This is a genomic window from Streptomyces sp. NBC_00984, assembly GCF_045162475.1.
GTDB lineage: Bacteria > Actinomycetota > Actinomycetes > Streptomycetales > Streptomycetaceae > Streptomyces.
Window position 1 is genome coordinate 5,029,733 of record NZ_CP108734.1, and the last position, 115,343, is coordinate 5,145,075.

93 protein-coding genes, 1 tRNA gene and 1 pseudogene (2 of these 95 running past the window's edge) are annotated in these 115,343 nt (G+C 71.8%); 53 read left to right on the plus strand and 42 right to left on the minus strand.

Going from position 1 to position 115,343, the window contains the following annotated elements; translation table 11 throughout:
- Positions 1-802, minus strand: partial view of a DEAD/DEAH box helicase gene (locus tag OG520_RS22475; protein WP_406014373.1) — the 5' end (the start) only. 1,814 nt of this gene lie to the left of the window's left edge; 802 of the gene's 2,616 nt are visible here — the first part of the coding sequence; it begins with the start codon at positions 800-802; the stop codon falls past the left edge of the window.
- Positions 803-880: 78 nt separating this feature from the next.
- Here OG520_RS22475 and OG520_RS22480 point away from each other — a divergent pair, with 78 nt between their 5' ends.
- The 15 genes from OG520_RS22480 to OG520_RS22550 all read left to right on the plus strand — a co-directional run bounded on the left by OG520_RS22480 (position 881) and on the right by OG520_RS22550 (position 25,849).
- The gene (locus tag OG520_RS22480) at positions 881-1,234 is read left to right on the plus strand and encodes an STAS domain-containing protein (RefSeq protein ID WP_003967428.1); all 354 of its coding nucleotides are present in this window, start codon (positions 881-883) and stop codon (positions 1,232-1,234) included.
- Between the two features lie 637 nt (positions 1,235-1,871).
- Complete coding sequence (locus OG520_RS22485) at positions 1,872-2,354, plus strand: ATP-binding protein (protein WP_399329380.1); 483 nt, start codon at positions 1,872-1,874, stop codon at positions 2,352-2,354.
- A 332-nt stretch (positions 2,355-2,686) separates the two neighbouring features.
- A complete protein-coding gene (locus OG520_RS22490) occupies positions 2,687-5,137 on the plus strand; it encodes a sodium-translocating pyrophosphatase (RefSeq protein WP_406014374.1) in 2,451 nt (816 codons plus the stop codon).
- Between the two features lie 364 nt (positions 5,138-5,501).
- Positions 5,502-6,125, plus strand: coding sequence for a small secreted protein (locus OG520_RS22495; protein WP_406014375.1), 624 nt, complete (start codon positions 5,502-5,504; stop codon positions 6,123-6,125).
- A gap of 191 nt (positions 6,126-6,316) precedes the next feature.
- A complete protein-coding gene (locus tag OG520_RS22500) occupies positions 6,317-7,831 on the plus strand; it encodes a methyltransferase (RefSeq protein WP_406014376.1) in 1,515 nt (504 codons plus the stop codon).
- A 398-nt stretch (positions 7,832-8,229) separates the two neighbouring features.
- Positions 8,230-8,427: a hypothetical protein gene (locus OG520_RS22505; RefSeq protein ID WP_385326062.1), complete on the plus strand. Its 198-nt coding sequence runs from the start codon at positions 8,230-8,232 to the stop codon at positions 8,425-8,427.
- A 357-nt stretch (positions 8,428-8,784) separates the two neighbouring features.
- On the plus strand, positions 8,785-11,667 hold the full coding sequence (gene topA / locus OG520_RS22510) for a type I DNA topoisomerase (protein ID WP_406014377.1): 2,883 nt from the start codon (positions 8,785-8,787) through the stop codon (positions 11,665-11,667).
- A gap of 345 nt (positions 11,668-12,012) precedes the next feature.
- Positions 12,013-15,168, plus strand: coding sequence for a dTMP kinase (tmk, locus tag OG520_RS22515; protein ID WP_406014378.1), 3,156 nt, complete (start codon positions 12,013-12,015; stop codon positions 15,166-15,168).
- A gap of 194 nt (positions 15,169-15,362) precedes the next feature.
- The gene (locus tag OG520_RS22520) at positions 15,363-16,568 is read left to right on the plus strand and encodes a DNA polymerase III subunit delta' (RefSeq protein WP_399329387.1); all 1,206 of its coding nucleotides are present in this window, start codon (positions 15,363-15,365) and stop codon (positions 16,566-16,568) included.
- A gap of 137 nt (positions 16,569-16,705) precedes the next feature.
- A complete protein-coding gene (locus OG520_RS22525; protein WP_406014379.1) occupies positions 16,706-18,250 on the plus strand; it encodes an alpha/beta hydrolase in 1,545 nt (514 codons plus the stop codon).
- 118 nt (positions 18,251-18,368) lie between these two features.
- Positions 18,369-18,445: transfer RNA gene (locus tag OG520_RS22530), tRNA-Thr, on the plus strand.
- 366 nt (positions 18,446-18,811) lie between these two features.
- Positions 18,812-19,798 (plus strand): hypothetical protein, encoded by a 987-nt coding sequence (locus OG520_RS22535; protein ID WP_406014380.1) that lies wholly within the window; start codon positions 18,812-18,814, stop codon positions 19,796-19,798.
- Between the two features lie 57 nt (positions 19,799-19,855).
- Positions 19,856-21,703: an HSP90 family protein gene (locus tag OG520_RS22540; RefSeq protein ID WP_406014381.1), complete on the plus strand. Its 1,848-nt coding sequence runs from the start codon at positions 19,856-19,858 to the stop codon at positions 21,701-21,703.
- Positions 21,704-21,705: 2 nt separating this feature from the next.
- Positions 21,706-24,630, plus strand: a complete 2,925-nt coding sequence (locus tag OG520_RS22545; protein ID WP_406014382.1) for a hypothetical protein — start codon at positions 21,706-21,708, stop codon at positions 24,628-24,630.
- A 280-nt stretch (positions 24,631-24,910) separates the two neighbouring features.
- Complete coding sequence (locus tag OG520_RS22550) at positions 24,911-25,849, plus strand: hypothetical protein (protein WP_406014383.1); 939 nt, start codon at positions 24,911-24,913, stop codon at positions 25,847-25,849.
- Between the two features lie 8 nt (positions 25,850-25,857).
- Here the strand turns inward: OG520_RS22550 and OG520_RS22555 are convergent, their stop codons facing one another.
- The 13 genes from OG520_RS22555 to OG520_RS22615 form a co-directional block, all read right to left on the minus strand.
- Complete coding sequence (locus OG520_RS22555; protein ID WP_406014384.1) at positions 25,858-28,428, minus strand: AAA family ATPase; 2,571 nt, start codon at positions 28,426-28,428, stop codon at positions 25,858-25,860.
- Positions 28,425-29,801, minus strand: coding sequence for a hypothetical protein (locus OG520_RS22560; protein ID WP_406014385.1), 1,377 nt, complete (start codon positions 29,799-29,801; stop codon positions 28,425-28,427). The genes OG520_RS22555 and OG520_RS22560 overlap by 4 nt, the downstream gene beginning before the upstream one ends.
- Entirely contained in the window at positions 29,791-30,483 is a 693-nt protein-coding gene (locus OG520_RS22565) for a 4Fe-4S single cluster domain-containing protein (protein WP_406014386.1), read from the minus strand. The genes OG520_RS22560 and OG520_RS22565 overlap by 11 nt, the downstream gene beginning before the upstream one ends.
- The gene (locus tag OG520_RS22570) at positions 30,480-32,048 is read right to left on the minus strand and encodes a vWA domain-containing protein (RefSeq protein ID WP_406014387.1); all 1,569 of its coding nucleotides are present in this window, start codon (positions 32,046-32,048) and stop codon (positions 30,480-30,482) included. Before OG520_RS22570 ends, OG520_RS22565 begins: the two co-directional genes overlap by 4 nt.
- Positions 32,045-33,478, minus strand: a complete 1,434-nt coding sequence (locus tag OG520_RS22575) for a hypothetical protein (protein ID WP_406014388.1) — start codon at positions 33,476-33,478, stop codon at positions 32,045-32,047. Before OG520_RS22575 ends, OG520_RS22570 begins: the two co-directional genes overlap by 4 nt.
- Positions 33,475-36,132 carry a hypothetical protein gene (locus OG520_RS22580; protein ID WP_406014389.1) on the minus strand — a complete coding sequence of 886 codons (2,658 nt, stop codon included), beginning with the start codon at positions 36,130-36,132 and terminating at the stop codon, positions 33,475-33,477. Before OG520_RS22580 ends, OG520_RS22575 begins: the two co-directional genes overlap by 4 nt.
- The gene (locus OG520_RS22585; RefSeq protein ID WP_406014390.1) at positions 36,126-37,301 is read right to left on the minus strand and encodes a hypothetical protein; all 1,176 of its coding nucleotides are present in this window, start codon (positions 37,299-37,301) and stop codon (positions 36,126-36,128) included. Before OG520_RS22585 ends, OG520_RS22580 begins: the two co-directional genes overlap by 7 nt.
- Positions 37,302-37,328: 27 nt before the next feature.
- The gene (locus OG520_RS22590) at positions 37,329-39,185 is read right to left on the minus strand and encodes a hypothetical protein (protein ID WP_406014391.1); all 1,857 of its coding nucleotides are present in this window, start codon (positions 39,183-39,185) and stop codon (positions 37,329-37,331) included.
- A gap of 264 nt (positions 39,186-39,449) precedes the next feature.
- A complete protein-coding gene (locus tag OG520_RS22595) occupies positions 39,450-40,523 on the minus strand; it encodes a macro domain-containing protein (protein ID WP_406014392.1) in 1,074 nt (357 codons plus the stop codon).
- A gap of 56 nt (positions 40,524-40,579) precedes the next feature.
- The gene (locus OG520_RS22600; RefSeq protein ID WP_266417549.1) at positions 40,580-41,245 is read right to left on the minus strand and encodes an RES family NAD+ phosphorylase; all 666 of its coding nucleotides are present in this window, start codon (positions 41,243-41,245) and stop codon (positions 40,580-40,582) included.
- Positions 41,242-41,925, minus strand: coding sequence for a hypothetical protein (locus OG520_RS22605; protein WP_406014393.1), 684 nt, complete (start codon positions 41,923-41,925; stop codon positions 41,242-41,244). The genes OG520_RS22600 and OG520_RS22605 overlap by 4 nt, the downstream gene beginning before the upstream one ends.
- Positions 41,922-45,323 carry a CHAT domain-containing protein gene (locus OG520_RS22610; RefSeq protein WP_406014394.1) on the minus strand — a complete coding sequence of 1,134 codons (3,402 nt, stop codon included), beginning with the start codon at positions 45,321-45,323 and terminating at the stop codon, positions 41,922-41,924. The genes OG520_RS22605 and OG520_RS22610 overlap by 4 nt, the downstream gene beginning before the upstream one ends.
- Positions 45,320-45,877: a hypothetical protein gene (locus tag OG520_RS22615; RefSeq protein WP_406014395.1), complete on the minus strand. Its 558-nt coding sequence runs from the start codon at positions 45,875-45,877 to the stop codon at positions 45,320-45,322. Before OG520_RS22615 ends, OG520_RS22610 begins: the two co-directional genes overlap by 4 nt.
- Before the next feature lie 314 nt (positions 45,878-46,191).
- On the opposite strand from OG520_RS22615, the gene OG520_RS22620 reads away from it, so the two are divergent.
- Positions 46,192-47,418, plus strand: coding sequence for a serine hydrolase domain-containing protein (locus tag OG520_RS22620; protein ID WP_406014396.1), 1,227 nt, complete (start codon positions 46,192-46,194; stop codon positions 47,416-47,418).
- Positions 47,419-47,445: 27 nt separating this feature from the next.
- Here the strand turns inward: OG520_RS22620 and OG520_RS22625 are convergent, their stop codons facing one another.
- Entirely contained in the window at positions 47,446-48,126 is a 681-nt protein-coding gene (locus tag OG520_RS22625) for a phosphotransferase (RefSeq protein ID WP_399329406.1), read from the minus strand.
- 194 nt (positions 48,127-48,320) lie between these two features.
- Between OG520_RS22625 and OG520_RS22630 the strand changes: the two genes are divergently transcribed.
- The 3 genes and pseudogenes from OG520_RS22630 to OG520_RS22640 all read left to right on the plus strand — a co-directional run bounded on the left by OG520_RS22630 (position 48,321) and on the right by OG520_RS22640 (position 50,058).
- Positions 48,321-48,560, plus strand: a complete 240-nt coding sequence (locus tag OG520_RS22630) for a hypothetical protein (protein WP_406014397.1) — start codon at positions 48,321-48,323, stop codon at positions 48,558-48,560.
- 178 nt (positions 48,561-48,738) lie between these two features.
- Positions 48,739-49,604, plus strand: a pseudogene (locus tag OG520_RS22635) (carbohydrate-binding protein).
- A 205-nt stretch (positions 49,605-49,809) separates the two neighbouring features.
- A complete protein-coding gene (locus OG520_RS22640) occupies positions 49,810-50,058 on the plus strand; it encodes a hypothetical protein (protein WP_399329409.1) in 249 nt (82 codons plus the stop codon).
- Here the strand turns inward: OG520_RS22640 and OG520_RS22645 are convergent.
- The 6 genes from OG520_RS22645 to OG520_RS22670 all read right to left on the minus strand — a co-directional run bounded on the left by OG520_RS22645 (position 50,021) and on the right by OG520_RS22670 (position 58,997).
- The gene (locus OG520_RS22645; protein ID WP_406014398.1) at positions 50,021-51,715 is read right to left on the minus strand and encodes a bifunctional 3'-5' exonuclease/DNA polymerase; all 1,695 of its coding nucleotides are present in this window, start codon (positions 51,713-51,715) and stop codon (positions 50,021-50,023) included. The genes OG520_RS22640 and OG520_RS22645 overlap by 38 nt on opposite strands.
- A gap of 135 nt (positions 51,716-51,850) precedes the next feature.
- Positions 51,851-52,909 carry a type III polyketide synthase gene (locus OG520_RS22650; RefSeq protein WP_399329411.1) on the minus strand — a complete coding sequence of 353 codons (1,059 nt, stop codon included), beginning with the start codon at positions 52,907-52,909 and terminating at the stop codon, positions 51,851-51,853.
- A 447-nt stretch (positions 52,910-53,356) separates the two neighbouring features.
- Positions 53,357-54,562: a cytochrome P450 gene (locus OG520_RS22655; RefSeq protein WP_385326108.1), complete on the minus strand. Its 1,206-nt coding sequence runs from the start codon at positions 54,560-54,562 to the stop codon at positions 53,357-53,359.
- 202 nt (positions 54,563-54,764) lie between these two features.
- The gene (locus tag OG520_RS22660; RefSeq protein WP_399329413.1) at positions 54,765-55,769 is read right to left on the minus strand and encodes a DUF1259 domain-containing protein; all 1,005 of its coding nucleotides are present in this window, start codon (positions 55,767-55,769) and stop codon (positions 54,765-54,767) included.
- A 199-nt stretch (positions 55,770-55,968) separates the two neighbouring features.
- The gene (locus OG520_RS22665) at positions 55,969-58,128 is read right to left on the minus strand and encodes an ABC transporter permease (protein WP_406014399.1); all 2,160 of its coding nucleotides are present in this window, start codon (positions 58,126-58,128) and stop codon (positions 55,969-55,971) included.
- Positions 58,122-58,997, minus strand: a complete 876-nt coding sequence (locus OG520_RS22670) for an ABC transporter ATP-binding protein (RefSeq protein ID WP_406014400.1) — start codon at positions 58,995-58,997, stop codon at positions 58,122-58,124. Before OG520_RS22670 ends, OG520_RS22665 begins: the two co-directional genes overlap by 7 nt.
- Positions 58,998-59,102: 105 nt before the next feature.
- On the opposite strand from OG520_RS22670, the gene OG520_RS22675 reads away from it, so the two are divergent.
- Positions 59,103-60,305 carry a DUF2786 domain-containing protein gene (locus OG520_RS22675; protein ID WP_406014401.1) on the plus strand — a complete coding sequence of 401 codons (1,203 nt, stop codon included), beginning with the start codon at positions 59,103-59,105 and terminating at the stop codon, positions 60,303-60,305.
- Positions 60,306-60,407: 102 nt separating this feature from the next.
- Positions 60,408-62,705: an FUSC family protein gene (locus OG520_RS22680; RefSeq protein WP_406014402.1), complete on the plus strand. Its 2,298-nt coding sequence runs from the start codon at positions 60,408-60,410 to the stop codon at positions 62,703-62,705.
- 18 nt (positions 62,706-62,723) lie between these two features.
- Here the strand turns inward: OG520_RS22680 and OG520_RS22685 are convergent, their stop codons facing one another.
- On the minus strand, positions 62,724-63,209 hold the full coding sequence (locus tag OG520_RS22685; RefSeq protein WP_406014403.1) for a hypothetical protein: 486 nt from the start codon (positions 63,207-63,209) through the stop codon (positions 62,724-62,726).
- Positions 63,210-63,462: 253 nt separating this feature from the next.
- Here OG520_RS22685 and OG520_RS22690 point away from each other — a divergent pair, with 253 nt between their 5' ends.
- Complete coding sequence (locus OG520_RS22690) at positions 63,463-63,705, plus strand: DUF397 domain-containing protein (RefSeq protein ID WP_037690973.1); 243 nt, start codon at positions 63,463-63,465, stop codon at positions 63,703-63,705.
- A 129-nt stretch (positions 63,706-63,834) separates the two neighbouring features.
- Here the strand turns inward: OG520_RS22690 and OG520_RS22695 are convergent, their stop codons facing one another.
- The gene (locus OG520_RS22695; protein ID WP_399329419.1) at positions 63,835-64,332 is read right to left on the minus strand and encodes an ATP-binding protein; all 498 of its coding nucleotides are present in this window, start codon (positions 64,330-64,332) and stop codon (positions 63,835-63,837) included.
- A 329-nt stretch (positions 64,333-64,661) separates the two neighbouring features.
- Between OG520_RS22695 and OG520_RS22700 the strand changes: the two genes are divergently transcribed.
- From OG520_RS22700 to OG520_RS22715, 4 genes are all read left to right on the plus strand, one after another.
- Complete coding sequence (locus OG520_RS22700) at positions 64,662-65,543, plus strand: helix-turn-helix domain-containing protein (protein ID WP_406014404.1); 882 nt, start codon at positions 64,662-64,664, stop codon at positions 65,541-65,543.
- A gap of 53 nt (positions 65,544-65,596) precedes the next feature.
- Positions 65,597-67,054 carry an aldehyde dehydrogenase family protein gene (locus tag OG520_RS22705; protein WP_406014405.1) on the plus strand — a complete coding sequence of 486 codons (1,458 nt, stop codon included), beginning with the start codon at positions 65,597-65,599 and terminating at the stop codon, positions 67,052-67,054.
- 116 nt (positions 67,055-67,170) lie between these two features.
- Positions 67,171-67,722 carry a DinB family protein gene (locus OG520_RS22710; RefSeq protein ID WP_399329422.1) on the plus strand — a complete coding sequence of 184 codons (552 nt, stop codon included), beginning with the start codon at positions 67,171-67,173 and terminating at the stop codon, positions 67,720-67,722.
- A gap of 16 nt (positions 67,723-67,738) precedes the next feature.
- Entirely contained in the window at positions 67,739-68,380 is a 642-nt protein-coding gene (locus tag OG520_RS22715) for a PadR family transcriptional regulator (RefSeq protein WP_399329423.1), read from the plus strand.
- A gap of 17 nt (positions 68,381-68,397) precedes the next feature.
- On the opposite strand, the gene OG520_RS22720 is transcribed toward OG520_RS22715, so the two are convergent.
- From OG520_RS22720 to OG520_RS22730, 3 genes are all read right to left on the minus strand, one after another.
- Positions 68,398-69,822 carry a glutamate decarboxylase gene (locus OG520_RS22720; protein WP_399329424.1) on the minus strand — a complete coding sequence of 475 codons (1,425 nt, stop codon included), beginning with the start codon at positions 69,820-69,822 and terminating at the stop codon, positions 68,398-68,400.
- A gap of 80 nt (positions 69,823-69,902) precedes the next feature.
- Positions 69,903-70,526: an NAD(P)H:quinone oxidoreductase gene (gene wrbA / locus OG520_RS22725; RefSeq protein ID WP_406014406.1), complete on the minus strand. Its 624-nt coding sequence runs from the start codon at positions 70,524-70,526 to the stop codon at positions 69,903-69,905.
- 95 nt (positions 70,527-70,621) lie between these two features.
- Positions 70,622-71,914 (minus strand): ion channel protein, encoded by a 1,293-nt coding sequence (locus tag OG520_RS22730; RefSeq protein ID WP_406014407.1) that lies wholly within the window; start codon positions 71,912-71,914, stop codon positions 70,622-70,624.
- 137 nt (positions 71,915-72,051) lie between these two features.
- Here OG520_RS22730 and OG520_RS22735 point away from each other — a divergent pair, with 137 nt between their 5' ends.
- A complete protein-coding gene (locus tag OG520_RS22735) occupies positions 72,052-72,810 on the plus strand; it encodes a MerR family transcriptional regulator (RefSeq protein ID WP_406014408.1) in 759 nt (252 codons plus the stop codon).
- Between the two features lie 44 nt (positions 72,811-72,854).
- Here the strand turns inward: OG520_RS22735 and OG520_RS22740 are convergent, their stop codons facing one another.
- Entirely contained in the window at positions 72,855-73,220 is a 366-nt protein-coding gene (locus OG520_RS22740; protein WP_266417616.1) for a YbjQ family protein, read from the minus strand.
- Between the two features lie 170 nt (positions 73,221-73,390).
- Here OG520_RS22740 and OG520_RS22745 point away from each other — a divergent pair, with 170 nt between their 5' ends.
- Positions 73,391-74,101, plus strand: coding sequence for a DedA family protein (locus OG520_RS22745; RefSeq protein WP_266417619.1), 711 nt, complete (start codon positions 73,391-73,393; stop codon positions 74,099-74,101).
- 189 nt (positions 74,102-74,290) lie between these two features.
- On the opposite strand, the gene OG520_RS22750 is transcribed toward OG520_RS22745, so the two are convergent.
- Together OG520_RS22750 and OG520_RS22755 are read right to left on the minus strand one after the other, a co-directional pair.
- The gene (locus OG520_RS22750) at positions 74,291-76,000 is read right to left on the minus strand and encodes a threonine/serine exporter ThrE family protein (RefSeq protein WP_399329429.1); all 1,710 of its coding nucleotides are present in this window, start codon (positions 75,998-76,000) and stop codon (positions 74,291-74,293) included.
- 180 nt (positions 76,001-76,180) lie between these two features.
- On the minus strand, positions 76,181-76,675 hold the full coding sequence (locus OG520_RS22755) for an inorganic diphosphatase (RefSeq protein WP_031090989.1): 495 nt from the start codon (positions 76,673-76,675) through the stop codon (positions 76,181-76,183).
- Between the two features lie 86 nt (positions 76,676-76,761).
- Here OG520_RS22755 and dacB point away from each other — a divergent pair, with 86 nt between their 5' ends.
- The 6 genes from dacB (at position 76,762) to folE (ending at position 84,432) form a co-directional block, all read left to right on the plus strand.
- Positions 76,762-78,264 carry a D-alanyl-D-alanine carboxypeptidase/D-alanyl-D-alanine-endopeptidase gene (dacB, locus tag OG520_RS22760; protein WP_406014409.1) on the plus strand — a complete coding sequence of 501 codons (1,503 nt, stop codon included), beginning with the start codon at positions 76,762-76,764 and terminating at the stop codon, positions 78,262-78,264.
- Positions 78,265-78,360: 96 nt separating this feature from the next.
- Entirely contained in the window at positions 78,361-79,494 is a 1,134-nt protein-coding gene (locus OG520_RS22765) for a zinc-dependent metalloprotease (RefSeq protein ID WP_406014410.1), read from the plus strand.
- Positions 79,495-79,692: 198 nt separating this feature from the next.
- The gene (gene tilS, locus OG520_RS22770; protein ID WP_399329432.1) at positions 79,693-80,775 is read left to right on the plus strand and encodes a tRNA lysidine(34) synthetase TilS; all 1,083 of its coding nucleotides are present in this window, start codon (positions 79,693-79,695) and stop codon (positions 80,773-80,775) included.
- 98 nt (positions 80,776-80,873) lie between these two features.
- Complete coding sequence (hpt, locus tag OG520_RS22775; protein WP_072487175.1) at positions 80,874-81,413, plus strand: hypoxanthine phosphoribosyltransferase; 540 nt, start codon at positions 80,874-80,876, stop codon at positions 81,411-81,413.
- Positions 81,414-81,642: 229 nt separating this feature from the next.
- The gene (gene ftsH / locus OG520_RS22780) at positions 81,643-83,673 is read left to right on the plus strand and encodes an ATP-dependent zinc metalloprotease FtsH (protein WP_399329433.1); all 2,031 of its coding nucleotides are present in this window, start codon (positions 81,643-81,645) and stop codon (positions 83,671-83,673) included.
- Positions 83,674-83,826: 153 nt separating this feature from the next.
- Entirely contained in the window at positions 83,827-84,432 is a 606-nt protein-coding gene (folE, locus tag OG520_RS22785; protein WP_093547466.1) for a GTP cyclohydrolase I FolE, read from the plus strand.
- A gap of 78 nt (positions 84,433-84,510) precedes the next feature.
- Here the strand turns inward: folE and OG520_RS22790 are convergent, their stop codons facing one another.
- From OG520_RS22790 to OG520_RS22815, 6 genes are all read right to left on the minus strand, one after another.
- Positions 84,511-84,993 carry a DUF3180 domain-containing protein gene (locus OG520_RS22790; protein WP_406014411.1) on the minus strand — a complete coding sequence of 161 codons (483 nt, stop codon included), beginning with the start codon at positions 84,991-84,993 and terminating at the stop codon, positions 84,511-84,513.
- A 99-nt stretch (positions 84,994-85,092) separates the two neighbouring features.
- The gene (folK, locus tag OG520_RS22795; RefSeq protein ID WP_266417638.1) at positions 85,093-85,704 is read right to left on the minus strand and encodes a 2-amino-4-hydroxy-6-hydroxymethyldihydropteridine diphosphokinase; all 612 of its coding nucleotides are present in this window, start codon (positions 85,702-85,704) and stop codon (positions 85,093-85,095) included.
- The gene (gene folB / locus OG520_RS22800; protein ID WP_072487082.1) at positions 85,701-86,060 is read right to left on the minus strand and encodes a dihydroneopterin aldolase; all 360 of its coding nucleotides are present in this window, start codon (positions 86,058-86,060) and stop codon (positions 85,701-85,703) included. Before folB ends, folK begins: the two co-directional genes overlap by 4 nt.
- A gap of 201 nt (positions 86,061-86,261) precedes the next feature.
- A complete protein-coding gene (locus tag OG520_RS22805) occupies positions 86,262-86,744 on the minus strand; it encodes a nuclear transport factor 2 family protein (RefSeq protein WP_406014412.1) in 483 nt (160 codons plus the stop codon).
- Positions 86,741-87,538, minus strand: coding sequence for a dihydropteroate synthase (gene folP / locus OG520_RS22810; RefSeq protein ID WP_399329463.1), 798 nt, complete (start codon positions 87,536-87,538; stop codon positions 86,741-86,743). Before folP ends, OG520_RS22805 begins: the two co-directional genes overlap by 4 nt.
- 94 nt (positions 87,539-87,632) lie before the next feature.
- On the minus strand, positions 87,633-89,462 hold the full coding sequence (locus tag OG520_RS22815; RefSeq protein WP_399329435.1) for a phosphatidylglycerol lysyltransferase domain-containing protein: 1,830 nt from the start codon (positions 89,460-89,462) through the stop codon (positions 87,633-87,635).
- A gap of 139 nt (positions 89,463-89,601) precedes the next feature.
- Between OG520_RS22815 and OG520_RS22820 the strand changes: the two genes are divergently transcribed.
- The gene (locus OG520_RS22820) at positions 89,602-90,726 is read left to right on the plus strand and encodes an alpha/beta hydrolase (RefSeq protein WP_399329436.1); all 1,125 of its coding nucleotides are present in this window, start codon (positions 89,602-89,604) and stop codon (positions 90,724-90,726) included.
- A 36-nt stretch (positions 90,727-90,762) separates the two neighbouring features.
- Here the strand turns inward: OG520_RS22820 and OG520_RS22825 are convergent, their stop codons facing one another.
- On the minus strand, positions 90,763-91,950 hold the full coding sequence (locus tag OG520_RS22825; RefSeq protein WP_399329437.1) for a betaine/proline/choline family ABC transporter ATP-binding protein: 1,188 nt from the start codon (positions 91,948-91,950) through the stop codon (positions 90,763-90,765).
- A gap of 130 nt (positions 91,951-92,080) precedes the next feature.
- Between OG520_RS22825 and OG520_RS22830 the strand changes: the two genes are divergently transcribed.
- The 4 genes from OG520_RS22830 (at position 92,081) to OG520_RS22845 (ending at position 95,673) form a co-directional block, all read left to right on the plus strand.
- Positions 92,081-92,791 carry an ABC transporter permease gene (locus OG520_RS22830; RefSeq protein WP_399329438.1) on the plus strand — a complete coding sequence of 237 codons (711 nt, stop codon included), beginning with the start codon at positions 92,081-92,083 and terminating at the stop codon, positions 92,789-92,791.
- Positions 92,792-92,794: 3 nt separating this feature from the next.
- The gene (locus tag OG520_RS22835; RefSeq protein ID WP_399329439.1) at positions 92,795-93,469 is read left to right on the plus strand and encodes an ABC transporter permease; all 675 of its coding nucleotides are present in this window, start codon (positions 92,795-92,797) and stop codon (positions 93,467-93,469) included.
- A 112-nt stretch (positions 93,470-93,581) separates the two neighbouring features.
- Positions 93,582-94,568, plus strand: coding sequence for an ABC transporter substrate-binding protein (locus tag OG520_RS22840; RefSeq protein ID WP_406014413.1), 987 nt, complete (start codon positions 93,582-93,584; stop codon positions 94,566-94,568).
- A 94-nt stretch (positions 94,569-94,662) separates the two neighbouring features.
- Complete coding sequence (locus tag OG520_RS22845) at positions 94,663-95,673, plus strand: hypothetical protein (protein ID WP_406014414.1); 1,011 nt, start codon at positions 94,663-94,665, stop codon at positions 95,671-95,673.
- Between the two features lie 98 nt (positions 95,674-95,771).
- Here the strand turns inward: OG520_RS22845 and OG520_RS22850 are convergent, their stop codons facing one another.
- Both OG520_RS22850 and OG520_RS22855 read right to left on the minus strand, forming a co-directional pair.
- On the minus strand, positions 95,772-96,914 hold the full coding sequence (locus OG520_RS22850; protein WP_266417666.1) for an NADH-quinone oxidoreductase subunit D: 1,143 nt from the start codon (positions 96,912-96,914) through the stop codon (positions 95,772-95,774).
- Between the two features lie 10 nt (positions 96,915-96,924).
- Positions 96,925-97,968: an SAM-dependent methyltransferase gene (locus OG520_RS22855; protein ID WP_406014415.1), complete on the minus strand. Its 1,044-nt coding sequence runs from the start codon at positions 97,966-97,968 to the stop codon at positions 96,925-96,927.
- Between the two features lie 96 nt (positions 97,969-98,064).
- Between OG520_RS22855 and OG520_RS22860 the strand changes: the two genes are divergently transcribed.
- Positions 98,065-99,267, plus strand: a complete 1,203-nt coding sequence (locus tag OG520_RS22860; protein ID WP_406014416.1) for a sensor histidine kinase — start codon at positions 98,065-98,067, stop codon at positions 99,265-99,267.
- Positions 99,268-99,335: 68 nt separating this feature from the next.
- Positions 99,336-100,010: a response regulator gene (locus OG520_RS22865; RefSeq protein ID WP_399329445.1), complete on the plus strand. Its 675-nt coding sequence runs from the start codon at positions 99,336-99,338 to the stop codon at positions 100,008-100,010.
- Between the two features lie 107 nt (positions 100,011-100,117).
- On the opposite strand, the gene OG520_RS22870 is transcribed toward OG520_RS22865, so the two are convergent.
- The gene (locus OG520_RS22870; RefSeq protein WP_399329464.1) at positions 100,118-101,218 is read right to left on the minus strand and encodes a DUF5937 family protein; all 1,101 of its coding nucleotides are present in this window, start codon (positions 101,216-101,218) and stop codon (positions 100,118-100,120) included.
- 106 nt (positions 101,219-101,324) lie between these two features.
- Here OG520_RS22870 and OG520_RS22875 point away from each other — a divergent pair, with 106 nt between their 5' ends.
- Entirely contained in the window at positions 101,325-101,657 is a 333-nt protein-coding gene (locus tag OG520_RS22875; protein WP_406014417.1) for a hypothetical protein, read from the plus strand.
- On the opposite strand, the gene OG520_RS22880 is transcribed toward OG520_RS22875, so the two are convergent.
- Complete coding sequence (locus OG520_RS22880; protein ID WP_406014418.1) at positions 101,654-102,844, minus strand: threonine aldolase family protein; 1,191 nt, start codon at positions 102,842-102,844, stop codon at positions 101,654-101,656. The two genes, OG520_RS22875 and OG520_RS22880, sit on opposite strands and share 4 nt — an antisense overlap.
- 190 nt (positions 102,845-103,034) lie before the next feature.
- Between OG520_RS22880 and OG520_RS22885 the strand changes: the two genes are divergently transcribed.
- The 10 genes from OG520_RS22885 to OG520_RS22930 all read left to right on the plus strand — a co-directional run bounded on the left by OG520_RS22885 (position 103,035) and on the right by OG520_RS22930 (position 111,255).
- Positions 103,035-103,991, plus strand: a complete 957-nt coding sequence (locus tag OG520_RS22885) for a Rossmann-like and DUF2520 domain-containing protein (RefSeq protein ID WP_385326170.1) — start codon at positions 103,035-103,037, stop codon at positions 103,989-103,991.
- Positions 103,988-105,052 carry a pantoate--beta-alanine ligase gene (gene panC, locus OG520_RS22890; protein WP_399329448.1) on the plus strand — a complete coding sequence of 355 codons (1,065 nt, stop codon included), beginning with the start codon at positions 103,988-103,990 and terminating at the stop codon, positions 105,050-105,052. Before OG520_RS22885 ends, panC begins: the two co-directional genes overlap by 4 nt.
- Positions 105,049-106,791: an L-aspartate oxidase gene (locus tag OG520_RS22895; protein ID WP_399329449.1), complete on the plus strand. Its 1,743-nt coding sequence runs from the start codon at positions 105,049-105,051 to the stop codon at positions 106,789-106,791. Before panC ends, OG520_RS22895 begins: the two co-directional genes overlap by 4 nt.
- Before the next feature lie 2 nt (positions 106,792-106,793).
- Positions 106,794-107,837 (plus strand): carboxylating nicotinate-nucleotide diphosphorylase, encoded by a 1,044-nt coding sequence (gene nadC / locus OG520_RS22900; protein WP_399329450.1) that lies wholly within the window; start codon positions 106,794-106,796, stop codon positions 107,835-107,837.
- A complete protein-coding gene (locus OG520_RS22905; RefSeq protein ID WP_266417696.1) occupies positions 107,837-108,634 on the plus strand; it encodes a type III pantothenate kinase in 798 nt (265 codons plus the stop codon). Before nadC ends, OG520_RS22905 begins: the two co-directional genes overlap by 1 nt.
- A 138-nt stretch (positions 108,635-108,772) precedes the next feature.
- Positions 108,773-109,357, plus strand: a complete 585-nt coding sequence (locus tag OG520_RS22910; RefSeq protein WP_406016541.1) for a hypothetical protein — start codon at positions 108,773-108,775, stop codon at positions 109,355-109,357.
- 48 nt (positions 109,358-109,405) lie between these two features.
- The gene (locus OG520_RS22915) at positions 109,406-109,585 is read left to right on the plus strand and encodes a hypothetical protein (protein ID WP_376211181.1); all 180 of its coding nucleotides are present in this window, start codon (positions 109,406-109,408) and stop codon (positions 109,583-109,585) included.
- A 109-nt stretch (positions 109,586-109,694) separates the two neighbouring features.
- The gene (locus OG520_RS22920; protein ID WP_406014419.1) at positions 109,695-110,195 is read left to right on the plus strand and encodes a BlaI/MecI/CopY family transcriptional regulator; all 501 of its coding nucleotides are present in this window, start codon (positions 109,695-109,697) and stop codon (positions 110,193-110,195) included.
- A gap of 9 nt (positions 110,196-110,204) precedes the next feature.
- On the plus strand, positions 110,205-110,762 hold the full coding sequence (locus OG520_RS22925) for an amino-acid N-acetyltransferase (RefSeq protein WP_406014420.1): 558 nt from the start codon (positions 110,205-110,207) through the stop codon (positions 110,760-110,762).
- Between the two features lie 157 nt (positions 110,763-110,919).
- The gene (locus OG520_RS22930; protein WP_266417706.1) at positions 110,920-111,255 is read left to right on the plus strand and encodes an Lsr2 family protein; all 336 of its coding nucleotides are present in this window, start codon (positions 110,920-110,922) and stop codon (positions 111,253-111,255) included.
- Here the strand turns inward: OG520_RS22930 and OG520_RS22935 are convergent.
- On the minus strand, positions 111,234-111,839 hold the full coding sequence (locus OG520_RS22935) for an SCO3374 family protein (protein ID WP_266417708.1): 606 nt from the start codon (positions 111,837-111,839) through the stop codon (positions 111,234-111,236). The two genes, OG520_RS22930 and OG520_RS22935, sit on opposite strands and share 22 nt — an antisense overlap.
- Positions 111,840-112,267: 428 nt before the next feature.
- Between OG520_RS22935 and OG520_RS22940 the strand changes: the two genes are divergently transcribed.
- Positions 112,268-114,796, plus strand: a complete 2,529-nt coding sequence (locus OG520_RS22940; RefSeq protein ID WP_329820414.1) for an ATP-dependent Clp protease ATP-binding subunit — start codon at positions 112,268-112,270, stop codon at positions 114,794-114,796.
- Positions 114,797-114,886: 90 nt separating this feature from the next.
- Here the strand turns inward: OG520_RS22940 and OG520_RS22945 are convergent, their stop codons facing one another.
- Positions 114,887-115,343: the 3' portion of an NACHT domain-containing protein gene (locus tag OG520_RS22945; protein ID WP_406014421.1), read on the minus strand. The gene runs 2,753 nt beyond the window's last position; only the last 457 of its 3,210 coding nucleotides appear in the window; the start codon falls outside the window, past its right edge — the gene reads right to left on this strand; it ends in the stop codon at positions 114,887-114,889.

A 115,343-nucleotide genomic window follows, 5' to 3' on the forward strand; every position in this document is an offset into this window, starting at 1 on the left:
CCGGATCGGCGCCGTAACGGGCGCACAGGCGCCGTAGACGGCGTATCACCTGGGCGACGTGGGAGCCGAAGACACCGCGGTAGGTGTGGCACTCGTCGATGACGACGAAGCGCAGGGCGCGCAGGAAGGAGGACCAGCGGGGGTGGGACGGGAGTATCCCGCGGTGCAGCATGTCGGGGTTGGTCAGGACGTAGTTGGCGTACTGACGCACCCATTCGCGTTCCTCGACCGGGGTGTCGCCGTCGTAGACCGCGGGCCTGATGGCGTTGCCGAGCGGTGCCGCGAGCTGCTTCACGGCACGCCTCTGATCGGCGGCCAGGGCCTTGGTGGGGGCCAGGTACAGGGCGGTGGCGCCCCGGCCGTTCGGGGCCTCGGAGCCGTCGAGCAGGGCGCTGAGGACCGGGGCGAGGTAGGCGAGCGACTTTCCGGACGCCGTGCCGGTGGCGATGACCACGGATTCGCCGTCCAGGGCGTGCTCGGCGGCGGCCGCCTGGTGCGCCCACGGGTGATCGATTCCGGCCTTGTGGATCGCAGCGACGACTTCCGGCCGGATGCGATCGGGCCAGATGGCATGGGTTCCCGCACGCGGGGGCAAGTGCTCCGTATGAGTGATGCGCGCGGACCGGCCCGCCACTGCGGCGAGCCGGTCGAGGACCATGGCGGGAGAGGGTCTGGGGTCGCTGTTCCCGGGTGGTCGACTGGGGCGGTGATTCTTGGCCATCGGGACCGAGTGTGTCACTGGCGTGACGGACAATGGTCCCAAGGCGTCGTGCATGGCTGCTGGTAAGTGATTGAATGCCATCGCGGCTGGCGATCCGTTCCCTGGCTCCGCCGGGGAGACCGAGGGGCGACCGCTCGATAGCAAGGTGCTGGAGGATCCGTGGACCTGTCCTTGTCGACTCGCAATGTGTCCGGCCCTGGTGGCGACCGTACGGTCGTCGAGGTCGGTGGCGAGATTGATGTGTATACCGCGCCCAAGCTGCGCGAGCAGTTGGTCGAGTTGGTGAATGACGGCAGCTACCACCTGGTTGTCGACATGGAAGGCGTCGACTTCCTCGACTCCACCGGCCTCGGCGTGCTCGTGGGCGGCCTGAAGCGTGTCCGGGCCCATGAGGGCTCGCTGCGCCTGGTCTGCAACCAGGAGCGCATTCTCAAGATCTTCCGGATCACTGGTCTGACCAAGGTGTTCCCGATTCACACCACGGTCGACGAGGCCGTTGCGGCCACCGACTGACAGTCGGCCCGGGTCGGTCCGCCAGGCGGATCGGCCGAAGGCCGGTTCGGTACCCAGTCGGCGCACCAGCTGCCCGCCAGGCGGCCGGTGCGGCGTGGGCGTGCCTGATGGCGGATTGCCATGAGGCGGACCGATCGGCCGGTCGGACAGTCGACCGGCCGGGTGGCCGGAGGATCGGGTAGCCGGGTGACCGGCGCCCCGAACGGCCGGACAACCGGACCGGACGGTGTTCGACGGGACGTGGGCCAGTCGGTCGGCGAGCCGTCGGCAGTCGGCCGGTGATCCGTCGTTCGGCCGTCCGTCGGCCGGGCGTCCGGTGATCGGCTGCTCGCGAGTGGCCCGGTCTGCCGGACGGAGGCCTGCCGGCAGGTCGGCGGCTCTGTTTCGGCCTGCTGTGCGTCGGTCGGCTGTACGTCGGCTCCGGTCGGATGTCCGGTGGCCGACGACACGACCGGCGAACCGTCGGGGCCGACGGAGTCATCGGTTCGGGCAGAAAAGCCGTCGGTTCCGGAAGAAGACCGGAAGAAGACCGGAAGAAGACCGGAAGAAGACCGGAAGAGACCAGAAGAAGAGCAGGGACAGCGGGCAGCGTGCCCGGGTCCCTGGGATGCACGCCCGTACGTCTGAGGGGGATCGCATGACCACAGTTGAACTCCGCTTCAGCGCCCAGCCCGAACACGTCAGGACGGCCCGCCTCGTGGCAGCCGCCGTGGCGCGCCGGGCAGGGGTCGACGAAGCCGTGCTCGACGAGGTCAGACTCGCTGTCGGTGAGGCCTGCAGTCGCGCAGTCGGGCTGCACCGCAGTCATGGCATCACCGCCCCCGTCTCCGTCGTCCTGAACGAGGAGGAGAAGTCCTTCTCCGTCGAGGTCGGCGACGAGGTGCCCGGACCGGGGGACGATCCCGCTCTCGGCGGACCCGTCGGAGGCTCCGCGACACGCGGCGCCACGCCCGGCGCGGGGCTCGATGAGCCGGATCACGAGAGTGACGCCGGTGGCGAGGACGAGATGGGTCTCGCGGTCATCAGCGGCCTTGTCGATGATGTGGAAGTCAGATCGGGAGCCAACGGCGGAGTGATCCGCATGAGCTGGCCGAAGACGCCCGTGACAGTGCAGCCATGACGATGCCGCCCCTGCTCCCCTGAGGCGCCACAGGCGCCATGGGCGGTCGACCTGCCCCGGTCCGGCCGAATCCCTTCCCCGATCCATTTCTTGATCTGTCTTATGAGGCCCTGCTCAGCGGGGCCTTTTTCATTTGTGCGTGATCATTTATGCGTGATCAATGATCTACGGAAAATGTGCCTGCCCCATTACTGCATTCAGGTCTGTCCGGGGGTGCGATCATTTACCGATCGGCCGGTTAAGGTCAATTACATTTACCGCGCACTGTTTTGATCAGCTCCCGCTCCCTACAATCCGTCCACGTCTTGAGCGCTGAGCGTCAAGGAGGACGTATGGCGGAGTTCTTCAACACCCCACTGGCAGGACCGGCGCAAGATTCCGCATTTTCCGCACCTTCCGGCCGATCCACTTCTCTGGCGGCCGCGGTTCTCACCGATGACAATCGCGTCATCGTGATCGTCGTCGCGGTCGTCGCAGTCGCCGCCCTGGTCGTCGCCAGACTGCTGGTGCGCCAGGTGCTGGCGGCCGGCGAGGGCACCGACCGCATGAAGGAGATCGCGGCCGCCGTCCAGGAAGGCGCGAATGCCTATCTGGCCCGGCAGTTGCGCACCGTCGGCATCTTCGCCGTCGTGGTCTTCTTCCTGCTTCTGCTGCTACCGGCCGACAACTGGTCGCAGCGCGCGGGCCGTTCGTTGTTCTTCCTGGTGGGTGCGCTTTTCTCGGCGGCCACCGGATACATCGGGATGCGGCTTGCGGTACGCAGTAATGTCCGTGTGGCCGCTGCTGCGCGTGAGGCGACTCCCGCGGAAGGCGAGCCGGAAAAGGATCTCACCGCCGTTTCGCACAAGGCGATGAAGATCGCATTTCGTACCGGCGGCGTGGTCGGCATGATCACCGTGGGCCTCGGCCTGCTCGGCGCGTCCTGTGTCGTGCTCGTCTATGCCGCCGATGCCCCGAAGGTGCTGGAGGGCTTTGGCCTCGGTGCCGCACTGATCGCCATGTTCATGAGGGTCGGCGGTGGCATCTTCACCAAGGCGGCGGACGTCGGCGCCGACCTCGTCGGCAAGGTCGAACAGGGCATTCCGGAGGACGATCCGCGCAATGCGGCCACCATCGCCGACAACGTGGGCGACAACGTCGGTGACTGCGCCGGAATGGCGGCCGACCTCTTCGAGTCGTACGCCGTGACGCTCGTCGCCGCGCTCATCCTCGGCAAGGCCGCCTTCGGTGACTCCGGACTGGCCTTCCCGCTGATCGTTCCGGCGATCGGCGTGGTCACCGCGATGATCGGGATCTTCGCGGTCGCCCCGCGGCGCGCCGACCGCAGCGGAATGACCGCCATCAACCGCGGATTCTTCATCTCCGCGGTCATCTCGCTGGTGCTGGTGGCCGTGGGCGTCTTCGTCTACCTGCCGTCCTCGTACGCCGATCTGGGCGGTGTCACCGACAGCGCCATCACCTCGCACGGCGGCGACCCGCGGATCTTCGCCCTGGTCGCCGTCGCCATCGGCATCGTGCTGGCCGCTCTGATCCAGCAGCTGACCGGGTACTTCACCGAGACCAGCCGGCGCCCGGTCAAGGACATCGTCAAGTCCTCGCTGACCGGTCCGGCCACCGTCGTACTCGCCGGTATCTCCATCGGTCTGGAGTCCGCCGTCTACACGGCGCTGCTGATCGGCCTGGGCGTCTACGGGGCGTTCCTGCTCGGCGGTACGTCGATCATGCTGGCGCTCTTCGCGGTGGCCCTGGCGGGGACCGGGCTGCTCACCACCGTCGGTGTCATCGTCGCCATGGACACCTTCGGCCCGGTCTCGGACAACGCGCAGGGCATCGCCGAGATGTCCGGTGACGTCACGGGCGCCGGTGCACAGGTCCTCACCGACCTGGACGCCGTCGGCAACACCACCAAGGCCATCACCAAGGGCATCGCCATCGCCACCGCCGTCCTGGCGGCGTCGGCGCTCTTCGGTTCGTACCGCGACGCGATCGCCACGGCGGTCGACGGCGTGGGGGCCAGGGCCGGGGAGATGACGCTCAGTCTGGACATCTCACAGCCCAACAACCTGGTGGGCCTGATCCTCGGCGCCGCGGTCGTCTTCCTCTTCTCCGGTCTTGCGATCAACGCGGTGTCGCGGTCGGCCGGGGCCGTGGTCTACGAGGTGCGGCGGCAGTTCCGCGAGCACCCCGGGATCATGGACTACAGCGAGAAGCCGGAGTACGGGCGCGTCGTCGACATCTGCACCAAGGACGCCCTGCGCGAGCTCGCCACGCCCGGTCTGCTGGCCGTCCTGGCGCCCATCGCCGTCGGCTTCACGCTCGGTGTCGGAGCACTCGGTTCCTATCTCGCGGGCGCCATCGGAACCGGCACCCTGATGGCGGTCTTCCTCGCCAACTCCGGTGGTGCGTGGGACAACGCCAAGAAGCTCGTCGAGGACGGTCACTACGGCGGCAAGGGCAGCGAGGCCCATGCCGCGACCGTCATCGGCGACACGGTCGGCGACCCGTTCAAGGACACGGCAGGGCCGGCGATCAACCCCCTGCTCAAGGTGATGAACCTGGTCGCCCTGCTCATCGCCCCGGCGGTGGTGCAGTTCAGCTACGGGCAGGACGCGAGCGCCGGCGTGCGCGCGGTGGTGGCGGTGCTCGCCGTCGCAGTCATCGTCGGCGCGGTCTATGTCTCCAAGCGGCGTGGGATCGCCGTGGGTGACGGAGAAGATCCCGGTGACGGGGACGCAGGAGGGGACAGGCCGGCCAAGTCGCCGGGCCAGGCAGCCGTTTCGTGAGACCGCGGCCGGGGTGGATCGGTGACACATGACCGACCCCGGCTCAATGACCGGGCGGACGGGGAAGTCTGATGCTCCGTCCGCCCGGTCGCATCTCGGCCGGCATGCCGGTCCGCCGTCGGCCTGCCACTGATCCGTGCGCCCGATCTGTACACCTGATCTGTATGCCTGATCTGTAAGCCGTTCACGTGCTTGTTCGTACATGTGTTCCTGCGCTTCGAGGGCTGTGTGGGTGAGTTGTATCTCCCTCATTTCCCTTGGTGCAAATGGCTGCAAAAGGCCACTCATCGGACGCCCGGCACCCGGACGGAGGGCGCCCGCCGTGTAAGTTCCGGGGCCGAGAGCCTTGGAAGGGACCGATCCGGTGAACAAGAAGCTTGCGGCCACGCTGTCCGGCGGCGCGGTACTGGTACTTACGCTGTCGGGCTGCAGCAGCGACGACAACAGCGACAAGGTGAACGACTGGGCCAAGAAGGTCTGCGACCAGGTCCAGCCCCAGCTCCAGAAGATCGCGAACGCCAACGCCGCCATCCAGCAGCAGACCGCGGACAACAGCAAGCCCGCCGACGTCCAGAAGACCGACTCGGCCGCCTTCCAGCAGATCTCGCAGGCGTACAAGGCACTGGGCGCGGCAGTCGACTCCGCCGGGCCGCCGCCGGTCGACGGCGGCGAGACCACGCAGAAGGAGGCCGTGAAGGAGCTCGACGCGTCCTCCGCGGCGTACGCGAACCTGCAGAAGAAGGTCGACGCCCTGGAGACGAAGGACCAGGCGAAGTTCGCCGATGGGCTCAAGGGCATCGCGGACGAGCTGAACAAGATCAGCACCAGTGGTGACGAGGCGTTGAAGAAGCTTCAGTCCGGCGAGGTCGGCACCGCGATGGCGAAGCAGAAGGGCTGCCAGAAGCCGACGGCCTCGGCGCCGCCGAAGGCCGGCACGGCGCCGTCCGGGGCCACGTCGCCGTCCGCCTCGCCCAGCAAGAAGTCGTGACCGGGCGGCAGCAGCGGTCGTCGTGACGCGCGGCCGGTCGCGCCGATGACCTGCCGCACCGGTGGCCTGCTGTGCCGATGACCGGTCGCGCCGATGATCTGCCGCGCCGATGACGGGTTGCGCGGACGGCCCGGCGCCCCGATGGGCGCCGGGCCGCTGCCGTTGTCAGTGGGAGCGGCCACAATGGGTGGGTGAGTACGACCAGTCTCCCCGTGCCCGACCGTTCGCCCCGGCTCCGCGAAGCCCTGCTTGCCGCCGCCTTCACCGCCGACGGGCTCCTCGACCTGCTTGGCGCGCCCGCCTACGCCGCGCTCGCCCGCAGCGAGACGGTCCCGGCGCTGCGCGCCACCCGGGGCGACTCCCCGCTCGACACGCTGGTGCGGCTCTTCCTGCTCCAGCACCCCGTTCCGTACGAGCGGGCCCGTGCCGCGCTCCCGCTGGCCGAGTGCGTCGAGGACGGCTGGGTGACCCACGTCGGCGACGAGGTGCGGGCCACGGTCGACGTACGGCCGTACAGCGGGCCCGAGGGGCAGGACTGGTACATCGTCTCCGACCTGGGCTGTGCGGTCGGTGGCGCGGGCGGCATCGGTTCGCGCGAGGAGGGCGTGGTCCTGGGCGTCGGCGGGGCGTCCACCACGCTCGCCGGGATCACCGTCCGTACGCCTGTCGCCTCCGCGCTCGACATCGGTACGGGCTCCGGCATCCAGGCGCTGCACGCCTCGCAGCACGCCACCCGGGTCACGGCCACCGACCTCAACCCGCGCGCGCTGGACTTCACCCGGCTGACGCTCGCGCTGTCCGGCGCGGCCCCGGCCGAGCTGCACCAGGGCTCGCTGTACGAACCGGTCGGCGCCGAGACGTACGACCTGATCGTCTCCAACCCCCCGTTCGTCATTTCGCCCGGTGCCCGCCTCACCTACCGCGACGGCGGCATGGGCGGCGACGACCTGTGCCGGACCCTGGTGCAGCAGACGGGCGACCGGCTGAACGAGGGCGGATACGCCCACTTCCTCGCCAACTGGCAGCACGTCGAGGGCGAGGAGTGGCAGAACCGGCTGAGTTCCTGGGTCCCGCACGGCTGCGACGCCTGGATCGTGCAGCGCGAGGTCCAGGACGTCACGCAGTACGCGGAGCTGTGGCTGCGTGACAGCGGCGACCACCGTACGGACCCCGCCGAGTACGCCGCGCGGTACGACGCCTGGCTGGACGAGTTCGAGGCCCGCAAGACCAAGGGCGTCGGCTTCGGCTGGATCACCCTGCGCAAGTACGCCGCAGCCGCCGCCGGCAATCCGTCCGTCGTCATCGAGGAGTGGCCGCACGCGGTGGAGCAGCCGCTCGGACCGGCCGTCGAAGCCCACTTCGCCCGTCAGGACTACCTCCGCGAGCAGGACGACGCGGCGCTTCTGGCCGGGCATTTCACCCTGGCCGCCGAGGTCGTGCAGGAGCAGGTCGGCCTGCCGGGCGCGGAGGACCCGGAGCACGTGGTGCTCCGTCAGAACCGGGGCATGCGGCGCGCGACGAAGGTCGACGCCGTCGGCGCCGGCTTCGCGGGCGTGTGCGACGGGACGCTGCCCGCAGGCCGGATCCTCGACGCGATCGCCCAGTTGATGAACGAGGACCCGGTGCTGCTGCGTGACCGGACCCCGCAGGCGATCCGGCTGCTGGTCGAGGAGGGCTTCCTGGATCCGGTTCCTCCGGTGGGCTGATCGCGCCGCCCCGCCCACTGCGTCCCGCCCCCGCCCACTGCGCCACGCCGCCGTCCGCCGCGTCGCGCCCCGCCCGCCTCGCCTCGCCCCGGCAGGTCCGGTGACGGGGCCGGGCCTCCCGGGCTCCGTTCCCGTTCGGGCGCTCACCGCCGTAGGTGAGGAAGGGCCTCGCCATCAGCGGCTTCGGGCCCGCCGCCGCCGGTGCGTCGCGGCGTCCGCGGATTCCGGATGGTGCTCGGGCGAGGATTCCGGATGGCGCTCCTGCGTCCGCGGGGCGGAAGCGGGTGATTCCGGCCATTCACCCGGGGTTCGCATCGTCGACGCCCTGGGGTGGCAGCCTCCTCCTGACCGGAGAGGGCGCACGCCCCGGCCGGGCGGCGACAGGGAGGCGTACGGGCATGGAGAGCGGACCTGCGGTCTTCGCCGGAGCGGCCTTCGCGCTGTTCGGAGCCGCGCTGCTGCTGTGGACGGGGGCGCGTGTGTTGCACCGCGCGCCGGTGGCGCACGGTGTGAGCCCCGTCGCCTCCGCCACTCTCGCCACTGTGTTCGGCGTACTTTTTCTCGTCCTCGGTGTGTGGTGCTTCACCCGTATCTGATCCACTACCCACCGGTCCGGTCCACTCCTCACCTCCTCACCGGCCCCGGCCGGAACCCGCAGGGCACGGCGGGCAGTGGCGGGGAACACGCCCGGACCGTACGCGCCCCGACGGCGACGCCCGCAGTGCCGCAACAGCACCCGGAAACCCGCAGGCAGCGACCGCGCACAGGGCGGACCGGACGGTCCGGGCGGCAGGAATGGCGGAAGTCGGGTTACCGTTCGAGTGGCCGTTGCGGGCTTTTGCCGTTTGACACGGGGGCGGGTTGTACCGTCACACTCCGCAGCGACAGCACCGTCGGCAGCGTCATGCGCTGCCCGGATGCCCACCGAGCGTCGACCGGAGAGAAGAGCGAAGTTGTCCCCGACCAGCGAGACCGCACAGGGCGGCCGCCGACTCGTCATCGTCGAGTCGCCTGCCAAGGCGAAGACGATCAAGGGCTACCTCGGCCCCGGATACGTCGTCGAGGCGAGCGTCGGGCACATCCGCGACCTGCCGAACGGCGCCGCAGAGGTTCCGGACGAGTACACCGGCGAGGTCCGTCGGCTCGGCGTCGACGTCGAGCATGACTTCCAGCCCGTCTATGTCGTCAACGCGGACAAGAAGGCGCAGGTCAGGAAGCTCAAGCAGCTGCTGGCCGAGTCCGACGAACTCTTCCTCGCCACCGATGAGGACCGCGAGGGCGAAGCCATCGCGTGGCACCTGCAGGAAGTCCTGAAGCCCAAGGTCCCGGTACACCGGATGGTGTTCCACGAGATCACCAAGGACGCGATCCGGGCCGCCGTCGCCAACCCGCGCGAGCTCAACCAGCGCATGGTCGACGCCCAGGAGACCCGCCGCATCCTCGACCGCCTCTACGGCTACGAGGTCTCGCCGGTCCTGTGGAAGAAGGTCATGCCGCGCCTGTCGGCCGGCCGTGTCCAGTCCGTGGCGACCCGTCTCGTCGTCGAGCGGGAGCGCGAGCGCATCGCCTTCCGCTCCGCCGAGTACTGGGACCTCACCGGCACCTTCGCCACCGGCCGTCCCGGTGACGCCTCCGACCCGTCGACCCTCGCCGCCCGGCTGAGCGCGGTCGACGGCCGCCGCATCGCCCAGGGCCGCGACTTCGGTCCGGACGGGCAGCTGAAGTCCGGCTCCGGCCAGGTGCTGCACCTGGACGAGACGAACGCCCGCGCCCTGGCCGCCGCGCTCGCCGACGCCACGTTCGCCGTGCGGTCCGTCGAGTCGAAGCCGTACCGCCGCTCCCCGTACGCCCCGTTCCGTACGACGACCCTCCAGCAGGAGGCGAGCCGGAAGCTGGGCTTCGGGGCCAAGGCCACCATGCAGGTCGCGCAGAAGCTGTACGAGAACGGCTTCATCACCTATATGCGTACCGACTCCACGACCCTCTCGGACACCGCGGTCGCCGCGGCCCGTGCGCAGGTCACCCAGCTCTACGGCGCCGCCTACCTGCCGGACAAGCCGCGCACGTACGCCGGGAAGGTCAAGAACGCGCAGGAGGCGCACGAGGCGATCCGCCCCTCCGGCGACCGCTTCCGCACCCCTGCCGAGACCGGCCTGAGCGGCGACCAGTTCCGGCTCTACGAGCTGATCTGGAAGCGGACCGTCGCCTCCCAGATGAAGGATGCGGTCGGCAACTCCGTCACCGTCAAGATCGGTGGCCGGGCGAGCGACGGCCGGGACGCCGAGTTCTCCGCGTCCGGCAAGACGATCACCTTCCACGGCTTCATGAAGGCGTACGTCGAGGGCGCCGACGACCCGAACGCCGAGCTCGACGACCGCGAGCGGCGCCTCCCGCAGGTCGCCGAGGGCGACGCGCTGTCCGCCGAGGAGATCTCGGTCGACGGCCACGCCACCAAGCCGCCGGCCCGCTACACCGAGGCCTCGCTGGTCAAGGAGCTCGAAGAGCGCGAGATCGGCCGCCCGTCGACGTACGCGTCGATCATCGGCACGATCCTGGACCGCGGCTACGTCTTCAAGAAGGGCACGGCGCTCGTCCCGTCATTCCTCTCCTTCGCCGTGGTCAACCTGCTGGAGAAGCACTTCGGCCGGCTCGTCGACTACGACTTCACCGCGAAGATGGAGGACGACCTCGACCGCATCGCGCGCGGTGAGGCCCAGTCCGTGCCGTGGCTCAAGCGCTTCTACTTCGGTGCGGGCGCCGGCGACACGACCGGCGCGGGGGCGGCCTCCGACGCGGGCAACGGCGACGGCGACCACCTCGGCGGTCTGAAGGAGCTCGTCACCGACCTCGGTGCGATCGACGCGCGGGAGATCTCCTCCTTCCCCGTCGGCAACGACATCAAGCTCCGGGTCGGCCGCTACGGCCCGTACATCGAGCGCGGTGAGAAGGACGCCGAGGGCCACCAGCGCGCGGACGTTCCGGAGGACCTGGCGCCCGACGAGCTGTCCGTGGAATACGCGGAGGAGCTGCTCGCCAAGCCGAGCGGCGACTTCGAACTCGGCGCGGACCCGATCACCGGCCACCAGATCATCGCCAAGGACGGGCGCTACGGCCCGTACGTCACCGAGGTGCTGCCCGAGGGCACCCCGAAGACCGGCAAGAACGCGGTGAAGCCGCGGACCGCCTCGCTCTTCAAGTCCATGGCCCTGGACACGGTGACGCTGGCCGACGCGCTCAAGCTGATGTCGCTGCCGCGCGTCGTCGGTGAGGACGCCGAGGGTGTCGAGATCACCGCGCAGAACGGCCGCTACGGCCCGTACCTGAAGAAGGGCACGGACTCGCGTTCGCTCACCTCCGAGGACCAGCTGTTCGACATCACGCTCGAAGAGGCCCTCGCGATCTACGCCCAGCCCAAGCAGCGCGGCCGGGCGGCCGCCAAGCCGCCGCTGAAGGAGCTGGGCACGGACCCGGTGAGCGGGGCTCCGGTCGTGGTCAAGGACGGCCGCTTCGGCGCGTACGTCACCGACGGCGAGACGAACGCGACGCTGCGCACCGGCGACAGCGTGGAGGACATCACGCCGGAGCGCGGCTACGAGCTGCTCGCCGAGAAGCGCGCCAAGGGGCCCGCCAAGAAGAAGACGGCGAAGAAGGCCCCGGCCAAGAAGAGCGCGGCGACCACGAAGAAGACCGCTGCCAAGAAGACGACGGCGGCGGCGACCGCCAAGACGACCGCGGCGAAGAAGACCGCGGCGAAGAAGACGACGGCCGCGAAGAAGACGACCGCCAAGAAGACCGCTGCGGCGAAGAAGACGGCTGCGGCGTCCGTGGAGGACTGAGCGGTACGCGTCGAGCACGCCGGAGGGGGCTGGGTGTTCCAGCCCCCTCCGGCGTTTGCGTGGCCCGGCGGGCCGGGGTATGCGGGGGAGGGCCGGGGCGTGCTGGGGAGGTGGACCGGTGTGGTGGTGGGCCCTGCGGCGGGCCTGTTCCCCCACCCGCCCCTCCCGTGACCGGGGCTCCGCCCCGGACCCCGCTCCTCAAGCGCCGGAGGGGCCGGCTGTTCCACCGGAGGGGCTGGAAATGCCGGGGACGCCGGGTGGGGCCGGAAGGGCCGGAACGGCTCCGGCGCCCGTATGTTCGGACGGGGCCTCCGGGGACCCCATCGCTCCGGATAGGCTGGGCGGATGACGCGAGCCGAGCAGCCAACGGTCGTGAGCCCCACCTCCGACACACTTGCCGCAGACTCACGCGAGCGCGCCGTACGAGCCCTGTTGCGTGTTCCCCCGCTGAAGCGGTTGTGGAGCGCGCAGCTCGTCGGCAGTACCGGCGATGCACTCGCCCTTCTCGTGCTGGTGCTGATGTCGCTGCAAGCGGCGGTCCTCGAGGGCTCATTCGGAGCCGGGTACCGAGGGGCGGCCTTTGCCGTCGCCGCGGTGTTCGGTGCCCGGATCCTTGCCACCCTGCTCTTCGGAGCCGTACTCCTCGGGCCGCTGACGACGCTCACCGCGCCCGGCGGACCGCTGGACCGGCGGTGGCTGATGATCGGGACGGACGGGCTGCGGCTCGCGCTGCTGGTCGTCGCACCGCTGTGGATCGACTGGATGCCCGACAAGGCACTCATGATGATCCTCATCACCGTCTTCGTCGTCGGCGCGGCCGAACGCCTGTGGACGGTCGCCAAGGACGGCGCCGCCCCCGCGCTGCTGCCGGCCCCGCCCCCCGAGGGCGCCGCGGTACGCCCGCTGCCCGACCACCTCGACGCACTGCGCCGGCTCTCCATCCGTACCGACTTCGCCGCGATCCCGGCCGCGGCGGTCGTCCTGCTGATCGCCACCCTCGTCGGCAACCTGCTGGGCTCGGGCCTGGAGTGGTTCTCGATCCACCAGGCGGCCCTCGGCTCGTACGTCGCGGCCGGACTCTTCTCGGCGTCGATCTCCACCCTGTACTTCCTGGAACTGCCCGGTACGCAGACCCCCCGCCCGCGCTCGCCGCTGGAGGGCCTGCGGCGGCCGTCGACCGACAGCGGACCCGACCGGGGCCGCACCGGGGCCGTCCCGCTGATCGTCGGCGCCTCGGCCGCGGTCGCCGGGGCCATCGCCGCAGCCGCCGCGGCCTCGGTGCTGCACGCCGCCGACCTGGGCGGCGGACCCGCCACCTTCGCGCTGCTGATCCTCGCCCTGACCGGTGGCACGGGCGTCGGCATCCGGACCGCGGAGAAGGTGCTGCCCACCCTGTCGCGGCGCCGACTGCTCGCCCTGGCCACCGCCGTCACCGGCATCGCGCTGCTCGCCATGGGTCTCGTGCCGGACACGGCGACCGTGCTGATGATCGCGGTGCTCGCCGGATACGCCGCGGGCGTCGCCGCCCACACCGGTCATCTCCTGGTCGACCAGGAGACCGAGGAGTTCCGCCGGGCCAGGACCACCGAGCACCTCCAGGCCGTCGTACGGGTCCTCATCGCGCTCGGCGCGCTCGCGGGCCCGCTGCTGGCCGCCGCGATCGGCGCCCACCGGCTGGTCTCGGGCGACTTCGTCTTCGAGCACGGTGGAGCGGCCTTCGCCCTGATGCTGATCGGCGCCCTGCTGCTGCCGGTCGCCGTGATCGTCCTCGCCAAGACGGACGACCGCTCCGGAGTGCCGCTGCGCCGCGATCTGCGTGAGGCGCTGCGCGGTGGCGACCCGGCCGTCGCCCCCGCCGCGACCGGTTTCTTCATCGCCCTGGAGGGTGGCGACGGTGCGGGCAAGTCCACCCAGGTCGAGGCGCTCGCCGAGTGGATCCGTGCCAAGGGCCACGAGGTCGTCGTCACCCGCGAGCCGGGCGCGACGCCGGTCGGCAAGCGGCTGCGCTCGATCCTGCTCGACGTCTCGTCGGCCGGCCTGTCCAACCGGGCCGAGGCGCTGCTGTACGCCGCCGACCGCGCCGAGCACGTCGACTCGGTCGTCCGCCCGGCGCTGGAGCGCGGTGCGATCGTCATCTCCGACCGCTACATCGACTCGTCCGTCGCCTACCAGGGCGCGGGCCGCGACCTCTCCCCGACCGAGATCGCCCGGATCTCGCGCTGGGCGACGAGCGGGCTCGTACCGCATCTGACGGTGCTGCTGGACGTCGATCCGGAGACCGCGCGGGAACGGTTCACCGAGGCCCCCGACCGGCTGGAGTCCGAGCCGCCGGAGTTCCACGCCCGGGTGCGGTCCGGCTTCCTGACGCTGGCCGCGGCCGACCCGACCCGCTACCTGGTCGTGGACGCGGGCCAGGACCCGGAGTCGATCACCACGGTCGTACGTCACCGGCTCGACCAGCTCCTTCCGCTCTCCGAGGCCGAGATCAAGGCCCAGGAGGAGGCGCGCAAGGCCGCCGAGGAGGAGGCCAGGCGCAAGGCCGAGGAAGAGGCGGCCCGCAAGGCCGAGGAGGAGCGGCTGGAGCGCGAGCGGCAGGAACAGCTCGCCAAGCTCCGTGCCGAGGAGGAGGAGCGCAAGGCCCGCGAGCTGGAGGAAGCACGCCGGCGCGAGGCCGAACGCCAGGCGGAGGAGGCCCGTCGGCGGGCCGAGGAAGCCCGCCGGGTGGCCGAGGAGGAGCGGGTCCGGCGCGAGGCCGAGGAAGCGGCCCGTGAGGCCGAGCAGGCCAGGCTGCGCAGGCAGGCCGAGGAGGAGGCGCGGCTGCGCAGGGAGGCCGAGGCCCTGCGGCTGGAGAAGCAGCGCAAGGCCGAAGAGGCGCTGTTGCGGGCCGAGGAGGCCCGCAGGCGGGCGGAGGCCGAGGCCGCCGCCGCGGCGGAGAAGGCCCGTGCGGAGGCCGCCGCCGCCGCGTCCGTACCGGAGAACGAGATCACGGTGCCGACGCCGATCGTCGACCCGAACGACGTGACGCAGCAGGTGCCCGCGCCGGACAGTTCGCCCACGTCCTCCGACGAGGCCGAGACGGCGATGATCCCCAAGATCCAGGACCGGCCGGAACGGCCCGGTGCGGCGGACGAGACGGCGGTCCTTCCGCCGGTGCGGGACGTCCGGGGTGTCCGGGACGTGCGTGAGACGAATCCGGCGGACCGGATTCCGCGGGGCATCTTCCGCGACGAGCGCCCGTCGGGCTCCGTGCCGGAGAGCGAGAACGAGCGCACCCGTGAGCTTCCGCAGATCGACGATCCGCACGCGGGTGCCTCGCGGCCGGTCCGGGACCACCGGGAAGGCCAGGAGCGCCCCGCCCGCCGTCCTCGTCCCGACTGGGCCGAGGAGACCCCGCTGGACGATCTGCCGACGCTGGCGGACGAGCTGCTGGGCGATCACCGCGACCAGCACGACGACGGGGACTCGGGCCGCTCGGGCCGAGGACGTCGTCCGCGTCGCTGATCCGTGACGGCTGCCGGGCCGGGACCGCCCGCCCGGCAGCCGCCGGACCGCCTTGTTGCCGGGATTGTCAGACCCGTCCCCCACAATGGGTGTCGGATCGGGGAAGCCGGATCGACAAGCAGCGACATCAGAGCTGCGTGGCGGCACCGCACGACGGCCGCGCAGCGCGCACACCACCGGAAGGGCGGTGACCCATGACCGTATGGGACGACCTGGTCGGCCAGGACCGGGTGCAGGAGCAGCTCGGCGCCGCCGCCCGGGACGCCGATGCGCTGGTCACCGCCCACTCCGCGGGGGAGTCGGTGCCGCCGGGGTCGAAGATGACCCATGCCTGGCTGTTCACGGGACCGCCGGGCTCCGGCCGCTCCACCGCCGCCCGTGCCTTCGCCGCCGCCCTCCAGTGCACCAGCCCCGACCGCGCCCTGGGCGGCGCACCCGGCTGCGGCTTCTGCGACGGCTGCCACACCAGCCTCATCGGCACACACGCCGACGTGGAAGTGGTCCGGACCGATCTGCTCTCCATCGGTGTGAAGGAGACCCGCGAGCTGGTCCGCCGCGCCCAGCTCTCCCCGGCCGTCGGCCGCTGGCAGGTCATCGTCCTGGAGGACGCCGACCGGCTCACCGAGGGCGCGGGGAACGTACTGCTGAAGGCGGTCGAGGAGCCCGCGCCCCGGACGGTGTGGCTGCTCTGCGCGCCCTCCCTCGAAGACGTGCTGCCCACCATCCGCTCCCGATGCCGCCACCTCACGCTGCGCACGCCCCCGGTCGACGCGGTCGCCGACGTCCTGATCAGGCGGGACGGCATCGACCCGGAGCGGGCCGCGTCCGCCGCCCGAGCCACTCAGGGCCACATCGGCAGGGCCCGCCGCCTCGCGACCGACGAGCGGGCCCGATCGCGCCGCGCCGCCGTGCTCAAACTCCCGTTGCGGGTCGAGGACATCGGGGGCTGCCTCAAGGCTGCCCAGGAGTTGATCGACACCGCCACCGATGACGCCAAGCAGGTCTCCGAGGAGGTCGACGTCAAGGAGACGGAAGAGATGAAGGCCGCGCTCGGCGCCGTCGCCGGGGGACGGCTGCCGCGCGGCACCGCAGGGGTGATGAAGGAGCTGGAGGACAGGCAGAAGCGCCGCAAGACGCGTACGCAGCGCGACAGCCTCGATCTCGCGCTCACCGACCTGACCGGCTTCTACCGTGACGTGCTGGCCATCCAGCTGGGCTCGCGGATCGCCATCGCCAACGGGGACGTCCAGGACGCACTCGACCGCATCGCCCGCTCCTCCACGCCCGAGCGCACCCTGCGCCGGATAGAGGCGGTGACCGCCTGCCGCCGGGCGCTGGACCGCAATGTCGCGCCGCTGCTCGCGGTGGAGGCGATGACGATGGCGCTGCGAGCGGGCTGACACCACCCGTTCCCGGCCGGCCATCCGCACCCGCTTATCCGCTCCCGGCCCGTTCACGATCGCTCATTCATGATCGCTCATTCACCCGTACGAGGAGCGAATCGGGCGAACCGTCACCCGGCCACTACGCTCCGGGGATGGACACCAGGCGCTCGCTCCGCATTCTCGCCACCGCGCTCGGCACGGCCGGCCTTCTCATCTCCGGCTGCACCAGCGGCAGTTCGACGAGCAGCTCGCCGTCCGCATCATCCGCTTCGCCGGCGCCGTCCGTCCCCGCAGAGCTCACGTCGTACTACGCGCAGCAACTGAAGTGGCGGGACTGCGGCGTCGAGGGGTTCCAGTGCACAACGATGAAGGCACCACTGGACTACAAGAAACCGGACAGCGGCGAGATCGAACTGGCCGTCTCCCGCAAGAAGGCCACCGGCCCCGGAAAGCGGATCGGCTCCCTCCTGGTGAACCCGGGCGGCCCCGGCGGGTCGGCCATCGAGTACCTCCAGGGCTACGCGGCCCTCGGCTACCCGGCCCAGGTCCGGGCCCGCTACGACATGGTCGCCGTCGACCCGCGCGGAGTGGCCCGCAGCGAGCCCGTCGAATGCCTGACCGGTCCGCAGATGGACACCTACACCCAGGTCGACCAGACCCCGGACGACGCCGGCGAGGTCACCGAGCTGAGCGGCGCGTTCAAGCAGTTCGCGGGCGGCTGCGAGAAGCGCTCCGGCGAGATCCTGCCCCATGTCTCCACCGTCGAGACCGCCCGCGACATGGACATCCTGCGATCCCTGCTCGGCGACGAGAAGCTGCACTACGTCGGGGCGTCGTACGGCACCTACCTCGGTGCGACGTACGCCGGACTCTTCCCCGCCCGGGTCGGCCGGCTGGTCCTCGACGGCGCGATGGACCCGTCGCTCGACGCCGTCGACCTGAACCGCGAGCAGACCGCGGGCTTCGAGACCGCGTTCCAGGCCTTCGCCGCCGACTGCGTGAAGAAGAAGGACTGCCCGCTCGGCACCACCTCGACCGCCGATGCCGCCACCCGGCTGAAGCGGCTCTTCACCGACCTCGACGCCCGGCCGATCGCCACCGGTGACTCCCGCAGGCTCACCGAATCCCTGGGCACCACGGGGGTCATCGCCGCCATGTACGACGAGTCGGCCTGGCCGCAGCTCCGCGAGGCCCTCGCCGCCGCCCAGAAGGGCGACGGTTCCGGCCTGCTCTCCCTGTCGGACAGCTACTACGAACGCAGGCCGAACGGCACGTACGCCAACCTCATGTTCGCCAACGCCGCCGTGAACTGTCTGGACCAGCCGCCCGCCTTCGCCGACGCCAAGGCCGTCACCCGGGCCGTTCCCGCCTTCGAGAAGGCGTCCCCGGTCTTCGGCAGGGCCTTCGCCTGGTCCGCCCTGAACTGTGCCTACTGGCCGGTCCCGGCCACCGGTACCCCCCACCGCATCGAGGCGAAGGGCGCAGCCCCGACCGTCGTGGTCGGCACGACTCGCGACCCGGCCACCCCGTACAAGTGGGCCCGGTCCCTGGCCGGTCAGCTCTCCTCCGGCACCCTCCTCACCTACCGGGGCGACGGCCACACGGCGTACGGCCGCGGCAGCGACTGCATCGACACGGCGATCAACACCTACCTCCTGGAAGGCACCCCGCCGGCCAAGGGCAAGATGTGCTCCTGACCACCCCGCCTCGCCGCTGACCTGCGGAAACGGCCCGAAACGAGGCTGGTGCGGAGCACCCCCGGAAACTGTGTAGACTTGGCGACGCTGCTGATCGCACCATAGTGCGACAGGGCGTGCCGCCTTAGCTCAGTTGGCCAGAGCAACGCACTCGTAATGCGTAGGTCTCGGGTTCGAATCCCGAAGGCGGCTCCAAGGAACCCCAGGACTCACTCGCCGTGACCTGGGGTTCTTTGTTGTGGTGACCTTGGGCTCCGGGGCAATCGGACACGCGTGACGCGTGATCCGCGCATCGCCATGCGCAGGTCCGGAATCGATCGGCGGTCGACGTTTTCATTCACAGGGCTGTGGTGTCGTCCGCGGTCCACTCGTTCTCGGTCCGCTCGTCCGCGGTCCACTCGTCCACGGGACCGAGTCGCCAGGGCTCGCGGCAACTCGGGCGTGGGCGGGAATTCGGGTGGCCGGAATCGTGAAGCACCCGTGAATACCCTGTGGAAGTGATGTCGGTGGGCCCGCTTATGCTGCACCCGACGATCACCCGGGACCAGGGGAGGGCGCGGCATGTTCGGCAAGCTGTTCGGCAGGGGCGAGGAGAGACCGGCGGCGGATCCGCACGCCCTTCCCGTCCCGCGCAGGCGGAAGAACGGGATGTACACGCTGCGCGCGCTCGGGGACGCGCGGGTGCTCGCGCTGGTGGAGGCGGCCGACGCGGGCGACTGGGAGGCGGTCAAGGCGGCGCTGGTCCCCTTCGACCTCGGTCGCGACCACCAAGTCCTCGGTGAACTGGCCGGCTTGGACGGTGTGCAGGACTGGATCGGCCGCGCCGCCGAGGAGGACGAGGAGCACCGGGCGACGGCCCTGCTGATATCCGGAACGCGCCACGTCAGCTGGGGCTGGGAGGCGCGCACCGCCGAGCGTGCCGCGAACGTCACGCAGGAGCAGTGGCGGGTCTTCCACGAGCGGCTCCGGATCGCCGAGGAGCAGCTGTTGGAGGCCGCCGAGCTGCGGCCGGAATGGGTCACGCCGTGGCGCCACCTCCTCGCCTCCGGCCGTGGCATGTCGCTGGGCCCCACTGTCAACGAGACCCGGCTCGACGCCGCCCTGCGCCGCGAACCGCTGGACCTGGATACCCACATCGAATGGCTGTCGCAGTTGCAGCCCCGTTGGGGCGGCGAGCCGGGGCAGTCCCTGGCGTTCGCCCGCGACGCGTTCGTCCGTGCCCCGCAGGGGCACCGGATCGGCTGCGTGATCGCCATGGCGCACATCGAGGAGTGGGTCGAGTCGGACCGTGCGAACTGCCTCAGAACCCCCGAGATCCAGGCCGAGTTGCGCAACGCGGCCGACCACAGCATCCTCCACCCCGCCTACGCGCGGCGACCGGGCTGGCAGCACGACTTCAACATGTTCGCCATGGCCCTGTCGCTGGCCGACGAGCGCCACACGGTCCGGCGCGTCTTCCAGGCGCTCGACGGCGCCTACACCAGCTGGCCCTGGGCCTATTTCGCGGAGCCCGAGAAGCAGTTCGCCCGCCGGCACCGCCGCGTCTGAGCCACGCCGGTCCCGGTCCCTCCAGCCACCCGTCGCCCCTCCCACTCCGGACTGCCGATGACTCTGCCCGACGCCGCAGCGACCCCGGCCGGCGCCGATCGCACCTTCCAGGTGGATCTGCGCGGCCTCGTCGATCTCCTCTCCCACCACCTCTACTCCAGCCCCCGCGTCTACCTGCGCGAACTCCTGCAGAACGCGGTGGACGCGCTGACCGCCCGGCACGGCCTCGAACCGGACGCCCCCGCCGACGCCTTCGGTATCCGCCTGTACGCCGACGGTGCGGTGGTACGCGTCGAGGACGACGGCGTCGGTCTCACCGAGGCCGACGTGCACACCTTCCTCGCCACGATCGGCCGCAGCAGCAAGCGCGCCGAACGGATCGCCGAGCAACGCGGCGACTTCATCGGTCAGTTCGGCATCGGCCTGCTCTCCTGCTTCCTGGTCGCGGACGAGATCCATGTCCTGAGCCGCTCCGCCCGCACCCCCGACGCACCCGCCGTGGAGTGGCGGGGGCGCGGCGACGGCAGTTACGCCGTCCGCACCCTGCCCGCATCCGCCCGCCCCCGGCCCGGTACCACCGTCACGCTGACGCCGCGCGCCGACACGGGCGAGTGGACCCGGCCGGCGCGGGTGCACGCGCTGGCCCGGCACTTCGGCTCCCTGCTGCGCCACCCGGTGACCTTCGACGACGGCACGGGTGGTCCGGGCGCATCCGTCAACCCCGAGCCCGCACCCTGGGCACGTACGCACCCCACCCCGGGAGCCCGTTCCCGTGCGCTGGCCGCGTACGGCGAGGAGGTCTTCGGGTTCACGCCGCTGGACACCATCGAGCTGGACCTGCCGGCCGTGGGCCTGAAGGGCATCGCGTGCGTGCTGCCCGAGGCGGTGCCGACCGGGCGCCGGCACGGCCATCGCGTGCACGTCAAGGGCATGCTGCTGTCCGAGCAGGCCGAGGAGATCCTGCCCGAGTGGGCGTTCTTCGTCCGCTGCGTCGTCGACGCCGAGAGCCTGCGCCCGACGGCGTCCCGCGAGTCCTTGTACGAGGACGACACGCTCGCCGCCGTTCGCGAGGCCCTCGCCGAGCGGCTGCGCGCGTGGATCGCCCGAGCCGCCGCCAGCGATCCGGACCTGCTCGCCCGCTTCCTCCAGGCCCATCACCTGGCCGTGAAGTCGCTGGCGGTGCACGACGACGAGATCCTGCGGATGCTGCTGCCCTGGCTGCCGTTCGAGACCACCGACGGGCACGCCACCCTCGACGAGTTCGCGCGCACCCACCGCACCGTGCTCGTGACGTCGAGCGTGGAGGAGTTCCGGCAGGTCGCGGCGATAGCCTCGGCCGCCGGGCTCGGCGTCGTCAACGGCGGCTACACATACGACCGTGAACTGGTCCACCGGCTCCCCGAGATCAGGCCCGAGGTCAGCGTCGCCGACCTCGACCCGGCGACCCTCACCGCCCATCTCGACCCCGTCGACCGGGAGACGGAACTGGCCGCCATGGCCTACCTCGCCCTGGCCCGTGATGCCCTCGCCGTCTTCGACTGCGACGTCGCGCTGCGAACCTTCCAGCCCGCCTCCGCTCCCGCCCTCCTCGTCGACAGCCGTGAGGCCCGGCACGAGCGCACCCGCTCCCAGCTCGCCCGTGAGCAGGAGGGCGGCCTGTGGGGCGACATCCTCGGCGCTCTGCGCCAGGAGGCCCCGCGCGCGCAGCTGATCCTCAACCAGCTCAACCCGCTGGTCCGCGCCGCCGTCGCCATCGACGAGCCCGAGCTGGCCCGTACCAGCGCCGAAGCCCTCTACGGGCAGGCCGCGATGCTGTCCCGGCGCCCGCTCAGGCCCTCCGAGTCGAGCCTCATCAACCGCTCCTTTCTCGACCTTCTCGCCCACGCCCTCCGCAAGGACAGCTGACGATGCCGACCGCACCCCAGACCACCGACGAGCTGTACCAGGCGCTCCAGGAGAACGACCGGCGTCCCTACGGCCGCCCCCGCACCGTCACCGCCGAGGAACTCGTCGACGCCGCCGAGCAGTTCGCGGAGCCCGCCCCGCTCGTCGACGCGCTCTTCGAACTCCACGAGGCGTACACCTACGGCTCCGAACCCCGGAAGTCGCCCGTCGTCTTCGCCCGCCTGCTCACCCTGTTCGACGAGCAGCCCGATGCCTTCGACGAGCGCCGGCGCCACACGCTGTTCTGGCGGTTCAAGTGGGTGGCCGGCGCCCTGTGCGAGCTGCCCGAGATACCGCTGGCCAGCCTGCGCCAGTGGCTGACGGAGATGCGCGACCGGTACGAGAAGGCCGGCCTGGGCCTCCAGCCCTACTACGGACAGGCGTTCCAGCTCGCCGTCCACGTCGGCGAGGACACCACCCTTGCCTACGAGCTGTGGGCGGGCCGCCCCCGGACCCGGCTGAGCGACTGCGAGGCCTGCGAGATCGGCGAGCTCGCCCTGCACCACCTCGCGGCGCGCGACGACGAGCGGGCGCTGGGCGCCTGGGAGCCCGTCCTGGCCGGGAAGGAGTCCTGCCAGGAGGAGCCGGCCCGCTCCGTCTCGCACGCGCTGCTGCCCCTGCTGCGCACCGGCCGCATCGACCGGGCCCGCGAGCTGCACCTCGCCGGCTACCGCGGCTGCCGCCGCAACCCCTCGATGTCCCGGGAGGTCGGCCGGCACCTGGAGTTCTGCGCGCTGACCGGCAACGAGGCACGCGGCCTGGAACTGCTCGCCGAGAACCGGAGCCTGTTCGACGAGGTGGACTCGCCGCTGGACCTGTTCGACTTCCTCACCGGCGTGGAGGTCCTCCTCCAGCGCGTCGACCACCTCGGCCACGGCGAACTGCCCGCCGCCGGATACGCGGGCCGCACCTGGACGGTGGCCGGACTGCGCGCCGAGGTGCGCGGTCGCGCCGACGACCTCGCCGCCCGCTTCGACGCCCGCAACGGAACCACGGCCCACACCGACCGCCGCAGGGCACGCCTCGACCGTGCCCCGCTCCTGGACGCGCTGGAACTGACCCTGCGCACCCGCGGCCTCGACGACGTGACCCCGGCCGCCCCGGTTGCCGCGCCCGTCGCCGTCCCGGAATCGCTTCCCGAACTCATCCGCCATGCACGGGAGTTGGACGAGCAGGGGCACCCGGGCGCACAGGCCTGCTGGGCGCAGCTGCGCACGCTCGTCGCCGCCCGCGACTACACCCACCCCGACGACCCGGCCGTGGGCCCGCTCGTGCAGCTGCGCGCGGATCTGCTGACCGACGAGGCGACCCGGGCGGGCGAGAAGGACGAGTTCGCTGATGCCGCCGCTCTCCACGAGGAGGCCGCGGGTCTGTACGACGACGCCGGAGTGCCGGGTGACGCGGCGATAGCCCGCGCCTGCGCCCTGTTCGCCGCCGCCGAGATCCCCGCGGAGGGCGAGGGTGCCGACGCGGCCGAGGCGAAGGCCGCCGCGCTGACCGCCGCCCACGCGTCCGTGGTCCGCCTGCACGAGGAGACGTCCGGCCTCGCCCCGTACCAGGAGGCCCGCCTGCTGCGGCTGCGGGCGACCGCGCTCGGCATGCGCCTGCAGACGTCGGGGAGCGAGAAGCACGTCGCGCCGGTCTTCGCCGAGGTGGACCTGCTGCACGCGTTCGCCACCCGGCACGACCTCGTCGGGCAGATCTCCGGCGCCCTGCTGCTGCGGGCCGGCACGTACGCCCTCTCCGGCGACCTGCCCGCCGCGGTCACCGGGATCGACGGCCTCCTCGGCCGGCTGAAGGAGCACGGCCCCGCCTGGCACCTGCCCCGTACGCTCGGACTGCGCGGCCGGATCCAGATCGGACTCCAGGACGCGCAGGCCGCGCACGCGGACCTGACCGAGTGCCTGCGACTGGCCGCCGACTGGCCGGCCGGCGTGGTCGACGCCGCCCGCCTCCACGGTGATCTGGCCGAGGCCTGCATGCACCTCGGCCGCCCCGACGAGGCGCTGCGGCACCTGACGCGCTCGGCGGAGCTCGACCTGCGCGGCGGCAGCCGGACGGACGCGTTCTGCACCTACAGCAACGCGGCCCAGCTCTGCCTCGACCTGGGCCGCGTCGAGGACTGCATCGCCCTGCTCGACTCCCTCCTGGCCGAACCGGACGTCGCCGCCGGAGAGCTGGACGACCGGCTCGTCGCTCAGCTGCGCCTGACCCGCGCCCGCGCGCTGCACGAGGGGGAGGACCTGAAGGCCGCCGCGGCGGAGTTCGTCGCCCTCGCGGCCGAGTCGGCCGGCTGGGACGACGACCCGGGGAGCCACGCCATGATCGCCGCGGAGACGGCCGTACTCCTCGGCGAGTCCGGCGAGTTCGACCGGGCCCGCGAGGTCGTGGACCAGGCACTCGCCGCCCATGCGCGGGCCCCGCGCTACGAGCAGCTCAGCAACTGCCTGCGCGAACTCGCCCGCCTCCAGGCCCAGCAGCAGGGCTCCGACGGCCTGGCCGACGCCCTTGCCCACCTCGCCACCGCCGGACGGATCGCCGACGAGGCCCGCGCCGCCGAGTACCAGGCCCGCGGTCGTTCCCTGGACACCGCCCTGGCCTACGAACACGGGCGGGTCAATGCCTACGCCGGTGAGTCCGATGCCGCCCTGGCCGCCCTGGAGAAGGCCCTCGCCCTGCTAGGCGAGCCGGGACCGGAGGAGGAGCACGCCGGTGAGTGGGCCGAGTGCGTCCGTCTCGCCGGTGCCGTGGAGGGCATCTACCTGGAACGTCCCGCCCCCGCCCTCAACCGGCTCGACGCGGCGGTCTCCCGCCTGACCGCCCTGGGCCACACCGAGGAGGCCGAGCCGCTGGCCTCCTTGGCGAACCGGCTGCGCGACGGGGAGTGACGCGGGGGCGCGGTGCTGGGGAATCCGTTCCGGTCCCGGCGGGCAACCGGCCGCCCCGACGTGCGGGCAGCTGCCGTCCGGGACCGTGACGGATGCCGCCCCGGGCGTGAAGTCGCCGTGACGTCCGGGTGGTTGAGCCGTCGCCGAGGCCGCCCGGCCGTTTGATCGCAAAGGCCGGAACAACCGGTCGGCGTGGACCCGGGGATGCGAAGATGTTCGGGCGGGGCAGCTCCACGTCGGCTCCGCCGAGTCGGCCCACCCGGGGAGGACGGAGATCGTCGTGAACGATGCCCGACGCGAGGGGCCGGACGCCGAATCCGCGCTCCTGGAGCTCGGCCGGGCCTTCCGCCGGGCCGTGGCGGCGCTGGAGCAGGTGGACGACGGCGCGGGCGGCGCCCACGCGCTCGGGGCGCTGTTCGCCCTGGACGACGCGCTGGAGGAGAGCCGCCCGCTCGCCGGACTGCTCCCCGGACTGCTCGCCGCGGCGGCGCCCGGGGACCGGGTGGCCGGCGACGCCGAGGACCTGGTGCGGCAGTTCGCCGAGCTGACCGTACGGGTCGCGGAGGAACGTGCCGCCCTGGAGAAACTGCGCGCCTCCGAAGAGGCGCTGCGCAACCGGCTCGCCGAACACGAGTCCCTGCGTCGCCAGGTCGACGAACTGCGCCACCAGGAGCAGCTGGTGCTCGCCCTGGACGCTCTCCAGGAGCAGCAGGAGGTCATCGCGGACCGGCTGGCCGCCCTGCGCGGCCGGGACACCGGGGTCGAGGAGGCGCTGCGTACCGGCGGCGACGATCTGGTACGCCTCTCCGAGGACCAGCTCGCCGTGCTGGCCCCGCGGACGCGACAGATCCTCGAACGGGCCGCTGCCGCGCAGGGCGAACTGGCCGCCGCGGAGCGCGAGCACAGCGAGGGGGCCGCCGAACTCGCCGCGTACGAAACGCGGTGGGCGCAGATCCAGGAGGCTCACGGCGCGCAGCTCGCCTCGCTGCGGAGGTACGCGGCAGCCGACCGGGATCTGGCACACGCGCTCGGTGAGCCCCAGGGCGCTCCCGGCGGCACCGCCACCCCGCAGCAGCACCTCTCGCTCGCCGACGTGGAGGCCGCGACCGTCGACATGGAGCGCCGCCTGCGCGCCGCCGACGAGGTGCTTCGCCGGGTGGTCGCCGAACGCGAGGCGCAGGACGTGCAGGGGCGGTTCCCGCTCCCCTGGTCGCGGTGATGTGACCGTCAGGCGACGGGCGGGGCGGGGACGTCCTCGGGCACGTACTCCGAGGGTGCCGCGTCCCCGGTGCTTCCACGGGCATAGCGGTCCGCCATCCGCGCCTCCATGAGCTCCAGCAGTTTGCGGACGGTGCGGGCATTGCCGAACTCGGCGGGGTGGGCCAGCCGGGTCCCTTCGAGCCAGGCCCCGGCCCGCTCCCGTACCCCCTCGGCCAGGGTGCAGTTCTCCTCGGCCGCCATCCGGCGCAGGATCTCCACCAGGTCGTCCGTGTCGTAGTGGGGGAAGGGGACACGGGTGGTGAAGCGGGAGCCCAGGCCCGGGTTGGTGGCGAGGAAGGTGTCCATCTCCTGCGGGTAGCCGGCGGCGATCACCACCAGGCGGCCCCGCCGGTTCTCCATCTCCGGGACCAGGGTGTCGATCGCCTCCTTCCCGAACCCCCCGTACCGGGCATCGCTGACGAGGCTGTAGGCCTCGTCGATGAACAGCACACCGTCCAGCGCCTCCTGGACGGCCTTGCGTACCAGCGGTGCGGTGTGTCCCTGGTACTCGCCGACCAGGGTGGCGCGTCCGGCCTCCACCACATGCCCTTTGCGCAGCAGGCCCAGATCGCGGAACATCCTCCCGACCAGCCGGGCCACCGTGGTCTTGCCGGTCCCGGGCGGCCCGGTGAACAGCAGATGCGGCGGGGCGAACCCGGCCTGGCCCCTGGCCTGCCGCAGCCGCAGCCGTTTGACCAGGTCCGTCAGCGTCTCCCGGACCGGCCCGAGCCCCACGTACCTGTCGAGTTCCGCCAGCAGTTCCGCGGGATCCGGCGCGGGCCGCGGCAGGAAGTCGCGGTAGTGCTCGGGTACGTCCGCGGGGCCGACCGGTTCCTTCAGCCGGCCGCGCACCCGGCCGGCCCACCGCTCGAAGACGCTGTCGGCGAGGGTGCGCATGTCGCGGCCATTACCGAAGGACTCGTCCCGTGTGCGGTGCATCCCGAAGACGATCTCCCGCAACTGGCCCTCGGTCTCGGCCGAGGGCGTCGCGCCACGTTCGACCAGCCGGCGCAGTGCGATGGCATGCAGGGTGTCCGGCGGGTAGTCGGGGAAGCCGAGAACGGTGAGCCTGCTCCGCAAGCCCTCGTTGGCCTCCAGGAACTGCTCCATCTTGTCCGGGTACCCGGCGAGGATCACGACCAGTCGGCCGCGGTCGTTCTCCATGCGGGCGACCAGTGTCTGAATGGCCTCGCCGCCGAATCCCTCGCGCTGGTCGCTCAGCCCGTAGGCCTCGTCGATGAACAGCACGCCTTCCAGCGCCCGGTCGATGGTCGCATTGGTCAACCCAGCCGTCTGACCGACGTAGCCGGCCACCAGGTCCGATGTCTTCGTCTCGACGACATGGCCCCGTCTCAGCATCCCCAGGTCGCGGTAGAGCTCGCCGACCAGCCGGGCCACGGTGGTCTTCCCGGTGCCCGGATTGCCGCTGAACATCAAGTGCAGGGACGGCGGTTCGACCGCCGTCGCGCGGCCTTCGGCCCGTAGCGCGTCCATCGTCTCGACCGAATCCCGCAGTTGCCCGAAGTGCGCCCGGACGGCGTCGAGACCGGGCATGGCCGCCAGCCGCTCCCAGGGGCTGCGGTGGTCCGCCGCGGAGACGCTCGCGCCCTTCTCGCGCACCGCTGCCACCGTCAGCGCGCCGCCCGGAGCCATGGCCAACCGCTCCAGCCACGCCTTCCAGGAACGGGCCTTGTCGGGATGGGTCGCCATCGCTCTGACGATCGTGTCCAGTTCCCGCCAGTCGCCGATCCGCAGCCCCGAGCCGAGCCGCACCGTATGGATCAGGCGCTCCGTCTCGGCCGCATGCGGATAGTCGATCCTGACGGCACCGGACCGCCCGGGGCCGGACCGCCCGGCCTGCTCGCGTACGAACGTCTCCAGGGGCGGGTAGCCGCGGCACCCCTCCACGTACTGCGCCGTGTCCTCCAGGGTGTCCTGCCCGAAGACCAGCACCCACGGATTGCCGTTGTCGTGGTGCCTGGCCCGGTTGGCCATCGCGCCGGCCAGAGCCCTCGGTGCCTGGTTGTAACGCAGATAGTTCTCGGCATGGGGGACGACGACGGCGGTCCGGGGCCCGTGCTGCTGGAGATAGCCGGTCAGGGTCATCACCGCGAAGGGGTCGCTCACCCCCGACGCCGGAGGCGGCGGTCCCGCCGGGCCCTGCTCCTCGGCGGGTGCGCGCGTCCTCGTCACCAGGAGATTGCCCATCGGCCCGCTCATGCCCGGGGTGCGCATGGTGCGGGGGCCCGCCGGTGAGCTCTGCCGCACGGTGGCGCCCCTGCGGCCCAGGTCGCGCGAGGCGGAGTCCCGGAAGTACACCGGATGGTCGGTCGAGGCGAACACGATGCGCTCGTAGCCCTCGGCGCGGAGCAGCCGCCACAGCACCTGTTCCAGCGTGCACACCTGGTAGGCGGTGTCGACGAAGACATCGCTCACTCCCGGCCCGTAGAGGATGGTGAACGGCTCGCCGCCGTGCAGGACCACTCCGTCGAACCGTTCCACCGACGGCCCGGGAGCACGGGGCGGCTCCTCCTTCATGAGCCGCCCTCCGCGGGATGCGCCGAACCCTTCCGCTGGCCCTGGATGTCGAGCAGCTTCCGGTCCGGTGCCCCCGGCTCGGACGCGGGCGCCCCCGACACCGGGTGGCCCTCGTCCGCCAGGGCCCGGCCGATCGCCTCGGCCCGTTCCTGGAGCTGCGCCTCCGCGGTGATGTCGTGGTCGTACGACAGCACCCGCACCACGTGCCGGCCGGAGTCGGGCTCGGTCTGCGAGATGTCCAGCACGATCTCGTTGCCGTTCTCATGGACGAGCTTGGCGTAGTAGGTGCCGCGGGGGTCCGCCCCCTGGTACTCGCCGTCGACGAATTCGTAGTAGGCGTTCCGGCCCAGAGCCTGCACCACGGCGTCCGCCAGGTTCACCCGGGTCTGCGAGGCCAGCTGCCGCAGGCACGCCCGCTCCACGGTGTCGCCGAGCGCGTCCTCCAGCCGGGGTGCCTCCTGCGCCAGGAGCAGGCGCAGCTCGTCGGTGCCGGTCCGGTCGTCACGCGCGCGGGCCAGCCCGTTCGCGGTCTCCTCCCGCAGCCGGCCGAGTCCGCCCTCGGACCAGTAGTCGACGTCCACCGTGCAGCCTTCCACCGGCACTCCGTCAGGATCGAGCACCGGCCGGCTCAGGCTGCCCTCGATCGCCATCTCCACGGTGGCCAGGGCGTCGATCGCCTCCATCCGGGCCGTGCAGCGCTCCAGTTCCCGCTGCTCGGTCTCCGCCCGCAGCTCGCTCAGCGAGTGGTACGTCTCCTGCGCCACCGCGAGCGCCGCGTCGAACCTGCCCTGCGTGGCGCTCTGCTCCGCCGTGGCCAGCCGGGCCGTCAGCCGGTCCAGCTCGCCGGGCGCGTACCGCTCGTGCAGTCCGGCCCCGGTGATTGCCTCCGTCATCGCCCCGGCATCGGACAGCCATGTCTTCACCAGCTGCCCGGCCCGTGCCCGGTCCTGGTCGATGACGTCGATCCGCGCGGACAGCCGGGCCGTCGCGGCCCGGCGCTCGGCGCGTTCGGACGCGATCTCCCGGCGCACCCGCTCCTGCTGCTCGGCCAGCCGCTGCCGGGTCTCCTCCCGGATCTGCCCGGCGCAGGCGGCCAGTTCCCCGCGCAGCTCGGTGGCCTGCTGCTTCAGCCGCCGTGCGGTGTCGGCCTCCAGCTGCCGTGTCCGATCGCTGAGCCGGCCGACCAGCGCCTCGTGCTCTGTCTGCCTCCGCTCGACCCGGGCGAAGGTCCGGTCGAGGTCGGCGCTCGTCTGCCGGCGCACGGCGTCGATCAACTGCGGGACCTCGCGCTGCACCGTCCTCAGCTGCCGGGCCTGGCGCTGGAGGCGGGACCACTCGGACTCGTCGACCTGGATGCGCTTCCTACCGCTCATCGTGTTCCTGTTCTCCGGTGGCCGTGCGTACGGCCTCGCTGATGGGGGAGACGGGGGCGTCCACGCGGGCGCGGACGGTGTCGACCGCGCTGTCGAAGGCGGCGAGCAGCCCTTTCGGAGGTACCCCGATGAGCAGTGCCTCCGGGCCGGTGACGGCGATCTCGGCGGTTCGCGGCCGGTCCGCGAAGTCGTAGTCGCCGTCCGCGTGCCGTCCGGTGAGGTGGTGGACCCGCTGGTTGGAGCTGCCGCGCAGCCCGCGCCCGTCGTCGAGCGCGGCCACGTACGGCCCGTCGATCAACACGTCGATCCTGCCGAGGAGTTCGGCGACGCCCGGGGAGGGCGGCCGGGTCCGCAGCCGTTCCAGCCGGTAGCCGGTGAAGCAGATCACGGACACGTCCCGCATCTCCCGGGCCAGCCGGGCCACTTCGGCGAGCCCGGCCGCCTGCGCCATCGGCTCGCCGCCCGAGAAGGTCAGTCCGCCCACCCCGGGATCGGCCAGCAGTTCCTCGGCCAGCTCCCGGGGCCCGGCCCGGCGGGCGGGCTGGAAAGGAATCCAGTCCGTCGCCATGCACCCGGCGCAGCGGAAGGGGCAGCCCTGGACCCACAGCGCGGACCGTACGCCGGGTCCGAGCGCCTCGGTGCCGACCCTGGTGGCCGCCACGTTCAGGGTGGTGCCGGTCATCGCGGCAGCCCTTCGGCCGGGGCGGGCGCCGGCTCCGGCACGTGGATGAAGGACACTCCGCCGACCACGACACTGCCGCCGGGGCGGCAGGTGGCCCGGCTCTCCCGGGCGGTGGAACCGTCGGGCGTGTAGCGGATGCGCAGGTCGATCCGCGGCCCCTGCTCGGTGGACCGGAGCCTGCCCTGCACCCGCCCGCGTCCGCCCACCGACGACGGCCGGAGCGCCACCCGGCGCCCGTCCAGCCCGACGCGGTCCGGCTGCTGCTCGCCGAAGGCCGCCGCGAGCAGCAACTCACCGTGCAGCAGCGGCCGGTTGATCCGCCGCCACCACAGCCAGGCGCCCAGCCCCAGCAGCAGGACAGCGGTCACCAGCGCGGGCAGGAGGACCGCCGACCCCACCGTGGCCCGCAGCGGCACCGCCTTCTGCCCGACCCGCATCGCACCCGGTACGTCCAGCTCGACGTCCGGAGCAAGGGGCCGCTCCCAGGTCGAACCGACCCGGCCCGTCAGGTGCAGCGTCGCATCGCGGTGCTCGGTCCGCCGGTACGGCAGGGCGCTCGCCGTCAGCCGTCCGCGGAGCCGCACCTCGAAGGTCCGGGACGCGCCCGGTTCCAGCGTCACCTCGTCCGGCAGCCCGGTGACGTCGAGGGACGGCCCGGTGAGGCTCGCCTTCAGTCCGCTGACGGTCAGCGGCAGATGGCGGGTCGTGGACCGCAGGACGAGCTTCGCGGTCGCCCGGCCGTCGGTGACGTCGGTGGCGCCGCCCTGCCAGGTGGCGCGCACCCCCTTGCCGGAGTCCTCGGCCAGCAGGAGCCCGGCCTTGCGGGCGCGGGCCCCTTCGCCGGCTCGGGCCAGGTAGGAGCCGAGGTCCTGGATGCTCTGCGGCCGGAGCACGGAGGTGTTCCGCACGACGTTCCCGACCAGCCGGGCGCCCGTCGCCCCGTTGCCCAGAGGCAGGGCGTAGCCCGCCAGATCGGTGTGCCCGGCGATCACCTGCGCGCGCTTGCGGAGCGCGTCCCAGGAGGGTCCCTCGGACTTGGGGTAGCGGGAACCGCGCGGAGGATGGTGCCGGCCGTCGGTGAGGAGCACGACCGAGGCCACCGAGGCGTCGTCGTCGCGGTCGAGCTCGGTCAGCGCCGCATTCAGCGCGGCACCGATGTCGGTGTCGCCCGCGGCTTCGGGCTTGGACGGCAGCTTCGAGACGATCTTCTCGGTGTCGCCGGCCGCGCCGATGTACCGCCCCTCGGGCTGGGAGTCGAAGGTGAACAGCGCGACATGGTCCTTGGCCGTGAGGCCGTCCAGGAACCGGCGCAGCGTGGAGCGCACGGTGTTGTAGCGGCCGTCCTTCGCCATGGAACCGGAGGTGTCCACGAGGATCACGTAGTCGGCGGGCTCCTGGTCCAGCGCGAGCGTCCGGTAGATCTCGGCGCGGCTCGGAGCCCCGCTGCCGGCCGCGGGTGTCGCGTGCGCCGCTGCCACCGGCGAGGCCGCCAGCAGCGCGGCGGCGAGTACGGCGGCGCATCCCGGGCCGAACCGGAGCGGCCACGACGGACTGATGTGCTTCACGAAGGCACTCCCTTGGGATCGGTTCCGAGATCGGTCGGCAGGTCGCCGAGAGGGAATTCCGTGGGCGCTCCCGGGGCGAGCGGGTGCAGCACCAGCCGGGCCGTCCCGTCCACGGCGAGGCGTACGCCCACGTGGAAACGGTCCTCCTCGGCGCCGCCCGGCAGCGCCAGCGTGCGGACCGGCGCGCTCACGCCCCGCTCCGGATCGCGCACCCGCACCTGTACGGGCCGCCCGACGGCGGCCCCCGCGGGTCCGGTCCGTACGCGCAGCCGTTGACCGGCCGCGTGCGCGTAGACCGTTTCGCCCCCCGGCTCCAGGTGTCCGGCCTCGCTGACGACCAGCTCCTGGTCCTCGGGCCGTCCCGCGACCGTCCGGTGGGCGCCCACGCACACGGCGTACGGATAGCGGTCCGCCGGATCGATCCGGCCCGAGGCGACCAGCGAGGCGCCGAAGACCGCGGCGAGCGCGGGATCGGTGGCGGCCGGCAGCGGAGCGAGGTGCCATCCGCCGCCGGACAGATGACGCACCAGCGGCGCGAACCGGGCGGTGCCGCCCACGGCGACCAGGTGCCGGGCGGCGGTATGGCCAGGGCCGGCCGGTCGGGCGGTGCCGGCGCCGTCGGGGGCCGCCGCCCCGCCGGAAGGACCGTTGACCGGCGCTCCCCCCGCGGGCGCGTCGCCCCCCGGTACCTCGGACAGGGCCAGGTCCAGGCCGGCCGTCAGCCGCCGCAGGGCCACGCGGACCGTGCCCGCGGTGATGTCGCGCCCCGCCGCACGGTGCACGGCGGTGGCGTCGAAGCGATCCGGGCGGGCTTCGGCCCGTCCGAGGACGAGGGCCAGGCGCTGATCGGCGCCGTCCTCGGCCCGCGCGGCGGCGAGGGCCGCCCGGCCCGCCTCGTCGTCGGACAGACCGGCTTCCGCCAGGAGGGCCGCGTCCGAGCCGGCGCCGTAGCCGCCCGCGGGAGCGTGCCGCGAGGTTCCCGTCACGGCCACCGCGGCGGCCGTCACCACGCACAGCGACACCTCGGCCGCCGCCGCGCCGAGGTCGCACACCACGACCCGGCCCCGTGGCGCCGTCCCCGCGTCCCGGAGCAGCGCCAGCACGACCCGAGGGGTGCTCAGGGTGCGCAGGTGCGGCGCCCGGCCGTCGCCGTGCAACTCGGCCAGGGCGGCGGTGGTACGCCGCGCGTGTTCCAGGTGGCCGCTCTGCGGAACGACCACCACCAGGTGGTCGGGGGTGCCGTGCTCGCGGCGGTACGCGGAGTACACCGCACGCAGCGCCTCCTCGCGGCCCGCTCCCGCGCCGGCCGGGACGGGCAGGCCCTCACCGGGGACCGCTCCCGGCAACTCGACCAGTTCCGGGGTTCCTCGACCGCCGATGCGGGCGATCCGGGCGTACCGGGTACCGATGTCGATCCCGATGGCGTTCACGAGTCCCTCCGCTTCCGGAACCGGGGGAGGAAGCCGCTCCGCCGGCCCTTCGGCGGGTAGTCGGCGGCCGTGGGGAGGGGAACGGGGCGTGCGGTGCCGGTGTGGGCCGGTGGTTCCGGTTCCGGGGAGGGCGCGGCCGGCCCGGCGCCCGTCCAAGCGCCCGCGCCTCCGCCCACCCCGGCGGACGGAACGGTTCCGGCGGACGGAATGGTTCCGGCGGCGCCCAGCGCGGTGAGGAGCACGCGGTGGCGGCTCTCCTGCTGAAGGCTGTGACGGATCAGCCCCTCGCGTACGTCCTGGTACTGCCGACTGCCGCCGAGGGCCCTGTACAGCGCGAGTCCGAGTCCGTGCACCTGACTGTCCAGCTCGGTGGTGAGGCCGAAGGCGAACTCGGACCCGTGCCGGCGCACGAGCAGGGCGACCTCGTCGAGCAGTTGGGGGGAGAAGGTGCGATGGGGGCACGCCCCGGCCACGATCCGGCCGAGTTCGTTCAGCGGGGCCTCGTCGGCGGCGGCCGCCCGGAGCTGCCGCACCGGGCGCAGCCACGCCAGTCCGTCGCGGTGAACCAGCCCGTCCACCAGGTCCTCGGGCAGATCGAGGTCGATCCAGCGGGCGTGGGCCGCCGAGGTGAGCCGCCAGGTCAGGCCGGCCCGCACGGCCGGTTCGATGCTGGGGCGTTGCCGCATCCACCGGGACAGCACCGCCCAGGAGGCGCTGCCGGGGTCCGGCTCGTCGCCGAGCAGCGCCTCGACGACCCGGTCCTTCAGCTCGGGCTCGGCCTCGGTGCGCCGGACGACCGCGGTGGTGTACGCGTCGAGGCCGGGGTCGTCGGCGCCGAGCCGCCGCAGTCGCCGCATCGTCGGGGCGAGCCGCCCACCGACGCCGCCGATCGGGGCCGACACCCGCAGCAGGTCCGCGTCGGCGGCCGTCTCCGGTGGCACCTCCGTCGCTCCGGGGGGTGCCACATCGTCCAGCACAGCCAGCATCCGGTCGTGACCGCCGCTGCGGACCAACTGCCTCAGCACGGTCCACATCGGGCCGATCACATCCGGCCGGCCGTGATCCCGCGCCGTCTCCAGGGCGATCCGCCACGCGTCCCTGTGCCCGGCCGCGAACTCGGCGGCGTCGGTCGCGACGACCTCGGCCGCGCCGAACTCACCGGTGAGCAGCCCGGCGAAGCGCAGCCAGCCGGGCCGCTGGTCGACGTGGGTCTCCGCGGCGAGCGCCACCAGGCGGGACAGCGGCCGCAGGTCACGGGTCCAGGCCTCGAACAGCATGCCCAGCCAGGCCAGTCCGGCCTCTCGCGAGTCGAGCAGGACGCGGTCGACCGCTTCGCAGTCGTGCCCGAACTCCCACTCCACCGTGTAGACGAGGGATCCGACCCAGGCCGGGTCGTACCCCGGCGTGGTGGCAAGGGCGGTGAACAGCCGGTCGAACGAGCCGGGATGCGCCTCTTCCAGCCCGAGCAGCAGGGTCAGGTACTCCTTGGCCTGCGTGAGTGTCTGCGTCGACGACGCACGGGCGACGACGTGGGCGACGACGTGGGCGGCGAGCAGATCCGGGACCCGCGGCATCCAGTGCCGTGTCAGCAGGGCCTGTGCCGCCCCGGCGCCCGGACGCAGTGCGCAGTCGGCCAGGAAGACCACCACGGTCCCCAGCTGCTCCTCGTCCAGCGACTCCACCGAGTGCAGTTCCAGGAGCCGTTGTACGTCGTCCACCCGGCCGCGACCGTGCCGGATCTCGCTCAGCACCGAGTCCAGCATGTCCAGCTCCTGCAGCACGCGTACCGCTTCCGCGGCGTCGCCCGGCGGGAGGGCGGCGGTGGCCGCCAGCAGATGGGCCACCACGTCGGCGGTGGACCCCCGCTTGGTCCGCAGTCTCAGCAGCTCGGTGCGATAGCGGTCGGCCGTCTGGCTCCGCGGGGTCGGCGGACGACCGGTGCCGAGCGGCGCCTCCTGCTGCCCGGAGCGCGCGGAGGCGGCGAAGACCAGCCGCAGATCGTGTTCCGCCTTGCCGGTCCAGGTGGCGCCGCTCAGCCAGGCCCGGCATCCGTAGGGCAGCAGCGAGCAGATGGCGTCCAGCGTCCGTACCCGCTCGTCCAGGCCGGGCAAGGTGCCCCCGGGCGGCGCGGTGATCACCAACTGCCCGCCCTCCAGCAGCAGGGCCGCCATTCCGGCGGCCCACTCGAAGCCCAGCCGGTCCACGGTGTCCGCCAGTTCGACGGCGGTGGCGCGCACCCCCGCCGGGGCCGCGTCGAACCGGGCGGATCCGGACCGGGCCCGGGAGACGGCCCGGTCCAGTGCGGTCCAGGTCACCCCGGCGCGGCTGGCCGCCCACCATTCGAGGAGCAGCAGCCGCCAGGTGTAACTGGGCCTGCCCGTACCGTCCTTGGCGCCGTCCCAGCTGGTGTCCACGACCGCGCAGACCGAACCCGCCTCCCCGTCCGCGCCGCTGAGGAACACCCGCCAGGGCAGCGCGCCCGCCGGTTCACGGGCATCCGGGGTTCCGGTGGTGGCGCTCCACAGATAGCGCTGGGCGCGGTTCCCCGGCAGGCTGCCGTCCAGCACCTCGTAGCCCATGCTGCGGCCCGGATGCTTGCCCAGCACCGCCCACTCGGCGGCGAGTCCGTCGGGGCCCCGGTTCTCGTTCACCACGGCCGCCGGCGGTGCGAGGTCGAGCGGATCCGGCGCTCCAGATCGGTCAGCGGCTCCAGGACGTTGATGGGCACGGGCGAGGTGCAGATCCGGGGGGCGCCGCCGACGATCTCCACGTTGTGGTAGTTGCGGTAGTCGAAGACGTGCTGCGGATTGAGGCGGAAGCCGATCGCCGAGGAGACGTAGTACGAGATGCGCTCCGGCCTGAAGAACGCGCCCAGTCCGTCGCGTACGAGCCGGGCCGAGGAGCCCTGGAACTCGTCGCACATCCACTGGAAGTAGCGGGCGGCCTGCTCCGCGGGCACCCGGGGCAACCGGGACCCCTCGGAGTCCTGCGTCACCCAGCCGGCCTCCACCGCCGGGCGGAACACCTCGGGATGGTCGAACTTGGTGACGCAGACGGAGACATGGTGCGGCAGACGGTTGCGGTGGAGCTTGCCCTCGTCCCGGACCCGGGTGTTGAGCTCGGTGAGCATCGAGTAGAAGAAGTCGAGGCCCCTGGTGGCCGGCAGGCCGCCGAGCAGCGGGTCGAAGAGGTAGACCAGCCCCTGGGAACGGGCCAGTTGATCGAGGACCCTGGGCCGCAGGGCGTGCTCGCTGTTCTTGCCGTACGCCTCACCCGCCACGTCCTGGACCTCCAGCACGAAGCCGACCTCCCGCCGTCGGCGAAGCACCCCGGACGGCGGTTCCTCCCCCTGGAACGACCAGGCGAGGTGCTGCTGGCCCACGCTGGCCTCCGGGAACACCCGGTCGCTCTCCAGCTGGGTCACCCCGGAGGTGAGGAATTCGGTGGACTGCTGGTTCATCCCGCTGACCGCCCAGCCGGCGTGGCCGTGCCTGCTCTGCTGCATCGCGGCGATGGGTACCGCGGACAGATAGGTCGTCTTGCCGGAGAGCGGCGCGCCCCACAGGCCGATCCGGAGCCGGTCCGCCGAGGCGCCCGGCACGCTGTTCGGCGGCCGTGGGATCACCCCCGGCCGGAGGTGTCCGTCCAGTCCGGCGGACGCGGGCGCAGGCGACCAGGGTGCGGAGGCGGCCTCGTTCTCCGGCTCCGGGCGTTCCGGATCCCTCCGCCGGAGATCGGGCACCGGGTTCGGTTCGGGCCGGCGCCGGGGCGGCTCATCCGGGCCCGGCGGGTTCTCATCGGGGTCGTAGTACGGATCGGGCATGGTGTTTCTCCTCGTACTGACGGCTGTTCACAGCAGGGGAGTTGCCAGGGCGAGGCGGCAGGGCGGACCGTCCCACCGCCACTCGGGGGCCAGGGCTTCGGCCACGTCGGCCGCTGTGTCGATGCCCTGACGGAAGGAACCGTCGGCGGAGAGGGTGTTCCACGCATCGGCGGTGTAGCGCTCCACGGCGTCCACCTCGCGGCCGGAGCACGGCCGGCTCCTCTCCAGCCGGGTCCGCACCCGGACACCCCGGTCCTGGATGGCTCTGAGCCCGGTCCGCCAGTCCGCGCCGAGCGGACAGGCCGGCAACACGCCGTGCTGCTCGGGCGTTCCCGGCGGGCGGCGGCCGACGATCAGCAGGACGCGCTCGACGGGGCGGGTCCGGGGGCCGCCCGGCCGGGCCGTGGCCGAAGCGACCTTCTCGAGTGCGTCCTCCAGCGAGGAGACCGTGTCCTGCTCGTGCCGGGCGGGCCGCCAGCGGGCCAGGGACGCCTGGGCGTCCCGTGCGGGTCCGGCGGGGACGGTCAGCAGGAGCAGGGACCGGGGGGAGTAGTCGGTCTCGCGGACGACGTGGTCGTAGTGGCCCACCACACCGACCCGGAGGCCGTCTCCGGAGCCGTGCCGACGGGTCAGCGCGGCGATGACATCCCGGACGAACGCCAGCCGCTCGGCGGGCTCCGCCGGTTCGGCACCGCTCATCTCGACGGTGAAGAAGACGTCCAGGGCGGGCGGACGGATGATGCGCCGGGGGAGGCGCTCGACCAGGGAGCAGACCTCCGGGGGCTCCTCCGCGCCGCCGTCGGTGGCCCGGACGTCGGGGGTTCCCTCCGCCGGCCGGAGCAGCGCCACCTCCCCGGGACCGCGCAGGACGAAGGACAGCCGCACCGGGGCGAAGGCCGTCAGCGCCGTCTGCCGCGCGGACAGCACCACCGTCCCGTCGCCGTCCGGGGCGGTGTCGGCCAGCACGGGCAGGATCACCGGGGTACGGCCGCTCGGCCCGCCGTAGACGGTGATCTCGGCCGTGGCGGTCTCGCCGTGCCGGAGCCGGGAGCCGGCCGGGAAGAGTACGTGGGTGTGCGGATGCACGGTGCCGGTCCCCTGGTCGACGCGGGCGAGCAGCAGCGTGTGGTCGGCCAGCAGCGGAGCGGTGCGCAGCGCCTCGCGTACCACCGCCTCCGTGTCCGTCCCGTGTGCGGGGCCCAGGTGGCCGGCGGCCCCGCCCGGCGCGACGGGACCTGCCGACGCCGGGCGGAGCTCGGCCCGCAGGGCGTACGTGGTCCGCAGCAGCGCCGCGGCCCGGTCCAGCAAGAGCCGGCCCGCCCGGCGGACGACCAGGACGACCGTGTGGGCACAGGCGGGTGGAATGTGGTCGCGGAGCCACCGTGTCAGCGCGTTGTCGAACTCCCTGCGGCCGACCACCGGCAAGGTGCCGATTCCGCCCGCGAGCTGGAACCTGCGTATTTCCCCGCGCGGATCGAGCAGTGGTACGACGGAATCCCAATCGGTGCTTCCGGCGTCGGTCTGCCGGGGTATTCCGCTCCGGTCCACGACGGCCTTGATCACGTTGACGCGGTCGGAAGTGAATTCCACGAACAACACGGTCCCGATACGGCCGTCGACCAGGTCCGCAAGGGTCTGTTCCCACTGTGCCGTGCCGGGTGAGGGCAGGTCCCGGGGGAATGCGGGCCCTTTCGCCGGATCCGGTTCACCGGGCCCCGCGGGGCCGCCCCGCAGCACCGCCGCCGTCCGGCCCCCGCCGTCGGTGCCCGCCCCCGACAGCGCCGCCGCCCGTACGTCCCAGGCGTGCTCGGCGGCCTGCAGCACGGCTGCCGCGGACTCCCGGTCGGCGTCGGTCGGATCCCCCAGGACCGGGTCGCCGTGCATCTGCCATCCACAGTCCGGACAGCGGGGTTCGTCCCCGTCAGGAGTTCCGCACACCGGACACGCACGATCATTTTCGCCGATCAATGATCCTTACCTCTCCGATCGCAGAGCCAGTCGACCTTTGAAGCATGCAAGTGTCACGGACGCCTACATGAAGCACACGGTTCCGGATTTCTCCTGATCACCTTCGAAAGGCGAAGGGAAAAGAAGAGCCTGGGGAATTCCACGGCCGGTGGACGGCCGGAATTCCCCTGGTGGTTCCAGTCAACAGGAGGGTCCGGGCGGGGACTGGTCGCGGTGCGGGCGGATCCTGGTGGGCAGCCGTTCGAGGAGCGCGGCGGCGGCCGGGGTCCGGACGACGAAGTGGAGATCCCACTGCGCGCCCCGGGCCAACTCCGCCTCCACGGCGGGCCACATGGCGGCCAGGCTGACCTCGTACGGCAGACCGCCGCGCCCCGAGCCGAGCAGCGGGAAGCACACCGAGCGCAGCGGTGGCGTGAAGTGGTCGTGCTCGTCCGCGAGGACCGCGAGGACACGGGACGTGGCTCGGGTGATGTCGGCGGGAAGCACGTCGTAGTCGTTGGTGCCGGCCCGGGGCACGGCGACAGCCGCGTGGTAGATCCGGCGTATCCCCTGGCTCGCGAGGGCGCCGGGGTCGGTCGCGGCCACGGTGCCGGGGAGGACCGGGCGGCCCGAAGTGCCTTGCTGGGCGGTCCATTTGCGCAGGGCGTCGTGGATGGGGTCGTCGTGCACGTCGCCGGTCACGCCCTGGACCGCGCCCGCCCGGCGCAGCGAGGCCGAGACGGAGGACTTGTACGGTTCGGGCAGCCCGAAGTGCGTATTGCTCGGCGAGACCACCACGTCGACGTTGCGCAGCAGGTCGACCGGGTGGACGTGCAGGGTGAGGCGGACACCGCGTCCGGCCGCGCGGACGTCCACGTGCCGGTGCGAGGACCCGCTCCAGTCCTGTGCGGCGCCGCCGTCCGCCAGCTCCACGATCTGGTCGGCGACGTGCCCGAGGACCACGAGTTCCTGGTGCTTGCGGAAACGCTCGACGCTGACCCCGTAGACCTGGGCCGCCCGGCTGCGCCGTGACGAGGGCGCCCAGTCCCGGGTGCCCTGCGCCAGGCCGAGGGTGTACTCGGCGGCCGTCCGCAGGGTGTCCGTGTCGATGCGCGCCACGGCGAGCCGCAGCAGTCCCTCGACCGAGCCGTCCGGTGTGCGGGCGGCGGCCGCACACCGGAGGGCGGAGAGCGTCAGCTCGCGCAGTCTGACCGGTCCGGCACGCCGAACCTGCCTGAGGTCCGCCAGAATTGACTCGTGGTCAACGAGTGGCATGGTGTCACGATGGCACCGCTCGCGTGCCGCCACAAGCGATTGGGTGACACGGGCGATCAGCTGGTACGGGGCGGAACGATCGCACTGCGCAGCGGGGCGAGCAGCTGGTTCGTCTCCGCCACGCCGGCCGGGGAGCCCATGTCCGGGATGCCGTTGCCCGGCACCGCGGCGAGCGGCTCGCCCGCACACCGGTCGTGGAAGAGGACCGATGCGAGGTGGGGCCGGTTACGCCGGGACTGCCAGATCAGACCCATGGTCTCGGGCTTCTGGGCCCGGATCTCGCTCGCCCAGCGGCGGGTCTTCGCGTAGCGCTCGCCCTCCGCTTCGAGCAGCCACGAATCCTGGCACACTGCGGCCAGGTCCGCCTCGGTGACCAGCGAGACCAGGGCGAGTTCGCAGCGGGTGCGCAGCAGGGTCAGGGACTTGCCCCGGACCGCGGCGTACGGGATCAGGCGCATCCCGGCGTCCTGGTCGAACTCAAGGGAACGCAGCAGGGTTTCGGCCAGTGCGGTGGCCGGGGTGTCGGCCAGGTACAGGTACTGGTACGGGTCCGACTCGGTTCCGTCGAAACGGTTGCCGCCGAAGTGGGCGTCCACCGCGATCGGGTTGAACTGCTCGGCAGGCCGCTTCGTCCTGTGCATCCGCCACAGCAGCGTACCGGCGGGGAGCAGGCGGCTGTTGGGCCGCAGCACGAAGGCGGACGGGGGAAGGGTTCCGGTCATCGGTCTCCCTCCACGAGAGCCGTGGCGGCGCCCACCAGCTGCTCTTCGGGGAGTTCCCCGAGCAGCGATGCGGGCTTTCCGCCGAGCCAGACGTTGCCGCTCAGCCACCAGTCCGCGGCGCCCCAGGGATCGGTGTCGGAGAGGAGGATGCGGTTGACGCGGAGGACGACGGGGATCGGCCCGCCGGCCGCACCGGCGAACTGGAAGGACGGGTAACGGTCGCCGTGCTCGGTGTCGTCGAGGCGGATCAGCTCCGGCGGTGGTTCGTCGAGGCCCGCCGACTGGCAACGGGCGTCCACGACCGGGTGGTCGAGCGCGGGCTCCGCCAGCAGGCGGGCCTGCACCGCGCGGATGATGTCCGCCGTCCCCGGCGCGGGCCGCGGCTCCGAGATGCGTACGAGGAGTGACCGCGCACCGGCCACGGAGGCCGTCGGCACGGTGGCGGCACCGGCGTACCGGACGGAGTCCAGGGCCAGTTGCGCCGGGTGGTCGAACGGCAGGGGAATCAGGGCGAGTTTGACGCCTTTCAGGGCCCTGAGCACCGACTTGTGGTCTTCCTCCGCCGTCTCGGCGAGCACACCCAGCCGCGCGAGGAGCAGCGTGTACTGCTCGTCGTCGAGCGACTCGCGGATACTGTCCCAGTGCTCGCCGACCAGGTCGAGAAACTGTTCCGGGTTCATGCGGCTCCCTCCTCGGACGCCGTCCGCGCCGTCGTTGCCGTCGTTGTCTGTCCGGGGCCGGGGTGCCCCTGGTGGATGAACGCCGCCCAGACCGGGAGGCGGTCGAGTCCCGGGCGCCGGATCTCGCGCAGCAGCCCGCCGCCGAGCGAGCCCGGATTCCTGCGGTCCGGGTCGAGCATCCACAGCTGTGCGGCCCTGAGCGCGTCCGCCGGTCCCTGCCCCTCGACCGCCAGGTAGTGGTGGAACACCGCCATCATCAGCGCCGAGGCCCCGTCCTGGGCGGTCCACCGCGACCCCACCACGTTGCGTGCCCCGCCCGAGACGAAGGACGTCGTCAGGGTCAGGGCCTCGTCGTGGTCACGGGTGCTGAGGTCGGTCTCGCAGGCACTCAGGACCACCAACGGGCCGTGCGGGGCACAAGCTTCGTCGGACGGCCGGTCGAGAAGCCGTGTCACGGTCAGCATGCCCAGGTCCGGTACGGCCCCGGGACCGCCCTCCTCGGGCGGCAGCATGTCGGTGCCGTCGGGGAAGGCGAGATGCAGTGCCGACACCGTCGGGCGCACTCCCGCCGAGCCGTGCGAGGCCACGTGCAGCAGCGAGGGGGACTCGGAGAGCAGGGCGAGGACCTCGTCGGGCGTGCCGGTCGCCACCGGTTCCACGGGCGGTTCGTAGAACTCGCCGTACATCCGCGCCCGCGGGTAGAAGGTCTCGTGGAGCGCCGCGGCCTCCCGCTCGGCGTGGGTCAGTTCCTGCCGGGGGTCGGCGATCAGGACGGGAGCGGCGGCCGGGTCGAGCCGTGCGCGTTTGATTGTCTGCAGCAACTGGCCGCCGGACGACGCGTAACTGATGACGACGTCCTGGCAGACGTAGTCGTGCGGCGCCGCCGCGGGCAGGCGTGCCGCGTGCCAGGGGACGACCCCCAGCCGCCCGCACGGCACCAGGACGATACGGAGGGGGCCCGGACGGCGGTCGTGGCCGGACGCACCGGAGTCGAGCCGACTCTCGACGGCGTGGAGAATCTCTTCGAGCCCCGCGCGGTACGCCCAGTCGCACAGCTCCGACAGGGCCTCCTCCCACGCCTGTTCGGCGGCCGGATCACCGAGCTGCCGGGAGCGCGCGGCGGCCGCGTCGAGGTAGCGCTCAAGAGGTGCGCTTCCGGTGTCCGACAGGAGGGGAAGACCCCCCACGCCGACGCTGTGGTCCGGGCCCACGACGATCCCCACCCCGGGCGTCCCGCCCTCGCCGGGAAGCAGGTAGACGAGCGCGTCCGCTCCGGCCTCGGCGAGGCCGTCCGCCAGCTCGTGCGCCGTGGGGGTGGTGAACAGCCGCTGCTGCCGGTGGCCGAGCGCCTCCAGGGCGCGGCGGCGCAGGGTGCTCGGCAGTTCTCCCGGCGGCCCGTCCCCGGCGTCGGTATCGCGGGTGCCGGAGGCCCGCCATGCCGCGGCGAGCTCCTCGTGCCCGCGCGCTTCGAGCAGCTCCGGCACGGCTCGGGAGGTGGATGCCGCGTGCAGCACCAGGGCGCGGCCCAGTTCCAGAGCGGTCAGCGCATCCTCCACGCGGCCCTGGGAAGCGGCCCAGACGGCGGTGCGAACGCCGCGTTCGGCGCCTGAGCGTGCCGTGAGCAGGCCGTGTTCGGCGCCGCGCTGGAGAATGACGTCGCCCGCCAGTACGTGCAGCGCCTCCAGCGCGGTGTCCGTCGCCGCGGCCTGGGCCGTCGCGTCCTCGGTATGGTGCCGGCGGGCACGGTAGGCCACCGCCAGCTGCCACAGGGCGTCCGCGGCGAACCAGGGTTGCCGGCCCTGCCGGATCTCGTCCCGGATGCGCTCCAGTTCACCGATGAGCGGGGGGAGATGCGCCGGGTCGTGGGTGAGGCCGTACTTGAGGGCCAGGGACATCGTGGCGAGCCACTGCTGCCCCCTCGGCGCGTCGGACGGCGCGGGGGCGTGGTTCCGGAGCAGTGTCGCGTCGTTGGTGACCCTGGCGCGCAGGGCGTCCGGGCCGAGGCCGGCCTGGTCGACCAGGTCCCGGAAAAGCGGGGGCAACGAGTCCGCCGCCGCGGTGGCCTGCTCGAAGCAGTCGGCGCCGCGCAGCATCATGGCGCCGTCGTCCGTCAGCATGCCGAGCGTGATGCAGGACTGGGCGAGACCGGCCATGACCAGGTAACGGAGCTTGTGGTCCCGTGGGGTCTCCGCGTCGAGCGCGACGAGTTCGGCGTGGATGGCGCGCACGGCCTCGACGTCCTCCGCCTCGTGAGCGGTGCGGAGCCGGACGCTGAGGGGCACCACGCGCAGGAGGACCGCGAATTCGCGGTCGATCGGATTCGCGGGGTCCGGCGTGAACAGGCCGTTCCGGTCGCCCAGTGTCTCCATGACCGTACGGCCGAGCGCCCCGTCGTGGAGGCTGCCGCCGGTCGCCTGCCCCAGCTGGAGCAGGGTGGCGCTGAGCATCTCCAGCTGGGGTCCCAGCTCATGGCCGGACGGCATCAGCCCGTGCGCGTCGCGAAGCCGGCCCAGCGCCTGGTCGAGGGTCTGCGGATCGCCGCTCCGGAAAGCGTCGAATGCCTCGAACAGTGAGGGGACGACGGCGTTCATGGCGGTGAAGGCCTCGGTGCCGGGGGGAGGCGGACCGGGAGGTGGACCGGGTGGCGGACCGGGAGGCGCGGGGGCTTCCGTGCGCGCGGCGGGTGCCGGCTCCGCCAGCGGGTCGGGCAGTTCCGACAGCAGGTCCGCCGCCTTCCGCCATTCGTCCCCGAGCGGGAACCCACCGGACATTGCGTCCGTGAACGCGCGCATGGCGCGGACGGGCGATTCGGGCCCGGTCAGCTGCGCGAGCACGGCGCCCGTCCGCCGTAACTGCTCGTGCTGCTCCGGCGGCAGCGGCAGCTCCTCGACCTCGTCCAGCAACTCCCGCATCTCGACCACGGCGGCAGCCATCCCCGCCGGCCCCAGCTCGGCGCGCCAGTCGAGCAGGGCGGACAAGGAGGGCGGCCGATCGCTGCGAACCTCCTGCTGCGGCACCGGCAGCACGAGGGACAGCAGGGACAGCGCGGCCCATCGCCGGTCATCCGCGTCCGTCGCCGCCCCGGTCGCCGTCGCCGGGTCCCGGGCCTCCCGCAGCAGTCGCCGGGCCCGCTCCCGGTCCGCCGGCACGCCGCCCCTGGCGAGGTGACGCATCGCCAGGACGGAACCGAGCTGGACCGTCACCGTGGCACGCAGTTCCGCGTCGTGCTCCAGCAGACGCGTCAGCTCGTCGAGTTCGGCGATCGATCTGTCGTACACGTCCGGGCCGGCCCCGGGGGAGCCCGGCGGGTACAGCCGCAGCGCCCGTTTCGTGGCGGCCGTCACCCAGGCGCGCAGCGCCCGGACGCCCCCGTTCTCCTCGATCTCCGGGTAGCTCACACATCCCCCTCGGCCTGCCGGTCGTCCCTGCCTGGTCCCCGTAGTTCTTCCCGCATCTCCCGCCGCAATGTGCGCAGCCGGTCCCACAGCGCGTCGATGTCGGCCTTCGCGGCGGCCGGCGAGTCGCCCGGCCGGGGTATCCCGTCGGCCAGGCGCAGCAGCCTGCCGTACAGCGCGCCCAGACCGTGGCTGACCTCGTCCGCGATGCCGAGGATCCGCTCCGGCAGCCGCAACTGGGCCTCCGCGTGGACCTCTCGGTGCAGATCGCGGGCCTCGACGAGCCGGACTCGTACCGGCCCCATGTCCTCGGTGCCGCCGAGTGCGTGGAACTGGTCGGTGAGGGCGGCCAGGTACTGGCGGGCGGCCGTGTTGAGCGCGACGCAGGTCGAGTGCCGTGCCTCGGCCTCACTGCGCCGCGCCCGCAGTCGCTCCGCGCGCGCGTGCTCGCGCTGCCGGCTCCGGTCCGCGGCGCGCTGGGTCAGCACGGCGGACAGCAGCGTGCCGACGACTCCGATGAGCGCGACCGCCGCGGCGGTCGCGTTACCGACGTCCACGCTGCCCCGACCGGGGCGCTCGCACCTGGCTGTCTCCACTCACCCCGCCAGCGAAGCAGCACGGCCCGCGCGGCGTGAAGCCCTGTCCCAGAGAGCGCCCGGTTCACAACCGGCATACGCCCGAAGTCACGGCATCCGATGCACGGTACGGCCCGTTGCCGGGGGCACTCCGCCTCCTCGCTTTTGAGCTCTCCCCCAGCTCTCCCGCAGCTCTCGCGGAGCGCCCACGGCCTCGGGCTCGTCGGGTCGCCCGGCCGGTCGTGGCGGCCTAGGCTGCTGGTGGGGTTCTGTTCTCTCGTGACGGGAGTCGGCCCATGGTGCGCTCGAACATGCGACTGCGCAGGGGGGCCGCAGCCGCAGCGGCGGCCGGGCTGCTGGTTGTTTCGGTGCCGGCGGGGACGGCCTGGTCGGAGGGCGCCCCGTCACCCTCCGTGACCGCTTCGTCCGCATCGCCCGGCGCTTCCGCGGAATTCCCGCAGCTCACCCCCGCCGTGGCCAGGCAGCTGGACCGGGCGGTGCAGCAGGTTCGGGTCGATGCGCGGGTGCCGGGTGTCACGGTGGGGCTGTGGGCTCCCGGCAAGGGGAGTTACGTCCGCGCCTTCGGGGCCGCCGACAAGAGCTCGGGTGCGCCCATGTCGACCGGTCTCAACATGCGGGTCGGCAGCGTGACCAAGACGTTCACGGTGACTGCGCTGCTCACCCTGGTCGACCGGGGGAAGGTCGGTCTGGACGATCCGATCGGGAAGTATGTGAAGGGTGTTCCCGGCGGGGACCGGATCACATTGCGCGAGCTGGCGGAGATGCGCAGCGGGCTCTTCGACTACTCCATGGATCCGGACTTCTTCAAGGCGCTGACGAGCGACCCGCAACGGCCGTTCACGCCACAGGAGTTGCTGGCCTACTCCTTCAAGCACCCCGTGCAGTTCCAGCCGGGTGAGAAGTTGGAGTACTCCAGCACCAACGCGATTCTGCTGGGGCTCGTGGTGGAGAAGGCGAGCGGCCGGCCGCTGGCGGAGTACCTCCGGCGGAATGTCTTCGAGCCGGCGGGCATGCACCACACGTTCCTGCCGCGCGGCGCGGAGTTCCCGGCTCCGCATGCCCAGGGGTACACCAGCCAGACGGCGAGCGGCAGGACCGAGAACGCCACGGACTGGAACCCTTCCTGGGCGTGGGCCGCCGGAGGTGCGATCTCCGACCAGCGCGACCTGCGGACCTGGGCCCGGGTGCTGGCCACCGGCACTCTGCTCAGCCCGGCCACCCAGGCCGAGCGGCTGAAGACGGAACCCAGCAATCTGCCGGACACCGGCTATGGCCTGGGCCGCTTCAACGCTCATGGCTGGATCGGGCACAACGGCTCGCTGCCGGGGTACGAGGCCCTGGTCGTCTACCTCCCGGAGTCGAAGGCGACCCTGGTCGTGCTCCTCAACACGGACACCGACTACCAGGGGTCGGAACCGAGCACCCTCTTCGGCGAGGCGATCACCCGCATCGTGACCCCGCAGCACGTCTATTCGCTGCCGGCCCAGCCTGCCACGCAGTGAGCCGGGCGAGGGGCTTCGGATCAGGGTTCAGGTCGTCAGTTCTTCGATCAGGGACGTCGCCCGGCCGATGAGGTCCACCTCGTGCGGGCTCATCGTCGGGTTGGCGGCGCGACGCCGGGCGGCCTCGGCGAGGTGAGGGGCGGGGATGCCGCCGGACGCGGAGAAGTGCGGCACCAGGGCGTCCAGAAGAGAGCGGGCGCCCGACGCCGCGGCGGACCGGGGGTCGACCGCCACCTGGGCCAGGATCAGGGACGACATGGCCCGGTCCGCGGCCGGAGCGCCCTCCGTGGTGTTGCTCCAGTCGATCACCACCGGGCCGCGGTCCGTCAGCATCACGTTGCCCGGGTGCAGGTCGAGGTGGAGGATCCGGTCCTCGGGGTGCGGGGAGAGCCGGGCCGGGACGGTGTGGAGTTCGTCGAGCAGGCCGGCCAGCATGCTGCCCGCGTCGGCCGCCGACAGGTCGCCGGTCAGCAGGGAATCCAGCATCGTCGGGCCGGTCAGGCGTTGCAGCACCAGGTCGCAGGGGGGTGTCTCCGCGTCCCGGGGGCCCAGACGGGGGACCGGGTAGCCGTGTGCGCCTAGGTAGGACATGACCATCCATTCGGGAGTGGCGTCCATGCCGTCGCGGTAACGGCGCAGGACCCACTTCTCATCGAGTGCGTACACATCGGCGGATCGTCCGGCACCCAGTAGCTTGCCTATTCGCATGGGGCGAACCTACGGGGATCGGCGGCGGATGTGGATGTCCGCGGCCCGACTGCGCAGCAGGGAGCCTGTTGTCGCTGGTCAGGGGCCCCATAACGCGAAGTGAGGGGGCGAACGGGATCTCCTGGGGATGACGTGTACGCGGCTACCTTGGCGGCAATTCCTCCGAAGCCAAGGAGAGTTCCGTGGAGAGATCCATGCTCCGCAGACGTGCCCTGGCCGCGTGTACCGCCACCGTGGCCGTCGGCGTGCTCGCGCTGGCAGGTCTGACCGGCAGCCCATCCGCCGATCCGGCTCCCCACCTCCGCACCCCCGCCGCCACGGGGACCGAGCAGCTCTCGCCCGGTCTGCCGGAGGCCATGCGACGCGACCTCGGACTGACCGCCGCCGAACGTGCCGGCCCTCTGGGAACGCGCCTGAGGGCTCTCCCGCAGTGAAGCCGGCGGCTCCGGCCCGGCCGCCACCGGTTACCGCGCCCGCCCGGCTTCCGCTCCGGCCTCCCGGCCGGGCGGCGCGCACCCCGGTTCGTGCTCCCTGCTCCGTGCTCCCTGCTCCCTGCTCCTGCTCCGTGCTCTGTGTCATGCACGTGCCCTTCCCCCATCCGAGGAATCAGCCATGACCCCAGAACCGGCCGAAGGCTCCGGCGGCGACCGCCGGATCAGCCGCAAGACACTGCTCAAGGCCGCTCTCGTGGCCGGCACCGTCCCGCTGCTCGCGGGCGGAGGCGTCGCGCTGGCCCGCGATGCCGGGACCGGCGGCCGGCCGCCGGCCCCCACGCCGAACTGCGACGACGGTGACGGCCCGACCCACGACCAGATCGAGGGGCCCTACTTCAAGCCCGACTCCCCGCTCCGTACGAGCCTGGTGACCGGCAGCACGCCCGGCGTCCGGCTGACCGTGAGCGGCTATGTCTTCGGGCGGGCCTGCAAACCCGTCCCCGGAGTGCTCCTGGACTTCTGGCAGGCCGACACCAACGGCGCGTACGACATGAGCGGATTCGCCTTCCGCGGGCACCAGTTCACCGATCAGTCGGGAGCCTTCGGCCTGACCACGATCGTGCCGGGGCTGGGCTGTACCCGGGGCGTACGCGTCACATCCACGTCAAGGTCCAGGCGCCCGGCTCGGGCATCCTGACCACCCAGCTGTACTTCCCGGACGAGCCGCGCAACAACACCGACGCCCTCTTCGACCCGGCGCTCCTGATGAACGTCCGGGACGCCGGATCGGCGAAGGAGGGGACGTTCGACTTCGTCCTCGACCTCGCCCAGACCCCGACCGATCCGCCCACCGATCCGCCCACCGATCCGCCCACCGATCCGCCCGGTTCCACCTGGGCGGCCGGAACGTTCTACAGCGCGGGAGACCGCGTCACGTACGGCGGCGTCACGTACGGCGGCGTCGCCTACCGCTGTCTGCAGGCGCACTCGGCCATGGCCGGCTGGGAACCGCCGAACGTCCCCGCGTTGTGGGAACGCGGGTAGCCACGCAGCGAAGCGGGGCGCGCGCCGCGCCGGGTCCGGGCCGGGAACGCCTTGTGGCCCGGACCTCTCCACGTTCCCGGTCTCCCGGTCCCCGCCGGGGCGTTCCTGCCGAAGGCCGGGAGCCGGGCAGCGGAGTAGCCTGGATGCGTACGGCTCCAGGTGAGCCGCTCGGGTCGGCCTGCGCAGCGAAGGGGGCCGGTATCGCATGGACACCTTGGTCATGGTCGTGGTCGTCCTCGCGATGATCGCGATGGCGGCGTTCGTCATTCATCTGCTCAACGCCCGGCACCGGCATCAGCATCTGCGTCCGGCGCACTACGACCACGGGCTGGCCGGGTTCGACGAGGGACCCGGCGCCGGTCCTGGCCGGGGCGCACGACCGGCTTCCGGGCCCGCTCAGGGGCCGGAGACGGGACCTACTTCGCGTCCGAATAACGCTCCACCACCGCCGTAGTGAACGGAAAACGCACCGGCGTCTCGCCGAAGACGGTCCGCCCGGCCAGCTCACCGGCCGCCCGGATCGCCTCCACCACGGCCTCCGCCTCCTCCTGAGGACAGTGCACGATCACCTCGTCGTGCTGGAAGAAGACCAGCTCGGCCCGGAGACCGGCGGTGCGGAGCGACCGGCGCAGGGCGGCCAGGAGCAGCAGCGCCCAGTCGGCCGCGCTGCCCTGCACCACGAAGTTGCGCGTGAAGCGGCCCCGCGCGCGGGCATTGGACGATGCGTAACCAGGGGTGAGATCGCCTTCGGCGGAGGGCGGTTCGGCGCTCTCCTGCGGGATGCCGGCCTCCTCGTCCGTCCCGCTCCCGGCCGCGGGGGGACTGGTCCGGCCGAGCCACGTCCGTACGAGACGTCCCTCCTCGCCCGCCTTCGCGGCATCGTCGACATAGGCCACGGCCAGCGGGAATCTCCGGCGCAGGGCGGCCAGGTTCTTCAGGCCGTCGCCCGAGGTCTGGCCGTAGACCGCGCCCAGCAGCGCGAGCTTGGCGTGGTCCCGGTCGCCGTGGAACGCGCGGTCCGACAGCGCCGTGTACAGATCGCCGTCATGGCCCGCCACCTCCATCAGGCCGCGGTCGCGGGAGATCGCGGCGAGCACTCGGGGCTCCATCTGGTCGGCGTCCGCGACGACCAGGCGCCAGCCCTCGTCGGCGACGACCGCCTGCCGTATCACCTTGGGGATCTGCAGCGCCCCTCCGCCGTTGGTCGTCCAGCGGCCGCTGACCGTGCCGCCCGGCTGGTACTCCGGGCGGAAGCGGCCGTCGCGCACCCAGTCCTGGAGCCAGCTCCAGCCGTGTGCCGTCCAGATCCGGTACAGCTTCTTGTACTGGATGAGGGGTTCCACCGCCGGGTGGTCCAGCTCCTCCAGCTCCCAGCGGCGGGTGGACTTCACCTTGATGCCGGCCTGCGCGAAGGCCTTCACCACGTCGGCGGGGAGGTCGGGGCGGACCCGTCTGCCGAAGGCGGCCGACACCTCGTCGGCCAGCTCGGCCAGTCTGCGGGGCTCGCCGCCGCCCGCGTAACGCTCGCCGAGCAGATCGTGGAGGACGTCCCGGTGGACGTCGGCGCGCCAGGGGAGGCCGGACCGGTTCATCTCGGCGGCGACCAGCATGCCCGCCGACTCGGCGGCCGTGAGCAGGCGCATCCTGCCCGGGTGCTCGGTGGTGTCGTGACGGCGGAGCTGGTCGGCGTAGACCTGGAGCAGGTCGTCGAAGGGCAGCTGCGCACCGGACCGGGGCTCGAAGAGCGAGGACTGGGAGCCGGGCTCCGCGGAGCGGGGCGGCGGATCGGGCGGCACGGGGGCGTTGCGCAGGCGGGCGTGGGCGGCGGCCGCGGAGCGGGGCTCGCCGAGGCGGCCCTCATGGGCGAGGAGGAGGGATTCGGCGACCTCGATGTCGTAGCAGCGGCTCACGGGGACGCCGGCCGCGAGCAGAGGGGGGTAGATCTCGGCGGTGGACCGCCAGACCCAGCGGGTGACGTCCGGGCGGGCGCGGACCGCCGCCACGAGGTCGGGTTCGGCCACGACCGGGGCGGCGGGCAGGCCGGTGGGGGCCAGCGGGGCGAGGAGGGCGCCGCCGGTCTCCGTCATGGCCAGAGCCCAACGTTCGGTCATGTCTTCGAGTCTGGCACCCGGCACTGACAACAGGGTGCGGCGCGCGGGAGGGGACGGCGACCGGGCGGTCCGACGGCCGTCCCCCGGCCCGCAGGCGCTGGGGCACTGCTCTGCGGGCCGGGGGAGCGGGGGGCGTCAGGAACCGGATTCGGAAGTCCAGGTGCCCAGGGAGATCTCGGCGGTGATGCCGGGGCCGAAGCCGGCCATCAGGCCACGCTGGCCGTCGAGAACCGATGCCTCGTCGAACATGCGGCCCAGGGCGTCGAGCACCACGGCGCTGGCTATGTTGCCGTACTCGGTGAGGGTGGCGCGGCTGAAGCGGAACGCCTCGGGCGGCACGTCCAGGAAGTGGCTCAGGTCGTCCAGGATGCGCGGGCCGCCCGCGTGGATGATGTAGAAGTCCATCTTGCCGGCGTTCCACTGGTTCTCCTCGGCGACCGCCTCCAGGGCCGGTGCGAGGGGCTCCATCGTGCCGGGCACCCGCTTGTCGAGCTGGAAGTGGAACCCGGTGGAGCGGACCGCGTACGAGATCCAGTCCTCGGTGGCCGGGATGACGTACGAGCCGTTGCGCTCCAGTCGTACCCCCGTCCCGCCGCGGCCCCGCAGCACGACGGCGGCTATGCCGTCGCCGAACAGACCGTTGGACAGCAGCGACCCCACGCCCAGGTCGGTGGGCTGGTAGCACAGTGAGCAGAACTCGCAGGCCACGATCAGTACATTGGCGTCGGGGTACGCCGTGCAGTAGTCGTGGGCCCGGTTGACGGCGGCGCCGCCCGCGGCACAGCCGAGTTGTGCGATCGGCAGCTGCCGGGTCTCCGGCCGGAAGCCCATCTCGCCGATGAGCCACGCGGTCGGCGGCGGCATCATGAAGCCGGTGCAGGAGACATAGACGATCAAGTCGATCTGCTGCGGCTCCAGTTGGGCCTGGTCGAGCGCCTGGCGTACGACTGCCGGCACCCGGGCCTTGGTGTGCTCCTCGTAGGTGATGCTGCGGGCGTCGAAGCCCGGGTGCTGCAACACCTTGTCGATCGGCTGGATCAGATGCCGCTTCTGCACCCCGGTGTGTTCGATCAGCCGAAGGACCAGGTCGATCTGCGGATGGTCGCCGTGCAGCCGTTGAGCCAGCTCAAGGGTTTCCTCGTTGGTGATGACGTACTCGGGAACCGCGATGGCCGGCTTGCAGAGAACCGCCATGGAACTCCTCCTAGCGGACATGGTCCACGCGGCCGGGCCCGAAGGGTTCCGGGGCGTTCGCCTACCGGAGACGGCCACTGCGGCTCCGTACACGCGGCGTTGCGCGGACGTGGAGCGCTGGTGGATTCCGGCGCCGGGTCAGGTACCCCTGGAACGGGCGCGGACGGGCCGACCGTCGAAGACTGAGCTCTAGCCGTTCGTGGGCGGAAGCGGTTCCGCCACGGCTGGGGTGGCCGTCGGGATCACGTTACGGCAGGCGGATCGGGGCCGCATGTCGAGCGTGCGGCAAGGCTTCGCGCCGGAACGCTCCGGGGCGCCCGGCGCCCCGGAGCGTTCCGGGTTGCCGCCGGCCGTGGGCCGGCGCATCATCGATGTCGGCCCGGCGTCCGCCACGGCCACGACGGGTGAGACACACTCAGGACGGGCGAGTCACCCGCGTCCCCGGGATCACCAGGTGACGGGCAGTTCGAGGGGATAGCGCCAGATCGACGTCTTGTTCCAGCGCACTTCCTCGGCCGGTGTCGCCAGCTTCAGGGCGGGGAAGCGCTTCAGCAGCGTTCCGATGGCGGTCTGGAGCTCCACGGCCGCGAGCGGGGCGCCGAGGCAGTGGTGCCCGCCCCATCCGAAGGTCATGTGGGACGGCCCCTGACGCTCCAGGTCCAGCTCGTCGGGACGGTCGAACTTCCGGCCGTCACGGTTGGCCGTCAGATAGGAGACGTGCACGATGTCCCCCTCCCGGATCCGCACCCCGCTCAGCTCCACGTCCTCGGTGGCGACACGGGGGATGCCGACGCCCTTGCGGAAGGGGATGAAGCGAAGCAGCTCCTCCATGGCCTGCGGGAGCATCTCGGGGCGGTCGCGCACCATGGCGAGCTCGTCGGGCCTGGTGAGCAGCGTGTAGGCGATGTTCCCGATCTGGTACGTGGTGGTGTCCTGGCCGGTGATCAGCAGGACCATGGCCATGACGGTCAGTTCCCGGTCGTTGAGGATCTCGTCCCCGTCACGGGCGGTGGCCAGCGCGCTGATCAGGTCGTCGCCCGGGTTCGCGCGCCGCTCGGCGGTCAACGTCTCGAAGTAGGCGCGGAGATCGGCCTTGGCGCGTACCGCGGCGTCCTTGTTCTCGACGGTGGTGTCCATCATGGTCCGGGCGTGGGCGCGCAGTTGCGCGCGGTCCGCCTCCGGAATGTCGAGGACCTCGCAGATGGTGGTCAGCGGCAGCGGGGCCGCCAGATGCTCGAACAGGTCGGCGGGGGCGCCGTGCTCCTCCATGCGGTCCAGCAGCTCGTCGACCACATGCTGCGTGCGCACCTGCATGCGCTCCATGTGGCGGGGCGCGAAGCCCTTGGAGATCAGGCTGCGCAGGCGGCTGCTGCCCGGCGGGTCCATGACGTTGATCGCCTCGTCCTGGACGATCGGCTCGGGGGTCATGCGCGGGAAGTTCCGGCCGATGATGGCGCTGCGGCTGAAGCGCCGGTCGGTGGTCACCGTACGCACGTCGTCGTAGCCGGTGACGAGCCATGCCTCGCCGTCGCCGTGCGGTAGGCGGATGCGGGAGACGGGTTCTTCGGTCATCAAGTGCCTGAGCACCGGGTCGAATTCGAGGGCCTCGGCGTAGTCGAACGGGCAGTGCCGTGCGCCGGCGACTGGTTCCATGCGGAGCTCCAGATGGGGATCTGACGGGTGGGTCATGGAATGTGCGGGCTGGACGGTCCATGGGTGCCCGGTCGCCCGCGGGGCCACGCGCCGCTCCGGGCCGATTGGTCCATATGCAGAACGGATTCGGCGGCGCCGGTCGCTGGACCGGCGCAATGCGGTCCGGCGACCGGCGCGTGCCTCGTGACCCGTATGCCCGGTCTCAGCTGTTCGGTACGACGTCGGTGGCATCCACCGCGGGGCGCAGCGCGCGGGCGAGCGCGACGCCGTCGCCCACCGCCCAGAAGTGGGTGAAGAACAGGCGGGGGTCCTCCGACAGATGGTGGTTGTGCAGCTCGACGAGCTTGATCCCGCCGTGCCGCAGGGCCCTCAGCACATGCGGGACCTCGTCGGCGAGCATGGCGCAGTCGCCGCTGAGCGCGGCCCGGCCGCCGCCCAGCGGCTGGAAGTTGAACGCACTGCTCGACCCGAGGCCGGGAGGCAGGATCAGATGGCCGTCCGCGATGGTCTCGCGGCGGACGAAGATGACCTTGTAGAGCCCGTCCTCGATGGTTCCCCGGGTGCCCAGCACCGCCTCCATTCCGGCGGTGTCCAGGTCGACCGGGGCCGACGGCAGCGGCGGCACGGGCGGCGGGGTGCCGGTGCGGTCGAATCCCGCGCGCAGCCCGCGGGCCAGGGCGACCGCGTCGTGGCCGTGTCCGTGGACATGGGTCCACCAGATGTCGGGGGTCTGGGAGAGCAGGTGTTTGTGGAGCGCGGTCTGCTCGATCCCGTTCGCCTGCCATGCGTCGGTCACCCGCTGGAGCTCGTGCTCGGTGACCACCACGTCGCCCATGAGCATCGTGGAGCCGTCGGCGTAGCGGACGAAGGCCACGTGCGTGCCCAGCGCGAGCCCCGGTGTGACGACGACGCCCTCGGAGACCACGTGGAGATCCCGCCGGGGAAAGCCCGTGTGGTACGTCGTGCCGCGCAGCATGTTGCCGGGGCGGCCCAGCGCCTTCGCCACGTCCGCCCAGTCGTCCAGGCCGGTCGGCACCGGCTTGATCCGCTTCCCGTGCGCCGCCCCGGTCGTCCCGGTGGGCAGGGTGCGGGCCGCGGCGGGGCCCGCCGCGGCCAGTACCGGCGCGAGCGCGGCGGCGGCCAGTACCCGCCGCCGTGATGTGATCGCCCGTGCGCTCGTGTCCTGTTGTCGGTTCTCGGTCACCATGTGATCGCCTCCATGGCGAGATGAAACCATGCGAAATCCTGACAAAAGAATGAAAGCGGATACACCGTCAGCGGGTGGGGCCGGATGGACTAAACGCCCTGTCCGACCGGGTCCCGTACGGTCGCGCCGGGCCTCTTGTCCGGTTCTGCGGTCCGGTTCTCGCGTCCGGCCTCCGCCCGCCACACCTGGCCGCCGCGCCTCAGCCCACCGGCACCGAGCGGCGGCGCACCGCCCCCGGCAGCACCGCCGCCCCCACCGAGACGAGCGCGCACACCCCCGCCGCGCCACCCATCAGCGCCCACTGCACCGACACCACGACCGGCGCCGACACCGAGGCCAGCGCGGCGGCCAGGCCCGCCAGATGCACCCCGGCCACGGTCAGGCCGAGCAGCGCCCCGAGTCCGACCGCGAACAGGGTCTCCCCGGCCACCACCGCGAGGACCCGCGGCCGGGTGGCACCGGCCAGCCGGAGCGCGTCCAGCTCCGCGGAGCGTACGGACCCCGCCATCAGCATCGTGTTGGCCAGCGCGATCACGGTGTAGACCAGGGCGATCCCCAGGATCACGGCCAGACCGGTCCGGGTCTGCGGACTCGTGCGCGGGTACGTCGCGGCCAGCCACTGCTCCGCCGACCGCACCGTGCCGCCGGTTTCGCGCAGCCGCTCCGTGACCGACGCGCGGTCGGCGCCCGGCGCGAGGCGTACGTCGATCCGGTCCACGGCCGCCGCCGGGGCGTTCGCCCTGGTCACATAGGCCCCGTTGTTCCCCGTACCGAGCGCCAGCACCGCCACGATCCGCAAGGAGACCGGCCGCCCGTCGCCGAGCCACACCCGTACCGTCGAGCCCACCGTGTGCCGCTCCCACTCCTCGTTCACCACGATCGAGCGGTCGTCCAGGTCCCGGATGTCGCCCGCCACCACCGGCAGCCGCCCGACCCGTGCCAGGGCCTTCGCGTCGTCCACCGCGCGGGCCTCGGAGGTGATGAGGGCGGAGCTCTCCTCGCGTACGTGGACGGCGGTCGGCGCGGAGGCGGACAGCGTGGCGCCGGGCACCGGGCGGACCCTCAACTCCTCGCCCGTCACGACCAGATCGGCCCCGGTGTGCTCGCGCGCCTCCGCCGCCTTCGCCGCCGACACGGTCATCGCGGAGCCGGCCACCGAACCCGCCAGCGCCACGGTGATCAGCACCGGAGCGGCCACCGCGACCGTACGCCGCAGCGCCGCCGAGGTGTTCGCGGCCACCAGCATCCCGGTCGCTCCCGGCAGCCGGACCATCCGGGCCAACGGGCGCACGAGCAGCGGTGCGAGCAGGGCGGCGGCCGTGATCAGGACCATCGGCTGCGTCATGTACGTCTTCCGCTTCAGCAGCGCGGACGGGTCGGTGGCGAGGGACCTCGCCATCAGGAACGCGGCCCCCGCGAGCAGGGCGAAGCCCAGCAGCCGGCGGACCGGCGGGAGCACGCCCGTATCGACATCGGCCTCGCGCAGCGCCTCGGCGGGGCCGGTCCTGCCCGCCCGCCGCGAGGCCACCCGGACCCCCGCGAAGGCCACGGCCAGGCCGGACCAGAAGGCGGCGTGGAGCGGCCAGGCGGCCGGACGGATGGTGAACCAGGACGGTGCCATCCCCTGGTCGACGAGCAGTCCGGCGAGCAGCGGCGCACCCAGGTGGCCCAGTACGCACCCGGCGGCGGAGGCGAGGGTGCCGACCGCGGCGGCCTCCGTCAGCAGCAGCCGCCGCAACTGGCCCGGCGTGGCGCCCGCCGTGCGCAGCAGCCCGAATTCGCGCCGGCGCAGCGCCACGGCGAAGGCGAACGTCGACGCGACGACGAAGACCGAGACGAAGGCGGTGAGGCCGCCCGCGGTGCCGAGCAGGACATTCGCGGTCAGCAGTCCCTCGGCGTCCCGCTCGGTGGCCAGGTCGGCCCGGCGGCGGTCGTCCCCGGTGAGGACCAGGGCGCGGTCGCCGACCACCCGGCGCACCTCGGCGACGGGCGCGTCCACACCCACGGCGTCGGGTTCGTGCCGAAGGCGTACGGCGTCCCCGCCGTCGTCCCGCGTCACCGGGCCGAGCGCCCGGAGGTCGCGCAGGAGTTCGATATCCACAGGGTGTGGATGAGCGAGCCTCCGATCGACCTCCGTTGTGGACGGCCCGCGCCGCACCCGCACGGTCAGGGTGTCGTCGCCCATCACCACCACCGGCGACGCGGCGAAGCGCAGCGGTGCCCGGTCCGGGGCGTCGAAGGTCGAGGCGAGGCCGAGACCCATGGTCGCGACCAGGCCCACGCCCAGCGCGAGCGCGACGAAGGTGCCGATGAGCGCGGTCCAGCGGGTGCGCAGGGAGGCCAGGGCGACGGTCAGCACGACGCCTCCCGCGCAGGACCCGCGACGGTCCCGGCGACGCCGTGTTCTCCGGTGGCATCGTGTCCGTCGGCGCCGCCGTGTCCCCCGGTGGCGCCGGGCTCCCCGGCCCTGCCGCGTCCGCCGGTGCGGCCCGCCGCCATCCAGGCCGCGATCCGCTCGGCGCCGAGTCCGGTCAGATCGTCCGCCACCTGCCCGTCGACCAGGAAGACCACCCGGTCCGCGTACGCCGCGGCCACCGGGTCATGGGTGACCATCACGATCGTCTGCCCCTCCAGGTCCACCAGCTCCCGCAGCATCTCCATCACCCCCTGGCTCGTCGCGGTGTCCAGCGCGCCGGTCGGCTCGTCGCCGAAGAGCACCGCGGGCCGGGTGATCAGGGCCCGCGCCAGCGCCACCCGCTGCTGCTGGCCCCCGGACAGTTCGGCGGGCCGGTGCCCCGCCCGGTCCGCGAGACCGACCCGGGCCAGGGCGTCCCGCACCTCGGTACGGGACGGGCGGCGGCCCGCGAGCCGCAGCGGCAGCGCGACGTTCTGGGCGGCCGTCAGCGAGGGGAGCAGATTGAACGCCTGGAAGACGAAACCGATCCGGTCCCGGCGCAGCAGCGTCAGCCGGCGCTCGCTCAGCCCGGTCAGCCGCACCCCGCCGACCTCGACGGTGCCGGAGGTCGGCCGGTCGAGCCCGGCCGCGCAGTGCAGCAGCGTGGACTTGCCGGACCCGGACGGGCCCATGACGGCGGTGAAGGTGCCGGCCCGGACGGTGAGGTCGATGCCGCCGAGGGCGTCGACCCCGCCGTAGGCACGGCGCACGGAGCGAAGCCGTACGGCGTCGGCGGCACTCGTGGGCGCAACGGATGCGCGGGAGAGGGTCATGCCTCGATCGAAGCGTTTCCGCGCCCCGCGATCACGACCACCAGAGCCCGTCCGGGAGGTAGGGCCAGCCCTACCCCGCCGCACCGCCCTGCCTACCCTGACCTCATGGAACCGGTGACCGACCAGGCATTCGCGGCAGCCCTCTACTCGGACGGCGACGCCGGTCTCGACACCGGGGCCTCCCTCCTCGCCGCCGACCCGACGGCCGACGCGGAACTGTTCCGGCGCGGCGAGGAGTTCGTCCGCCGGGCCTGGGAGCGCGGCTGGCAGCCCGCCGACGTCGTACGCCTCGTCCGCCGCGAGCTCGACGAGACCGCGGCCTGCCTCGCCGCCGGGCTGATCGCCTCGGAGACCGCGCGGTACGAGCGGCTTCCGCCCCGCTGGCGCCCCCAGCTCGACGGGCTCCCCGCCGCACCGCCGCGGAACCGGCCGGACCGCTTCTCCTACGCCTCCACCGTCCTCGGCCTGTACCGGCTGCTGCTCCGGCTTCCCGCCATCGAACCGGTCGGGCCCCCGCCGGGGACCCCCGCGCACGGCCTCCGGCTGCCGCCCGCGCACGACGAGCCCCGGATGCTGACCCGGATCCGCGCCCTGCTCGCCAAGGCGGAGGCGACCGGCTTCCCCGAGGAGGCGGAGGCCCTCACCACCAAGGCGCAGGAGCTGATGGCCCGGCACTCCATCGACGAGGCCCTGCTCGCCGCCCGTACCCACAGCAAGGAGGCGCCGGGGGCGTGCCGGATCGGGGTCGACGCGCCGTACGAGACGGCGAAGGCGATCCTGCTCGACGCGGTCGCCGCCGCGAACCGCTGCCGTGCGGTGTGGAACAGCGACCTCGGCTTCTCCACGGTGGTCGGCTTCGAGCCGGACCTGGACGCCGTGGAGCTGCTGTACACCTCCCTGCTGGTCCAGGGCGCAGTGGCGATGACGAAGGCGGAGGCGGGCCAGCGGGCCGGCGGACGCAAGCGGACCAAGACGTTCCGGCAGTCGTTCCTGATGGCGTACGCCCAGCGGCTGGGCAGCCGGCTCGCCGCCGACACCGCCCGAGTCACCGCGGCCGCCGAGGCCGGGACGGAGAACGGGGCCGGGGCCGGATCGGCCGGGTCCGGCGCCCCTCATCTGCTCCCGGTCCTCGCCGCCCGCGACATGGCCGTCACGGACGCCGCCGAGCGGATGTTCCCCGCGACCACGACCACCCGGGTCCGGGGCGCCACGGACCTGGACGGCTGGACCCATGGAACGGCCGCGGCGGACCGGGCGCGGATGGGCGGGAGCGGTCCGGAGCTCCGCGGCGGGCGCGGGAACCGCTGAGGCCTTTCGTTCGGTCGTGTTCCGCCGGGCGTTCCTGGGACCGCCCAGCGAGCCGATTTGCGACAACTCGGGCTAATCGGTAATTCCGGTTAGGCTCTCGGCATGAGCTGGCTCCGGGCGCTGAAGGAGACCGCCCGCTCGGGGCTGTCGATCGAGCGGCGACGTCTCGAACCGCTCATCGCGATCCGCGGTGCGGCCGGTCTCGCTCTCGTCCTCGGGATCAGCCTCGCGTTCTTCGGGCCCGTGGTCGCGGCGAGCTCCGCGTTCGGCGCGTTCCAGGCGGCCATCGCCACCTTCCAGCGCAGCTGGCGCCCCCGGCCCGTGCTCGCCCTGGTCTCCGGGGCAAGTCTCGCCGTGTCGACGTTCCTCGGCTATCTCACCGGCTCCCGGCTGCCGCTGTTCCTCGCCCTGCTGGTGCTCTGGACGTTCGTCGCGGGCCTGGCCTGGGCGGCGGGGCCGACCGCCGGCATCATCGCGGCGTCGAACGTGGCGATCATGCTGGTCACGGTCACCCTGCCCACCTCCGTCGCCAACTCGGCCGTGCACGCCGGGATGATCCTGTTCGGCGGAGTGGTGCAGGCGGCGCTGATCGTCCTGTTCCCGGTACGGAGCTGGGGCGCCCAGCGCGACGCGCTCGCCGACGCGCTGGCCGCCGAGGCCGACTACGCCCGCCGGCTGCGCCACGACCCGGTCGCACACTTCGACCCGGTGCCGCTGATGACGGCCCGCAGCGCGGCCGCGGTCACCCCGCGCCAGGCCCGCCGCCGGCCGCCCGAGCTGCGGGGCTCCCGAAGGATCGCCGAACGGATCAGACCGGTGCTCGCCTCGCTCGCCGACCCGTCGCTGGGCGTGCCGCCCGAAGGGCCGGAGCGGGCGCGGGTCCGCGAGCTGCTCGCCGCCGCCGGATCGGTGCTCGACTCGGCGGCCCACGCGATCCGGCACGGCGACCCGGTCGAGCTGTCCCCGTCCGCCGTGGCCGTGCTGAAGACCCCGGACACCGGAACGCTGCTCACCGGCCCGTCGCTGCGCGCCGCCGACCGGCTCGGCGCCCTGCTCTCCGACGTCATCGAGACGGCCGAGGGCGAGGGTACGAAGGAGCAGGACGCCAGGGCCGAGGAGGCCGCCGAGGCCATCAAGGCCACCGCGGACGGGACACCCGCCGCCCCGCCCCGCCGCCGCCCCACCCTGCTGCAACTGGTTCCCGTCATCGCGAAGGCGATGCGCGCGGAGCTGCGCCCGGGGTCACCGATCCTGCGGCACGCCGTCCGGGTGTCCGTCGTCGCGGCCGTCGGCTATCTCATCGGCACCGCGCTGCCGTTCGGCCACGGCTACTGGGCGCCCATGGCCGCCGTCATGGTGATGCGGCCGGAGTTCTCCCAGACGTACGCGCGTTCCGTGGCCCGGTTCGGCGGCACGATCGTCGGCGTCTCGCTCGCCACCGTGATCGTCCGGACCACCCACCCCGGTGTGACCCCGGCCGCGATGCTCTCCGTGCTCTGCGCCCTGCTGATGTATCTGCTGATGCGCACCGGGTACGTGGTCGGCCAGGCCTGCGTCTCGGCGTATGTCGTCTTCCTGCTCGGCATGGCGGGCGACAACTGGTCGCAGACCGTGCTCGAACGGGTCGTCCTCACCCTCGTGGGCGGCCTCCTCGCGATGATCTCGTACGCCCTCTACCCGGCCTGGGAGACCCCGCGGCTCCGTGGCAGGCTCGGCGACTGGCTGAAGGCGGACGGGCGGTACGCCGCCTCGGTCGTCGACCAGTACGCCGAACCGGCCGAGCGCGGCCACGACGACGTGCGTTCCGCGCTGCTCGACACCCGCGAGGCCCGCGTCGCGTGGCAGGAGGCGCTGGCCACCGCCCAGTACGAACCGGTGCGCAACCGCGGCCTCTCCCGCGCCGCCGCCGACGACACCCAGCACGCGCTCGCCCAGCTCGGCCGGGCCGCGATGCTGCTGGAGGCCCATCTGCCGGGCGGCGGCGCCACCCCCGTACCGGACGCGGCGCGGCTGGCCGAGGCGCTGCGCCGGGCCACCGAACAGGGCGCGAAGGCGGTACGGGAGCGGCGCGTTCCGGACTGGACCGAGGTGCGCGAGGCGCTGGCGGAGTGGGACGAACGGCAGCGCGCGGACGAGGGCGAGGCGGACCCCTTCGTACGGGAAGGGGCCCACCTCCTCCTCGAAGCCCTGGAGGGGTTCTCCCGGGGGCTGGACGGGAAACCCAAGCCGAAGCCGGAGCCGAAGCCTGAGCAGAAGGCGGAGCCGAAGCCGGAGCCCAAGCCCGAGCCCAAGCCGGAGCCCAAGCCCGAGCCCAAGCCGGAGCCCAAGCCCGAGCCGAAGTCGGACCCGAACCCGCCCGGCACTCCCGACCCGAACCCGCCCGGAAATCAAGCGGGTTGACGGACCGTGCGGCGGCCGTCAGGGGGTCGGCAGGCCCTCCAGGTCCGGCAGGCCGGACGGCAGGGCGCCCGGGGCGGTCTTGGCCAGGGTGTCCTCGACCCCGCTGCCCCAGGACACCACGACGGTCTTGCCGTCGTTGGACTCGACGGACCCCGTGGTGCGGTCGTCGCCGCCGTCGACGCACTTCAGCGTGAGCGTCACCTTGTCCGCGTCCTGCACGGTGCCCGTGCAGGCGTGCTTCTCGGTGATGAGCACGGCCTTCCCCGACGCCACCGACAGGACGACCGCCTTGCCGTCGGTCTTGCCGGCCCAGCCGCCCTCCAGCGCCGCGGCACTGGTCCTGGAGCCGCCGTCGTCACCGCCGGGAGCCGGGCTGGACTGTTCCGCGCCGGAGCCGCCGCCCGGGTCGTCGCTCTTCTTGCTGTCGCTGCTGCAGCCGCTCAGCGCGACCGCGGTGAGGATTCCGGCGGCGATCACGGCACCCGTGCGTATGACTCCGTGCATCTGTAATTCCCCCTTGTCGACGAAAGACCGAGCCAAGTTATCAGCGCGATACGACGGGATGAGGAGCTCGATCGGGGGTAGACGCAGCCGAAACGGCATCCGGTGCGTCTCTCCATACGGAGTAAAGCTGTAATCGCGAGAACACCCCGCGTGCACGTGCATCTGCGCATGCATCTGCGCATGCAGGGAAATTTGAACAGAGCTATGATCCGAGACAGTTGACACTTGCACCTTGCAACTCGGGGAGCGTCCTGTGCACCACGTGTACAACGGCATGGCGGCCACAGAGCTTCGCGGAGTCGTCTGGCAGAAGAGCAGACACAGCAACTCCCAGGGTTCCTGTGTGGAGTTCGCGAAACTGCCCGACGGGGATGTGGCGATGCGGAATTCGCGCCACCCCGACGGGCCGGCGCTGGTCTATACGCCGGCCGAGATAGAGGCGCTGCTGCTCGGGGTGAAGGACGGGGAGTTCGACCACCTCATAGCGGGCGGCTGACCGCATCCCGCGAGCCGGTGCCCGGCCCGGACCGCCGGCCCAAGTCCCTTTCGCCCGGCCCGGACCGCCGACCCGAGTCCCTCTCGCCCGGCCCGATCCGAACGAGAGGCCTTGCCGCAGCCGTGCGGGTCACACGCCGTCGGAGAGCCGGAACAGCGCCCAGACCACCTTGCCGCGCGACGCCGACGGGGCGTTCGGGTTCTCCGGCTCCGGGGAGGGGTGCCAGCCCCAGGAGTCGCTGAAGGACTCCACGAGGAAGAGGCCGCGGCCGGATTCGGCGCAGTCCGGTGCCTCGGAGGCGATCGGGCTCTCCTGGCTGGGGTCGCGCACGGCGCACACCAAGCGTGAACTCCAGCGCATCAAGTGCAGCCGTACGGGCGGGTCCTGGGAGTCGGGCGCGGTGCTGTCCGAGGGCAGGGCGTGCCGCAGGGCGTTGGTGACGAGCTCGGAGACCACCAGTGCGACATCGTCGAAGCGCTCGGCCAGACCCCATGCGTTCAGCGTCGTCCGGGTGAACCGCCTTGCTCCGCCCACGGCTTCGTAGCGGGCGGGCAGTGTGCAGGTGGCCGATCCGGAGACGGCTGAGGGATCGATGGGGGGAAGCCCCTGCCGTAACGGCTCGAGCATCGTCGATCCATTCGTCCCCATGCGAGGCACTCCCGGGATTCGCGGCTGTATCGGTACGGCGGGGGGTACAGCGGCACAACACGAACGAGCACGCAGGTGCGCGAGCCCCATGGTTCCCAATGCGTTGGGCAGATGCAAGGGCAGATGCACGTGCACGCGCCTGACCTGTCCGAACCCGTGCCGGTTCTTGGTCATTTCTTCCTGTGTGTATTTTCTCAGCCTTCTGGGAGGCTTCTCATCTCCGTAATCGAATGAGTACGGGCTGAAGCGTTTTGGTGGCAGAATCCGGCACTTGGGGTTCAGGGGGGAGCCCCGGTGCCCAGGAAGCGATGGGGAGGACCGGACCAGTGGCGGCAGGCGAGTCGAGTGGATCGGTGGTGCGGCGCATCCTGCTGGGCTCGCAGCTCAGGCGGCTGCGCGACTCGCGCGGCATCACCCGTGAGGCGGCCGGCTACTCCATCCGGGCCTCCGAATCGAAGATCAGCCGCATGGAGTTGGGACGGGTGAGCTTCAAGGCCAGGGACGTCGAGGACCTGCTCACGCTCTACGGAGTCACGGACGAAGCGGAGCGGGACGCTCTGCTCGGCCTGGCCCGTGAGGCCAACGTGGCGGGCTGGTGGCACAGTTACGGAGATGTACTGCCCGGCTGGTTCCAGACGTACATCGGTCTGGAGGGGGCGGCGTCGCTCATTCGAGTGTACGAAGTCCAGTTCATCCACGGCCTGTTGCAGACCGAGGCCTACGCGCACGCGGTCGTCACCCGGGGCATGGGCGCCGCGCCCTCCGTCGAGATCGACCGCCGCGTGGCGCTGCGACTGGAGCGCCAGAAGGCCCTCGTCTCCGAACGTGCACCCCATTTCCATGCCGTGCTGGACGAGGCGGCGCTGCGCCGTCCGTACGGCGACCGTGAAGTGATGCGCGCGCAATTGCGGCATCTGATCGAAATGTCGGAACAGCCCAACATCACTCTCCAGGTCATGCCCTTCAGTTTTGGCGGGCATGCCGGAGAGGGCGGTTCTTTTACGATGCTGCGATTCCCGGAATCCGATCTGTCGGACATCGTCTATTTGGAGCAGCTGACAAGTGCGCTCTATCTGGACAAGGCCGAAGAAGTCACTCAGTACGAAAAGGCCATGACGCGACTGCACGAGGACAGCCCGGGGCCCGAGGAGAGCCGCGATCTGCTCCGTGGCCTGCTCCAACTCACCTGATTCGTCAGTACGATGACGGTTCGACGGAGTCTGCACCTGAGTTAAGGGATCGCATGTCCTTCTTCTACGAGCTGGCCGACCAATACATCGACGGTGAGTGGCGGACCGGAACCGGCTCGTGGGACATCATCGATTTCAACCCCTACAACGGGGAGAAACTCGCCGCGATCACCATCGCGACCGCGCAGGAGGTCGACCTGGCCTACCGCGCCGCCGAGCGTGCCCAGCGCTCCTGGGCCGCCACCGGACCGTACGAGCGCCGCGAGGTCCTGGAACGCGCACTGCGCATCACCGGGGAACTGCACGACGACATAGTCGACGCGATTATTGACGAACTGGGCGGCACCCGGGTCAAGGCGGAGTACGAGGTCCGTGTCGCCGAGGAATTCCTGCGCGACGCGATCCATCGGGCGCTGCGCCCGCCGGGCAGCATCCTGCCCTCCTCGGCGGACGGCAAGGAGAACCGCCTCTACCGCCGGCCCGTCGGCGTCATCGGCGTGATCAGCCCCTTCAACTTCCCCTTCCTGGTGGCGATGAAGTCCGTCGCACCGGCCCTCGCGCTCGGCAACGCGGTCGTCGTCAAGCCCAACCAGAACGCCCCGGTCGTCGGCGGCGCGCTGATCGCGAAGATCTTCGAGGACGCCGGACTGCCCGCCGGGCTGCTCAACATCCTGATCACCGATGTCGCCGAGATCGGGGACGCGTTCATCGAGCACCCCGTACCCAAGGTGATCTCGTTCGCGGGCTCGGACCGGGTCGGCCGCCATGTCGGCGCGGTCGCGGCCGGACACTTCAAGCGGACCATCCTCGAACTCAGCGGAAACAGCGCCCTGGTGGTGCTGGAGGACGCGGACATCGACTACGCGGTCGACGCGGCCGTCTTCAGCCGCTTCGTGTACCAGGGGCAGGTCTGCATGGCCGCCAATCGCATCCTGGTGGACCGCCGTGTCGAGCGGGAGTTCACCGAGAAGTTCACCGCCAGGGTGGCCGCGCTGAAGACCGGTGACCCGCGTGACCCGGAGACCCGGATCGGCCCGGTCATCAACTCCTTCCAGGCCGACGCCCTGACCGCCCTGGTCGACCAGGCGGTCGCCGACGGGGCCACCGCGCTCGTCCGCGGCCGGACCCGCGGCAACCTCGTGGAGCCGACCGTGCTCGCCGGGCTCCCCGAGGACTCCCCGCTGCTGTCCCAGGAGATATTCGGCCCGGTGGCGCTGCTGGTGACGTTCGACGGCGAGGACGAGGCCGTACGGATCGCCAACGACACCCCGTACGGGCTGAGCGGCGCCGTGCACACCCGCAGCGCCGAACGCGGGGTCCGGTTCGCGCGGCGCGTGGTCAGCGGGATGTTCCACGTCAACGACTCCACCGTCCAGGACGATCCGCTGGCGGCCTTCGGCGGCGAGAAGTCCTCCGGGACCGGCCGGCTGAACGGTGAGGCGACCGTCGACGCCTTCACCACCCAGAAGTGGATCTCCATTCAGCACGGCCGGGCCGTCTTCCCCTTCTGACCGCCCTTCTCCATCCGGGCGCCCTCTCCCTCTCGTTGAGGACAGAGGCTGACCTCAAGGGGTCGTAGCGTGGTCGGTGTCAGGAAGAACCGGCACGGATCATCAAGGCGGACACCATGGTCACTCACGTTCCCTCGGAAGCCCCCGGCGACGAGCGCGGCATGTTCCTCTCCTTCATCGAGGCCCAGCGCGGTGCGATCCGGCGCTCCCTGATCGGGCTGACCGAGGAGCAGGCGGCGAGCCGCCCCAGCGCCAGTGAGCTCTCCCTCTCCGGACTGGCCAAGCACGTCGCCGAGGTCGAGCTGAACTGGCTGCGGATGGCCCAGCAGCGGTTGAACGAGGCCGTCCGCGACGAAAGCACCTGGGCGGACGGCTTCCGGCTCGTCGGCGACGAGACGGTGGAGCAGGTGCTGAAGTTCTGGGACGGCGTCGTGGTCGAGGTGGAGGAGTTCATCCGCTCGGTGCCCAGCCTGGACGACACCTTCCCGCTGCCGGACGCGCCCTGGTTCCCGAAGGACGGGCGGGTCTCGATGAGGTGGCTGCTGGCCCATCTGGTCGAGGAGATCGCCCGGCACGCCGGGCACGCCGACATCATCCGGGAGTCCCTGGACGGCCGTACCGCGTTCGAGCTGGTCGCCGAGGCGGGGGGCTACTCTAATCAAAGTTGAATAGAAAGGGCGTGACATGTCCGCGATCCGGCTGCTGGTCCTCTGCGCCGTGCGCCAGCACGGCCGGGCGCACGGCTATCAGGTCCGCAACGACCTGGAGTACTGGGGTGCGCACGAGTGGTCCAACGCCAAGCCCGGGTCGGTCTATCACGCGCTGAAGCAGATGGCGAAGCAAGGGCTGCTGCTCGTCCACGAGACCGCCCCGAGCACGGCGGGCGGCCCGCCCCGGACCGAGTACGAGATCACCGAGCGGGGGGACGCGGAGTACTTCACGCTGCTGCGCGCGGCGCTCACCTCGTACGACCAGAAGCCGGACCTGCTGTCGGCGGCCCTCGGCGGCATCGTCGACCTGGAGCGGTCCGAGGCGGTCGCGCTGCTCCGGGAACGGGTCGCCGGTCTCGCGGCCTGGCGGGCCACGGTCACCGAGCACTATGTGCCGGAGGCGGGGCCCGAATCGCTCGGCCACATCGGCGAGATCATGAACCTCTGGGTCCACTCGGCGGACGCCGGGGCCGAGTGGACGCGCGGGCTGATCGCCCGCATCGAGAGCGGGGCGTACACCTTCGCGGGGGAGGGCGAGCCCTTCGTGGGGGTGCTCGCCGACGGGCAGCGCAATCCGTATGCGACGGGGGTCCCGGATCCCGGCGACGACGAGTGAGCGGGCGCTGGTCCCGCTCAGTGGTGGAAGGCCGTCGCCGGCTGCCGGTCCTGGCTCAGCGGGTGCGGCTGGCGGCGCAGGTCGGGCAGGATCAGCCCGATGTCCTCCATCAGCAGCTCGGCGAGGTCCGACGAGAAGCCGTTGCGGCACACCACCCTGAGCACCGCCAGGTCCTGCCGGTTGGCCGGGAAGGTGTACGCGGGCACCCGCCAGCCCTGTTCGCGCAACCGTCGCGACACGTCGAAGACGTCGTACGTCGTCACGTCCGGCGCGGTCGTCAGCGCGAAGACGGGCAGCTGGTCGCCCCGGGTGAGGAGCCGGAAGTCGCCGATCGCCTCGATCCGCTCCGCGAGCCCGCGGGCCACGTCCCGGGACGCCTGCTGCACGGCCCGGTAGCCGTCCCGGCCCAGCCGCAGGAAGGTGTAGTACTGCGCGACCACCTGTGAGCCGGGCCGGGAGAAGTTCAGCGCGAAGGTCGGCATGTCGCCGCCCAGGTAGTTGACCCGGAACACCAGCTCCTCGGGCAGCTCGGCGGGCGAGCGCCACAGCACCCAGCCGACGCCCGGGTAGACCAGGCCGTACTTGTGCCCGGAGGTGTTGATGGAGGACACCCTCGGCAGCCGGAAGTCCCACACCAGGTCCTCGTCCAGGAACGGCGCCACCATCGCCCCGGAGGCCCCGTCCACATGGACGGGGATGTCGAGACCGGTACGTTCCTGAAGGGCGTCCAGCGCCGCGCACAGCTCCGCGACCGGCTCGTACGAACCGTCGAAGGTGGAGCCGAGGATGCCGACGACGCCGATGGTGTTCTCGTCGCAGAGGTCGGCCGCGGCCTGCGGGTCGAGGTGGAAGCGGTCGCCCTCCATCGGGACCGTCCGCGGCTCGACCTCCCAGAAGGTGCAGAACTTGTCCCAGCAGACCTGCACGTTGATGCCCATGACCAGGTTCGGCCGGGCGGTCGCCGGATAGCGGTCGGCGTTCCTGACCGCCCAGCGGCGTTTCAGCGCCAGTCCCGCGAGCATGCAGGCCTCGCTGGATCCGGTCGTCGAACAGCCCACGACCGACGAGGGATCGGGGGCGTTCCAGAGGTCGGCGAGCATCGCCACACAGCGCCGCTCCAGTTCGGCCGTGCGCGGGTACTCGTCCTTGTCGATCATGTTCTTGTCGCGGCACTCGCCCATCAGCACCCCGGCTTGGGGCTCCATCCAGGTGGTGACGAAGGTGGCGAGGTTGAGCCGTGAGTTGCCGTCGAGCATCAGCTCGTCGTGGACCAGGCCGTACGCGGTCGACGGCGGCATCGGCCCGTCGGGCAGCCGGTGCCGGGGCGGCGCCGACTCCATGCCGGCGGCCGGGTCGGCCTCCCCGTAGAACGGGTTGAGGGCGAGCTTGCGGCGGGCTTCGGACGGTTCCGTGCGCTGGGACGAACCCTTGTGGAGAGGCATCGGCGGGCAGCCCTTCTCGGCTCTCGGCGGTCTTTCGTGACGCGCGACGCGTGATGGTCCGGTCGGGGTGTGGGGTGCCGTCAGCTCCCGGCGGCGAGGCCGTCCTTGATGGCCCGGGTGAACTTCACGACCCGCTCGGCCTGGACCCGGGCGGCGGTCAGGGTCTGCTCGCCGACCGGGATGTCGCCCTGGCCGGCCACGTGCGAGGTGCCGTACGGATTGCCGTCCACGAACTTCGAGGGGTCCGTGTAGCCGGGGGCGACCAGGATTCCGCCGAAGTGGTGGACCGTGTTGTAGAGCGCGAGCAGCGTGGACTCCTGGCCGCCGTGCGCGGTGCTGGTGGAGGTGAAGCCGCTGTAGACCTTGTCCGCGAGGTGGCCCGCCTGCCAGAGGCCGCCGAGGGTGTCGAGGAACTGCTTGAGCTGGGCGGTGACGTTGCCGAACCGGGTCGGCGTGCCGAGGATCACGGCGTCCGCCCAGACCATGTCGTCGGGCGAGGCCTCGGTGATGTCGGCGGTGGCCTTCGCGTTGGCGGCCCAGGCCGGGTTGGAGTCGATGGCCGCCTGCGGGGCGAGCTCACCGGCCTTGCGCAGCCGCACCTCGGCACCGGCCTTCTCGGCGTACTGCGCCATGGCCTTGGCGATCGTGGCGATGGTTCCGGTCGACGAGTAGTAGATGACGGCGACGTTGACGGGCGTGGGCATCGCGGAGACCTCCGGCGGACCTGATGGGACGAATCCATGCGGATGCGACGATACGGAAGAGTCGGGCATCCGGCGCGTCGGACGGGAGCCCCGGCTCAGCGCAGCGGCTCGCCGTCCTCGCGCAGTTGCATCTGCGGCCGCCCTGTCACCAGCAGCCAGGCGGGCAGCGAGGCGACGCACAGCATCGGGAGCACGGCCGCGTCGCCGACCAGTACCGCCGCGGTGAACAGGCTCAGCCAGCCCTGCCGGGTGATGGCCAGCAGAATGCCCAGCACCCCGCAGGTCACCGCGAGCGCCACCGGCACCGAGGGGACCAGGGCGTGGGCGCAGAGCCCCAGCGCGACACCCACGAAGACGGCGGGGAAGATCCGTCCGCCCCGGAAGCCGCAGCTCGCCGCGATCACCAGTGCGGCCGTCTTCACCACGGCCATGACCGCGAACTGCCCGGCCGACCAGCCGCTCGGGTCGGCGGCGAGCTCCTTCACCTCGTCGAGCCCTTTGAACAGGGTGAGACGGCCGCCCAGCGCCCCCAGCAGACCGAGCAGCAGCCCGCCCGCGGTCAGCGCCAGGACCGGGTGCTTCAGGGTCCGGAAGAGCCGGTGCACGTACGGGAACGCGTACACCGCCAGCATGCCGAGCACCGCCCCGGCCAGCGCGATGACGACCGAGGAGAGCAGGTCGCCCCAGTGCGGGCGGGTGTAGGCGGGCAGCGACAGGTCGAAGCTGGGATGGGCCAGCAGGGTCATGGTGAGCGCACCCGCGGTGCCCGCCGCGAGCGGGCCGAAGAGGCGGTCCCAGAGCGCGCCCGGTCCGGCGCGGGAGGCGAGGGTCTCGGAGAGGATCAGTGCGGCGGCCACCGGGGTGCCGAAGAGGGCCCCGATGGTGCCGGCCGCGGCGAGGGAGAGCCAGAGCTCCGCCGGTGTGCCGGGCGCGAGACGGCGGCCGAGCCAGAAGGCCAGCGCGATGTTGGCGGCCGTGATCGGGTTCTCCGGACCGAGGCTGACCCCGCCCGCCAGAGTGAGGACTGTGACGAGCAGCAGCCCCGGGACCACGCCCGGCGGCAGCGGTGGATCGACCAGCCCGGTGGTCGCCGGATCGGGGCCCGCGTGACCGGGCACCGCCCGGATGAGCAGCCCGACCACCAGCCCGCTCGCGGTGAGCGTCACGATCATCCAGAGCGCGGAGTAGCGGCCGACGGAGAGCGCGTCGGGGAGCGTCTGCCAGAGCACGTCCTGGAGCTTCTCCGCGAGCAGGCTGATGCCGAGCAGGACGAGCGCGCAGAGGATCCCGACGGCCAGGGCGGGCACGATGACGGGCAGCAGCCGGCGCACGGGCGCGGTTGCGGGAGCGGGTCCGGGTCCGGCGAGAGCGGAGGAATCGGTGGCCATCGGCTCACCATAACGGCCTAAAAGGAACATAACCCCTCGAATGGCGCCGGGAGTGGCGGCAATTCGGGCTTGCACCTCACGTCGCGTCAGGACTCAGGCTCGGGACGTACCCGATCGGAGAAGGGAGTGGGGGAGTCATGGAGTACCCCGTGGGACAGGTCGCCGGATTCGCCGGAGTCACGGTGCGCACCCTGCACCACTACGACGGCATCGGACTGCTCTCGCCCAGCGCGCGCAGCCGGGCCGGGCACCGCCGCTACGACGACGGTGATCTCGACCGGCTCCAGCAGATCCTGTTCTACCGGGAGCTCGGCTTCCCGCTCGACGAGATCGCGGTACTGCTCGACGATCCGCGGGCGGACCCGCAGGAGCATCTGCGGCGCCAGCACCGGCTGCTGTCCGACCGGATCGCCGAGCTGCGAAGGATGGCCGACGCCGTCGAAACAGCCATGGAGGCACGGAAGATGGGCATCAACCTCACACCCGAGGAGAAGTTCGAGGTCTTCGGGGGCAAGGACCCCGAGGAGCACGCGGAGGAGGCCGAACGCCGCTGGGGCGGCACGGCCGCGTACGCCGAGTCGCAGCGCCGGGCCGCCGGGTACACCAAGGACGACTGGAAGCGGATGCAGGCGGAGGTCGCCGAATGGGGCGCCGCCTACGACGCGCTGATGGCGGCCGGGGAGCCGGCCACCGGCGAGCGGGCGATGGGGCTGGCCGAGGCCCACCGGCTCCACATCGGCAAGTGGTTCTACGAGTGCACCGCCGAGATGCACCGCGGGCTCGGCGAGATGTATGTGTCCGACCCGCGGTTCCGCGCGTTCTACGAGTCGATGCGGCCGGGCCTGGCCGAGCATCTGCGGGACGCGATCGACGCCAACGCCCGGCGCCTGGCGTGACCGCCGCGGGGGTGGGGCGCCCCCACCCCCGTGGCCGCGCCCGCTCAGCTCCGGCTGATCACGGCCGCGGTGCCGTACGCGCACACCTCCGTGCCCACGTCGGCCGCCTCGGTCACGTCGAAGCGCATCATCAGGACCGCGTTGGCGCCCCGGGCCCTCGCCTGCTCGACGAGCCGTTCCATCGCCTGGTTCCGGGTCTCGACGAGGGTCTTGGTCAGCCCCTTCAGCTCGCCGCCGATCATGGACTTCAGCCCGGCGCCGATCTGGCTGCCCAGATGGCGGGAGCGGACGGTCAGGCCGAACACCTCCCCGATCACCTGGGTCACCTGGTAGCCCGGTACGTCGTTCGTGGTGACGACCAGGACGTCCGACTGGGCCGTCTGCCCGCCGCCGTATTCCTCAATGCCCATCGTGTGGTACCTCCTGGGGACAGCTTTGTCCCGGTTGATCCGGAGTGCCTCCCCGGTCGGCCCAGTGTGCGTCCTCGCGCGGGCCATCTGGAACCCGGGGGTGTCATCCTGCGTTGATAGCTTTGGGCGGCCACGCAGCCGCCATCGACCGATCCAGGAGCCCCGGACCCTTGAATACGCTTGCGCTCGGACCGAGCTGGCTGGACCCGGACTATCTGATCAACACCTTCGGACTTCCCGGCGTCCTCCTCATCGTGTTCGCCGAGTCCGGACTGCTGATCGGCTTCTTCCTCCCCGGCGACTCGCTCCTGTTCACCACGGGTCTGCTGGTGACCACGAAGCAGCTGGACACCCCGCTCTGGCTGGTCTGCCTCCTGGTGGCGCTGGCGGCGATCATCGGCGACCAGGTGGGCTATCTCTTCGGCCGCAAGGTCGGCCCATCGCTCTTCAAGCGCCCGGACTCCCGCCTCTTCAAGCAGGAGAACGTCGAGAAGGCGCACGAATTCTTCGAGAAGTACGGACCGAAGTCGCTGATCCTGGCCCGCTTCGTGCCCGTGGTGCGTACGTTCACCCCGATCATCGCCGGTGTGAGCCGGATGAACTACCGCTCGTTCATCGTGTTCAACATCATCGGCGGGGTGCTCTGGGGCGTCGGCGTCACGCTGCTCGGCTCGGCCCTCGGCAAGATCGACTTCGTCCACGAGAACATCGAGGCGATGCTCATCCTGATCGTGCTCATCTCGGTGGTGCCGATCGGGATCGAGTTCCTGCGGGCCCGCTCCAAGTCGAAGAAGGAAGCGGCGTCCCACGGCGAGGGCCCCGGCCCGTCCGCCGGGGGCAGCCCGGCCTCGGGCCAGCGCGGCCGGCACGCCAAGCGCTGACGTACGCTCCGGCCGCCGACCGGCCTGAGAGCCCGTCGGGTGACCTCCGACCGGGCGGCCACGCCCTGGCACGCACGCTTCCCGCGTTGTCGTCGGTCGCCAACGCTCCGCGTTGGCTCCCTCCTCCGCCTTGGAATCGCACGCACCAGACCGCGTCCGCCATCCGATCCGAGGTCACCCGACAGGCTCTCAGAAGCCGCGCGTCCGCTTGGCCGCGCGGCGGTTCGCCCCGCCGACCGCTCCCGGCACCCGCATGAAGAGCCGGGAGATCTCGCTCCCCAGATTCACCCCGATCGCGATGGCCAGCGCCGTGGCCACCGCGGTCGACAGCGAGGCGAGCCCGGCATTCACCCTTCCCTGTGCCACGGCCAGCAGACCGAAGTACGTGGCCGAACCGGGCAGCAGCGGGCCGATCGCCGCCGTGATGAACGGCAGTGACGAGGTGTACCGGTAGCGCGAGAACAACTGCCCGAACAGCCCCACCAGACCGGCCGCCGTCGCCGTCGCCGCCACCGCCGAGATATGGCCGGTGCGGGCCATCGCCCCGTAGATCACCCAGGCCACACCGCCGTTGAGGGTCACCGCCAGCACCGTGGACCGGTCCTGCTGGAGCAGGATCGCGAAGGCGAAACAGAGCGCCATCGACGCCAGGATCTGCACCACGGGCCGGTCCTGGCCGATGAACCTGGCCTCGGGGTTCAGCTGGGCGCCCAGCTGAAGCCCCAGGTACAGCACCAGCAGCACACCGACGACGATACCGATGAACAGGTACATGACTTCGAGCAGACGCGCGGCCGCGGTGATGTAGAAACCGGTCAGCCCGTCCTGCACACCCGCCACCAGGGCCCGCCCCGGCAGCAGCGCGAACAGCCCACCGGTGATGACCGCGGACGGCCGTACGTCCGACCAGTGGGTGAGGGTCAGCGCCACCCCCAGTGCGGCCGGCGGCATCGCCGCCACCACGAACTGGTAGAACTCCGGCAGCCCGCGCCCGGCGCACAGCCAGGCGAGCCGGTCGCCGAGCATCGCGCCGACCGCCGCCACCAGGAACACCAGCGGACCGCCGCCGAGCAGCACCGACGCCGCCCCCGCGAGACCGCCGGCGGCCAGGGTCAGCACCCAGCCGGAGTACGGATGCCGGTTGCGCCGGATCTCCGCCAGCCGCCGGTAGGCGTCCTCCAGCGAGACCTCGGCGTCCTCGGTGGTGATGTCGTCGATCAGCCGGAAGACGGCGGCCAGCCGGGTGTAGTCGGTGGCGCGGCGGCGTACGGTACGGCTCGCCGTGACCGGGTCGTCGACCAGCGACGGCTGGTGCGAGATCGACAGCAGGGTGAAGGTGACCGTGGGCTCGCAGCGGTCCAGGCCGTAGCTGCGGGTCACCGCGAACATGGCCGCCTCGACGTCCTCGGCGCCCTCGCCGCCGGCCAGCAGCAACTCCCCGATACGCAGCGTCAGGTCGAGCACGCGCGGCACCGCGGGCCCCGTCTCGTCGGGCTTCTGCACCGTCTCGGGCGCCGGGCGCTCGGCGACCGGCATCCGCAGCATCGTGCGCATCCGGTCCTGCCAGGGCGCCTCCTTGGTCAGCCGGATCATCGGGCTGCCGTGTGCCGGGGTGAAGGCGGCCGGCGAGTGCTGGGCGCTGTAGGTGCGCGGCGGGGCGAAGGCGGAGCCGGCCGTGTCCGAACCCGTTCCCGGCCCCGGGCCGGAACCCGAAGCGGAACCTGTTCCCGGTCCCGGGGGCTCATTCGCCAGACCCGCCGGAATGGCAAATTCCGATGTCGGCTGGTCGTCCTCGGAGGCGGACACGCGTCTGCCCACCCCGGTCGGCGGGACGAAGGCGCTGCGCGCCTCGTCGGACTGGGGCTTCTGGTCCTCCGGACCGCCCTTTTCCGCCACCACCAGATCTCGCTCCTCGTCGGCTGCCCTTGTGCCCAGTATGGCCACGGGCCGGGGCACGGGTACGAAGAGGCCTGCCCGCAGACCGGGCGAGCATGCGGAACGGGCGGTACTCCTTCGGAAGGAGTACCGCCCGTTCCAGCTCCGGAACCGTGGAAACGGAACCGGATCACGACCCTCGGGTCAGTGCGCGCCGCCCTGCGCCTCAAGGCGCTTGTAGGAGGCCTCGATCTCGGCCTCGGCCTCGGCGCGGCCGACCCAGTCGGCGCCCTCGACGGACTTGCCGGGCTCCAGGTCCTTGTAGACCTCGAAGAAGTGCTGGATCTCCAGGCGGTCGAACTCCGACACGTGGTGGATGTCGCGCAGGTGCTCCACCCGGGGGTCGGAGGCCGGCACGCACAGCAGCTTGTCGTCGCCGCCGGCCTCGTCCGTCATCCGGAACATGCCGATGGCGCGGCACTTGATGAGGCAGCCGGGGAAGGTCGGCTCCTCCAGGATGACCAGCGCGTCCAGCGGGTCGCCGTCCTCGCCGAGGGTGTTCTCGACGAAGCCGTAGTCCGCCGGGTAGCTGGTCGAGGTGAAGAGTCGACGGTCCAGGCGGATCCGACCGGTCTCGTGGTCCACCTCGTACTTGTTCCGCGAACCCTTCGGGATCTCGATAACGACGTCGAACTCCACGGGTGGCTCCTCCATGATCAACACATACGACTGGTGATTAAGTGTCCCCCACGCAGATGTGTGCTCGCGAAAGGGGCTGGTCAACGGTGGACGAGCCGGTGAAAAGACCGTCGGTCAACCCGCTGGACAAGCTGAACAGGCTCACCCGCCGGGCCGCCATGATCAGGTCGAAGGGGCTGAACGACCGGCAGTTCATCGCCGTCTCCGCCGGCCTCGGGCTGGCGCTCGCAGCCGGCGTCGTCCTTGCCGCCGGCCCCTGGGACTCGGGTCAGCGTAAGGCCGAGACGGACTGGGCCGCCGCCCGGAACCGTACAGGTGGCGCACATCACGACTCCACCGCGCCGTCCGGACCGGATCCCGCGCCCAGCGCCCCGGCCGTCCTCGCGGCGCTCTCCTCCGCCGTCGACAACTCCGCCCCGGACGCCCGCACCGGCCCGAACGGCGCGGCCGACGCCCTCCGCGCCGTTCTCGGCCCGCTGCTGAAGGACCCCGCCCTGGGCACCCGGCGCGCCGCCGTCGTCATCGACACCGCCGGCGGCGGGCAGCTGTACGGCCAGGGCGCCGGCGCCCCCATGACGCCCGCCTCCACCGTCAAGATCGCCACCACGGTCGCCGCCCTGAGCGCCCTCGGCCCCGACCACCGCATCGCCACGACGGTCCGGGCGTCCGCGGACTTCCGCGGCCTCACCCTGGTCGGCGGCGGCGACCCCACCCTCGACAAGGCCGCCCTGCGCAGGCTGGCCACCGACACCGCCCGCGCCCTGGAGGACCACGGCGTCGAGAAGGTCCGCCTCGGGTACGACACCTCCCGCTACTCCGGGCCCGCCCGGCACCCGATCGGCCCCAACGAGAACATCGCGCCCGTCAGCGCCCTGATGACCGACGAGGGCAGGCTCGACAGCACCGACAGCGGACCCGCCCCGCGCAGCGACGACCCGGCCGGTGACACCGCCCGTACCTTCGCGGAGTTCCTCGACGACGCCGGGATCGCCACCGGGGCCGACCCGAAGCCCGGCCGCCCGGCCGCCGGGTCCCGGAAGGTCGCCGAACACCGCTCGGTCCCGCTCTCCGCCCTGGTCGAACGGGCCCTGACCAACAGTGACAACGACATCGCCGAAGCACTCGCCCGGCAGACCGCCCTCGCCGCGGGCGAACCGGCCGACTTCGACGGCGGCCGACGGGCCGTCACCGCACAGCTCAAGAAGCTCGGCCTGCCGCTGAAGGGCGCGGACCTCGCCGACGGCAGCGGACTGAACCGCAAGGACAAGGTCACCGCCGGACTGCTGGCCGGCCTCCTCGCCCGCGCGGCCGACCCGGACCACCCCGAACTGCGCCCCGTCCTCACCGGCCTGCCCGTGGCCGGTTTCAGCGGCACGCTCAGCGACCGCTACACCGGCAAGTCCGCGGGCACCGGCCTGATCCGCGCCAAGACCGGCACCCTCACCGGCGTGAACACCCTCGCGGGGACGGTCGTCGACCGGCAGGGCCGGCTGCTCGCCTTCGCCTTCCTGGCCTCCGGCACCACCTCCCCCTCCGACGCCCAGTCCGCCCTCGACGCCCTCGCCACCGCCCTGAGCGCCGTCCGGTGATCCCCGCCGGGGAGCACCGGACAGCCCTCGCCGCCCGCACCCATTGAGCCGGTCGACACCGCACCGCGGACGGACCCGAGCACGTACGGTTGACGCATGACGAGCATCGGTGGTGCCGAGATGGTCGACTGGAATCTCGCGGTCGCGACCGCGACCCGCCTTGTGCGGCCGGGGCCGGAGATCAGCCGCGAGGAGGCCCGCGAGGTCGTCGCGGAGCTGCGCCGGCATGCCAAGGCCGCGGAGGAGCACGTCCGTTCCTTCACCCGGATGATCCCGGAGGGGACCGAACCGGAGGACACCCCGGTCCTGGTCGTGGACCGGGCCGGCTGGATCAAGGCCAATGTCGCGGGCTTCCGCGAACTGCTCCGCCCGCTGCTGGGCAAGATGCAGGACCGGCGCGCGGGCGGCCCCGGCGGCGCCGTGCTCGGCGCGGTCGGCGGCAAGGTGACCGGCGTCGAGGTGGGGATGCTGCTGTCGTTCCTGGCCTCCCGGGTCCTCGGCCAGTACGAGACGTTCGCCCCGGCCACCCGCGAGTTCCCGGCCTCGGCCGACGGCGGCGGCAGGCTGCTGCTCGTCGCCCCGAACATCGTGCACGTCGAGCGCGAACTGGAGGTCGACCCGCACGACTTCCGGCTCTGGGTCGCGCTCCACGAGGAGACCCACCGCACCCAGTTCACCGGAGTGCCCTGGCTCCGCGACCATCTGCAGGGCGAGATCCAGTCATTCCTCGACGAGACCGACATCGACCCGATGACCGTGCTGGAACGGCTCCGCGAGGCCGCCCAGTCCCTGGCCGGGGGCCGTCCCGAGGGCGAGGACGGCGAGGACGGCGGCCGCAGCCTGGTCGAGCTCGTCCAGACGCCCTCCCAGCGCGAGATCCTCGGCCGGCTCACCGCCGTGATGTCCCTGCTCGAAGGCCACGCCGACTACGTGATGGACGGCGTCGGCCCCGAGGCCGTCTCCTCCGTCGGTGAGATCCGGGAGAAGTTCCAGCAGCGCAGGGCGCGCGGCGCCGGCCGACTCGACCAGGCGCTGCGCAAGCTCCTCGGCCTCGATGCCAAGCTGCGCCAGTACCGCGACGGCGAACGATTCGTCCGGGCCGTGGTCGACGAGGTCGGCATGGACGGCTTCAACCGGGTCTGGACCTCGCCGAACACCCTGCCCACCAAGGCGGAGATCGCGAAGCCGGCGGACTGGATCGCGCGGGTGCACCGTAAGGCAGAGTCCTGATCGCGACCGCTCCGACGGCGGACGACAGGATGAGAACGCGCCGGTAATCACCCATCCGAGGGACCGTAGGGGCATGGGAAGGCGTGCAATGCTCGATGGACGGCTTGCCTCTGTCACCATCGACGCACTCTGAGTGACGGCACACTTCGCGTCCGGCACTTCGAGCCACCTCCCCAAACTTCACGAAGGGCACCGGACATGGGTCCCCATCCTGCGGTCGCGGCGATACGCCTGGCGGTCCGCCGCGTACTCCACGACGTACTCACCGAACACACCCGAAGCGCCGAACACACCCGGCGCACCCCGCACCCCGAGCTCGCCGAAGCCGGTGCGGGCAGGCAGCGCGCCGCACTCCCCGAACGCCCCGACACCCCGCTGGTGCTGGTGGCCTGCTCCGGCGGCGCCGACTCCATGGCCCTCGCCTCCGCCCTCGCCTTCGAGGCCCCCAAACTCGCCGTCCGGGCCGGAGGGATCACCGTCGACCACGGCCTCCAGGACGGCTCCGACACCCGCGCCGCCGAGGTCGTCGACCGCCTCACCGACATGTGTCTCGGCCCGGTCGAATCCGTCGCCGTGCAGGTCGGCCACGACGGCGGCCCCGAGGCCGCGGCCCGTGACGCCCGCTACGCCGCCCTGGACGCGGCGGCCGAGCGGCACGGCGCCGCCGCCGTCCTGCTCGGACACACCCGTGACGACCAGGCGGAGACGGTGCTGCTCGGCCTCGCCCGCGGCTCCGGGATCCGCTCGCTCTCCGGCATGGCCGCCGCGTCCGGACCGGCCGGCCGCTACCGCCGCCCCTTCCTCCAGCTCGACCGGCAGACCGCCCGCAAGGCCTGCCTCGTCCAGTCCCTGCCCGTCTGGGACGACCCGCACAACATCGACCCCGCCTACACCCGCTCCCGGCTGCGCCACGAGGGCCTGCCGGCTCTGGAGAAGGCGCTGGGCAAAGGGGTCGTCGAGGCCCTGGCCCGTACCGCCCAGCTCTCCCGCGACGACGCCGACGCGCTGGACACCTGGGCCGCCGAGGCCGACCGCGCCGTGCGGGACGACGCGGGCCGTCTGGAGTGCGCCAAGCTGTACGCGCTGCCGCCCGCCGTACGCCGCCGGGTCCTGCGCCGGGCCGCCATGGAGGCGGGTTCCCCGGCCGGTTCGCTCTTCGCCCGGCACATCGAGGAAGTCGACCGTCTGATCACCGGCTGGCGTGGCCAGCGGGCCATCAACCTGCCCGGACGGGTCGAAGCCATGCGCCAGGGTGGCAGACTGGTCATTCGGCAGAGCTGAAGCACGAGCGGCCGACACGCAGGCGAGCGGCCGCACGGGTGCGGGGCAACAGCCCGGACCCGGCAGGCAGGAAAGAGACGTGGGTGAACGAGAAGGACATGGGCACCGACCTTCAGTCGGTGCTCCTCACCAAGGAAGAGATCGACGCGAAGCTCGTCGAGCTGGCCGCGAAGATCGACGCGGAGTACGCGGGCAAGGACCTGCTCATCGTCGGCGTCCTCAAGGGCGCAGTGATGGTGATGGCGGACCTGGCGCGCGCGCTGTCCACCCCCGTCACCATGGACTGGATGGCCGTCTCGTCGTACGGCGCGGGCACCCAGTCCTCCGGAGTGGTCCGGATCCTCAAGGACCTGGACACCGACATCAAGGGCAAGCACGTCCTGATCGTCGAGGACATCATCGACTCGGGCCTGACCCTGTCGTGGCTGATGTCGAACCTCGGCTCGCGCGAGCCCGCCTCCCTGGAGATCTGCACCCTGCTGCGCAAGCCGGACGCGGCCAAGGTCGCGCTCGACTGCAAGTGGGTCGGTTTCGACATCCCCAACGAATTCGTCGTGGGCTACGGGCTCGACTACGCGGAGAAGTACCGCAACCTCCCCTTCGTCGGCACGCTCGCCCCGCACGTCTACGGGGGCTGACCTCCTCCCGGAGCTATTTGCCCGGCCCCCGGGGCGCCCGGACCGGACCGGGGGCGACGGTGGGGAACCTTTCACCGGATTCCCGCCGTTGAGCCTTCGAAGGCGGGTTTTGACAGACGTCCCCGGCGGTCGCGGGTGACAATGCTGGGGTACCGTCCGAAGAACAGTCTTTTCTCACAGCAGCATTTACCTACGGGCAGGAGGGACGGGGCGGCTTCGCCCCGTATGGATGGACGTGAAGCGATACTTCCGTGGGCCGGTCATGTGGATCGTGCTGGCCGTCCTCGCCGTGGTCGTGTTGATGACAGTCGTCGGCTCGTCGGGCGGCTACAAATCGGTGGACACCGGCAAGGTGATCCAGGCGATCAGCAAGGACCAGGTGGCGCAGGCCAAGCTGACCACCGGTGACGATCAGATCATCAAGATCGAGTTGAAGAAGGACCAGAAGCTCTCGGGCGAGTCCGGTACCAAGTTCCAGGCGAGCTACATCGGTGACCAGGGTGTCCAGCTCGCCGACACGCTGCAGAAGAAGTTCGAGAGCGGCAAGATCGACAAGGGCTACACGGTCTCGCCGTCGAAGCAGTCCCCGTTCATCTCGATCCTCCTCTCGCTGCTGCCCTTCGTCCTGATCGTGGTCGTCTTCCTGTTCCTGATGAATCAGATGCAGGGCGGCGGCTCCCGGGTCATGCAGTTCGGGAAGTCCAAGGCCAAGCTGATCACCAAGGACACCCCGAAGACGACGTTCGCCGATGTGGCGGGGTCGGACGAGGCCGTCGAGGAGCTCCAGGAGATCAAGGAGTTCCTCCAGGAGCCGGCGAAGTTCCAGGCCGTCGGCGCCAAGATTCCCAAGGGCGTCCTGCTGTACGGGCCTCCCGGTACGGGCAAGACGCTGCTCGCACGCGCCGTCGCGGGCGAGGCGGGCGTCCCGTTCTACTCGATCTCCGGTTCCGACTTCGTCGAGATGTTCGTCGGTGTCGGTGCCAGCCGGGTCCGTGACCTCTTCGAGCAGGCCAAGGCGAACGCCCCGGCGATCGTCTTCGTCGACGAGATCGACGCCGTCGGCCGGCACCGCGGTGCCGGTATGGGCGGCGGGCACGACGAGCGCGAGCAGACGCTGAATCAGCTGCTCGTCGAGATGGACGGCTTCGACGTGAAGGGCGGCGTCATCCTGATCGCCGCCACGAACCGGCCGGACATCCTCGACCCGGCGCTGCTGCGCCCGGGGCGTTTCGACCGGCAGATCGCGGTCGACCGGCCGGACATGCTGGGCCGTCTGGAGATCCTCAAGGTGCACCAGAAGGGCAAGCCGGTCGCGAAGGACGTCGACCTCGGCGCCGTCGCCCGTCGTACGCCCGGCTTCACCGGTGCCGACCTGTCGAACGTGCTGAACGAAGCGGCGCTCCTCACGGCGCGCGGCAATCTGAAGCTGATCGACAACAAGATGCTCGACGAGGCCATCGACCGCGTCGTGGCGGGCCCGCAGAAGCGGACCCGGATCATGTCCGAGAAGGAGAAGAAGATCACCGCGTACCACGAGGGCGGACACGCCCTGGTCGCGGCGGCTTCCCCCCAGGCGGACCCGGTCCACAAGATCACGATCCTCTCCCGCGGCCGTGCCCTCGGTTACACGATGGTGCTCCCGGAGGAGGACAAGTACTCCACGACGCGCAACGAGATGCTCGACCAGCTGGCCTACATGCTGGGCGGGCGCGCGGCCGAGGAGCTGGTCTTCCACGACCCGACCACCGGCGCTGCGAACGACATCGAGAAGGCCACCGCAACGGCCCGCGCGATGGTCACGCAGTACGGCATGACGGAGCGGCTCGGCGCGATCAAGTTCGGCGGCGACAACACCGAGCCCTTCGTGGGCCGGGAGATGGGCCACCAGCGCGACTACTCGGAAGAGGTCGCGGCCCTCGTCGACGAAGAGGTCAAGAAGCTCATCGAGACCGCCCACAACGACGCGTGGGAGATCCTCGTCGAGAACCGCGACGTGCTCGACAACCTCGTTCTCCAGCTCCTGGAGAAGGAGACGCTCGGCAAGGAGGAGATCGCCGAGATCTTCGCCCCGATCGTGAAGCGCCCGGCCCGTCCGGCGTGGACCGGTTCCGCCCGGCGTACCCCGTCGACGCGGCCCCCGGTGCTCTCGCCCAAGGAGCTCGCCCTCACCAACGGCGCCACCACGGCGAACGGAACGGCCGTCCCCACGGACACCGTCCCGGCCACCGAGGTCGTCCCGGAGGACCGGCCCGAGAGCTGAGCCCCGTTCCCCGGTGTGGCCCCTTTCACGGGAGTCGCACCGGGCCCGGAATGGAAGCCGCGCCCCCACAGGTTCTAGCCTGTGGGGGCGCGGCTTTTTCGTACGCCCGTGCGGAGGTATGCGCAGGTGACAGCTCAGAGGAACGAGGCACAGATGACCGACCCGGTGACGCTGGACGGCCAGGGTTCGATCGGCGAGTTCGACGAGAAGAGGGCCGAGGCCGCCGTTCGTGAACTCCTCATCGCGGTGGGCGAGGACCCGGACCGCGAGGGTCTGCGCGAGACGCCGGGGCGGGTGGCACGGGCGTACAAGGAGATATTCGCGGGCCTCCACCAGGAGCCCGAGGACGTCCTGACGACCACGTTCGACCTCGGTCACGACGAGATGGTGCTGGTCAAGGACATCGAAGTGTTCAGCACCTGCGAACACCATCTGGTGCCGTTCCGGGGAGTCGCGCATGTCGGGTACATCCCGGCGACCAGCGGCAAGATCACCGGCCTCTCCAAGCTGGCCCGGCTGGTCGACGTCTACGCCCGGCGCCCGCAGGTCCAGGAGCGGCTCACCACGCAGATCGCCGAGTCCCTGATGGAGATCCTGGAGCCGCGCGGGGTCATCGTCGTCGTCGAGTGCGAGCACATGTGCATGTCGATGCGCGGTATCCGCAAGCCCGGGGCGAAGACGCTGACCTCGGCGGTGCGCGGACAGCTCCGCGACCCCGCGACGCGCGCCGAGGCCATGAGCCTGATCATGGCGCGCTGAACGCCCGCGCAGCCGGGTGACAGAGCTCGGTGCCCCAGGGCCTTTCGTCCGGATCCGGCCCGATCCGGAGGAAAGGCCCTACGCGGGCGCCGAGCTCTTGTCCTTGTCCTCGTCCTCCGGGAGCTTGCAGATGTGCTCCAGCCAGAGGGCCGCGGCGACCACCGCGATGCCCGCCAGGACCGCGAAGCCCGCGTAGATCGCCTGGTCGCGGCGGGCCGGGATGTCGAGGGAGCCGAGCAGGAAGACGCCGGTGCCGCCGTACATGCCGGAGACCAGGGAGACGACCAGGGCGCTGGCCTGGCCGAAGACCACCGCTCGGGCCACCATCAGCGGCTCGACGCCCTTGGCCCCCGGTCGGCGCTCGCGCTGGGCGCGCAGCCGGGACCGGATGGAGAGCGCCGTCGCCAGCAGGATGACGGCGATCACCACGAGCACGATCGGCGCGGCGAGGGGAACGCCCGGCAGGTTGCCGAGGGAGTCCCAGAGGCGGGCGCCGGCCCAGGACAGCACCACGGCCGCGGCGAAGAGGCCGGCCAGTACCCCGAGCCTGAGTTGCTTCACCGAGTGGTCCGCCCTTCGCCGCCAGTGATCCGTGTCGCCGTGGTCACCGTCGCCCGGTGTTCCGCGGCGCCGGTGATCCGTTTCCGTTGAGCCTAACGACTACTCGGGCAGACGGAGTTCCAGATCGGCCCGGGGCAGCACGCCGTCCCGGCCGACCCCGGCCAGCAGCTCCGCGACGGGGCCGGCGCCCGGCAACTGGGCCTCGGGGTCGATGTCGTGCCACGGGGCGAGGACGAAGGCCCGCTCATGGGCCCTGGGGTGGGGGAGGGTGAGCGCCGGGTCGTCGGAGACGACGTCCGCGTACGCCACGATGTCGACGTCGATGGTGCGCGGACCCCAGCGCTCCTCGCGGACCCGGTCGAAGGCCTCCTCGACGGCCTGGCCGCGCTCCAGGAGGGAGGACGGGGGGAGCGTCGTCTTCACGACGATCACCGCGTTGAAGTACGAGGGCTGGGAGCCGGGGGCGACGCCCCAGGGCTCCGTCTCGTACACCGGGGAGACGGCCTTGACCCGCAGGCCAGGGGTGTCCTCCAGGGCGTCTATGGCGCCCTGGAGGGTGTCCAGGCGGTTGCCGAGGTTGGAGCCCAGGGAGATCACGGCACGCTTGGGGTTGGAGAGGGTGATGTCCGCCGCGTCCACCTGCTCGACCACGGAGGCGGGCACCGGCTGTACGGTCGGGTCGCTCTGCCCTTCGGTGGAAAACGCAGTCATACTCGGCTCCGGGTGATGGTGATGGTCACATCGTCGAAGGGGACGGTGATCGGCGCATCCGGCTTGTGCACCACGACCTCCACCTCCTCGACTCCTTCGTGCTTGAGGCACTTCTGGGCGATGCGCTCCGCGAGCGTTTCGATCAGATCGACGGGCTCACCCTGCACCACCTCGACGACCTCCTCCGCGACGACGCCGTAGTGCACGGTCTTCGTCAGGTCGTCGGCGGCCGCCGCGGGGCGGGTGTCGAGGCCGAGCACCAGGTCCACGATGAACGTCTGGCCCTCTTCCCGTTCCTTGGGGAAGACGCCATGGTGCCCACGGGCCTTGAGGCCGCGCAGCGCGACACGATCCACGCGAATCACTCCTGCTGTCGTTGGTCGTAGAGACACGGGGCCGCGTGCGGACGGCAAGGTGCCCTCTTTCGAATCTACCTGCGAGCACCGACAGTGCTCGCCCGTGGGGGCCGTGGACGCGGCCTCACGGGACTGGTAGCCGCGTATACCCGTACTGCCCGGATCCAATCCCCTTCGGGGCGCAGCCGCTCGACCTCCCGGTCAGGAGGGTGTCTCTTCGTCCTCTTCCTCACCGGTTTCGGTCAGTACGGGCGAGCCGTGGTGGGACCAGAGCTTCCAGCCGTCGGGTGTGCGCCGGAACACATTGGTGGCCACGACGAGTTGGCCGACCAGCGGTCCGAGCGCGTTGCCGTCCTCCGCGGGGCCGCCGCTGAGGATGTTCTCCGTGCAGGTCACCAGGGCGGTGTCGCCGGTCATCGAGACCCCGACGTCGGTCAGGAAGAACTGGATGTACTCGGTGTTCGCCATGATCAGCGCATAGCTGCGCAGCACCTCGCCGCGCCCGGTCAGCACCGGCCAGCCCGGGTGGACGCAGGAGACGGTGAGGTCCTCGCCCGGCAGCCAGAGCCCGGAGAGCTCCTCGAGGTCGCCGCGCTCCATCGCCTCGTAGAAGGCGGTGTTGGCCCGCTCGACGGCCGCGATGTCGGCGGCCGCCTCCGCGTGCTCGTCGCGGGGCCCGGTCACGCGGCTCCCTCGACGGCGCGGGCGACCCGTACGGCGTCGGCCGTGGCCCGTACCTCGTGGACCCGGACGGCCCAGGCGCCGGCGTGGGCGGAGAGCGCGGAGATCGCCGCGGTGGCGGCGTCGCGTTCGCGGGCGGGCGGCGGTGCGGCGCCGTCGCCGGCCAGCACATGGCCGAGGAAACGTTTGCGGGAGGCGGCGACCAGCAGCGGACGGCCCAGGGCGCGCAGCTCGTCGAGGTGGGCGACCAGGGAGAGGTCGTGGCAGGCGTCCTTGGCGAAGCCGAGACCGGGGTCGATCACGATCCGTTCCGGGGCGACGCCGCCCGCGACCACGGCGTCCATCCGCTCCCGCAGCTCCCGGGCGACCTCGGCGACGACGTCCCCGTACACCGCGCGGCTGTTCATGGACTCGCTGAAGCCGCGCCAGTGCATCACGACGAAGGGAGCGCCGGCCGCGGCGACGACCCGGACCATGTCGGGGTCGGCGAGGCCGCCGCTCACATCGTTGACCAGGGCGGCCCCGGCCGCGACCGCCTCCTCGGCGACCCGGGCCCGCATGGTGTCCACGGAGACCGTGACCCCTTCGGACGCCAGGCCCCTGACCACCGGGACCACGCGCCGCAGCTCCTCCGACGCGTCCACCCGGCTGGCGCCGGGGCGGGTCGACTCGCCGCCGACGTCGATCAGGTCGGCGCCCTCGGCGACCAGGTCGAGGCCGTGTTTGACCGCGGCCGTGGTGTCGAACCAGCGGCCTCCGTCGGAGAAGGAGTCCGGGGTCACGTTCACGACACCCATGACCGCGCAGCGGTCCCACTCCGGCAGGCCCTGGACCGTGCCTCGTCCACGCAACGTACTCATGCGACCAGCGTAGGCCCCGTACGGAGCGGTGCTACGCCGCGCGCGCGTGCCCTTCCTGGCCCGGCGCCCGGGTGTGGGCGCAGGGGCGGGGCCGGCGGGCCGGGAAGCGGCGGGGGAGGGCGAGGTTCACGAAGCCCTCCGCCTGCATGGCCGCCAGGGAGATGCGGGGCAGGTCGCGGGCGGCGCGGTAGACGACGAAGCGCGGCTCCCAGCGGGGCCGGAACTTGGCGTTGAACTTGTACAGCGACTCGATCTGGAACCAGCGCGAGAGGAAGATCAGCAGTCCGCGCCAGGTCCGCAGCACCGGCCCCGCGCCCAGTTTCTCGCCCCGGGCGAGCGCCGAGCGGAACATCGCGAAGTTCAGCGAGACGCGCTGGACCTCCAGCCGGGCGGAGGCCTGCAGGGCGGCGACGATCAGGAGCTCGTTCATGCCGGGGTCGGCGGAGCGGTCGCGGCGCATCAGGTCGAGGGACATGCCGTCGCGGCCCCACGGGACGAAGTGGAGTACGGCTTTCAGGTCGCCGTAGGGGGAGTCGGCGGTGTGCTCGTCGGTCTTGTGCGCGGTGGCGATGACGCAGTCCCCGTCGGCCGGGTCGCCGATCCGGCCGAGCGCCATGGAGAAGCCGCGCTCGTTGTCGGTGCCGCGCCAGTCGGCGGCGGCGCGGCGGATGCGGGCCAGTTCGGCCTCGCCGATGTCGCTCACGCGCCGGACCCGGGTCTCGTAGCCGAGGCGTTCAATGCGCTTCACCATCTGGCGTACGTTGCGCATCGCGCGCCCGGCGAGCGAGAAATCCGCGACGTCCACCACCGCCTCGTCACCGAGTTCCAGGGCGTCGAGGCCGGTCTCGCGGGTCCAGACCTCGCCGCCGGTCTCGCTGCAGCCCATCACGGCCGGGGTCCAGGAGTGGGCCCTGGCCTCGTCCATGAACCGTTCGATGGCGCCGGGCCAGGCCTCCACGTCGCCGATCGGGTCGCCGCTGGCCAGCATCACCCCGGACACGACCCGGTAGCAGACGGCGGCCTTGCCGCTGGGGGAGAAGACGACGGCCTTGTCGCGACGGAGCGCGAAGTGGCCGAGCGAGTCGCGGCCGCCGTGCTTCTCCAGCAGGGCGCGCAGCCGGGCCTCGTCGTCCTCGGTGAGGCGGGCGGCCGGGTGCTCGGGGCGGAAGGCGAAGTAGATGGTGGTGACGGCGGTCAGCAGACCGAGGGCGCCGAGGGAGTACGCCACGGTCCAGGAGGTGTCGCCGGCGTACTCGACCGGCCCCTCGAAGCCGAGCATTCCGTACAGCACGTGCTGGAGCCGGTCGGCGACGCTGGGGCTGCCCACGACCCGGCCGGGGTGTGCGCTGACGACGACCAGTCCGAGGGCCAGCGAACCCGCGCCGAGAAGCACGAAGTTGGCCAGGGCACGCCAGCGGCTCCTGGGGTCGGGGAGCGCGGCGAACTCGCCGCGGTTGCGGATGAGCAGCAGGCAGAGCGTCAGCGAGACGAGTGTGCCGATGACCGAGTGCCGGTAGGTGAACTGCGCCAGCGCACCGGCCGGCAGCAGCACGACGGCGGCCCGCCAGGCCCGCCGCTTGCGCCGCTTGAGGCCGTGGGCGAGCAGCAGCAGCAGGACGCCCGCGCTCAGCGCGAGCGCGGCGGCGAACGGCCCGAGGGCGCCGGGCAGCACTTCGGCGAGCGTGTGCATCCGGCTGTGCCGGAAGCGCGGGAAGACACCCGCGGCGACGTCGATCAGGCCGACGGCGGTGCAGGCGGTACCGACCAGCGTCGGTACGGACTCGGGGCGCGGGCCACGTACGAACTTGCGTACGGGACTCGGAACCGATCCCGATTTATCCCCATCTAGCGTGACAGACATCGTTTCCCGTGGTTCCGCGAGAGATTCTTGAGTCCTTCGGCCGTAGCCCTCCGGACGATGTGCGACCTGTAGGACGAGGCTTCCGGGCCGTGGGTTCACCCGCCGGCCGGAAATTTCCAGACAAGAAAGCTCAACCCCCATGGGTCTTACCAGCAAGACATTTCTGGTTCTGGCCATCGTGCTGGCCGTGGTGTTCTTCGCCGTCACGGTCTGGCTCTGGCCCCGGCTGGCCCGTCGCAGCGTGCCCGCGGTGTTCGGCAGGGTCGGCCTGCTGCTGGCGACCCAGGTGACGATCTTCGTCACGGTGGCCCTGGTGGCGAACAACTCCTTCCTCTTCTACGGATCGTGGGCCGACCTGTTCGGCCAGAAGCAGGATCTGGGTGTCGTCACGGACCACGCGGCCGGAACGCTGGCCTCGAAGAACATCGTCCGGGTCGGGATCCAGCGGCCGGACGTGCCCGGCGGCTCGCGGCCCACGATGGGCGGGCGGATCGACAAGGTCGTGATCGCGGGCCGGCAGTCGAAGATCGAGAGCTCGGCGTACGTGTACCTGCCGCCCGAGTACTTCCAGCCGGCCTTCGCCCGCCGCAAGTTCCCGGCGGTCGTCGTGCTCACCGGCTATCCGGGCGTCTCGGAGAACCTCCTGAAGAGCCTTCGGTACCCGCGTACGGCACACGAACGGGTGAAGGCCGGCCGGGCCCAGCCGATGATCCTGGTGATGCTCCGGCCGACGGTCGCGCCGCCGCGGGACACCGAGTGCGTGGACGTGAAGGGCGGGCCGCAGACCGAGACCTACCTCGCCGAGGACCTGCCGCGGGTGATCTCGGAGTCGTACCGGGTCGGCAAGCTGGCCCGTAACTGGGGCATCATCGGCAATTCGACCGGTGGTTACTGCGCCCTGAAGATCGGGCTCCACCACCCGGACCGGTTCGGGGCGAGCGTCGGGCTCTCCGCGTACTACAAGGCGGCCGAGGACCCGACGACCGGCGATCTCTTCCAGGGCGACCAGAGCGCGCGGGACCGCGCCGATCTGATGTGGACCCTGGACCACATGCCGAAGCAGCCCGACTCGTCCTTCCTCGTCACGACCTCCAGGCACGGCGAGGGGAACTACCGCACCACGCTGCAGTTCATGGCCAAGGTGAAGTCGCCCGCCCAGGTCTCGTCGATCGTGCTCGACAGCGGCGGGCACAACTTCAACACCTGGCGGCGGGAGATCCCTTCGGCGCTGGACTGGCTGAGCAGCCGGCTCAGCGAGAACTGACACGGGCCGCCACGCGGTGAACCGTGGACGTCCGGTTCACCGCGTGGCGGCCTTGGTGACGCTCTCCACGCTCTCGACCGCCACCTCGGCGCGCGGGACGTCCTGGGCGTCCGCGTCGATCGAGCGGCGCAGTGCCTCGTGCAGCCGGGCCGGGGTGAGCACGCCCAGGAACCGGCCGGTGCTCTCCGCGTCGATGACGGCGATCCAGCCCGCGTCGTGCTGGAGCATGGTGGCGAACGCCTGCTTGAGCGGGGCGCCGACGGGCAGCCACGCCTCCATCCTGCGGGCGTGCGCGCGCACCGTGTCCCCGGCCCCGGCGGCGGAGCCGTCGGCCGGGATCCAGCCGTGCAGATTGTCCTGGCCGTCCAGTACGACGGCCCAGCGCGCGCCCTCGGCCCGCAGCCGCTCGGTCGCCCGCGCCAGCGAGTCGTCGAGGTGGACGACCGGCGGCTGGTCGAGGTCGCCCTCCTCGATGGGGGTCACGGAGAGCCGCTTGAGGCCGCGGTCGGCGCCGACGAAGTCCGCGACATAGGGGGTGGCGGGGGCGCCGAGCACGGTGGCGGGGGAGTCGAACTGCTCGATGGAGCCCTGCCCGTAGACGGCGATCCGGTCGCCGAGCCGGACCGCTTCCTCGATGTCGTGCGTGACGAACAGGACGGTTTTACGGACCTGTTCCTGAAGTTTCAGGAATTCGTTCTGCAGCCGTTCCCGCACGACCGGGTCGACCGCGCCGAAAGGCTCGTCCATCAGCAGCACCGGCGGGTCCGCGGCCAGCGCCCTTGCCACACCGACGCGTTGGCGCTGACCGCCGGAGAGCTGTTCCGGATACCGGTCGCCATAAACGGAAGGATCAAGTCCGACAAGGTCGAGGAGTTCGGCCGCGCGTTCCCGGCCCTTTCCCCGTTTCCAGCCCAGGAGATGCGGGACGGTCGCGGTGTTCTCCAGGATCGTACGGTGCGGGAAGAGCCCCACCTGCTGGATCACATAACCGATACGGCGGCGCAGCCGGACGGGGTCGATGGCGGATATGTCGTCCCCGTCGATGAATATCCGGCCCTCGGTCGGTTCGATCAGCCGGTTCACCATCTTCATCGTGGTCGTCTTGCCGCACCCCGACGGTCCGACGAGCGTGACCAGTTCACCCTCGGCGACCTCGAAGGAAAGGTCGTCGACGGCGGTGGTGCCGTCCGCGTACCGCTTGGTGACGTGCTCGAAACGGATCATGGTTCCCCATTGTGGCGCGTGTTCTGTGAAGGACATGTTGCTGAAATACAACGGCTCGGGCGATTGTCAGTGGTCGAGGATAGGGTCGCCAGACATACGTACGAAGCGGTGACCGGGAGGTGGGGGAAGGATGGCCGCGGGACAGAACTGCCTGGTGACGAACGACTGGATCTGCGGGGAGTATCTCCGTTCCCGCAGCCAGGAGTTGACCGATGCGACGGTCCAGCACATCTGGATCACCGCGGTCTCGGTGGCGATCGGTCTCCTGGTGGCCTTTCCGCTGGCGCTGCTCGCGCGCCGCAGCCGCCGTTTCGCCGGACCGGTGCTCGGACTGACGACGGTCCTCTACACCGTGCCCTCGCTCGCCATGTTCTCGCTGCTGCTGCCGCTGTTCGGGCTTTCCGCCGCGCTGGTGGTGACCGGCCTGGTGCTGTATTCGCTGACCATTCTCGTGCGGAACATCCTGGCGGGCCTCGAAGCCGTTCCCCAGGAGGCGAAGGAAGCCGCGAAGGGAATGGGCTACGGACCGGTCCGGCTGCTGTGGGAGGTCGAACTGCCACTGGCCATGCCCGCGTTGATGGCGGGGGTGCGGATCGCCACGGTCTCGACGATCGCGCTGACGACGGTCGGGTCGATCATCGGCAGAGGCGGCCTCGGCAATCTCATAGGGGACGCGCTCCCCAGCTTCTTCAAGGCCCAGGTGCTCACCGCCTCGGTCCTGTGCGTACTGCTCGCGGTCGTCGCGGATCTGCTGCTGCTCGGCGTGCAGCGGCTGCTGACCCCCTGGACCCGGATACGCGCCGCGCACGCGGACGCGGGCACCGTGGCAAAGGCGGTCTGACCCATGGGAGTTCTCGGCGAGGCCTGGACCTGGCTCACCACCGGCGCCAACTGGTCGGGGGAGAGCGGGGCGGCCCACCGGCTCGGTGAGCATCTGTACGTCAGCGGCGTCGCGCTCGCCCTGGCGTGCGCGATTGCGCTGCCGGTCGCGCTGTACCTCGGGCACATCGGGAAGGGCGGCGCGCTGGCCGTCAACCTCTCCAACGTGGGGCGGGCGATCCCGGTCTTCGCGGTGCTGGCCCTCTTCATGGTCTCGCCGCTGCGCAACGCCGGATATGTGCCGACGGTCATCGCGCTGGTGCTGTTCGCCGTGCCGCCGCTGCTGACCAACGCCTACGTCGGGATGACGGAGGTCGACCGGTCGGTGACGGAGGCGGCACGCGGCATGGGGATGTCCGGGTGGCAGCTCTTCGTCCGGGTCGAGCTCCCGCTGGCCTACCCGATGATCATGACCGGGCTGCGCTCCGCCGCGGTCCAGGTGGTCGCCACGGCCACGATCGCCGCGATGGTCGGCCAGGGCGGTCTCGGCCGGATCATCACCGCCGGGTTCAACACGTACAACACCCCGCAGGTGGTCGCGGGGGCGGTGCTGGTCGCCGTGCTCGCGCTGCTGGTGGAGGCGGTGCTGGTGGGCCTGGACCGGCTGCTGTCACCGCTGCGCCGCCGCCGGACGGCGTGACGGCGGCGTGACAGCCACATGAAACCCGATCCGCCATCCCGGACCCCGATCTCGTACAGACCCTGTTGCTGTGGACTCATACGGCCCCCGTGGCTGTGGACGGAGAACGACAATGAGCAAGACCTCGCGCATAGCCGGCGCGGTCATCGGCATGGTGGCGCTGGCCGGCTCGCTCGCCGCCTGCGGCGGCGACAGCCTGGAGAAGGACAAGGCGGGCCCGGCCTCCTCCGGCGGCGCCGCGGGCTCCGGCAAGAAGGGTTCGCTGGTCGTCGGCGCGGCCTCCTTCACCGAGTCCAAGGTGCTCGCGGAGCTGTACGCGCAGATCCTGGGCGCCGCCGGATACAGCACTTCGGTCACCACGGTGGCGAACCGGGAACTGTACGAGCCGTCCCTGGAGAAGGGCGAGATCGATGTCGTCCCCGAATACGCCGCGACGATCGCCGAATTCCTCAATGCCAAGGTGAACGGTTCGAAGAAGGCCGAGAAGGCGCCGGTCGCCTCCGGTGACACGGCGGCCACGGTCGCCGCGCTGGAGAAGCTCGCCACCCCGCGAGGACTGAAGGTGCTCCCGGCCGGTGCGGCCGTGGACCAGAACGCCTTCGCGGTGACCAAGGAATTCGCCGCGAAGAACAAGCTCAAGACCCTTTCGGACCTCGGCAGGTCGAAGGCCGAAGTGAAGATCGCGGCGGGTGACGAGTGCGAGGTGCGGCCGTTCTGCGCACCGGGTCTGAAGAAGACGTACGGCATCAATGTCACCGGTATAGACCCCAAGGGAGTCGGTACGCCGCAGTCCAAGCAGGCGGTCAAGGACGGCAAGGACCAGTTGGTCCTCACCACCACCACGGACGCGGTGCTGGACAGCTACGACCTGGTGTTCCTGGAGGACGACAAGAAGCTCCAGAACGCCGACAACGTACTGCCGGTCCTCAATGCCGAGGACGCCGGTTCCCAGGACATTGCCGACGCACTCGGCAAGCTCACCAAGGCGCTCACCACCGAGGATCTCGCGGAACTGAACCGCAAGGTCGACGCCGAGCGCGCAAAGCCCGCCGATGTCGCCAAGGACTATCTGCGGTCGAAGGGCCTCGTCGAGAAGTAGGAATCGGGGGGAATGGGGGCCGTCAGGTAACCGGCAGGGAACAGATTGGCGGGCGGCCCCCCAAGTGCCCCGTACACACGGTAAATTTCAGGCCATGCCACGTGGACGTCATCGCCATTCGCCACCTCTGCACAGAATCCTTCCGCCGTCGGCAGTCGTCGGAGTCTCGGTCCTCTGTGCCGGGGGCGCCTGGCTGCTCGCCGAGCCCCTGGTCCTGCGCGGTCTGGTGGCCGCCTCGGCGGTCGCCGCCGTGACCGGCGCGTATCTGATGCGCAGCTGGGACCAGGAAGCCGGCCGCCGGGTCGCGGAGCTGACGCGGGCCCGCGCCGGTGACGAGTGGCGGGCCGAGGAGCGGCTCGCCGAGCTGGAGGCCGACCTGGAGGAGTCGCGGGAGCTGCGCGCCCGGCTGGAGACGAAGCTGCGCCGCAAGCGCGTGGAGCTCGCCAACCTGCGCGGGGAGCACGCCGCGCTGCTGCGCCGGTACGCCAACGCCGAGACCGAGCGGGCCAGCGCGCTGGAGGGCCGCAGGCAGCTCGCCATCGAGGCCGCCGCCGCGCCCCGGGAGCTGCCCGCCGCGCGCAGCACCCCGACGTCGGCCGCCTATCTGCGGGCCGCCCAGGCGCTGGAGGACCTCTCGCGCAACGGGGCGCTCCAGGAGGCGCGCCGTACCGCCGAGCAGGCCAGGAAGCGTGATCTCGCGGAGCGTTCCCGGGAGGTGGAGGAGCGGCAGGGCAAGCACGCCGCGGACGAGGACCGGACCGGCGCGCAGCACCTGCGCCCGCCGGCCGCCCTGCCAGCGCCCCGGCCGTCCGCCGCGCTGCCCCCGGCGCGCACCGCCCCGGCCACCGCCGTCGCCCCGTACGCGGCTGCCCGCCGCCACCTGGTGCCGCAGGGCAGCTTCGACTTCTTCGGCACGCAGAAGGCGCGCGCCGCGATCGAGTCCGTGCAGGACGAGGACCTCGCCGATGTGGTGGGCGAGGAGGCGCTGGCCGCGCACCGTACGGGCACGGCCGGGAACCGGGTCGTCGGCGAGGTCATCGACCTGACCGCGCACGACGAGACCGAGCAGCTGGACGTGGCGGAGCTGCGCAGCGCGATCTCGTAGAGCGGCGCGATCCCGCAGAAGCAGAAGCAGAAGCAGAAGCAGAAGCAGAAGCAGCGGCCGCCGTCCCGGGCCCCGGGACGGCGGCCGCTACGTGTCGATCACTTGTCGATGTCGCCGACGACGAAGAAGAGCGAGCCCAGGATCGCCACCATGTCGGCGACCAGCGTGCCCGGCAGCAGCTCGGTGAGCGCCTGGATGTTGTTGTACGAGGCGGAGCGGAGCTTCAGCCGGTACGGGGTCTTCTCGCCCTTGGACACCAGGTAGTAGCCGTTGATGCCGAGCGGGTTCTCGGTCCAGGCGTAGGTGTGGCCCTCGGGGGCCTTCAGCACCTTGGGCAGCCGCTGGTTGATCGGGCCGGGCGCCAGGGCGGCCATCCGGTCCAGGCAGGCGTCCGCCAGATCCAGGGCGTTGTGCGTCTGCTCCAGCAGGCACTCGAAGCGGGCCAGACAGTCGCCCTCGGTGCGGGTGACCACCTTCAGCGTGTCCTGGAGCTCCCCGTACGCGAGATACGGCTCGTCGCGCCGCAGATCGAAATCGACACCCGAGGCGCGGGCGATCGGCCCGGACACCCCGTACGCGTGCACGGTCCCGGCGGAGAGCACGCCCACGTCGCGGGTGCGGCCCCGGAAGATCTCGTTGCCGAGCACCAGGTCGTCGTAGACGTCCATCCGGGACCGGACCGAGGCGACCGCGTCCCGGGCCCGGCCGAGCCACCCGGCCGGGAGGTCCTCCTTGAGACCGCCGACGCGGTTGAACATGTAGTGCATCCGGCCGCCGGAGACCTCCTCCATCACGGCCTGGAGCTCCTCGCGCTCGCGGAAGGCGTAGAACACCGGGGTGATCCCGCCGAGTTCGAGCGGGTACGAGCCGAGGAACATCAGATGGTTCAGGACCCGGTTCAGCTCGGCGAGCAGGGTGCGGGTCCAGACCGCGCGCTCCGGCACCTCCATGCCGAGCATGCGCTCCACGGCCATCACGACGCCCAGCTCGTTGGAGAACGCCGACAGCCAGTCGTGGCGGTTGGCGAGCATCACGATCTGCCGGTAGTCGCGGGCCTCGAACAGCTTCTCCGCGCCGCGGTGCATGTAGCCGATGACCGGCTCGGCGTGCTGGATGCGCTCGCCGTCCAGGACGATGCGCAGACGGAGCACGCCGTGGGTGGAGGGGTGCTGGGGGCCGATGTTGAGCACCATGTCGGTGCTCTCCGCCGCGCCGCCGATGCCGACTGTCGTCTCCGTCATGCGGCCAGTATTACGTGAACGCGCCGGGGCCCGGCCCCGGGCCCCGGCCCCGGTCCGCCGACGGGGCGGCTTCCCGGCCCCCGCGCTGCATCAGCCAGCCGAAGTCGCCGAGACCGCCCCGGGCCGTCAGCTCCGCGGCCTCGCCCGCCGAGGCGAGCGCCCGTACGTAGCCGGCCGGGTCGGCCGACGCCAGGGCCAGGGGCGGGCGTCCGCCGCTGACGCCGAGGCGGTGCAGCGCCTCGCGCTGGCTCAGCAGCTCGGGCGGCGCCCCGGCCCCGGCCCCGGCCGCCGCGCAGGCGTCCAGGGCCACGTGCGAGGTGAGGTCGCAGCTGCCGTCCGGCACCGGCCGGACCTCGCGGCCGGCCCGGAAGCCGGTCAGGGTGCCGAACGGGGGCCGCGCCTCCCGCGCATGGGCGTAGTCCACGGCCACGGCGAGCCCCCCGGCCAGCGTGGCCACCGCCCGTGCCCAGGCCTCGTCGCGGGGGCGGCCGATCTCCGCGCGGCTGCCCGGTCCGGCCGACGGCCACCAGCGGCGCAGCCACTCGGCGTCCGCCCCGGCCACCGGCTCGCCCAGCCGTTCCGTACCGTCCTCGGTCCGGACGAGGACGTACCGGTCGACGCCGTCCGCGTCGGTCTCGGCGACCTCGGTCGGGACGTTGTCCAGCCACTCGTTGGCGAACAGCAGGCCGTACGTCCGCGGCGGCGGTTCGGCGCACCACTCGATCCGGGGATCCAGTCCGGGCGGACGGTCGGCGAGCTCCACGGCGTACGTACGTACGGCGAGGCCGTCGGCGCCCGCGGCCGGGAGCGCCGCGAGTACTCCCGTCAGCAGCTCGCCCCGCCCGGCGCCCAGGTCCACCAGGTCGACCGTTCCGGCGCCCAGTTCCCGTGCCGTCGCGACCAGCAGCCGGGCGACGGCGGAGGCGAAGAGCGGGGAGGCGTGGACGGAGGTACGGAAGTGGCCCGCCGGCCCTTCGGGGCTCCGGTAGAACCCCCCGTCCCCGTACAAAGCGGTCGCTGCCGCCTCCTGCCACCCACGCCACTCATCCGTCACGTATCCAAGTCTCCACCTTGGGGAGTACGGTCCCAGAAGCCGGATCGGCCCTTCGGCTGACCCGTGCGCCCCTTGCCTGTCCCTACGCTGGGTGACGTGCAGCGCCTCTACGACTTCCTCCGCAGACACCCGACGGGCGTCGACAGCTTCTGGGCCGTCGTCCTCCTCGGGCTCTCCGGCCTGTCCATGGTGGGTATGGGGCGAAGCACGGGGGAGCGTGTCGCTGCCGTTCCGGTCATCCTCGGGCTCTGCGCCGTTGTCGCGTTGCGCCGGCGCGCGCCGGAGAAGATGCTGCTGCTCGCCATCGCGATGGGGGTGGTGCAGCTGGTCACCGGGGAGGGGCCCGGTGTCATGAACTTCGCGATGCTGGTGATCGTCTTCACCGTGGCCACCGTCGGGGAGCGCTGGGCGTCCCGGCTCGCGCTGGTCTGCAGCCTGTGCGCGGCGGGTCTGTCCAAGCTGCGCTGGCCGGGCGAGGGGCCGCGGACCGGCTGGGCCGAGGAGATCTTCATCGTCGTCGTGCTGACCGTGCCGTTCGTGCTCGCCTGGGTGCTCGGCGACTCGATGCGGACCAGGCGCGCCTACTTCAGTCAGCTGGAGGAGCGCGCCGCCCGGCTGGAGCGGGAGCGCGAGGCGCAGTCGAAGGTCGCGGTGGCGGCGGAACGGGCCCGTATCGCCCGTGAACTCCACGATGTCGTCGCGCACAACGTCTCGGTGATGGTGGTGCAGGCCGACGGTGCGGCGTACGTCATGGACGCGGCCCCCGACCAGGCCAAGCAGGCCCTGGAGACCATTTCCAGCACCGGCAGGCAGGCGCTCGCGGAGATGCGGCGGCTGCTCGGGGTGCTGCGGACGGGCGATGCCCAGGAGAGCGGGGAGTACGTCCCGCAGCCCGATGTGGACCAGATCGAGGATCTGATCGAACAGGTCAGACAGACCGGCCTGGCCGTCGACTTCAAGATCGAGGGAACCCCCCGCCCGCTGCCCAGCGGCGTCGAGCTGACCGCGTACCGCATCGTGCAGGAGGCCCTGACCAACACCCGCAAGCACGGTGGCCCGGACGCGGGGGCCAGCGTGCGTCTGGTCTACTTCGACGACGGGCTCGGACTGCTGGTCGAGGACGACGGGCGGGGCGCGGCGCACGAACTGTACGAGGACGGCGGCGCCGACGGCGCGGGCCACGGGATGATCGGGATGCGCGAGCGGGTCGGCATGGTCGGCGGCACGCTGGACGCCGGGCCGCGGCCCGGCGGCGGCTTCCGGATCAGCGCGCTGCTGCCGCTCAAGCCGGCCCACTAGACGCAGGACCGGGCCCACCGGACGTAGGACCGGGCCCACCGGACGTAGGACAGGAGACAGGACCCCTCATGGCGATCCGCGTGATGCTCGTCGACGACCAGGTGCTGCTGCGCACCGGCTTCCGGATGGTGCTCGCCGCCCAGCCGGACATGGAGGTCGTGGCCGAGGCCGGCGACGGCGCGGAGGCGATCGAGAACCTTCGTGCCACCGCCGTCGATGTGGTGCTGATGGATGTGCGGATGCCGAGGCTGGACGGTGTCGAGGCCACCCGGCGTATCTGTGCGCAGCCGGACGCGCCCAAGGTGCTCATCCTGACCACGTTCGACCTCGACGAGTACGCCTTCTCCGGGCTGAAGGCCGGGGCCAGCGGCTTCATGCTCAAGGACGTGCCGCCCGCCGAACTGCTGGCCGCGATCCGCTCCGTGCACAGCGGCGACGCCGTCGTCGCCCCGTCCACCACCCGCCGGCTGCTCGACCGGTTCTCCCCGATGCTGCCGAGTGGTGCCGGCGAACCGCAGCACAAGGACATCGCCAAGCTCACCGAGCGCGAACGCGAAGTGATGCTGCTGGTCGCGCAGGGCCTGTCGAACGGCGAGATCGCGGCACGCCTGGTGCTCTCCGAGGCGACCGTGAAGACGCACGTGGGCCGCATCCTCACCAAGCTGAACCTGCGCGACCGGGTGCAGGTCGTGGTCCTCGCGTACGAGACCGGGCTGGTCCGGGCCGGTGGCGGGGCGGTCTGACCCGCGGGCCCGCTGATCCGGGTCGGTGGCGGGGCGGTCTGACCCGCGGGCCCGCTGATCCGGGTCGACGCCCCGGGCCGGGGCTCGGCCCGGGGCGTCGACCCGGATCAGCGCAGGATGCCTTCCAGGAAGTCGCTGCCGAGCCGTGCCACCGAGGTCAGGTCCAGCTGGTGCAGCACGTACCGGCCGCGCCGACGGGTGGTGACCAGGCCCGCCTTCTTCAGTACCGAGAGGTGCCGGGAGACCTCGGGGGCCGTGATGCCGTGCGTATCGGCGAGCTGGCCGGTCGTGTGCGGGGAGCGGGCGAGGTGGCGGCAGAGACGCATCCGCATCGGGTGGGCCAGCGCCTCCATGCGCAGCTGGAGCAGTTCCACGGAGGAGGGGGAGGGCAGCTCGGGCTGGTGCACCGGGTAGTGGATCACCGGGCGCCAGCCCGGTGCGTGCAGCAGGTTGAGGTGCGGCCAGCCGAAGGTGGACGGGATGAGGGTGAGCCCGGGGCCGACGGCGCTGGTGCGGCCCTCGGTCAGTTTGTCGGCGCTGATCCGGGTCCCGGCCTCGTCGACGGTCAGCGCCGTGGACACCGCGCCCATCGCCTCGCCGATCCCCTTGCGCCGCAGCAGATCGGTCTTGTGCCGGGCGTCGGCGACCAGCTGGACCCGCACCCGGCACCAGGTGTCCGCGAAGAACGCCCGGTCGCAGTCCTCGAACAGGCGCCGCACCCAGGCGCGCACCGGGGCCGGATCGGCCAGCAGCTGCTGGGCGAACTCCACCTGCCGGGGGCCGCGCGCCGCCGCCATGTCCAGGGCGCGGGTGCGCATCGTCGGGTCGTTGAGCGGGGAGGGCGCGCCGAGCCCGTACAGGCTGGTGCAGGTGAACTCCAGGGCGGCGGCGACGAACCGTTCGTCGTCCAGCCGGTCGAGGATGTCGAGGTCCTCGGCGAGGTTGGCGCCCGCCCTGCCGTTGCCGCCGCGGATCCCGGCGAACGGCATGAAGATGTCCGAGAACGTGTGGCGCCACAGGAAATCGGCCTCGTGCAGCCGGTCGGCGAGGTCGGGGTCCAGCGCGCTGGAGGTCGCCGTCGCCCAGCCGTGCAGGCCCGGGTGGTGCCCCGGCTCGGAGAGGGCGTGCAGGGCCAGCCCCAGCTCGGCGAGGGGGGAGGTCTCGAAGACGATGCGGTCGGGCGCCAGCCCGGCGATGTCGATGTGCACGCTCACCCCTCCATAGTGCGGGGTGCCCGCGAAAGGCATCGCGCCATTTGACGGTGGTCGTCAATCGGCGGGCCGGACGGGCCGGGACCGGCCCACGCTGAGGCCCATGGACGCCATTCAGCAGCACATGATCGACAGCTATCGCGCGGCCCAGCGGGGCGAACTTCCGCCGCCGCTGCCGGGCCGGCACGACTGGGAAGTGGTGCGCGAGGCCCGCGACCGGCGCCGTTTCGACGCGGTGATCGCGGGCCGCCCGGCGCGTGGTCGCCGATGGGCGGCGCTGCGGTCCCTGTTCACCCGAAGCCGCGGAGCCGGGGCCGTCCGAAACCGCGGAGCCGGGTCGGCCCGAAGCCGCGGAGCCGGGTCGGCCCGAAGCCGCGGAGCCGACGGTTCCGGTGCTCCCGGCCGTTCCCCGGTCGGCCCGGCAGGCTCCTGCTAGGCCAGCCGCGCCACGAACTCCCGCACCGCGTCCCGTACATCCTCAGCCGTCCACTCCAGCCCTTCCCGCCCCACCGTCACCTCGGTGAACGACAGTCCGGGCGGCCCGGCGGCCGCGGGGTACCACTTGCGGAAGAGGGACACGCCCGTCTCCTCCGCCTGCCGCACCGCCGCCTCCGTCAGGACGTCCTCCCCGTACGGCAGCCACACCTGGAACTGATGCGTGTGCGGCGGCTCCGGATGCACCCGGAACCACCCGGTGCCGGCCGCCGAGAAGCCCTCGGCCATCGCCCCGGCCACCACCTTCGCCCGTGCCACGTACGAAGGCAGCTGCGGCAGCTCCTGATCGAGGCCGATCAGGGCGGTGAGCGCCGCGGGGAACTGCTGGAAGAGCTGCCCGCCGTACCGGTGGCGCCAGGTGCGGGCCTCCTCGATCAGCGACCCGGGACCGACCAGCGCGGCCCCGGAGATTCCGCCGAGGGTCTTGTAGAACGACACGTACACGCTGTCCGCGAGCGCCGCGATCTCCGGCAGCTCCCGCCCGAAGTGGGGGGCGCACTCCCACAGCCGCGCGCCGTCGATGTGCACCACCGCATCGCGTTCCCGCGCGGCCGCCACCACGGCCTCCAGCTCCTCCCACGTCGGCAGGACGAAACCGGCGTCGCGCAACGGCAGCTCCAGCATCAGCGTGCCGAACGGCTCGTCGAAGTCGCGGATCTCCTGGGCCGTGGGCAGCCGGGGCTCGGACGTCGGATGGACGGTACGCAGCCCGCTCACCGCCCCCAGCGCGCCGCGTTCGTGCACCTCGGGGTGGGCGAGGGGATGCAGCGCCACCGTGGAATCGCCGGTCCGCCCGGCCCAGCACCGCAGCGCGACCTGCTGCGCCATCGTCCCGGTCGGGAAGAACGCGGCGGCCTCCATGCCCAGCAGGCCCGCGATCCGCTCCTCCAGTTCGGCGACGACGCCGTTGCCGTAGATGTCCGCGGGGCGGTCGAGATCGGTGACGGCCCCGGCCCCGGCCGTCAGCGCGGCCAGCCGTTCGCCGAGCGAGAGGTTCATGGGCGGCCTGATCAGGACTCGTTCGGCCGCGTGCCAGGCGTTGATCCTGCGCAGCCGCTGCGCTTCCTCCTGGGATTCCTCCCGCGCTTCCGGCCGCAGCTGCCCGTCCAGGTCTGCTGTGTCTGTCATGGGACGATCATCACGCAGCGCGCAGCTCGGGCCCGCATGGTTTTTTTCGGGCGCCCCGGCTCCGGTCCGCGCCCCCGCCCGGACTTTACCCACAGGCTGTGGACGGCCAGGAGTCCGGGCGAAACGCTGGCGTAGCATGCAGAGAAATCGTCCGGTACCCCCCGCGGACTGGAACGGAAGGCCCCGCCGCGTGAATGCAACAGCCCCCCATGAACCCCTCGACGCGAGGGACCGCCCCGCCCGCCTCACGGTCGGCGTCGTGGGTGCGGGCCGTGTCGGCCCCGCTCTCGCCGCGTCCCTGCAGCTCGCCGGGCACCGGCCGGTCGCCGTGTCGGGCGTCTCCGACGCGTCCGTGCGCAGGGCGGCCGCCCTGCTGCCCGACGTACCGCTGGTGGAGCCCGCCGAGGTCCTCGCGCGCGCCGAGCTGGTGCTGCTGACCGTCCCCGACGACGCCCTGCCCGGCCTGGTCGAAGGCCTTGCCGAGACCGGTGCGGTGCGGCCGGGGCAGCTGATCGTCCACACCTCGGGGCGGTACGGGACGAAGGTCCTGGACCCGGCGCTGCGGGCCGGTGCCCTGCCGCTCGCCCTGCACCCGGCGATGACGTTCACCGGCACCTCCGTCGACGTCCAGCGGCTGGCCGGCTGCTCCTTCGGCGTGACCGCCCCCGAGGAGCTGCGGCTCGCCGCCGAGGCGCTGGTCATCGAGATGGGCGGCGAGCCCGAATGGATTGCGGAGGAGTCCCGTCCGCTCTACCACGCGGCGCTCGCCCTCGGCGCGAACCACCTGGTCACCCTGGTCGCCCAGTCGATGGAGCTGCTGCGTACGGCCGGGGTCGCCGCCCCCGACCGGATGCTCGGCCCCCTCCTCGGCGCCGCGCTCGACAACGCGCTGCGCTCCGGCGACGCCGCGCTGACCGGCCCCGTGGCCCGCGGCGACGCCGGTACGGTCGCCGCGCACATCGGCGAGCTGCGCAGGCACGCCCCGCAGGCCGTGGCCGGATACGTCGCGATGGCCCGCGCCACCGCCGACCGCGCGCTAGCCCACGGCATGCTCAAGCCGGAGCTGGCCGAGGACCTGCTCGGGGTCCTGGCCGACGGCACGGGCACCGGCACCACGGGCGGCACCGGATCACAGGAGCCCCGATGACCGACACGACCGGCAGGCCCGGCACCCCCCGCCCCGTCGCACCGCGGACGTCCCACGGTCCCGCCGCCACCCTGCTCCGTACCGCGGCCGAGCTCGGCGCGTTCGCCCCCCGCAAGGGGCCGCGGGCCGTCGTCATGACCATGGGCGCCCTGCACGAGGGCCACGCGACCCTGATCCGCGCCGCACGCGCGGCGGCGGGCCCCGACGGCCAGGTGGTCGCCACCGTCTTCGTCAACCCGCTCCAGTTCGGCGAGGCCGCCGACCTGGACCGCTACCCCCGTACGCTCGACGCCGACCTCGCCGTGGCGGGCGCCGCCGGGGCGGACGCGGTCTTCGCGCCGTCCGTCGACGAGGTCTACCCCGGCGGCGAACCGCAGGTCCGGATCTCCGCGGGCCCGATGGGCGAGCGGCTCGAAGGCGCCTCGCGCCCCGGGCACTTCGACGGCATGCTCACGGTCGTCGCCAAGCTCCTCCATCTCACCCGCCCCGACGTCGCGTTCTTCGGGCAGAAGGACGCCCAGCAGCTGGCGCTGATCCGCCGCATGGTGCGCGATCTGAACTTCCCGGTGGAGATCGTCGGCGTGGAGACGGTCCGCGAGCCGGACGGCCTCGCGCTCTCCAGCCGCAACCGCTTCCTGGACGCGGAGGAACGGCACACCGCCCTCGCCCTGTCCCGGGCCCTGTTCGCCGCCCGCGACCGGCTCGCCGCCCAGCAGGCGCTGCACGCCCGCGCACAGACCACCGCGGCCACCACCGGCCGGGCCGCCGCGCTCACCGCGCTCGGCGAGGCCCGCGCGGCCGCCGACACCCAGGCGGTGGCCCTGGCCCGCCCGGTCGACGGCCCCTCGGCGGTACGGGCCGCGGCGCTCCTGATCCTCGACGACGCGGCGGGCGCGCAGCCCCCGCTCGCCCTGGACTACCTGGCGCTCGTGGACCCGGCCGACTTCACCGAGATCCCCGACGACCGCACCTCCGGTGAGGCGATCCTCGCCATCGCCGCGCGGGTCGGCAGGACCCGCCTCATCGACAACATCCCGCTGACCTTCGGAGCCACCACGTGACCGGAATACGGCTGACCGCCCCCGCCCCAGGCTGGTCCATCGACGCCGACGTCGTGGTGGTCGGCTCCGGCGTGGCCGGTCTCACCACCGCGCTGCGCTGCGCCGCCGCGGGCCTCGCCACCGTCGTCGTCACCAAGGCCCGCCTCGACGACGGCTCCACCCGCTGGGCGCAGGGCGGTATCGCGGCCGCCCTCGGCGAGGGCGACACCCCCGAGCAGCATCTCGACGACACCCTGGTCGCGGGCGCCGGTCTGTGCGACGAGGCGGCGGTCCGGACCCTGGTCACCGAGGGCCCGGACGCCGTGCGCCGGCTGATCGGGACCGGCGCCCACTTCGACACCACGGAGAGCGGCGACATCGCGCTGACCCGTGAGGGCGGCCACCACCGCCGCCGCATCGCCCACGCGGGCGGCGACGCGACGGGCGCCGAGATCTCCCGCGCCCTGGTCGAGGCGGTCCGCGAAGCCGCCCTGCACACCGTGGAGAACGCGCTCGTCCTGGACCTCCTCACCGACGCCGAAGGGCGTACCGCGGGCGTCACGCTGCACGTCATGGGCGAGGGTCAGCACGACGGCGTCGGCGCGGTCCACGCCCCCGCGGTGGTCCTCGCCACCGGCGGCATGGGCCAGGTCTTCTCCGCCACCACCAACCCGGCGGTCTCCACCGGCGACGGCGTGGCGCTGGCGCTGCGGGCCGGCGCGGAGGTCTCCGACCTGGAATTCGTCCAGTTCCACCCGACGGTCCTCTTCCTCGGCGCCGGCTCCGAGGGCCAGCAGCCGCTGGTGTCGGAAGCGGTACGGGGCGAGGGCGCCCATCTCGTCGACGCGTCCGGTACGCGCTTCATGCTCGGACAGCACGAACTGGCGGAGCTGGCCCCGCGCGACATCGTCGCCAAGGCCATCACCCGCCGGATGGGGCTGCACGGCACCGAGCACATGTACCTCGACGCCCGCCACTTCGGCGCCGAGATGTGGGAGCAGCGCTTCCCCACGATCCTGGCGGCCTGCCGCGCCCACGGCATCGACCCGATCACCGAACCGATCCCGGTCGCCCCCGCCGCGCACTACGCCTCCGGCGGCATCCGCACCGACCTGCGGGGACGTACCACGGTGCCCGGCCTGTACGCCTGCGGCGAGGTCGCCTGCACCGGCGTGCACGGCGCGAACCGGCTGGCGTCCAACTCCCTCCTGGAGGGCCTCGTCTTCGCCGAGCGCATCGCGGCGGACATCGTCGAGGACCGGCCCCGCGCGGGCGCCGCGGAAACCGGCGACGACCGCGCGCCCTCCCCGCTGATCGCCCCGGAGGCCCGTAGCACGATCCAGCGCATCATGACCCGGGGCGCCGGAGTGCTCCGCTCCGCCGAGAGCCTGGCCGTCGCCGCCGACGAGCTGGAGGCCCTCCACGACAGCGCCGCGCTGGCCGTGGAGGCGGACGAACCCAAGGTCGCGGTGCCCGGCGTCGAGGCGTGGGAGGCCACCAACCTGCTGCTCGTCTCGCGCGTCCTGGTCGCCGCCGCCCGGCGGCGCGAGGAGACCCGCGGCTGCCACTGGCGCGAGGACCGGCCCGAGCGCGACGACGAGAACTGGCGCCGCCACCTCGTCGTCCGGCTCACCCCGGAGCGTCAACCGGTCCTCCGTCGGACGGAGACCGAGGCATTCGGGCCCGTACGCCCCACGCAGGCACCAGACTGCGCAGCAGCACCCCTGACCCACCCCGCCGACGTCACCGAGGAGCCGTAACCGTGAGCACGCCCGAAGAGAATCCGCGCCCCACACCCGTGGACGTACCGCTGATCCAGATCGGCGCGCCCGCACCGTCCGCGGGCGGCTGCGGGGACGGCTGCGGCTGCGGCGGGGACGATTACTACGAGGTCGATCCGTTGGAGTGCGGCCTCGACCCCGCCCTCGCCCAGCTCCTCGCCGACGCGGGCCTGGACCCGGTCCAGGTCGAGGACGTCGCGCACGTCGCCATCGAGGAGGACCTCGACGGCGGTGTGGACGTCACCACCGTCGCGACCGTCGCCGAGGACGCCGTGGCCACCGGCGACTTCACCGCCCGCGAGGCAGGCGTCGTGGCCGGTCTGCGCGTCGCCGAGGCCGTCCTGTCCATCGTCTGCACGGACGAGTTCGCGGTCGAGCGCCACGTCGAGGACGGCGACCGGGTCGCCCCCGGACAGAAGCTGCTGACCGTCACCACCCGCACCCGCGACCTGCTCACCGGCGAGCGCAGCGCGCTCAACCTGTTGTGCAGGCTCTCCGGCATCGCGACCGCCACCCGCGCCTGGGCCGATGTGCTCGAAGGCACGAAGGCCAGGGTCCGCGACACCCGCAAGACCACCCCGGGCCTGCGCGCCATGGAGAAGTACGCGGTGCGCTGCGGCGGCGGCGTCAACCACCGCATGTCGCTGTCGGACGCGGCGCTGGTCAAGGACAACCACGTCATCGCGGCGGGCGGCGTGGCCGAGGCCTTCAAGCGGGTACGGGACGAGTTCCCGGACGTACCGATCGAGGTCGAGGTCGACACCCTGCAGCAGGTCCGCGAGGTGCTCGACGCGGGCGCCGACCTGATCCTGCTGGACAACTTCACCCCGCTGCAGACGGCCGAGGCGGTCGCCCTGGTCGGCGGCCGCGCGGTCCTGGAGTCCTCCGGCCGGCTCTCCCTCGACACCGCCCGCGCCTACGCCGAGGCGGGCGTCGACTACCTGGCCGTCGGCGCGCTCACCCACTCCTCGCCGATCCTCGACATCGGCCTGGACTTCCGCGCCACCGACGGGGCCGTCGTCTGATGCTGCTCACCATCGACGTCGGCAACACCCACACCGTCCTCGGCCTGTTCGACGGCGAGGAGATCGTCGAGCACTGGCGGATCTCCACCGACGCCCGCCGCACCGCCGACGAGCTCGCCGTGCTGCTCCAGGGCCTGATGGGCATGCACCCGCTGCTCGGCATGGAGCTGGGCGACGGCATCGAGGGCATCGCGATCTGCTCCACGGTCCCGGCCGTCCTGCACGAGCTGCGCGAGGTGACCCGCCGCTACTACGGCGACGTCCCCGCCGTCCTCGTCGAGCCGGGCATCAAGACCGGGGTGCCGATCCTGATGGACAACCCGAAGGAGGTCGGCGCGGACCGCATCATCAACGCGGTCGCCGCCGTCGACCTGTACGGCGGTCCGGCGATCGTCGTCGACTTCGGCACGGCCACCACCTTCGACGCGGTCTCCGCCCGGGGCGAGTACACCGGCGGTGTCATCGCCCCCGGCATCGAGATCTCGGTCGAGGCGCTCGGCGTCAAGGGCGCCCAGCTCCGCAAGATCGAGCTGGCCCGGCCGCGCAGTGTGATCGGCAAGAACACGGTCGAGGCGATGCAGTCGGGCATCATCTACGGCTTCGCCGGCCAGGTCGACGGCGTCGTCGCACGGATGAAGAAGGAGCTGGCGGCCGACCCCGAGGACGTCACCGTCATCGCGACGGGCGGCCTTGCGCCGATGGTGTTGGGCGAGTCCTCCGTCATCGACGAGCACGAGCCCTGGCTGACCCTCATCGGCCTGCGCCTGGTGTACGAGCGGAACGTGTCCCGGCTGTAGTGGACAGGCGGCGTACCTGCGGGAACGGCTTGCGGGGAGCGGGGCCGCCGCCGCGCCGCCGGCGGCCAGTTAAGCCGATTTTGTCCATTTAGCACGTATTGTCGCTCCATGCCCACGCCTTACGGATCACGCGGCGGCATGGCGTTCAGCGCGGACGAGCTGCGTGTGCTCCGACGCGCCCTGGCCATCGCCCTTCACCCCATGCCCCTACCGGACGAGGACGTCCAGGACTGCCTGCGGCTGGCCGGTGCCGTGGACGAGGCGGTCGGCGAGGCGGGACGGCTGCGCACGTTCCTCCTCGCCGACCTCGTCCGCTACCGCAACGCCCTCCCCGGCTCGGTCGGCGGCTACCTGGAGCTGCTCCAGGACGCCCTGGCGGGCGGGTACGACCCCGGCCCCGACGACCTCGCCGCGCTGCGCGCCCTGCGCCACAGGCCGGTGGCCGCGGCGCTCCTGGAGCGCTGTCAGGTGCTGGCGGAGCGGTCGGTGCAGGCCCGCCTCGCCGGACGCGTCGCGTCGGCGAGGACTCCCGCGCCGCGCAGCCGGCTCCTGGCCCTGCCCGGCGGCCGGGCGGCCGACGCCGAACCCGAACGGCCCAAGGCCCCGGCGGCACCCGCCCGGCCCAACCGGCCGTCCGGGCGCCCCGCGCCGAAGCCCTCGGAGGTCTTCCCGCCCCGCCGCCGCCCGGCGCCGCCACAGGAGGAGGAGCGCGCCGCGGGGTAGCGGAGGGGTGGCGCGGAAGTCCGTACCGGCCTCGCTACTCTGGACGCCATGGACTACGTATCCGCGCTCGTGCCCCCCGTGGTGATGGCCGCCTTTTTCATCGGCCTCGTCGTGACGATCGTCAAGAGCCAGGGCGGTCCCAACAAGGCCAAGGAGGACGCGGCCGTGGACCTGGCGATCGGCCGCGCCGAGTCGGTCCAGCAGGCACCGCGGACCGACGGCGTCTGACCCCTGCACTCCGCAGCACACGAAGGGCGCACGGCTCACCGGGAGCCGTGCGCCCTTTTGCTGCTCAAATAAACCGGTCATTCCAGGCATTTGGCACTAAAGTGTCATTGTGCCCCGCCCATTGGGAGATCTGGAAGACGCCGTGATGACACGGGTCTGGCAATGGAACCGCCCGGTCACCGTGCGGGAAGTCCTTGAAGACCTTCAGCAGGAACGCTCCATCGCCTACACCACCGTCATGACGGTAATGGACAATCTCCATCAGAAGGGCTGGGTGCGCAGGGAAGTCGACGGCCGCGCATATAGATATACGGCGGTCTCCACCCGCGCCGCCTACTCGGCCGCACTGATGAACGAAGCATGGTCGCGCAGCGACAACCCCGCGGCCGCTCTTGTCGCCTTCTTCGGCATGATGTCCGCCCAGCAGCGCGAGGCCCTCCAGGACGCCATGCGGATCGTTCTGCCCGACCTGTCCGGAGCCCCCGGGCCCACGCCCGGCGAACCGGCCGGGGCGGCGACGGGTGAACCGGCCGATGGACCAGCCGGAGAAGCGGCCGGAGAAGCGGCCGGAGATCCGGCCGATGGGGCGGGCCCGGGGGCCGGGCGATAGCGTCGGGGTATGCCCCCAGAGCTTCCTCATGCCGATTCCCGTACCGAACCGGCGGTCATAAACACGGCCATCACAGTCCGACGTGCCAGGACCAGTGATGTGGCATCGGTCCGCCGTCTCCTCGACGGGTACGTACGCGAAGGCATCCTGCTGGACAAAGCGACCGTGACGCTTTACGAGGACATCCAGGAGTTCTGGATCGCGGAACGCGACGAGGACGCCCGTGTCATCGGCTGCGGCGCACTGCACGTGATGTGGGAAGACCTCGCCGAAGTGCGTACTCTCGCCGTCGATCACAGCATCAGGGGTGCCGGAGTCGGTCATCAAGTGCTGGACAAGTTGTTGCAGACCGCCCGCTGGCTGGGCGTCCGGCGGGTTTTCTGTCTCACCTTCGAAGTGGACTTCTTCGCGAAGCACGGCTTCGTGGAGATCGGAGAGACGCCGGTCGACGGAGATGTCTACAGCGAGCTGCTGCGTTCCTATGACGAGGGTGTAGCAGAGTTCCTGGGTCTCGAACGAGTGAAGCCGAACACCTTGGGCAACAGTCGGATGCTTCTGCATCTGTGACCGCCATCTGCGACCGCCACAAGAAGCCGGAACCCTATGTCCGAATCGCGCATGTTTCCCGTCTTCTCGTGATCCTGAACCTCTCCCGGGGGTTTGTGTTTTCCGGGGAAAAGCGGTTTCCTTTCCGCGTACTGCATTTTCGATGAAAGGGAATCCAGTGGCACAGAAGGTTCAGGTCCTTCTTGTCGATGACCTCGACGGCGGCGAGGCGGACGAGACGGTCACGTTCGCTCTCGATGGCAAGACGTACGAGATTGACCTCACGACGAGCAACGCGGACAAGCTCCGTGGTCTTCTTGAGCCGTACACCAAGGGTGGTCGGCGTACGGGTGGCCGCGCGTCGGCCGGCCGTGGCAAGGGCCGCGCCGTTACGGGTGGCAACAAGGACACCGCCGAGATCCGTAAGTGGGCCCGCGAGAACGGCCACAATGTGAATGACCGTGGCCGTGTTCCCGCGGAGATCCGCGAAGCTTACGAGAAGGCCAACGGCTGAGCTGTCGACCCGACCGTCGACGGCCCTGTCCGGGCAAGCATCAACCGGGCCCGGTGGCATTCCGTCGCCACCGCGTCCACCAGCCGTACGAGATCGGGAGCACCCCCACCCCTGCTCCCGAGGCCGGCGAGGGCCGGGAACTCCGACCCTTCCTCGTGTCGTGGCCCAGGGGGTCGCAGCCATGCGGCGGCCCCCGGCCGGCCCGCCATCCGTCCGGGCGGCACCGGCGCCGTGATCCGGCCGCCCGCACCGATGGCGGTCAGGGAGAGGGCGACGCCTCCCCACTCCAGCCAGTCGAGCAGTCCGGGCAGCTCGTCGGCGCTTCCCACCGCCACCAGCAGGCTCATCCGCGCGCCCGACAGCGCCACGGGCCCGGTGCGGTCCAGCCGCCGCAGCGCCGCCTGACCGGCGGCCGCGGGAACCTGGAGCACGTCGAACCGCAGCCCGGTCAGCAGGCGCACCGGTGCGGTGCCCGCCGTCGCCCAGCCGAGTTCGCGTTCGTACCACTGCGCCCACCGGGCGCAGTCGCCGCTCTCCCGCTCGCCGGTGACCGACGGCACGGGACGCGGGACGGTGATGGCCATGCCGGAAGAACGGCCCGGAGACCTCCGGAGTTACGCAGAGTCCCCGAGCGGGCGCGCAATGTGTCCGGGATGGGTGCGTAGGGGCGCATTCGGGAACGCCAATATGTTCGCCCGTAGCGGAGGGAACCGGCGTGCACCGCATGGACTGTCTGTAATTGCGGGTAAGACATCCCTAGTGGGGAGGGGCGACACGCAGGTTCGGGCATCTCACGTTCGCCATCGGCGTACTGGCGAAAGGGGTATCTGCCTGGCCTGCGGGAACATCGTCTCGCACCATCGGGTTGGAGAAGTTGTCAGCGTTCGGGGCAGGAGGCCAAGGACGGTGTCGGCAGTTGGAATGAGCGGTCCCCGCTTGCGGGACTAAGCTGCGGAAGGACAGGGAGGGGACCGACCCCTTACTGCCTGACCGCTCTGAGGAGCGATTAACGATGTTCGAGAGGTTCACCGACCGCGCGCGGCGGGTTGTCGTCCTGGCTCAGGAAGAAGCCCGGATGCTCAACCACAACTACATCGGCACCGAGCACATCCTCCTGGGCCTTATCCACGAGGGTGAGGGTGTCGCCGCTAAGGCCCTGGAGAGCCTCGGGATTTCGCTCGAGGCGGTCCGCCAGCAGGTGGAGGAGATCATCGGCCAGGGCCAGCAGGCCCCGTCCGGGCACATCCCCTTCACGCCCCGGGCCAAGAAGGTCCTGGAGCTCTCGCTCCGCGAGGCCCTCCAGCTCGGCCACAACTACATCGGCACCGAGCACATCCTGCTCGGCCTGATCCGCGAGGGCGAGGGCGTCGCCGCCCAGGTCCTCGTGAAGCTGGGCGCCGACCTGAACCGGGTGCGGCAGCAGGTCATCCAGCTGCTCTCCGGGTACTCGGGCAGCAAGGAGGCGGCGACCGCGGGCGGCCCCGCGGAAGGCACGCCCTCCACGTCCCTGGTGCTCGACCAGTTCGGCCGGAATCTCACCCAGGCCGCTCGCGAATCCAAGCTCGACCCGGTCATCGGGCGCGAGAAGGAGATCGAGCGGGTCATGCAGGTGCTGTCCCGCCGCACCAAGAACAACCCGGTTCTCATCGGCGAGCCCGGCGTCGGCAAGACGGCGGTCGTCGAGGGACTGGCGCAGGCCATCGTCAAGGGCGAGGTGCCCGAGACCCTCAAGGACAAGCACCTCTACACCCTCGACCTCGGCGCGCTGGTCGCCGGCTCCCGCTACCGCGGTGACTTCGAGGAGCGCCTGAAGAAGGTCCTCAAGGAGATCCGCACCCGCGGCGACATCATCCTGTTCATCGACGAGCTCCACACCCTCGTGGGTGCGGGTGCCGCCGAGGGCGCGATCGACGCCGCCAGCATCCTCAAGCCGATGCTGGCCCGCGGCGAGCTCCAGACCATCGGTGCCACCACGCTCGACGAGTACCGCAAGCACCTGGAGAAGGACGCCGCTCTTGAGCGCCGCTTCCAGCCCATCCAGGTCGCGGAGCCGTCGCTGCCGCACACCATCGAGATCCTCAAGGGTCTGCGCGACCGCTACGAGGCCCACCACCGCGTCTCCATCACGGACGAGGCGCTGGTCCAGGCCGCGACGCTGGCCGACCGGTACATCTCGGACCGCTTCCTGCCGGACAAGGCGATCGACCTGATCGACGAGGCCGGCTCCCGGATGCGCATCCGCCGGATGACCGCGCCGCCGGACCTCCGCGAGTTCGACGAGAAGATCGCGGGCGTCCGCCGCGACAAGGAGTCGGCCATCGACTCCCAGGACTTCGAGAAGGCGGCTTCCCTCCGTGACAAGGAGAAGCAGCTGCTGGCGGCGAAGACCAAGCGCGAGAAGGAGTGGAAGGCCGGCGACATGGACGTCGTGGCCGAGGTCGACGGCGAGCTGATCGCCGAGGTCCTGGCCACCGCGACCGGCATCCCGGTCTTCAAGCTGACGGAGGAGGAGTCCTCCCGTCTGCTGCGCATGGAGGACGAGCTCCACAAGCGCGTCATCGGGCAGAAGGACGCCATCAAGGCCCTCTCGCAGGCGATCCGCCGTACGCGAGCCGGTCTGAAGGACCCGAAGCGCCCCGGTGGCTCGTTCATCTTCGCCGGCCCGTCCGGTGTCGGTAAGACGGAGCTCTCCAAGACGCTCGCCGAATTCCTCTTCGGTGACGAGGACGCGCTGATCGCCCTCGACATGTCGGAGTTCAGCGAGAAGCACACGGTTTCCCGCCTCTTCGGTTCTCCCCCCGGTTACGTGGGTTACGAAGAGGGCGGCCAGCTCACCGAGAAGGTGCGCCGCAAGCCGTTCTCCGTCGTCCTCTTCGACGAGGTCGAGAAGGCCCACCCCGATATCTTCAATTCCCTGCTCCAGATTCTGGAAGACGGTCGCCTGACCGACTCCCAGGGCCGGGTCGTGGACTTCAAGAACACGGTCATCATCATGACGACCAACCTCGGGACCCGGGACATCTCCAAGGGCTTCAACCTGGGCTTCGCCGCCCAGGGTGACGTCAAGACCGGCTACGAGCGGATGAAGAACAAGGTCAACGAAGAGCTCAAGCAGCACTTCCGCCCCGAGTTCCTCAACCGTGTCGACGACACGGTCGTCTTCCACCAGCTCACCGAGGAAGACATCATCCAGATCGTCGACCTCATGCTCGCCAAGGTGGACGAGCGCCTGAAGGACCGCGACATGGGCATCGAGCTGAGCTCGGAAGCCAAGTCGCTCCTGGCGAAGAAGGGCTACGACCCCGTGATGGGCGCCCGGCCGCTGCGCCGGACGATCCAGCGCGAGATCGAGGACATCCTCTCCGAGAAGATCCTCTTCGGTGAGCTGCGCCCCGGTCACATCGTGGTCGTCGGCACCGAGGGCGAGGGCGAGGAGAAGACCTTCACCTTCCGCGGCGAGGAGAAGTCGGCGCTGCCCGACGTCCCCCCGATCGAGCAGGCGGCAGGCGGCGCGGGCCCGAACATGTCGAAGGACGTGTGAGGACGCCCCCGAGCGCCTGAGCAGAAGCAGAAGGGGCTGCCCCGGACCGTGCGAACGGTCCGGGGCAGCCCCTTCTGCCGTGTCGAGGGGTCAGCGGTGTGGGTCGTCGCCCACGATCGTTGCGGGGCCGGCCGCCACCTCGCAGTCGGGCATCGCCCGGATCGGGGAAATGTCGATGCGGTCGACATGCCTGGGCGACACGATCACCACCCGCTTCAGAGCGGGGAAGACCCGGGGGATCTGTTCCATTTCGAGCACATCGGTGTCGAGGTAGAGGTCCAGGCTGCCGAGGGAAGGCACGGGCTGTTCTCCGGTGAACTCCGTCGCGGACGACAGGGGCAGGGTGAGGTGGATCACCTGCGGAGCCCGCCGGAGAGCGGCGAGCAGCGGTCGGACCGGGGTGCGGGTTCCCAGTCCGAGCCGGCGCAGGTTCGTCCAGCCGTCGAGCGAGTCCACCTCCAGTGAGGCTGCCTGCTCGATGGTCAGTGTGCTCAGCTGAGGGTGGGCGGGCAGCTGGGAGAGCCGTTCGGCCGTCAGGCGGCTGAGC

Coding starts and splice junctions, on each gene's coding strand:
- OG520_RS22485 (WP_399329380.1), top strand. CDS start 1,872: ATGACCACAGTTGAACTCCGCTTCAGCGCCCAGCCCGAACACGTCAGG.
- OG520_RS22490 (WP_406014374.1), top strand. CDS start 2,687: ATGGCGGAGTTCTTCAACACCCCACTGGCAGGACCGGCGCAAGATTCC.
- OG520_RS22505 (WP_385326062.1), top strand. CDS start 8,230: ATGGAGAGCGGACCTGCGGTCTTCGCCGGAGCGGCCTTCGCGCTGTTC.
- tmk (WP_406014378.1), top strand. CDS start 12,013: ATGACGCGAGCCGAGCAGCCAACGGTCGTGAGCCCCACCTCCGACACA.
- OG520_RS22520 (WP_399329387.1), top strand. CDS start 15,363: ATGACCGTATGGGACGACCTGGTCGGCCAGGACCGGGTGCAGGAGCAG.
- OG520_RS22525 (WP_406014379.1), top strand. CDS start 16,706: ATGGACACCAGGCGCTCGCTCCGCATTCTCGCCACCGCGCTCGGCACG.
- OG520_RS22535 (WP_406014380.1), top strand. CDS start 18,812: ATGTTCGGCAAGCTGTTCGGCAGGGGCGAGGAGAGACCGGCGGCGGAT.
- OG520_RS22540 (WP_406014381.1), top strand. CDS start 19,856: ATGACTCTGCCCGACGCCGCAGCGACCCCGGCCGGCGCCGATCGCACC.
- OG520_RS22545 (WP_406014382.1), top strand. CDS start 21,706: ATGCCGACCGCACCCCAGACCACCGACGAGCTGTACCAGGCGCTCCAG.
- OG520_RS22555 (WP_406014384.1), bottom strand. CDS start 28,428: ATGAAGGAGGAGCCGCCCCGTGCTCCCGGGCCGTCGGTGGAACGGTTC.
- OG520_RS22560 (WP_406014385.1), bottom strand. CDS start 29,801: ATGAGCGGTAGGAAGCGCATCCAGGTCGACGAGTCCGAGTGGTCCCGC.
- OG520_RS22565 (WP_406014386.1), bottom strand. CDS start 30,483: ATGACCGGCACCACCCTGAACGTGGCGGCCACCAGGGTCGGCACCGAG.
- OG520_RS22585 (WP_406014390.1), bottom strand. CDS start 37,301: ATGCCCGATCCGTACTACGACCCCGATGAGAACCCGCCGGGCCCGGAT.
- OG520_RS22590 (WP_406014391.1), bottom strand. CDS start 39,185: ATGCACGGCGACCCGGTCCTGGGGGATCCGACCGACGCCGACCGGGAG.
- OG520_RS22595 (WP_406014392.1), bottom strand. CDS start 40,523: ATGCCACTCGTTGACCACGAGTCAATTCTGGCGGACCTCAGGCAGGTT.
- OG520_RS22600 (WP_266417549.1), bottom strand. CDS start 41,245: ATGACCGGAACCCTTCCCCCGTCCGCCTTCGTGCTGCGGCCCAACAGC.
- OG520_RS22605 (WP_406014393.1), bottom strand. CDS start 41,925: ATGAACCCGGAACAGTTTCTCGACCTGGTCGGCGAGCACTGGGACAGT.
- OG520_RS22620 (WP_406014396.1), top strand. CDS start 46,192: ATGGTGCGCTCGAACATGCGACTGCGCAGGGGGGCCGCAGCCGCAGCG.
- OG520_RS22625 (WP_399329406.1), bottom strand. CDS start 48,126: ATGCGAATAGGCAAGCTACTGGGTGCCGGACGATCCGCCGATGTGTAC.
- OG520_RS22630 (WP_406014397.1), top strand. CDS start 48,321: ATGCTCCGCAGACGTGCCCTGGCCGCGTGTACCGCCACCGTGGCCGTC.
- OG520_RS22640 (WP_399329409.1), top strand. CDS start 49,810: ATGGACACCTTGGTCATGGTCGTGGTCGTCCTCGCGATGATCGCGATG.
- OG520_RS22645 (WP_406014398.1), bottom strand. CDS start 51,715: ATGACCGAACGTTGGGCTCTGGCCATGACGGAGACCGGCGGCGCCCTC.
- OG520_RS22650 (WP_399329411.1), bottom strand. CDS start 52,909: ATGGCGGTTCTCTGCAAGCCGGCCATCGCGGTTCCCGAGTACGTCATC.
- OG520_RS22655 (WP_385326108.1), bottom strand. CDS start 54,562: ATGGAACCAGTCGCCGGCGCACGGCACTGCCCGTTCGACTACGCCGAG.
- OG520_RS22660 (WP_399329413.1), bottom strand. CDS start 55,769: ATGGTGACCGAGAACCGACAACAGGACACGAGCGCACGGGCGATCACA.
- OG520_RS22670 (WP_406014400.1), bottom strand. CDS start 58,997: ATGACCCTCTCCCGCGCATCCGTTGCGCCCACGAGTGCCGCCGACGCC.
- OG520_RS22675 (WP_406014401.1), top strand. CDS start 59,103: ATGGAACCGGTGACCGACCAGGCATTCGCGGCAGCCCTCTACTCGGAC.
- OG520_RS22680 (WP_406014402.1), top strand. CDS start 60,408: ATGAGCTGGCTCCGGGCGCTGAAGGAGACCGCCCGCTCGGGGCTGTCG.
- OG520_RS22685 (WP_406014403.1), bottom strand. CDS start 63,209: ATGCACGGAGTCATACGCACGGGTGCCGTGATCGCCGCCGGAATCCTC.
- OG520_RS22695 (WP_399329419.1), bottom strand. CDS start 64,332: ATGCTCGAGCCGTTACGGCAGGGGCTTCCCCCCATCGATCCCTCAGCC.
- OG520_RS22700 (WP_406014404.1), top strand. CDS start 64,662: ATGGGGAGGACCGGACCAGTGGCGGCAGGCGAGTCGAGTGGATCGGTG.
- OG520_RS22705 (WP_406014405.1), top strand. CDS start 65,597: ATGTCCTTCTTCTACGAGCTGGCCGACCAATACATCGACGGTGAGTGG.
- OG520_RS22710 (WP_399329422.1), top strand. CDS start 67,171: ATGGTCACTCACGTTCCCTCGGAAGCCCCCGGCGACGAGCGCGGCATG.
- OG520_RS22715 (WP_399329423.1), top strand. CDS start 67,739: ATGTCCGCGATCCGGCTGCTGGTCCTCTGCGCCGTGCGCCAGCACGGC.
- OG520_RS22720 (WP_399329424.1), bottom strand. CDS start 69,822: ATGCCTCTCCACAAGGGTTCGTCCCAGCGCACGGAACCGTCCGAAGCC.
- wrbA (WP_406014406.1), bottom strand. CDS start 70,526: ATGCCCACGCCCGTCAACGTCGCCGTCATCTACTACTCGTCGACCGGA.
- OG520_RS22730 (WP_406014407.1), bottom strand. CDS start 71,914: ATGGCCACCGATTCCTCCGCTCTCGCCGGACCCGGACCCGCTCCCGCA.
- OG520_RS22735 (WP_406014408.1), top strand. CDS start 72,052: ATGGAGTACCCCGTGGGACAGGTCGCCGGATTCGCCGGAGTCACGGTG.
- OG520_RS22740 (WP_266417616.1), bottom strand. CDS start 73,220: ATGGGCATTGAGGAATACGGCGGCGGGCAGACGGCCCAGTCGGACGTC.
- OG520_RS22765 (WP_406014410.1), top strand. CDS start 78,361: ATGACGAGCATCGGTGGTGCCGAGATGGTCGACTGGAATCTCGCGGTC.
- tilS (WP_399329432.1), top strand. CDS start 79,693: ATGGGTCCCCATCCTGCGGTCGCGGCGATACGCCTGGCGGTCCGCCGC.
- hpt (WP_072487175.1), top strand. CDS start 80,874: ATGGGCACCGACCTTCAGTCGGTGCTCCTCACCAAGGAAGAGATCGAC.
- ftsH (WP_399329433.1), top strand. CDS start 81,643: ATGGACGTGAAGCGATACTTCCGTGGGCCGGTCATGTGGATCGTGCTG.
- folE (WP_093547466.1), top strand. CDS start 83,827: ATGACCGACCCGGTGACGCTGGACGGCCAGGGTTCGATCGGCGAGTTC.
- folK (WP_266417638.1), bottom strand. CDS start 85,704: ATGACTGCGTTTTCCACCGAAGGGCAGAGCGACCCGACCGTACAGCCG.
- folP (WP_399329463.1), bottom strand. CDS start 87,538: ATGGGTGTCGTGAACGTGACCCCGGACTCCTTCTCCGACGGAGGCCGC.
- OG520_RS22815 (WP_399329435.1), bottom strand. CDS start 89,462: ATGTCTGTCACGCTAGATGGGGATAAATCGGGATCGGTTCCGAGTCCC.
- OG520_RS22820 (WP_399329436.1), top strand. CDS start 89,602: ATGGGTCTTACCAGCAAGACATTTCTGGTTCTGGCCATCGTGCTGGCC.
- OG520_RS22825 (WP_399329437.1), bottom strand. CDS start 91,950: ATGATCCGTTTCGAGCACGTCACCAAGCGGTACGCGGACGGCACCACC.
- OG520_RS22830 (WP_399329438.1), top strand. CDS start 92,081: ATGGCCGCGGGACAGAACTGCCTGGTGACGAACGACTGGATCTGCGGG.
- OG520_RS22835 (WP_399329439.1), top strand. CDS start 92,795: ATGGGAGTTCTCGGCGAGGCCTGGACCTGGCTCACCACCGGCGCCAAC.
- OG520_RS22840 (WP_406014413.1), top strand. CDS start 93,582: ATGAGCAAGACCTCGCGCATAGCCGGCGCGGTCATCGGCATGGTGGCG.
- OG520_RS22845 (WP_406014414.1), top strand. CDS start 94,663: ATGCCACGTGGACGTCATCGCCATTCGCCACCTCTGCACAGAATCCTT.
- OG520_RS22850 (WP_266417666.1), bottom strand. CDS start 96,914: ATGACGGAGACGACAGTCGGCATCGGCGGCGCGGCGGAGAGCACCGAC.
- OG520_RS22865 (WP_399329445.1), top strand. CDS start 99,336: ATGGCGATCCGCGTGATGCTCGTCGACGACCAGGTGCTGCTGCGCACC.
- OG520_RS22875 (WP_406014417.1), top strand. CDS start 101,325: ATGGACGCCATTCAGCAGCACATGATCGACAGCTATCGCGCGGCCCAG.
- OG520_RS22880 (WP_406014418.1), bottom strand. CDS start 102,844: ATGACAGACACAGCAGACCTGGACGGGCAGCTGCGGCCGGAAGCGCGG.
- panC (WP_399329448.1), top strand. CDS start 103,988: ATGACCGACACGACCGGCAGGCCCGGCACCCCCCGCCCCGTCGCACCG.
- OG520_RS22905 (WP_266417696.1), top strand. CDS start 107,837: ATGCTGCTCACCATCGACGTCGGCAACACCCACACCGTCCTCGGCCTG.
- OG520_RS22910 (WP_406016541.1), top strand. CDS start 108,773: ATGGCGTTCAGCGCGGACGAGCTGCGTGTGCTCCGACGCGCCCTGGCC.
- OG520_RS22915 (WP_376211181.1), top strand. CDS start 109,406: ATGGACTACGTATCCGCGCTCGTGCCCCCCGTGGTGATGGCCGCCTTT.
- OG520_RS22925 (WP_406014420.1), top strand. CDS start 110,205: ATGCCCCCAGAGCTTCCTCATGCCGATTCCCGTACCGAACCGGCGGTC.
- OG520_RS22935 (WP_266417708.1), bottom strand. CDS start 111,839: ATGGCCATCACCGTCCCGCGTCCCGTGCCGTCGGTCACCGGCGAGCGG.
- OG520_RS22940 (WP_329820414.1), top strand. CDS start 112,268: ATGTTCGAGAGGTTCACCGACCGCGCGCGGCGGGTTGTCGTCCTGGCT.